Source organism: Rhizobium sp. BK418 (assembly GCF_004341105.1).
Classification (GTDB): Bacteria; Pseudomonadota; Alphaproteobacteria; order Rhizobiales; family Rhizobiaceae; genus Rhizobium.
Genome location: NZ_SLZK01000001.1, coordinates 844312 through 957609 on the forward strand (window position 1 = coordinate 844312; position 113298 = coordinate 957609).

The 113298-nt window shown below is 60.7% G+C and carries 110 protein-coding genes, 2 pseudogenes and 1 riboswitch (1 of these 113 only partly in view); of the genes and pseudogenes, 56 read left to right on the forward strand and 56 right to left on the reverse strand.

The genetic code is table 11. The features are described from left to right. The first annotated feature begins 103 nt into the window (after positions 1-103). Complete coding sequence (locus EV281_RS04180; protein WP_132651650.1) at positions 104-655, forward strand: hypothetical protein; 552 nt, start codon at positions 104-106, stop codon at positions 653-655. 122 nt (positions 656-777) lie between these two features. Here the strand turns inward: EV281_RS04180 and EV281_RS31030 are convergent, their stop codons facing one another. After that, positions 778-951, reverse strand: a complete 174-nt coding sequence (locus tag EV281_RS31030) for a hypothetical protein (protein WP_165911831.1) — start codon at positions 949-951, stop codon at positions 778-780. A gap of 161 nt (positions 952-1112) precedes the next feature. Between EV281_RS31030 and EV281_RS04185 the strand changes: the two genes are divergently transcribed. Genes EV281_RS04185 through EV281_RS04200 form a run of 4 tightly spaced genes read left to right on the forward strand, consistent with a single transcriptional unit; the run spans position 1113 to position 3960 of the window. Continuing rightward, positions 1113-2282 (forward strand): zinc-dependent alcohol dehydrogenase, encoded by a 1170-nt coding sequence (locus EV281_RS04185; RefSeq protein ID WP_132651651.1) that lies wholly within the window; start codon positions 1113-1115, stop codon positions 2280-2282. A gap of 10 nt (positions 2283-2292) precedes the next feature. Continuing rightward, entirely contained in the window at positions 2293-3093 is an 801-nt protein-coding gene (locus tag EV281_RS04190; RefSeq protein WP_132651652.1) for an SDR family NAD(P)-dependent oxidoreductase, read from the forward strand. Positions 3094-3124: 31 nt separating this feature from the next. Next, positions 3125-3364: a hypothetical protein gene (locus EV281_RS04195; protein ID WP_245508229.1), complete on the forward strand. Its 240-nt coding sequence runs from the start codon at positions 3125-3127 to the stop codon at positions 3362-3364. Positions 3365-3384: 20 nt separating this feature from the next. After that, complete coding sequence (locus tag EV281_RS04200; RefSeq protein ID WP_132651654.1) at positions 3385-3960, forward strand: isochorismatase family cysteine hydrolase; 576 nt, start codon at positions 3385-3387, stop codon at positions 3958-3960. 114 nt (positions 3961-4074) lie between these two features. Here EV281_RS04200 and EV281_RS04205 read toward each other — a convergent pair whose 3' ends face one another. The 4 genes from EV281_RS04205 to folP all read right to left on the reverse strand — a co-directional run bounded on the left by EV281_RS04205 (position 4075) and on the right by folP (position 6333). Next, complete coding sequence (locus EV281_RS04205; protein WP_132651655.1) at positions 4075-4419, reverse strand: hypothetical protein; 345 nt, start codon at positions 4417-4419, stop codon at positions 4075-4077. An 87-nt stretch (positions 4420-4506) separates the two neighbouring features. After that, positions 4507-5025 (reverse strand): 2-amino-4-hydroxy-6-hydroxymethyldihydropteridine diphosphokinase, encoded by a 519-nt coding sequence (gene folK / locus EV281_RS04210; RefSeq protein ID WP_132651656.1) that lies wholly within the window; start codon positions 5023-5025, stop codon positions 4507-4509. Further along, positions 5015-5383, reverse strand: coding sequence for a dihydroneopterin aldolase (gene folB, locus EV281_RS04215; RefSeq protein WP_132651657.1), 369 nt, complete (start codon positions 5381-5383; stop codon positions 5015-5017). The genes folK and folB overlap by 11 nt, the downstream gene beginning before the upstream one ends. Positions 5384-5514: 131 nt before the next feature. After that, a complete protein-coding gene (folP, locus tag EV281_RS04220) occupies positions 5515-6333 on the reverse strand; it encodes a dihydropteroate synthase (protein WP_245508230.1) in 819 nt (272 codons plus the stop codon). Between the two features lie 280 nt (positions 6334-6613). Here folP and EV281_RS04225 point away from each other — a divergent pair, with 280 nt between their 5' ends. Continuing rightward, positions 6614-7243, forward strand: coding sequence for a DUF922 domain-containing protein (locus tag EV281_RS04225; protein ID WP_132651659.1), 630 nt, complete (start codon positions 6614-6616; stop codon positions 7241-7243). A 330-nt stretch (positions 7244-7573) separates the two neighbouring features. Here the strand turns inward: EV281_RS04225 and EV281_RS04230 are convergent, their stop codons facing one another. Next, positions 7574-7894: a 2Fe-2S iron-sulfur cluster-binding protein gene (locus tag EV281_RS04230; RefSeq protein WP_132651660.1), complete on the reverse strand. Its 321-nt coding sequence runs from the start codon at positions 7892-7894 to the stop codon at positions 7574-7576. Positions 7895-8096: 202 nt separating this feature from the next. Continuing rightward, entirely contained in the window at positions 8097-8468 is a 372-nt protein-coding gene (locus EV281_RS04235; RefSeq protein WP_132651661.1) for an Hpt domain-containing protein, read from the reverse strand. A 465-nt stretch (positions 8469-8933) separates the two neighbouring features. Between EV281_RS04235 and EV281_RS04240 the strand changes: the two genes are divergently transcribed. Then, complete coding sequence (locus EV281_RS04240; RefSeq protein WP_132651662.1) at positions 8934-15677, forward strand: hypothetical protein; 6744 nt, start codon at positions 8934-8936, stop codon at positions 15675-15677. Positions 15678-15899: 222 nt separating this feature from the next. Then, positions 15900-16766, forward strand: a complete 867-nt coding sequence (locus EV281_RS04245; RefSeq protein WP_132651663.1) for a D-alanyl-D-alanine carboxypeptidase family protein — start codon at positions 15900-15902, stop codon at positions 16764-16766. Between the two features lie 78 nt (positions 16767-16844). Here the strand turns inward: EV281_RS04245 and EV281_RS04250 are convergent, their stop codons facing one another. The 4 genes from EV281_RS04250 to EV281_RS04265 form a co-directional block, all read right to left on the reverse strand. Next, the gene (locus tag EV281_RS04250) at positions 16845-17459 is read right to left on the reverse strand and encodes an ABC-type transport auxiliary lipoprotein family protein (protein ID WP_132651664.1); all 615 of its coding nucleotides are present in this window, start codon (positions 17457-17459) and stop codon (positions 16845-16847) included. Positions 17460-17536: 77 nt separating this feature from the next. Continuing rightward, entirely contained in the window at positions 17537-18907 is a 1371-nt protein-coding gene (locus tag EV281_RS04255; RefSeq protein ID WP_132651665.1) for an MlaD family protein, read from the reverse strand. A 9-nt stretch (positions 18908-18916) separates the two neighbouring features. Continuing rightward, positions 18917-19801: an ABC transporter ATP-binding protein gene (locus tag EV281_RS04260; protein WP_132651666.1), complete on the reverse strand. Its 885-nt coding sequence runs from the start codon at positions 19799-19801 to the stop codon at positions 18917-18919. Position 19802: 1 nt separating this feature from the next. Next, positions 19803-20972 (reverse strand): MlaE family lipid ABC transporter permease subunit, encoded by a 1170-nt coding sequence (locus EV281_RS04265; protein WP_184327368.1) that lies wholly within the window; start codon positions 20970-20972, stop codon positions 19803-19805. Positions 20973-21072: 100 nt separating this feature from the next. Between EV281_RS04265 and dgcA the strand changes: the two genes are divergently transcribed. Continuing rightward, positions 21073-22056 carry an N-acetyl-D-Glu racemase DgcA gene (gene dgcA / locus EV281_RS04270; RefSeq protein ID WP_132651668.1) on the forward strand — a complete coding sequence of 328 codons (984 nt, stop codon included), beginning with the start codon at positions 21073-21075 and terminating at the stop codon, positions 22054-22056. Here the strand turns inward: dgcA and EV281_RS04275 are convergent. Further along, the gene (locus EV281_RS04275; RefSeq protein ID WP_132651669.1) at positions 22008-23228 is read right to left on the reverse strand and encodes an MFS transporter; all 1221 of its coding nucleotides are present in this window, start codon (positions 23226-23228) and stop codon (positions 22008-22010) included. The genes dgcA and EV281_RS04275 overlap by 49 nt on opposite strands. Before the next feature lie 197 nt (positions 23229-23425). Further along, a complete protein-coding gene (locus EV281_RS04280; RefSeq protein WP_132652002.1) occupies positions 23426-24238 on the reverse strand; it encodes a UDP-2,3-diacylglucosamine diphosphatase in 813 nt (270 codons plus the stop codon). Between the two features lie 249 nt (positions 24239-24487). Here EV281_RS04280 and EV281_RS04285 point away from each other — a divergent pair, with 249 nt between their 5' ends. Beyond that, positions 24488-26812 (forward strand): NADP-dependent malic enzyme, encoded by a 2325-nt coding sequence (locus EV281_RS04285; protein WP_132651670.1) that lies wholly within the window; start codon positions 24488-24490, stop codon positions 26810-26812. 30 nt (positions 26813-26842) lie between these two features. Here the strand turns inward: EV281_RS04285 and EV281_RS04290 are convergent, their stop codons facing one another. After that, entirely contained in the window at positions 26843-27376 is a 534-nt protein-coding gene (locus EV281_RS04290) for a ribonuclease H (protein WP_132651671.1), read from the reverse strand. Between the two features lie 199 nt (positions 27377-27575). Between EV281_RS04290 and EV281_RS04295 the strand changes: the two genes are divergently transcribed. Beyond that, positions 27576-28658 (forward strand): DUF2865 domain-containing protein, encoded by a 1083-nt coding sequence (locus EV281_RS04295; protein ID WP_132651672.1) that lies wholly within the window; start codon positions 27576-27578, stop codon positions 28656-28658. Between the two features lie 23 nt (positions 28659-28681). On the opposite strand, the gene EV281_RS04300 is transcribed toward EV281_RS04295, so the two are convergent. After that, positions 28682-29548, reverse strand: a complete 867-nt coding sequence (locus EV281_RS04300; protein ID WP_132651673.1) for a LysR substrate-binding domain-containing protein — start codon at positions 29546-29548, stop codon at positions 28682-28684. 125 nt (positions 29549-29673) lie between these two features. Between EV281_RS04300 and EV281_RS04305 the strand changes: the two genes are divergently transcribed. Next, on the forward strand, positions 29674-31218 hold the full coding sequence (locus EV281_RS04305) for an MFS transporter (protein ID WP_132651674.1): 1545 nt from the start codon (positions 29674-29676) through the stop codon (positions 31216-31218). A gap of 17 nt (positions 31219-31235) precedes the next feature. Here the strand turns inward: EV281_RS04305 and bluB are convergent, their stop codons facing one another. Further along, positions 31236-31937, reverse strand: a complete 702-nt coding sequence (gene bluB, locus EV281_RS04310) for a 5,6-dimethylbenzimidazole synthase (RefSeq protein WP_132651675.1) — start codon at positions 31935-31937, stop codon at positions 31236-31238. 41 nt (positions 31938-31978) lie between these two features. Continuing rightward, a riboswitch (cobalamin riboswitch) is annotated at positions 31979-32170 on the reverse strand. A 155-nt stretch (positions 32171-32325) separates the two neighbouring features. Between bluB and EV281_RS04315 the strand changes: the two genes are divergently transcribed. Next, entirely contained in the window at positions 32326-33753 is a 1428-nt protein-coding gene (locus EV281_RS04315) for an MFS transporter (protein ID WP_132652003.1), read from the forward strand. A 240-nt stretch (positions 33754-33993) separates the two neighbouring features. Continuing rightward, complete coding sequence (locus tag EV281_RS04320; RefSeq protein ID WP_132651676.1) at positions 33994-35061, forward strand: 3-deoxy-7-phosphoheptulonate synthase; 1068 nt, start codon at positions 33994-33996, stop codon at positions 35059-35061. A 685-nt stretch (positions 35062-35746) separates the two neighbouring features. On the opposite strand, the gene EV281_RS04325 is transcribed toward EV281_RS04320, so the two are convergent. Genes EV281_RS04325 through EV281_RS31035 form a run of 3 tightly spaced genes read right to left on the reverse strand, consistent with a single transcriptional unit; the run spans position 35747 to position 38478 of the window. Further along, entirely contained in the window at positions 35747-36580 is an 834-nt protein-coding gene (locus EV281_RS04325; RefSeq protein WP_132651677.1) for a TolB family protein, read from the reverse strand. A gap of 27 nt (positions 36581-36607) precedes the next feature. Further along, the gene (locus EV281_RS04330) at positions 36608-38287 is read right to left on the reverse strand and encodes an NAD+ synthase (protein WP_132651678.1); all 1680 of its coding nucleotides are present in this window, start codon (positions 38285-38287) and stop codon (positions 36608-36610) included. A 44-nt stretch (positions 38288-38331) separates the two neighbouring features. Beyond that, entirely contained in the window at positions 38332-38478 is a 147-nt protein-coding gene (locus EV281_RS31035) for a hypothetical protein (protein ID WP_165911832.1), read from the reverse strand. On the opposite strand from EV281_RS31035, the gene EV281_RS04335 reads away from it, so the two are divergent. The 4 genes from EV281_RS04335 to EV281_RS04350 all read left to right on the forward strand — a co-directional run bounded on the left by EV281_RS04335 (position 38477) and on the right by EV281_RS04350 (position 42114). Next, positions 38477-39013: a DUF1003 domain-containing protein gene (locus tag EV281_RS04335; RefSeq protein WP_132651679.1), complete on the forward strand. Its 537-nt coding sequence runs from the start codon at positions 38477-38479 to the stop codon at positions 39011-39013. The two genes, EV281_RS31035 and EV281_RS04335, sit on opposite strands and share 2 nt — an antisense overlap. 109 nt (positions 39014-39122) lie before the next feature. Further along, positions 39123-39761 (forward strand): winged helix-turn-helix domain-containing protein, encoded by a 639-nt coding sequence (locus tag EV281_RS04340; RefSeq protein ID WP_132651680.1) that lies wholly within the window; start codon positions 39123-39125, stop codon positions 39759-39761. Beyond that, entirely contained in the window at positions 39758-40996 is a 1239-nt protein-coding gene (locus EV281_RS04345) for an MFS transporter (RefSeq protein WP_132651681.1), read from the forward strand. Before EV281_RS04340 ends, EV281_RS04345 begins: the two co-directional genes overlap by 4 nt. A 287-nt stretch (positions 40997-41283) precedes the next feature. Beyond that, positions 41284-42114 carry an alpha/beta hydrolase gene (locus EV281_RS04350; protein WP_132651682.1) on the forward strand — a complete coding sequence of 277 codons (831 nt, stop codon included), beginning with the start codon at positions 41284-41286 and terminating at the stop codon, positions 42112-42114. A gap of 185 nt (positions 42115-42299) precedes the next feature. On the opposite strand, the gene EV281_RS04355 is transcribed toward EV281_RS04350, so the two are convergent. Continuing rightward, on the reverse strand, positions 42300-43019 hold the full coding sequence (locus EV281_RS04355; protein WP_132651683.1) for a Crp/Fnr family transcriptional regulator: 720 nt from the start codon (positions 43017-43019) through the stop codon (positions 42300-42302). Positions 43020-43118: 99 nt separating this feature from the next. Here EV281_RS04355 and EV281_RS04360 point away from each other — a divergent pair, with 99 nt between their 5' ends. Continuing rightward, positions 43119-43361, forward strand: coding sequence for a hypothetical protein (locus EV281_RS04360; RefSeq protein ID WP_132651684.1), 243 nt, complete (start codon positions 43119-43121; stop codon positions 43359-43361). Positions 43362-43367: 6 nt separating this feature from the next. On the opposite strand, the gene EV281_RS04365 is transcribed toward EV281_RS04360, so the two are convergent. Further along, positions 43368-43763, reverse strand: a complete 396-nt coding sequence (locus EV281_RS04365; RefSeq protein ID WP_132651685.1) for a GFA family protein — start codon at positions 43761-43763, stop codon at positions 43368-43370. Positions 43764-44033: 270 nt separating this feature from the next. Between EV281_RS04365 and EV281_RS04370 the strand changes: the two genes are divergently transcribed. From EV281_RS04370 to EV281_RS04380, 3 genes are read left to right on the forward strand one after another with little or no spacing between them, the layout of a single operon-like run. Next, positions 44034-44456: a TadE/TadG family type IV pilus assembly protein gene (locus EV281_RS04370; protein ID WP_132651686.1), complete on the forward strand. Its 423-nt coding sequence runs from the start codon at positions 44034-44036 to the stop codon at positions 44454-44456. A 1-nt stretch (position 44457) separates the two neighbouring features. Then, a complete protein-coding gene (locus EV281_RS04375) occupies positions 44458-46197 on the forward strand; it encodes a pilus assembly protein TadG-related protein (protein ID WP_132651687.1) in 1740 nt (579 codons plus the stop codon). An 18-nt stretch (positions 46198-46215) separates the two neighbouring features. Beyond that, positions 46216-46407, forward strand: coding sequence for a hypothetical protein (locus EV281_RS04380; protein WP_207896867.1), 192 nt, complete (start codon positions 46216-46218; stop codon positions 46405-46407). A 53-nt stretch (positions 46408-46460) separates the two neighbouring features. Here EV281_RS04380 and tyrS read toward each other — a convergent pair whose 3' ends face one another. Further along, positions 46461-47747 carry a tyrosine--tRNA ligase gene (gene tyrS, locus EV281_RS04385; protein ID WP_132651688.1) on the reverse strand — a complete coding sequence of 429 codons (1287 nt, stop codon included), beginning with the start codon at positions 47745-47747 and terminating at the stop codon, positions 46461-46463. 274 nt (positions 47748-48021) lie between these two features. Here tyrS and EV281_RS04390 point away from each other — a divergent pair, with 274 nt between their 5' ends. Beyond that, positions 48022-48834 carry a hypothetical protein gene (locus EV281_RS04390; RefSeq protein WP_132652004.1) on the forward strand — a complete coding sequence of 271 codons (813 nt, stop codon included), beginning with the start codon at positions 48022-48024 and terminating at the stop codon, positions 48832-48834. 147 nt (positions 48835-48981) lie between these two features. On the opposite strand, the gene EV281_RS04395 is transcribed toward EV281_RS04390, so the two are convergent. Further along, the gene (locus tag EV281_RS04395) at positions 48982-50355 is read right to left on the reverse strand and encodes a 3-deoxy-7-phosphoheptulonate synthase class II (protein ID WP_132652005.1); all 1374 of its coding nucleotides are present in this window, start codon (positions 50353-50355) and stop codon (positions 48982-48984) included. A 347-nt stretch (positions 50356-50702) separates the two neighbouring features. Here EV281_RS04395 and EV281_RS04400 point away from each other — a divergent pair, with 347 nt between their 5' ends. After that, positions 50703-51986, forward strand: coding sequence for a pilus assembly protein TadG-related protein (locus tag EV281_RS04400; protein WP_132651689.1), 1284 nt, complete (start codon positions 50703-50705; stop codon positions 51984-51986). Between the two features lie 55 nt (positions 51987-52041). Here EV281_RS04400 and gor read toward each other — a convergent pair whose 3' ends face one another. From gor to rpiA, 3 genes are all read right to left on the reverse strand, one after another. Then, a complete protein-coding gene (gor, locus tag EV281_RS04405) occupies positions 52042-53427 on the reverse strand; it encodes a glutathione-disulfide reductase (RefSeq protein ID WP_132651690.1) in 1386 nt (461 codons plus the stop codon). Positions 53428-53655: 228 nt separating this feature from the next. Then, on the reverse strand, positions 53656-54237 hold the full coding sequence (locus EV281_RS04410; protein ID WP_132651691.1) for a DUF2059 domain-containing protein: 582 nt from the start codon (positions 54235-54237) through the stop codon (positions 53656-53658). Positions 54238-54254: 17 nt separating this feature from the next. Then, positions 54255-54953, reverse strand: a complete 699-nt coding sequence (gene rpiA, locus EV281_RS04415) for a ribose-5-phosphate isomerase RpiA (protein WP_132651692.1) — start codon at positions 54951-54953, stop codon at positions 54255-54257. A gap of 195 nt (positions 54954-55148) precedes the next feature. Between rpiA and EV281_RS04420 the strand changes: the two genes are divergently transcribed. Next, positions 55149-55883, forward strand: coding sequence for an HAD family hydrolase (locus EV281_RS04420; RefSeq protein WP_132651693.1), 735 nt, complete (start codon positions 55149-55151; stop codon positions 55881-55883). Between the two features lie 317 nt (positions 55884-56200). On the opposite strand, the gene EV281_RS04425 is transcribed toward EV281_RS04420, so the two are convergent. Next, complete coding sequence (locus EV281_RS04425) at positions 56201-58099, reverse strand: L,D-transpeptidase family protein (protein WP_132651694.1); 1899 nt, start codon at positions 58097-58099, stop codon at positions 56201-56203. A gap of 429 nt (positions 58100-58528) precedes the next feature. Here EV281_RS04425 and fumC point away from each other — a divergent pair, with 429 nt between their 5' ends. Further along, positions 58529-59920, forward strand: coding sequence for a class II fumarate hydratase (gene fumC, locus EV281_RS04430; protein ID WP_132651695.1), 1392 nt, complete (start codon positions 58529-58531; stop codon positions 59918-59920). Between the two features lie 219 nt (positions 59921-60139). Continuing rightward, positions 60140-61747, forward strand: a complete 1608-nt coding sequence (locus EV281_RS04435) for a fumarate hydratase (RefSeq protein ID WP_132651696.1) — start codon at positions 60140-60142, stop codon at positions 61745-61747. Between the two features lie 16 nt (positions 61748-61763). Here the strand turns inward: EV281_RS04435 and EV281_RS04440 are convergent, their stop codons facing one another. Next, positions 61764-61985 (reverse strand): hypothetical protein, encoded by a 222-nt coding sequence (locus EV281_RS04440; protein ID WP_132651697.1) that lies wholly within the window; start codon positions 61983-61985, stop codon positions 61764-61766. Positions 61986-62348: 363 nt separating this feature from the next. On the opposite strand from EV281_RS04440, the gene EV281_RS04445 reads away from it, so the two are divergent. Further along, positions 62349-63419 (forward strand): GGDEF domain-containing protein, encoded by a 1071-nt coding sequence (locus tag EV281_RS04445; RefSeq protein ID WP_132651698.1) that lies wholly within the window; start codon positions 62349-62351, stop codon positions 63417-63419. 54 nt (positions 63420-63473) lie between these two features. On the opposite strand, the gene EV281_RS04450 is transcribed toward EV281_RS04445, so the two are convergent. Both EV281_RS04450 and EV281_RS04455 read right to left on the reverse strand, forming a co-directional pair. Beyond that, positions 63474-64127, reverse strand: coding sequence for a LysE family translocator (locus tag EV281_RS04450; protein ID WP_132651699.1), 654 nt, complete (start codon positions 64125-64127; stop codon positions 63474-63476). A gap of 124 nt (positions 64128-64251) precedes the next feature. Continuing rightward, a complete protein-coding gene (locus EV281_RS04455) occupies positions 64252-66660 on the reverse strand; it encodes a glucan 1,4-alpha-glucosidase (RefSeq protein ID WP_245508211.1) in 2409 nt (802 codons plus the stop codon). A gap of 162 nt (positions 66661-66822) precedes the next feature. Between EV281_RS04455 and EV281_RS04460 the strand changes: the two genes are divergently transcribed. Together EV281_RS04460 and EV281_RS31550 are read left to right on the forward strand one after the other, a co-directional pair. Beyond that, a complete protein-coding gene (locus EV281_RS04460) occupies positions 66823-67551 on the forward strand; it encodes an ROK family protein (protein ID WP_132652006.1) in 729 nt (242 codons plus the stop codon). 147 nt (positions 67552-67698) lie between these two features. Continuing rightward, positions 67699-67833, forward strand: a pseudogene (locus tag EV281_RS31550) (acyl-CoA thioesterase); the annotation flags it as partial. Between the two features lie 20 nt (positions 67834-67853). Here EV281_RS31550 and chrA read toward each other — a convergent pair. Both chrA and EV281_RS04475 read right to left on the reverse strand, forming a co-directional pair. Continuing rightward, complete coding sequence (gene chrA / locus EV281_RS04470; protein WP_132651701.1) at positions 67854-69065, reverse strand: chromate efflux transporter; 1212 nt, start codon at positions 69063-69065, stop codon at positions 67854-67856. Positions 69066-69190: 125 nt separating this feature from the next. Then, a complete protein-coding gene (locus EV281_RS04475) occupies positions 69191-70096 on the reverse strand; it encodes an EamA family transporter (RefSeq protein ID WP_132651702.1) in 906 nt (301 codons plus the stop codon). Between the two features lie 173 nt (positions 70097-70269). Between EV281_RS04475 and EV281_RS04480 the strand changes: the two genes are divergently transcribed. The 4 genes from EV281_RS04480 (at position 70270) to EV281_RS04495 (ending at position 72861) form a co-directional block, all read left to right on the forward strand. Further along, positions 70270-70902, forward strand: a complete 633-nt coding sequence (locus EV281_RS04480; RefSeq protein ID WP_132651703.1) for a LysE family translocator — start codon at positions 70270-70272, stop codon at positions 70900-70902. A gap of 119 nt (positions 70903-71021) precedes the next feature. Continuing rightward, on the forward strand, positions 71022-71444 hold the full coding sequence (locus tag EV281_RS04485) for a hypothetical protein (RefSeq protein ID WP_132651704.1): 423 nt from the start codon (positions 71022-71024) through the stop codon (positions 71442-71444). A 10-nt stretch (positions 71445-71454) separates the two neighbouring features. Continuing rightward, positions 71455-72027 carry an OmpA family protein gene (locus tag EV281_RS04490; protein WP_165911848.1) on the forward strand — a complete coding sequence of 191 codons (573 nt, stop codon included), beginning with the start codon at positions 71455-71457 and terminating at the stop codon, positions 72025-72027. 24 nt (positions 72028-72051) lie between these two features. Further along, positions 72052-72861, forward strand: coding sequence for a hypothetical protein (locus EV281_RS04495; RefSeq protein WP_132651706.1), 810 nt, complete (start codon positions 72052-72054; stop codon positions 72859-72861). Positions 72862-72940: 79 nt separating this feature from the next. On the opposite strand, the gene EV281_RS04500 is transcribed toward EV281_RS04495, so the two are convergent. From EV281_RS04500 to EV281_RS04515, 4 genes are all read right to left on the reverse strand, one after another. After that, positions 72941-74383 (reverse strand): transporter substrate-binding domain-containing protein, encoded by a 1443-nt coding sequence (locus EV281_RS04500; RefSeq protein ID WP_245508212.1) that lies wholly within the window; start codon positions 74381-74383, stop codon positions 72941-72943. A 105-nt stretch (positions 74384-74488) separates the two neighbouring features. Continuing rightward, entirely contained in the window at positions 74489-76147 is a 1659-nt protein-coding gene (locus EV281_RS04505; protein ID WP_132651707.1) for an arylsulfatase, read from the reverse strand. A gap of 334 nt (positions 76148-76481) precedes the next feature. Then, entirely contained in the window at positions 76482-76937 is a 456-nt protein-coding gene (locus tag EV281_RS04510) for a helix-turn-helix domain-containing protein (RefSeq protein WP_132651708.1), read from the reverse strand. A 31-nt stretch (positions 76938-76968) separates the two neighbouring features. Next, positions 76969-77415: a winged helix DNA-binding protein gene (locus EV281_RS04515; RefSeq protein WP_132651709.1), complete on the reverse strand. Its 447-nt coding sequence runs from the start codon at positions 77413-77415 to the stop codon at positions 76969-76971. Positions 77416-77500: 85 nt separating this feature from the next. On the opposite strand from EV281_RS04515, the gene EV281_RS04520 reads away from it, so the two are divergent. After that, the gene (locus EV281_RS04520; RefSeq protein ID WP_132651710.1) at positions 77501-79333 is read left to right on the forward strand and encodes a chloride channel protein; all 1833 of its coding nucleotides are present in this window, start codon (positions 77501-77503) and stop codon (positions 79331-79333) included. A 172-nt stretch (positions 79334-79505) separates the two neighbouring features. Here EV281_RS04520 and EV281_RS04525 read toward each other — a convergent pair whose 3' ends face one another. Continuing rightward, the gene (locus EV281_RS04525) at positions 79506-79817 is read right to left on the reverse strand and encodes a hypothetical protein (RefSeq protein ID WP_132651711.1); all 312 of its coding nucleotides are present in this window, start codon (positions 79815-79817) and stop codon (positions 79506-79508) included. Between the two features lie 181 nt (positions 79818-79998). Here EV281_RS04525 and EV281_RS04530 point away from each other — a divergent pair, with 181 nt between their 5' ends. Further along, the gene (locus tag EV281_RS04530; protein ID WP_132651712.1) at positions 79999-80379 is read left to right on the forward strand and encodes a VOC family protein; all 381 of its coding nucleotides are present in this window, start codon (positions 79999-80001) and stop codon (positions 80377-80379) included. A 6-nt stretch (positions 80380-80385) separates the two neighbouring features. On the opposite strand, the gene EV281_RS04535 is transcribed toward EV281_RS04530, so the two are convergent. Next, the gene (locus EV281_RS04535; protein ID WP_132651713.1) at positions 80386-81132 is read right to left on the reverse strand and encodes a sulfite exporter TauE/SafE family protein; all 747 of its coding nucleotides are present in this window, start codon (positions 81130-81132) and stop codon (positions 80386-80388) included. 97 nt (positions 81133-81229) lie between these two features. On the opposite strand from EV281_RS04535, the gene EV281_RS04540 reads away from it, so the two are divergent. From EV281_RS04540 to EV281_RS04560, 5 genes and pseudogenes are all read left to right on the forward strand, one after another. Next, on the forward strand, positions 81230-82111 hold the full coding sequence (locus tag EV281_RS04540) for a LysR family transcriptional regulator (protein ID WP_132652008.1): 882 nt from the start codon (positions 81230-81232) through the stop codon (positions 82109-82111). A 124-nt stretch (positions 82112-82235) separates the two neighbouring features. Further along, positions 82236-83785 (forward strand): annotated as a pseudogene (locus EV281_RS04545) (acetolactate synthase large subunit). A gap of 77 nt (positions 83786-83862) precedes the next feature. Continuing rightward, positions 83863-84759 (forward strand): AraC family transcriptional regulator, encoded by an 897-nt coding sequence (locus EV281_RS04550; RefSeq protein WP_132651714.1) that lies wholly within the window; start codon positions 83863-83865, stop codon positions 84757-84759. A 62-nt stretch (positions 84760-84821) separates the two neighbouring features. Beyond that, entirely contained in the window at positions 84822-85700 is an 879-nt protein-coding gene (locus EV281_RS04555) for an NAD(P)H-binding protein (protein ID WP_132651715.1), read from the forward strand. An 87-nt stretch (positions 85701-85787) separates the two neighbouring features. After that, positions 85788-85937, forward strand: coding sequence for a hypothetical protein (locus EV281_RS04560; RefSeq protein WP_132651716.1), 150 nt, complete (start codon positions 85788-85790; stop codon positions 85935-85937). A 28-nt stretch (positions 85938-85965) separates the two neighbouring features. Here EV281_RS04560 and EV281_RS04565 read toward each other — a convergent pair whose 3' ends face one another. Further along, positions 85966-86262 carry a hypothetical protein gene (locus EV281_RS04565; RefSeq protein ID WP_132651717.1) on the reverse strand — a complete coding sequence of 99 codons (297 nt, stop codon included), beginning with the start codon at positions 86260-86262 and terminating at the stop codon, positions 85966-85968. Between the two features lie 174 nt (positions 86263-86436). On the opposite strand from EV281_RS04565, the gene EV281_RS04570 reads away from it, so the two are divergent. After that, a complete protein-coding gene (locus EV281_RS04570) occupies positions 86437-86826 on the forward strand; it encodes a YkvA family protein (protein ID WP_132651718.1) in 390 nt (129 codons plus the stop codon). A gap of 15 nt (positions 86827-86841) precedes the next feature. Here EV281_RS04570 and EV281_RS04575 read toward each other — a convergent pair whose 3' ends face one another. Continuing rightward, positions 86842-87741 carry a LysR substrate-binding domain-containing protein gene (locus EV281_RS04575; RefSeq protein WP_165911833.1) on the reverse strand — a complete coding sequence of 300 codons (900 nt, stop codon included), beginning with the start codon at positions 87739-87741 and terminating at the stop codon, positions 86842-86844. A 169-nt stretch (positions 87742-87910) separates the two neighbouring features. On the opposite strand from EV281_RS04575, the gene EV281_RS04580 reads away from it, so the two are divergent. Continuing rightward, positions 87911-88072 carry a DUF1127 domain-containing protein gene (locus EV281_RS04580; RefSeq protein ID WP_132651720.1) on the forward strand — a complete coding sequence of 54 codons (162 nt, stop codon included), beginning with the start codon at positions 87911-87913 and terminating at the stop codon, positions 88070-88072. A gap of 15 nt (positions 88073-88087) precedes the next feature. On the opposite strand, the gene EV281_RS04585 is transcribed toward EV281_RS04580, so the two are convergent. The 6 genes from EV281_RS04585 to cax form a co-directional block, all read right to left on the reverse strand. Next, positions 88088-88624, reverse strand: coding sequence for a 2'-5' RNA ligase family protein (locus tag EV281_RS04585; RefSeq protein WP_132651721.1), 537 nt, complete (start codon positions 88622-88624; stop codon positions 88088-88090). Positions 88625-88719: 95 nt separating this feature from the next. Next, positions 88720-89133: a GFA family protein gene (locus EV281_RS04590; protein ID WP_132651722.1), complete on the reverse strand. Its 414-nt coding sequence runs from the start codon at positions 89131-89133 to the stop codon at positions 88720-88722. Positions 89134-89150: 17 nt separating this feature from the next. Then, complete coding sequence (locus tag EV281_RS04595) at positions 89151-89648, reverse strand: SRPBCC domain-containing protein (protein ID WP_132651723.1); 498 nt, start codon at positions 89646-89648, stop codon at positions 89151-89153. Beyond that, positions 89645-89974, reverse strand: coding sequence for a metalloregulator ArsR/SmtB family transcription factor (locus EV281_RS04600; RefSeq protein ID WP_132651724.1), 330 nt, complete (start codon positions 89972-89974; stop codon positions 89645-89647). The genes EV281_RS04595 and EV281_RS04600 overlap by 4 nt, the downstream gene beginning before the upstream one ends. An 88-nt stretch (positions 89975-90062) precedes the next feature. After that, entirely contained in the window at positions 90063-90443 is a 381-nt protein-coding gene (locus tag EV281_RS04605; RefSeq protein ID WP_245508213.1) for a potassium channel family protein, read from the reverse strand. Between the two features lie 68 nt (positions 90444-90511). Further along, positions 90512-91660, reverse strand: a complete 1149-nt coding sequence (gene cax, locus EV281_RS04610) for a calcium/proton exchanger (protein ID WP_132651725.1) — start codon at positions 91658-91660, stop codon at positions 90512-90514. 213 nt (positions 91661-91873) lie between these two features. On the opposite strand from cax, the gene EV281_RS04615 reads away from it, so the two are divergent. Beyond that, complete coding sequence (locus EV281_RS04615; RefSeq protein ID WP_132651726.1) at positions 91874-92272, forward strand: cupin domain-containing protein; 399 nt, start codon at positions 91874-91876, stop codon at positions 92270-92272. Between the two features lie 109 nt (positions 92273-92381). On the opposite strand, the gene EV281_RS04620 is transcribed toward EV281_RS04615, so the two are convergent. Together EV281_RS04620 and EV281_RS04625 are read right to left on the reverse strand one after the other, a co-directional pair. Continuing rightward, positions 92382-92993: a pyridoxamine 5'-phosphate oxidase family protein gene (locus EV281_RS04620; protein WP_132651727.1), complete on the reverse strand. Its 612-nt coding sequence runs from the start codon at positions 92991-92993 to the stop codon at positions 92382-92384. A 48-nt stretch (positions 92994-93041) separates the two neighbouring features. Continuing rightward, a complete protein-coding gene (locus tag EV281_RS04625; RefSeq protein WP_132651728.1) occupies positions 93042-93992 on the reverse strand; it encodes an alpha/beta fold hydrolase in 951 nt (316 codons plus the stop codon). Between the two features lie 45 nt (positions 93993-94037). Here EV281_RS04625 and EV281_RS04630 point away from each other — a divergent pair, with 45 nt between their 5' ends. Further along, the gene (locus EV281_RS04630; protein WP_132651729.1) at positions 94038-94505 is read left to right on the forward strand and encodes a MarR family transcriptional regulator; all 468 of its coding nucleotides are present in this window, start codon (positions 94038-94040) and stop codon (positions 94503-94505) included. Positions 94506-94593: 88 nt separating this feature from the next. Here EV281_RS04630 and EV281_RS04635 read toward each other — a convergent pair whose 3' ends face one another. After that, positions 94594-95499 carry a LysR family transcriptional regulator gene (locus EV281_RS04635; protein ID WP_132651730.1) on the reverse strand — a complete coding sequence of 302 codons (906 nt, stop codon included), beginning with the start codon at positions 95497-95499 and terminating at the stop codon, positions 94594-94596. 135 nt (positions 95500-95634) lie between these two features. On the opposite strand from EV281_RS04635, the gene EV281_RS04640 reads away from it, so the two are divergent. After that, positions 95635-95889, forward strand: coding sequence for a hypothetical protein (locus EV281_RS04640; protein WP_132651731.1), 255 nt, complete (start codon positions 95635-95637; stop codon positions 95887-95889). 175 nt (positions 95890-96064) lie between these two features. Here the strand turns inward: EV281_RS04640 and EV281_RS04645 are convergent, their stop codons facing one another. Both EV281_RS04645 and EV281_RS04650 read right to left on the reverse strand, forming a co-directional pair. Beyond that, entirely contained in the window at positions 96065-97252 is a 1188-nt protein-coding gene (locus tag EV281_RS04645; protein WP_132651732.1) for a low temperature requirement protein A, read from the reverse strand. A gap of 32 nt (positions 97253-97284) precedes the next feature. After that, positions 97285-97659, reverse strand: a complete 375-nt coding sequence (locus EV281_RS04650; protein WP_132652010.1) for a DUF971 domain-containing protein — start codon at positions 97657-97659, stop codon at positions 97285-97287. Positions 97660-97794: 135 nt separating this feature from the next. On the opposite strand from EV281_RS04650, the gene moaA reads away from it, so the two are divergent. Further along, positions 97795-98841, forward strand: a complete 1047-nt coding sequence (gene moaA / locus EV281_RS04655; RefSeq protein WP_132651733.1) for a GTP 3',8-cyclase MoaA — start codon at positions 97795-97797, stop codon at positions 98839-98841. 107 nt (positions 98842-98948) lie between these two features. Here the strand turns inward: moaA and EV281_RS04660 are convergent, their stop codons facing one another. After that, positions 98949-99155, reverse strand: coding sequence for a CsbD family protein (locus EV281_RS04660; RefSeq protein ID WP_132652011.1), 207 nt, complete (start codon positions 99153-99155; stop codon positions 98949-98951). A 118-nt stretch (positions 99156-99273) separates the two neighbouring features. Beyond that, complete coding sequence (locus EV281_RS04665; RefSeq protein WP_132651734.1) at positions 99274-101829, reverse strand: HAMP domain-containing methyl-accepting chemotaxis protein; 2556 nt, start codon at positions 101827-101829, stop codon at positions 99274-99276. A gap of 299 nt (positions 101830-102128) precedes the next feature. On the opposite strand from EV281_RS04665, the gene EV281_RS04670 reads away from it, so the two are divergent. The 3 genes from EV281_RS04670 to mobB are packed head-to-tail and all read left to right on the forward strand — an operon-like array spanning position 102129 to position 104254. Next, positions 102129-103037, forward strand: a complete 909-nt coding sequence (locus EV281_RS04670) for a DMT family transporter (protein ID WP_132651735.1) — start codon at positions 102129-102131, stop codon at positions 103035-103037. A gap of 31 nt (positions 103038-103068) precedes the next feature. Beyond that, positions 103069-103698 (forward strand): molybdenum cofactor guanylyltransferase MobA, encoded by a 630-nt coding sequence (gene mobA, locus EV281_RS04675; protein ID WP_132651736.1) that lies wholly within the window; start codon positions 103069-103071, stop codon positions 103696-103698. A gap of 31 nt (positions 103699-103729) precedes the next feature. Next, complete coding sequence (mobB, locus tag EV281_RS04680) at positions 103730-104254, forward strand: molybdopterin-guanine dinucleotide biosynthesis protein B (RefSeq protein ID WP_132651737.1); 525 nt, start codon at positions 103730-103732, stop codon at positions 104252-104254. A gap of 133 nt (positions 104255-104387) precedes the next feature. On the opposite strand, the gene EV281_RS04685 is transcribed toward mobB, so the two are convergent. Beyond that, positions 104388-106646, reverse strand: a complete 2259-nt coding sequence (locus EV281_RS04685) for an OmpA family protein (protein ID WP_132651738.1) — start codon at positions 106644-106646, stop codon at positions 104388-104390. A gap of 337 nt (positions 106647-106983) precedes the next feature. Between EV281_RS04685 and EV281_RS04690 the strand changes: the two genes are divergently transcribed. The 6 genes from EV281_RS04690 to EV281_RS04715 all read left to right on the forward strand — a co-directional run bounded on the left by EV281_RS04690 (position 106984) and on the right by EV281_RS04715 (position 111543). Next, entirely contained in the window at positions 106984-107757 is a 774-nt protein-coding gene (locus tag EV281_RS04690; protein WP_132651739.1) for a transporter substrate-binding domain-containing protein, read from the forward strand. Between the two features lie 113 nt (positions 107758-107870). Next, complete coding sequence (locus EV281_RS04695; RefSeq protein WP_132651740.1) at positions 107871-108677, forward strand: ABC transporter permease; 807 nt, start codon at positions 107871-107873, stop codon at positions 108675-108677. Continuing rightward, complete coding sequence (locus EV281_RS04700; RefSeq protein ID WP_132651741.1) at positions 108674-109504, forward strand: ABC transporter permease; 831 nt, start codon at positions 108674-108676, stop codon at positions 109502-109504. The genes EV281_RS04695 and EV281_RS04700 overlap by 4 nt, the downstream gene beginning before the upstream one ends. A gap of 161 nt (positions 109505-109665) precedes the next feature. After that, positions 109666-109932: an usg protein gene (locus tag EV281_RS04705; protein ID WP_132651742.1), complete on the forward strand. Its 267-nt coding sequence runs from the start codon at positions 109666-109668 to the stop codon at positions 109930-109932. 43 nt (positions 109933-109975) lie between these two features. Beyond that, a complete protein-coding gene (locus EV281_RS04710) occupies positions 109976-110797 on the forward strand; it encodes a class I SAM-dependent methyltransferase (RefSeq protein WP_132651743.1) in 822 nt (273 codons plus the stop codon). A 68-nt stretch (positions 110798-110865) separates the two neighbouring features. Next, positions 110866-111543: a glutathione S-transferase family protein gene (locus tag EV281_RS04715; protein ID WP_132651744.1), complete on the forward strand. Its 678-nt coding sequence runs from the start codon at positions 110866-110868 to the stop codon at positions 111541-111543. Positions 111544-111620: 77 nt separating this feature from the next. Here EV281_RS04715 and EV281_RS04720 read toward each other — a convergent pair whose 3' ends face one another. Both EV281_RS04720 and ssuC read right to left on the reverse strand, forming a co-directional pair. Further along, positions 111621-112442 (reverse strand): ATP-binding cassette domain-containing protein, encoded by an 822-nt coding sequence (locus EV281_RS04720; RefSeq protein WP_132651745.1) that lies wholly within the window; start codon positions 112440-112442, stop codon positions 111621-111623. A 66-nt stretch (positions 112443-112508) separates the two neighbouring features. Next, positions 112509-113298 carry the 3' portion of an aliphatic sulfonate ABC transporter permease SsuC gene (ssuC, locus tag EV281_RS04725; protein WP_132651746.1) on the reverse strand. Its footprint extends 59 nt past the window's final position, so 790 of the gene's 849 nt are visible here — the last part of the coding sequence; its start codon lies off the right edge, out of view — the gene reads right to left on this strand; it ends in the stop codon at positions 112509-112511.

Sequence of the window (113298 nt, forward strand, 5' to 3'; positions counted from 1 at the left end):
GCCCTGGATCTCAACGCATTTCGGCGCGCCGGAAAGAAAGCGTTAACCATTCTCCGGCAAAACTTCCTGTCAGTTCCCGAGTGGTGTTTGCCAAGGAAAATTCATGTACTCGCGCAAGTTTCTTTTCGTATGCGGCCTGGCCGCCGCGGCATTGTCTCCGGTCGCAGACGTCACGTCCAACGCCACAGCGGCAACCCGCGACAAAGCCTTCTTCGAATCCGTCGCCGGCACCTGGAAAGGTCCGGGCGAAATCGTTGCCGGCAAGTACAAAGGCACGAAATTCACCTGCAATCTCGTCGGTTCGCCGGCCGAAGATTCCACTGCCGGCATCAAGCTTGACGGCACCTGCCGGGTCGGCGTCTTCAAGCAGCCGATGACCGCCGTGATTTCCCAGTCCGGCTCCACCTATAAGGGCAAGTTCCTGGATGGTGCCGAAGGCAAGGGCCTCGACATCGTCTCGGGCGCCGTCACCGATGACACAGTCGTCGTCGGCATCAATCGCTCCAAGCTGAATGGCGCCATGATCGCCCGCGTTCGCGACGACAAGACCATGAACGTCACCGTTTCGGTCAAGGTCGAAAGCCAGATGATCCCGGTCATCGGCCTGACGCTGACCCGCCAGGTCGACGAAATGGCGGTTGGCTCGATCGAATAAGGCCATTTGCCGCAACGGATTTTCCTGAAGCGGCGGTTTTCCGCCGCTTTTGCTTTTCTTGGAACGAAGACGTGAAAAAAGCCCGCTTCTGCGGGCTCCTTTCCATTTGGTCAGATCTTTTACTACGAGTTTTTATGGCTTTGCTGACCGGCTTTCACATGCTGTTCATGCGTGCCGCCGCGGGTACCCGAACTGGATTGATTGCCGGCAGACGAAGCCTGTTGTGAACTGGCATTCTTGTGGCTTTGCTGACCTGCCTTGACGTGCTGTTCGTGTGAACCGCCTTGGTTTGCCATGATCAATTCTCCTTTCTCATGATTGTGAGATCGGCTCATCGCCGCCTCGGTAAGGAGAACTATGCGAGCCCGCTCTCGTTCCCGATTTTAATATTTCGTGAAGTCCACAGGATCATTTCCGCATCTGCGCCGTTCTGCGACAGCAACAATGGAGAAATGCGATGAAGGCCCTCACCTGGCATGGCAAACACGATATTCGCTGCGAGAGCGTCCCCGATCCTAGCATTCAGGATGGCCGCGATGCGATCATCAAGGTCACTGCCTGCGCGATCTGCGGCTCCGATCTTCACCTTTTTGATGGTGTCATGCCTGAGATGCGCAGCGGCGATGTCATGGGGCATGAAACCATGGGCGAGGTCGTCGAAGTCGGCAAAGAGAACAACAAGCTCAAGGTCGGCGATCGTGTCGTCGTGCCCTTCACCATCTCCTGCGGCGAATGTTTCTTCTGCAAGCGTGGCTTCTTCTCGGGATGCGAGCGCAGCAATCCTGACGCATCGAAGGTGCGCAAATTATGGGGCAACTCGCCTGCCGGCCTCTTCGGTTATTCGCATCTGCTCGGCGGCTACAGCGGCGGACAGGCGGAATATCTGCGCGTGCCTTATGCCGATGTCGGCCCCATCAAGGTTCCGGATGGGCTGACCGACGAACAGGTTCTTTTCCTCTCCGACATTTTCCCGACAGGCTACATGGCAGCCGATTTCTGCAACATCCAACCTGGCGATACGATCGCTGTCTGGGGTTGCGGCCCGGTCGGTCAGATGGCAATCAAATCTGCCTTCATTCTCGGCGCCGAACGCGTCATCGCTGTCGATACCGTGCCGGAGCGGCTTGCGCTGGCCGAAGCTTCAGGCGCCATCGTCCTCGATTTCATGGACGAAGATATCTACGACAGGCTCATGGATCTGACGAACGGCCGCGGAGCCGACGCGTGTATCGATGCTGTCGGAACCGAGGCCGAGGCTGCCGCTAGCTGGGATTCAAGGCTCGACCGCATCAAGGTCGCCACCTTCATGGGCACGGATCGGCCGCATGTTCTTCGCCAGGCGATCCATTGCTGCCGGAACTTCGGCACCGTCTCCATCGTCGGTGTCTATGGTGGCTTTCTCGACAAGATTCCCATGGGGTCCGCCATCAACCGTGGCCTGACGTTCAAGATGGCCCAGACGCCGGTGCAGCGTTACCTCCCGCTTCTGATGGAGCGCATTGAAAAGGGCGAGATCGATCCATCCTTCGTCATCACGCATCGGGCGTCCCTTGAAGATGGACCTGATCTCTACAAGACATTCCGCGACAAACAGGACGGCTGCATCAAGGTCGTCCTCAAGCCATAAGGAGAACAAGATGGCTGATACTGCATCGACCAAGGGTCTCGCCGTCGTCACGGGCGCCTCGACAGGAATTGGCTACGAGCTTGCCAAATGTGCGGCACAGGATGGCTACGATCTCATCATTGCCGCCGATGAATCCCGCATTCTCCAGGCAGGCGCAAACCTCAAGGAATTCGGCGTGAGCGTCGAGGCGTTCGATACCGATCTATCGACCGTTCAGGGCGTCGACAAGCTGATGGAACGCGTCGAAGCCGATGGCCGATCAGTCGATCTGCTGATGGCGAACGCGGGCCGCGGCCTCGGCAAGGGATTTCTGGATCAGGATTTTACCGAGGCGCGCAAGGTCGTCGACACCAATATCACCGGCACAATCTATCTGGTCCAGCAGATCGGCAATCACATGCGGGCGCGCGGGCAAGGACGCATCCTTCTCACCGGCTCTATTGCCGGTTTCATGCCGGGTTCTTATCAAGCCGTCTATAACGGCACGAAGGCCTTCATCAACAGCTTCTCATTTGCTCTGCGCGAAGAGCTGAAGGACAGCGGCGTCACGGTGAGCTGCCTGATGCCTGGTCCGACCGAAACCGAGTTCTTCAGGCGGGCGGACCTGATGGATACGTCTATCGGCCAAGCGAAGAAAGATGACCCGGTCGACGTGGCCCGCATCGGCTATGATGCCATGCTAGACGGCGAAGGCGATGTCGTCAGCGGCTGGAAGAATAAACTGCAAGCCGCCGTCGCCAACGTCACCCCCGCCAGCATGCTGGCCCACCAGCACGCGAAAATGGCTGAGCCGGGTTCGGGTACAAAATAAAACCTGTTCATGGCCATGCAAAGCAACGGAGATCAATGCGATGAACGCGACCAATACGGATACGGAAACCAAGAGCCTGAAGCTCGCCAAGGAATATCTGCGCCTCGGCGGTCACCGCCGCTCTAAGATCGACGACAACATCACCACCGTGCGCCAGTGGGAGGAGGATCCGCCGGAGGCCGAGCGCTTCTGGCAGGAACAGGTACAGCCCCTATCCCCCGCCGACCGCAAGCAGGTCGAGGACTTCCTTCCTACCATCAACTCGCCTTGAAAGCTGGAAGTTAGGGCCCGATGTCCGACAGCTGGATCCATCTCTGCATCGATATGCAGAGAATGTTCGCGGAGCAGACGCCGTGGCATGTGCCATGGATGGCGACGGTGTCACCGCAGATCGTCGACCTTGCAGGCCGATATCCGGAGCGAACGGTTTTCACGCGCTTCATGCCCCCGCCGACCGCTGACGCCATGCCGGGCATGTGGAGGAACTACTACGAAAAATGGCCGATGATGACCGGCGAACGCTTGCTGCCGGAACTCATGGATATCGTCGCTGATCTGAAATCTTTCGTCCCGCCAGCCCGCATCTTCAGCAAGAGAACCTATTCTCCCTGGTTCGACGGGCGGCTGCATGAAATCTTCACCCGGGAAGAGGTAGAGACCATTGTCATTACTGGCGGCGAAACCGATGTCTGCGTGCTCGCTGCAGCACTGGGCGCGGTCGATCTCGGCTATCGGGTAATCCTGTTGAAAGACGCCGTCTGCAGCAGTGCTGACGAAACGCATGACGCGACGCTCGAATTGCTGGGCGGTCGTTTTTCGGTTCAGGTGGAGATCACCGAAACGGACGCATTCCTCTCCAGTCTCTGATCCGCTTCCCCTCACCCCTCGGAAAGATGCTCATGTTGCAGCTCACTTCGAGAATTGCAAAAAGCCCCGCGCGACGGGGCTTTTTTAGCATGCCTGAGTGGCTGCAGTGCGCTTTTATTGGCATTCCCCTTGCCTGTTGGGGCTGAGTTGCGCCGTGTTGTCGTTCTGCGTCGGCGAGGTGCCAGTCTTCGGCCGGCAATTGTCGTCATTGGCATTGCTGTTGCCGAGCGAGTTGTTGCCCGCATTGTTGCCGCCATTGACAGAACCGGTCGAATTGTTGTCAGTCCCGTTGCCGTTCTGCGAACCCGTGCCGCTCTGGCTATTCGTATTGCCGGACATGCCCGTACCGTTGCCGCCGGAATTGCTGCCGGCGCCGCCAGTACCGCTGCTCGACTGTGCGAAGGCCGACGTTGCCACGCCGAGAGTGAGCAACGATACTGCAATGATTTTCATGCGCATGATTTTCTCCTTGGGTTTCTTACCAAGGTTCAACCGGAGCGCTTCCAGAATGTTCCGTTCACAAAAAGTTCAAGAGCTTCGGCCATTTCAGGCCTTGTGCCACCAATTGCTGCTCTCGTCTGCGATCTCGATTCCCGCGATGTCGACACCAGCCAGCCAGTCGGCAACGGTCCTGCCCCGGACCAGGAGTTCCGGCGCGATGTCGGCGAGCGGCATCAGCACAAAGCCCCGCTCAGTCATGCGCGGATGCGGCAGTTCCAGCCTTGGCGCATCTTGCTCGACGCCCTCATAAGTCAGCACATCGATATCGAGCGTGCGTGGCCCCCAACGCTCGATGCGCTCTCGCTTCATTTCCCGCTCGATCGACAGGCAAAATTCAAGCAGCGCCTCAGGAGGAAGTCTTGTTTCCACCGCCGCACAGGAATTGAAGAAATAGGACTGGTCCGTTTTGCCCCATGGCGGCGTGCGGTAAAGCCGCGACACGGCAGCCACTCGGCAATCGGGATGGGAGGCCAGCGCCGCAAGCGCTGACGCGATGGACTTGACCGGATCGCCGATGTTGCCGCCCAGGCCCAGCGTTGCGAGACGGAACGAATTATCGGGCACGGTGCTCAACGGTCACCTGCACGAAGTCGAGCACTCCGGGGATCGGCGCATTCGGCTTGCGCACGGTGATCTTGGCCCTGATGATTTGCGGGAATTTTTTACAAAGCCCCTTGGCGATATCGAGCGCCAGCGCCTCGATCAGGTAGCGCCGCTGGCCGACGACGATCTCCTCGATGATGGTGAAGGCGGTGCCGTAATGCACGGTTTCGTCGATGGAGTCGCTTTCCAGCGCACTGCCCGCTTCCACTTCCAGTTCCGCATCGACGAAGAAGCGCTGGCCGAGAAATTCCTCCTCAGCGTGCACGCCGTGGCGGGCGAAGAAGGCGCAATTCTGCATCAGGATCGTATAGGTGCTCATCACGGCCTCCCCCTAGAGCGTGTCGCGCAAAACAGCGGTTTTGCGGTAACGACATGCGAAACAAAAGACTGAAAGCGTGTCGCGCAAGTGTACAACGATTTTGCGATAACGACATGCGTAAAAACAAAGACTTAAAGCGTGGCAGACAGATTCTGGAGATCGCTACCCGCTGTTTGAAGGTCATTCCGGGCGGCAAGCATAGCATCGGCTACGGCAAGTGCATCCCTATTGATTGCGACATTGTGTACCCGGAAAACAGCCGCACCCTTCAGCCGCAGGAGCACGCTTGTGGCTGCCGTCGCAACATCGCGCTCCGCCGGCTCCCGGCCGGTGACGGCGCCGAGGAACCGCTTGCGCGATGTGCCGGCAAGAAGCGGCAGCCCGAAGCGGTGCAGTTCTTCGAAACGTGCCATCAGTTCCAGGTTCTCGCCCGGCGTTTCCTTGGCAAAGCCGAAGCCGGGATCGAGCACGATCCGGTCGCGCAGGACGCCGGCGGCAGAAGCGATCTCCACCGAGCGTTCGAGGAAGAAGGCCTGGTCTTCGATGATATCGGCAAGCTTCTGCCGGTCGCGGCCCGTATGCATGATGCAGAGCCCTGCCCCGGTCTTGGCCGAGAGCGCGGCAATGGCCGGCTCCTTCTGCAGGCCGAAGACGTCGTTGACGATATGGGCGCCTGCACCGATGGCAAGCCGCGCCGTTTCCTCGCGATAGGTATCGATGGAAATCAACGCTTGCGTGCGTTTACTGAGGGCTTCGATGACGGGCAGCACACGCGCCTGTTCCTCCGCCGGGCCGACGAAGGCCGCATTAGGCCGCGTCGACTCACCGCCGATATCGAGGATCTCGGCGCCGTCTGCGACCGCCTGCAGCGCATGCTCGACGGCTTTGTCAACGTTCTGGTAACGCCCGCCGTCCGAAAAGGAATCCGGGGTTACGTTGACGATCGCCATGATCACCGAGCGCTTGCCGAGCTCGATCTCGCGGCCATGGGCCACACGCCATAAACTGCTGCCGAACTGCTTCACCAATCTGATCCGTCGCCAAAAGCCCGGTTGCAATCTCCAGGATCTGCTTGCCAAGCTTTAAGCCTTTGTTTCACGCATCTCGTTATCGTAAAACCGCTGCGCACTTTTGCGCGGCATGCTTTAGCGAAAAAACCGCTGTCCGATATTGCGCTTGCCGTGGCTATGCCCCAAGCTCCGCCAAACTTCAACACGGGTTCAGTTCAGAATGCCGCTTGCGTTGCGTTATATGCGCCTTTCCATCGCCTTTTCCATGGTTGCCTTTTTTCTCTGCAGCCCCGCGGCAGCCGAAGTCGTCGCAACGAAAAGCTATTCCTACTTCGATATCAAGGGAAAGACGGCGGACCAACTGGACGATGAGCTGAGCCGTCGTGGTCCAACGGCTAACGGCTCTTCCGCTCGCCATCCCGGCGCCACCAAGATCCGTTTCGGTGGCGAGGCGACCTACATCCAGGAGAACGGCCGCTGCCGCGTCGGCAACGTCAAGGTCACCGTCCACACGCAGATCATCATGCCGCGCTGGAGCGACCGCAAGGGCGCGAGTCGCGAGCTGTCGATGATCTGGGATGCTTTATCAAGCGATATCAGGCGCCACGAGGAGCGCCATGCAGAGATCGCGCGCACCCAGGCCCGCGTCATGGAGCGCGAACTCAAAGCGCTGCCATCGCAGCGCGATTGCGAGGCCATGCAGGAACTCGTCTCGAACGAATCGGCTCGCGGAATAGAGGAGCATGACAAGCTGCAGGCCCGATTCGATCGCGTCGAGGCGGTCAATTTCCAGAACCGTATGCTGAGACTGCTCAATAATCGACTCAAGGGCAACGGCGGCGAAAGATAAGCTTTTTTCGCGCGAAAGGCGAGCAGAGACCGTTAGCTGCACAATGAAACTTGTGCGAAACTTGTGCGCTTCCCAGCCTTTTACCGATCATTTTTCATTCTGGTGGACTCAACCGGAACGCGGTATTATGAATATATTAGAAAGTGCAGTAAGGTAGCTGGCTTTCGTGACTGTGTTCTCCTGGCGCGTTCCGAAGCCGCGGGTGTTCCTCCCTCATCCGTAGGTAATGCGCCCGCCTCGCCTCGCCCGCCTCCGGCGCGCGAGGCTCTCTTTTTGAAAAGCCTTCCGACGTCTTCCCAGCCCGGTTTCTCCGGCGACTTCTTCGAGAGTTTAAGCCTGCCGTTCCGGTACGTGCACGATCAGTCCGTCATAGGCAGCCTTCATCTTGATCTGGCAAGAGAGACGCGAGGTCGGCCGCACGTCGAAGGCGAAGTCCAACATATCCTCTTCCATCGCTTCTGGTGGACCGATGATTTCGGTCCACTGCTCGTCGACATAGACGTGGCAGGTCGCGCAGGCGCACGCGCCGCCGCATTCGGCTTCAATGCCGGGCACGGAATTGCGGACTGCGTTCTCCATCACGGTGGAGCCTTGATCGACATCGAGGTCGAAGCGCGTTCCGTCAAAGGCGACGATGGTAAGCTTGGGCATCAGGAGTATTTCCGGTTTCTTACAGATGGGCGGATTTTCTTCCGACAATTCGGCGCGTCAGTCAACATTGCCGGGTCACCCTCGAACCTCGCAGATCGGGCAAGACTCCGCCATTCTCAATGCGTCATCGAGCAGGTCGCAAAAAGACCCGCCGTTCCCTAATGGAACAGCGGGCCTGAGGTCGTCTTTAGTCTGTCCTGCCTTATCCGCGGCAGAGTTTCAGAATGAAATTCTCGGCATCGACAACGGCTGCACCGAGTGCTGCCATTGCCGCGACATCGCCATTATTCTTCTCGACGGCTTCCGCCGATTGCGAAATCCGGAAGGCGCCGACAGCACTGGCAGCCCCTTTCAAGCGGTGCGCGGCCGCGCCGACCTTCTTTGTCTCACCGCTTGCAATCTCCTGCAGGCAGGCGCGCGCCTGGCGCGCAAACATCTGGAGAACTTCGATTTCCACCGTCTTGTCGCCCATGGTCTGGCGCGCAAGATGGACAAGGTCGATCGGTTGAACCTTGGAGGGCGAAGGCCCCTTCGAATTGTCCGGTGCTTCGAACGCAATACTCACTGCCGCCATGTGCCAATTCTCCGGTCTTATATCGCCCGCGCTTTGATACTGTTGTGCGTTTGGAGAATGGCCATCCCGTTAAATTCCGGCACAACAGGGGCGGAAATCTAGCCGTATGGTTAACGTCCCTTAAATATCGCTAAAACATCGGCTTTTGAGCCGCTTCTGAAATTTAAAGGTGTTAACAACGAGTTAAGAGAGGTCGAAACGCAAGGGTTCATTAATTGTGTAAGCCCCTCAGATGTGTCACTACGATACTGTTGAGGCGGGCTCATGCCGCGCGCCTTTGCCGACAGAGTGGATAATGGTAGTGTTTTGATACCTTTCGTTTGAAAAATCGGCTATCTACTCTGAAATGACATGCTTATCCGTCCGTCTTGGGATGGAAGGCTGGAACGGCGAAGGTTCTTTCCGGGCAAAGGCGGTGGCCCGGATGCGCTGCCGGACTTGCCGAAAATTGCGAGGCATATCGGAATGGCGAATAACAAGTACAATGAATCGATCGAGGACAAGGCGTTCAAGGCATTGGACGAAGCGCTTCAGATCGATTTCGGCCAGGAGGACGCCCCGTCTCGCCGCGGTAGCGCGTCCCACGCCCCGGAGGCAAATGTGACTGACCCATCCAATGCCCGTAATCAGTCCCAGGAAGACGCTGAACGCCGTCGCGGCCGCGCTGCCCGTACAGGCGATCAGCAGGCTCCGAGGTCACCGGCCTTTGCCCCCGCCAACGATGCCAGCCGCAATTCGCCCGCCTCGCTTCTGAAGTCGCTGGAAAACGGCTCCAGCCGCCCTGCCCTGCGTACGGCCACTCTCGTCTCCATCCTGTGGGTGGTCATCGGCCTCGGGCTGATGTTCATGCTCTATGCGTCGCAGATTGCCCAGATCCGCTCGCTGACAGATCTTGCCGCCCTGCCGGGCGTGATCGCAGGCATTGTCGGCATCATCGTCCCGGTCATGATGTTCTATGCTTTCGCCATCATGATCTCGCGCGCGCAGGACATGCGCAATGCGGCCCGCTCCATGGCTGAAGTCGCCTTGCGCCTGGCTGAGCCGGAAACCATCGCCTCCGAACGTATCATGACGGTCGGCCAGGCCGTCCGCCGCGAAGTCTCGGCAATGAACGAAGGCATCGAGCGCACCATTGCACGCGCTTCCGAACTCGAAACGCTTGTGCATTCCGAAGTGAATGCGCTGGAGCGGTCCTATGCGGATAATGAGTTGCGCGTACGCGGCCTCGTCCACGAACTCGGCTCCGAGCGCGAGGCAATCGTCAACCATGCCGACCGCATCCGCTCCTCCATCGCCGGCGTCCACGACCAGCTCAAGGAAGAGCTGTCGCTTGCCACGGAAGAAATTGCCATCCGCCTTGCGACCTCGGGCGAAGCCTTTGCCTCGCTGATCGATACGCGCGCGGCTGCGATCATGGAAAAGTCCGACAGCGCCATACAGTCGCTCGGCACGCTGCTGGCTGCCAAGACCGATACGCTGCTCCATACGCTGACCGCTTCGGGGCTTGCGATCGGCAATGAATTCGACAATCGCCTGGACGCGCTGACCAACACGATCAACGAACATGGCGAGCGTCTGCTCACCCAATTCGAGACGCGCGCTTCGACCATGGACGCCAGCACCGAGCGCCTGAACGCTGCCCTGCAGGAGCGCACCCAGCAGCTCAATGAGATCCTGATTTCCCGCACCCGCGATATCAATCAAAGCCTGACTTCCGGCGAACGAACGATCGGCGGCACGCTCGATGACGTGCTCTCGAGGCTGAACGCGGCGCTCGACGAAAAGGGCGCCAGCTTCCGCCAGAGCCTGCAGTCGACGGCTGATGACGCGGTCATGGATCTTGACGTGCGCTCCGGCTTCTTCGAGGAACGCCTGCAGACGACCGTGGCCCAGCTTTCGACGGCCTTTGACGAACGCGTCGCCGAATTCACCGATGCCTTCGACAAGCGCGCCGGCTCCCTCGACACCAAGCTCATTGAAAGCCTCACGCGCATCAACGAGACACTGTCGGGCAATGCCGATTCCATCGATAACATTCTCAATACCAACATCGATCGTCTTGGCTCATCGATGACGGAGCAGTCGCTGGCACTGGCAGCCGCCTTCGCTACCGGCCAGGAAGTGCTGGAAAGCACGCTCGCCAACCGTGCCGACGAAATCACCTCGGCGCTGACGACCCGCACCGGCGAGCTGAGCTCGACCCTCGGCAACGCCACATCGGAAATCTCGCTGGCGCTCGCGTCCGGCACGTCCGATTTGAAGAACAATCTCGCCGCCCGGGCGACCGAATTCCGCGAAACGCTGCAGGCGACGACGACCGAACTCGCCGCTGCCGTCGATAGCGGCACCGAAAAGGTCACGGGCGCATTCGGCGGTCGCGCCGAAGAGCTGAGCAACGTTCTCGCCGCCCGCGCCGCTGAAATCACCGATGCGCTGAAGAGCGCCCATACCGGCCTCGACAGCGTGATGGCCGAACGCGGCGGCGCGCTGATCGGCGCACTCGCTGACCATCACAGCCGCTTCGACGAGGCGCTTGCGAGCCGCTCCGAAGCCATTATCAATACTGTCTCGGGCACCCACGACCGTCTTGCCGAAACCCTCGACGAGAAGGCAATGGCGCTGGCGATCTCGCTGAACGAGACGCAGTCGCGCATCGAAGACACGCTTGCGACTCATTCGGAATCGTTCATCAACACCGTCTCGGGCACGCACGACCGCCTCTCCGAAACCCTGGATGAAAAAGCGATGGCACTTGCCATCGCGCTGAACGAAGGGCAGGCCCGTCTCGACGATACGCTCGCGAGCCGCTCCGAAGCCATAATCAATACAGTCTCGGGCACCCACGACCGTCTCGCCGAAACCCTCGACGAGAAGGCAATGGCGCTGGCGATCTCGCTGAACGAAACGCAGGCACGCATCGAAGACACCCTGTCGACCCATTCGGAATCGCTCATCAATGCCGTTTCGGGCACGCATGACCGTCTTGCCGAAACGCTCGACGAAAAGGCGATGGCGCTCGGCATCTCGCTGAACGAAACGCAGGCTCGCATCGAGGATACGCTATCGACCCGTTCGGAAGCGCTGATCAGTGCCGTCTCCGGCACGCATGATCGCCTCGCCGAAACGCTCGACGAAAAGGCAATGGCACTTGCCATTTCGCTGAACGAAAGCCAGAGCCGCCTGGAAGACACGTTGACGGCGGGCACCAGCACGCTCATCAATGCGGCCACCGGCACGCATGAGCGGATCGCCGCAGCACTCGGCGAAAGCCAGCTTCGCATCGAGGAAGCGCTCACCAATCGCGCCGAGTCCATCGTCCATGCCGTCACGAACAGTGCCGACCGCCTCTCCGATACGCTCGACGAAAAGACCATGGCGCTCGCCATTTCGCTCGATGACGGTCAGAGCCGCTTTGAATCCGCTCTCGAAAACCGCAGCAATGCCATCATGGACACCGTTGCCAGCGCCGAAGAGCGGGTTGCCGGAGCCTTTGCCGACCGTACGGAAGCAATCCGCGCCGCCTATACGGATAATCAGGCCCGTCTCGAAACCGCCCTTGCCGAGCACAGTGCTACCCTTTCGGAAGCCCTGGATGCGGGCGGCATGCGCATGGAAGGCATCATCGGCAGCATGACGGGCCGCATCGAGGATAGCCTCACCGACGCTCAGCGGCGTCTGGGCAGCCTTGCGAGCGATGCGGCAAGCAACATCGAAGGTGGGCTTGAAGCCGCACATGACCGCATCCGCGCCACGCTCGACGATCGTACCAATGCCATCAAGCTGTCGCTGACCGAGGCCCATAACCTCATCAACGACACGCTCTCCGAACAGGCGACGTCGATCGGTACATCGGTGGCAACCAGCATCGGCATGCTCGAAATGTCATTGGAAGATCGCGAAAACGCGATCCGCGAGGCGATCGACAAGAGTGCGCAGACGCTCGAGGATCGCATGCGCGAGGGAGCCGGCCAGATCGCCGGCCGCTTCCAGGACGCCGCCAATACGATCTCGCGTTCCGCCGCCGATTTCTCCGGCCATCTCGATCATTCCATTGACAGTCTTACGGGACGCTTCACTGAAACCGGCAGCCGCGTCGAAGCTGGCCTTGCCGCAATCGAGGCGCGCATAGCCAATGGTGTTGGCGGTGTGGCGGATAAACTCGACGCTGCGGGCAACCATCTCTCCGGTGTACTGGACGATGGCATCTCCCGCCTCAGCGCGATCGGCGACGACACAGCCCAGCGCATCGCCGCAACACTCGGCAACAGCGCCGCAAACCTGACGCATGCGCTCGACAGCCGCAGCGCCAGCTTGACCGAGGCCCTCGATAGCCGCGCCGCCAGCCTGACGGAGGCTTTCGACGGCCGCAGCACCAGCCTAACGGAAGCACTGCAAGCCGGCACTGCTAATCTCACCCAGGCCCTCGATAACAGCAGTGCAAACCTCACCCGCGCTCTCGACAGTCACAGCGCCAACCTCACCCAGGCTCTGGACAGCCGCCGGGCCCATCTTGCCGAAACGCTCGACAGCAGCAGCGCGACCATTGCGCAGTCGATCGACGGCCGCACCGCGGCACTGAGCGACATGATGGATCGCGGCAACGCGCGCATCGAAGAGCGTCTCTCGACCATGGATCGCGCTCTGACTGTCGGTCTGGATGCCGTCAACCGCACGATCGAAGGCAAGGCTGCCGGTCTTGCAGCGACTCTGCGCAGTGCCGTCGCCGAGGCTGCCGAAGGCATGGATGGCGAAGCCACCAAGTCCTCGGAACTGCTGAGCCGCACCGGCCAGCAGTTCGCCGAAGCCATGGACGAGCGCTCCTCGCAGATCGTCAATCGCGTCGCCGAGGCCCAGAACCGCCTCGCCGGCCAGGCGGCCGCCGTTGCCCAGACCTTCTCCGAGGCTGGCAATGTCATCGTCAACAAGGTCGCGGAAGCGGAAAATATCGTCAGCAGCCAGGTCAGCGCCATCAATCACGCGCTTGCCGATGCCGGCCAGACGCTGGCAGTGCATGGCAACTCCATCCGCTCGACGCTGACGGATGCCGGCAGCCAGATCACATTGAGCATGGCCGAAGTCGACCGTGCGCTCGAAGCCCGCACCAGCATCATCCGCTCCAGTCTGGAGCAGCGTGCCCGCGAGATCGATGCGACACTCACCGATATCGACAAGGCGCTGGAAGCACGCGGCAACTCGATCCGCGCAACGCTCGACGAGCGCACCCGCGATCTCAACTCCATGCTGGCCGGCCGCTCTACTGAGCTGACGCGCATCCTGGACGAGACGGCGCGCCCGATCATCGATCGTTACACCGATGCCGGCCAAGAGGCCGCAGCCCGCATCACTGCGGCCGCAAGCCTCAGCGCCGATCGCCTGCGCGCCGAAAACGAAGCGCTGACCCAGGCCGTCGCCGCCCGCGCCGAAAACGTCGCCAACGCCGTCGCCGCCATCGAGAACAGCCTGACGAACAACGTCAACGGCCTCGTCCAGCGCCTGTCGGAAAGCAGCGCTGCCATGTCTGTCATGATGACGCGCGCCGCCGATCAGCTGAGCGACGTCGACAACCGACTCGGCGACACGACCACGCGGTTCACCGACTCCGCCGCCAAGGCTGCCGAAATGGTGTCTGCCTCCACCCGTCTGCTTGAAGGCAAGGTCGACCGCCTGTCGGATATTTCCGGCCAGACGCTCGCCCAGGTCGGCAGCATCATCGGCCGCTTCGACGACCATTCGAAGGTTCTCGGCCAGGCCTCGCAGCTTCTTGCAGCCGCCCAGTCCGGCCTCGTGTCCACACTGGAAGAGCGCGAAGATGCTCTGCAGACGCTGGCAGCCGGCCTCGTCCAGCGTTCGAGTGAAATCGAAAAGACCATGCGGGGCCTCGGCGGCATGATCGAGACCGTCTTCGAACGTGCCGAGCAGCGCTCCAACCAGGTGACCGGTACGCTGCGCCAGAGTGTGCAGGCCTCGTTTGCCGATATTGGCCGGGTGCTTTCGGATACCGAAAAGCGCGCCGAGGAAGCCGCTTCAAACATGCGCGAGGCGATCAATCGCGCCGGAGAGGAAGCCAATGCGACGATCGACAACAGCTTTGCCAATGTCGAGCGCCGCTCCGGCGACCTCACCAACCGCCTGCGTGGCGGCCTGACGGCTTCGCTGTCGGAAGTCGAGCGCATGCTCGGCGAAGCCGGCCGTGCCTCCGACAATGCAGCGCAGAACCTGCGGGAATCGCTACGTGACGCGATCGACGAGGCGGTCACCCGCTTTGCAGGTGCAACGGAGGATATCCGTCGCTCTGCTGCCGATATCCGTGCCGAACTCGACTCGACCCGCGCCGAACTGAAGCGTGGCGCCTTCGATCTGCCGGAGGAAGCCAAGGAGAGCGCATCTGCCATGCGCCGCGCTGTCGCCGAGCAGATCAAGGCCCTGCAGGATATCTCGCAGATCGTCGGCCGCTCCAGCCAGCGGCTGGAACTCTCCGAGCCGGTCGCTCGCACGCTCGCCCAGGCCGAGCCCGCACCGCGCGTCACTCAGCCGGTGATCCCGACGGCACCCGCCCCGCAACCGGCACCGACGGCGCGCCAGTCGATCGAATCCATGGGCCTGCGCGGCACTATCGCACCGACCCCGGCAGCTCCTGCGCCTGCTCCGCAGCGTCCGGTCGCTCCACAGCCTGCGCCGGCGCCGGTCAGGCAGGAGGCTCCGCGCACCGAAGCCAGCAGCGGCGGCTGGATCAGCGATCTCCTGCGCGGCGCCTCGCGTGAAGAAACCGAGGAAGCTCAGCGCGCTCCGGCGCGCCCTGCCGCGGAAGCAGCCGCTCCGGCCCCTACTCCCGCCCAGCGCGCTAATGACAGCCGCAACCCGCGCCATGTCGTTGAATCGCTGAACTCGCTCTCGGTCGATATCGCCCGCGCCATCGATCACGATGCTTCGGTCGATCTGTGGCGCCGCTACCAGCGCGGCGAGCGCGACGTCTTTACCCGTCGCCTCTACACGCTGAAGGGCCAGCAGACCTTCGACGAAATCAAGCGCAAGTATGATCGCGAGCCGGAATTCCGTACCGCCGTGGATCGCTATATCGGCGACTTCGAAAAGCTGCTCGCCGATGTCGCCCGCACCGATCCGAACCGCACGGTGACGCAATCCTACCTGACGTCGGATACCGGAAAGGTCTATACGATGCTTGCGCATGCGGCGGGCCGTCTGAGCTGAGTGGGCACGAAAAGATGGTGAGACAAAAAGGGTCATCTGTGGATGGCCCTTTTTTATTGCCCCTACTCCTTCATTCCGTCACAAACATTCCCGATCCGCATTCATCAAGCCGGATTGCCGGACGATACGTCAGACGGCGATCCGCCAGACCATTTTGCCCAGACCACTTGCCAAGCCGATAGGCAACGCCATCGCTTGCCACGACAGAGACCGCAGACATTGATGACCAAGACGACCTCCCGGCTTATGGCCGCCGCCTTCTCGTCCGTATTCTTTTTGAGCGCGTTCATTCGGGCTGAAGCCGGCCAGGCAAGCTTTCTCGTGGATGTGCAGTCCGGCCAGGTTTTGGAGGCTTCCAATCAGGATGATCTGAATTATCCGGCGTCGCTGACCAAGATGATGACGCTCTACCTCACCTTCCAGGCGCTGCATGACAAACGCCTGACCTGGGATCAGAAACTCACCATGTCGGAAAATGCCGAGAGCAAGGAACCCTTCAAGCTCGCCGTCGGCGCCGGCCGCAAGGTCACCGTCAAGAAAGCCGTCGAAAGCATCGTGGTTCTCTCGGCCAATGACCCCGCTGTGGCGCTCGGCGAGCAACTCGGCGGCTCCGAACAGGCTTTCGGCACGCTGATGACGACAAAGGCTCATGAGCTCGGCATGACGAACACCGTCTTCAAGAATCCGTCGGGCCTACCGGATCCCGAGCAGGTGACGACGGCGCGAGATATGGCGACCCTTGGCGTTGCGCTGATGCGCGACTTTCCGGAGGAGTTCAAGCTCTTCTCCATGCGCGGCTTCCAGTTCCGCGGCATGAAGCTGCGCGGCCACAACAACCTCATGTACCGCTACAATGGCGTTGACGGTATCAAGACCGGTTTCACCGATGCATCGGGCTACAATGTTGTGACTTCGGCCGCCAAGGACGGTCGCCGTGTGGTCGGCGTCGTCATGGGTGAAAAAACCGCCAACCTGCGCGACGACAAGATGGCGAGCCTGCTCGACAGTTACCTGCCGGCCGCTGCGACTGCCACGGCATCGGCAAGCGGCGGCAACCCGACGATGACGGACACCCAGCCAACGAAGTAAACCGTCGAGATAAGCCAAAAATAAAGAAAGCCCCAAACCGTCCCACGGTTTCGGGCTTCTTTGTGAAAGGAGAAGGCTCTAAATCGACTTCAGCGTCCAGCCGACGATCTGGTCGGTGACTTCGGTAAAGGCGCGACCGAGCCCCTTCACGAAGCCGGTATTGTCGCCGCCGGCAGCAGCCGTTGCGCGGAAGACCTGTTGAGTGAGCACCGTCCCGTTGCGGTCGTTGAGGATCTTGGCGGAAATCTCGACCACCGCCCTGTTGCCGGAGGACGCGTCGATCTCGAAGGATCGGATGTCGGTAACCAGCTGATAGTCGATCGCCAGTCCCTGCCCCGGCTTTCCGACGCCGCCGAGCTTGCCGGAATTTTCGAACGCCTGGACGAGTTTCGACTGCACCATGCGCGGCAGCGTATCGCTCCACTGGGCGCGTGAGAGATATTGAATTTCCGAGGGCGAAACGCGGATGACGATCTGGTCGCTGTTCAGCGCCTTCAAGGCCGATGGATCGGCAATCAGGAGCTGCTTGTTCTTTGCCGAAGGTCCGGTACCGTCAACGGATGCTGCCGAGAGATCGAAGGTGTCGTTTTTGGCAGTCGATCCGCAGCCTGTCAAAAGGGCTGCCGCCAGCGGCAAAATAATCGCCGTTCCACGGATCCAGGAACGGCGCGACATCGAATGCGATAGACCCATATACGCTACCCCTGACTCCTGTTTCTTTGTTTCCGCAATTCCGGATGCACCGCTATACACTTTTACTGAAATTGCTTTTAGCGCCGCGTGCGCCCGTCATATTGCTTGACCGTCGGTCCGCCGAAGATGATCCGCTGCGGATTCTGGTCGAAATTGGTGATGGCATTGTTGAGGTTATTGGCCGTACCGCGCAGTTCGTTGACCAGCGTCTCGACATCACGCAACCCGCCGCCCGAGAACCTCTGCAGATTGTCGGCAATCGGTCCGATGCGGCCATTGAGGTTGTCGGCGACCTGCTTGAAGGATGCCAATGTGGCGCGCGCCTCGGTGAAGAGCGAGTTGGTATTGTCCGAACCAAGCAGCGCATCGACCTTGACGAGGATGCCGTCGACGCGCGTCGAGGCCGAGTTCAGCTTGTTCGCCATCTGCTGGACGTCCTTGATCGTCTGGTCGATGTCCTTTCGACGGTCTGCGACGGTGTTCGAGACATCGCGGATCGAGGCAACGGCGGCGCGCGCGTCCTTCGTCGCCTGGGCGATGTCGTCGACCGAACCCTTGACCTTGTTGGGATCGATGGCGGCCATCAGCGTATCGACGCGGTCGAGCGTCAGCTGCGCCTTCTTGCCGAATTCGTTATAGGTCGTGACCGTCTGGTCGACTTTGGCAACCAAGCCCTTGAGATTGCCTGAGGCATCCGCCACGTCGCGGCTGACCTTTTCTGCATTGGTCAGAATCGTATTGATCTTCTGCGCATCGACGGCCTTCACGAGATCCTCGATGGCCGCAAGCGTCGAATCGACGCGACCGGAAACGTTGCGCACCGTATTGGAGAGATCACCGACGCTCTGCAGGAAGCTGTCGATATTGCCGGAATTCTTGGCGAGCGCATCCGAGAAGGTTTCGGCATTCTGCAATGTTTTGGTCAGCGGCCCGCGCGCATCGCGTACGAAACCCTGCACATCGCCGACGGCGTCGTTGGCGCGGTCGAGGATCTTGTCGGCGGTTGCAAGCAAGTTGGTGACGCTCGACTGATCCGCGACGATGACGGCGCGTTTTCCGCTTTCCAGTGCCTGCTGGAGAATGTTCTTCTCTTCCTTGCGGCCGCCCGAAAGTTCGATATAGGCCGCACCCGTCAGGCCCTGGATTTCAAGGGCAGCCTTGGTGGACGGATAAATCGGCGCATCCGAGCGCACTTCGGTGAAAGCCAGCGAATATTGCGGATCGTCGGCATCGATGGAGAGCGACTGCACCGAACCGACCTGAATGCCGTTGAAGCGCACGGGCGAGCCGACGCTCAGACCGTTGGCGGAGCCCGGAATGCGCACAATCAGTTCGGCCATCGGGCCGCTTCGGCCATATTCCGCCATCCAGTAGACGAAGCCAAATGCGGCTGCGATCACCAGAACGGTGAAAAAACCGACGATCGTGTAATTGGCTCTGGTTTCCATCGTCTCCGGTCACTTCCCGCTGTCATGCTGCGCCTGTGCCGGCGCGTGTTCCTGCGGCACGATCGAACGCGCCCGCTTGCCCTTGAAGTAAGCCTGAACCCACGGATCGTCATAGGCCAGCATGTCGTCGATCGTTCCTTCCACCATTACCCGCTTCTTTCCGAGCACGGCAATACGGTCGCAGACGGAAAACAGGCTGTCGAGGTCGTGGGTCACCATATAGACGGTTAACCCCAGGCTATCTCGCAGATTGGCAATCAGCTCGTCGAATTCCGCCGCACCAATGGGATCGAGGCCCGATGTCGGCTCGTCGAGGAAGACGAGTTCCGGGTCGAGAGCAAGTGCGCGGGCAAGGGCCGCACGCTTGATCATCCCGCCCGAAAGCTCTGACGGATATTTGTCGGCTGCATCCGCCGCCAGCCCCACCATACGGATCTTCAGATGCGCCAGCTCATCCATCAATGAGGCCGGCAGATCCAGATATTCGCGCATCGGCACCTGGATATTCTCTTTCACCGTCAGGGAGGAGAAGAGCGCACCCTGCTGGAAGAGAACGCCCAAACGCATGTCGAGCGCATTGCGTTCCGGCTCGTCCAGCTCGTCGAAATCCTGACCGAGAATCTTAATGGTGCCGGAGCGGCGCGGCAGCAGGCGCAACACGGTGCGCATCAGCACCGATTTGCCGGTCCCCGAGGCCCCGACGAAACCGAGGATTTCGCCCCGGTAGATATCGAGATTGAGCCTGTCGAGCACGACCTTGGGGCCGAAAGCGACCGTGACGTCCTTGGCGGAAAGCACGATGTCGCGCCCATGACCCTTGGTCCCGTTGTCGGCGCCCTTCTCGGCCCCGTTCCCGCCCGTTTCGATCGGTTGCTGATCCACGTTGCCCGCCATGTCAGAAATCGATCGCTGCATAGAACATCGCAAAAAGCCCGTCCATCAGGATGACGACGAAAATCGCTTTCACGACGGAGGCCGTCACATGCTGGCCGAGAGATTCGGCGCTGCCGCCGACCTTCAGCCCCTCGACGGCTGCGACAATGCCGATGACCAGCGCCATGAAGGGCGCCTTGATCATGCCGGCAAGCACGGTGGACAGCGTCACAGCTTCGTGTAGGCGCGACAGGAAGGTGGCGAACGTGATACCCGAATAGGCATAGGCGACGCCGGCAGCGCCGGCGAGCGAGGCGAAATTCGCAATCACGGTCAGAAGCGGCAGCGCGACGGTCAACGCCACCAGCCGCGGGAAGATCAGCACACCGATCGGATTCAGTCCCATCACCTTCAGTGCGTCGACTTCCTCGCGCATCTTCATGGAACCGATTTCGGCAGTGATCGCGCTGCCGGACCGGCCGGCGATCATGATGGCGGTCAGAAGCACGCCGATTTCGCGCAGTTGCAGGATGCCGACGAGGTCGACGACGAAGATTTCCGCGCCGAAATAACGCAGCTGGAAGGCGCCCTGCTGCGCAATAATCGCGCCGATCAGGAAGGACATGAGCAGGATGATCGGAACGGCGCGCACGCCCATATGGTCGATCTGATTGACGATCGAGGCCGGCGAAACACCGCTGCCGCGGCCGAACTTCATCTGCGCGCCGCGCACGGCCGAGCCCAGGATATACATGGAGGCCGCGACATTGTCCCAGACATCGAGGGTCATCCTCCCGATCGGCGCGAAGATGCGCTCCACAAGCGAGAGCTTTACCTTCTGTTCCGGCTCCTGCTTTTCCGGCTCCTTGGAAAAAGTGGCGATCAGCTCGTCGATATGCTGGTTCGTGCCTTCGAAACGAACCGTCCGTCCGGCGGCTTCCTGTTGTTTCTTTAGCCGGCAAAGTAGCCAGATGCCGGCCGTGTCGATATCGGTGACGCCGGAAAGGTCGAGTGTGAGGTCGCCGCTATTGTTGCGCGCCAGCTTCTCGAAGTCCTGCAGGACGAGATGGATGGTGGCGCTGCGCCAGTTGCCTTCAAGATGCACATGCTGGGCCGAGCCCTCGGCTCGGTCGTCCACATGCAGCGAGGCGGCGTTGCGTTTCTCGGACTTCAAAATACTTGTGTCTTTCAGTGCTTGCAGCGACAGTTCCGACTCGCGAACACATCGTTCGTCGCCGGCGCGTTAATATACAGAACGAACGCGCAATTTCCATGCTCGCAGGAGAGCAAATATGCCGCGCCATCTTGATATCCAGATGAATTCATTCCCGATTGCGGGCACCTTTACCATTTCGCGGGGAGCCAAGACATCAGCCGAAGTCGCTACTTGCATCCTGACCGAATCAGGTACTACCGGACGCGGCGAATGCGTGCCCTATCGCCGCTATGGCGAGACGATGGAAAGCGTGGTCGCCCAGATCGAATCCGCCCGCCCGCTGATCGAAGCCGGCATCGCGCGTGCCGAACTACAGCACGCCATGCCCCCTGGCGCTGCTCGAAACGCCGTCGATTGCGCCCTCTGGGATCTCGAAGCCAAGCTGACGGGCAAGAGTGTTGCCTCCCGCCTCGATTTACGCCATTTGAAGCCTTTGACGACGGCCTATACGATCTCGCTCGGTGAACCCGACGTGATGGCAGCCGAGGCTCGCAAGCATGCGCAGCGGCCGTTGCTGAAGGTCAAGGTCGGTACGGGCGACGATGAAAGCCGCATCCGGGCGGTGCGTGAAGCCGCCCCGAACGCTGCCATCATCCTCGATGCCAATGAGGGCTGGCCGGAGCAGCGGCTGGAACATCATCTGCGGATCGCAGCCGAAACTAATATCGCGCTGGTCGAACAGCCGCTGCCGGCCGGCCGCGACGACATGCTGGCGGAGATTGCCCGTCATGTCCTCGTCTGCGCCGACGAGAGCGTGCATCACACCGGCGATCTGGCAAGCCTCGCCGATCGTTACGACGCCATCAACATCAAGCTAGACAAGACAGGCGGCTTGACCGAGGCGCTGGAAATGAAGGCCGAAGCCCAGCGGCTCGGCTTTTCGATCATGATCGGCTGCATGGTCGGCACCTCGCTTGCCATGGCGCCGGCCGTGCTTCTGGCGCAGGACGCCGATTTCGTCGATCTCGACGGCCCGCTTCTGCTCGCCCGCGATCGCGAGCCCGGACTGACCTATGCCGGCTCCCTCGTCTTCCCGCCCGAAGCCAGCCTCTGGGGCTGAAGATAATAGGCGATGATGACGAGGCTGAGCCCCAAGGCGGCAACGAGCGCCATGATGTAATAGCTGTAAAGGCCAAGGGCGGAATAAATATAGCCCGAGGCGATCGTCATCAGTCCCGAGGCCATGCCGATATAGAAGAAATAAGCGCCCTGGGCCGAGGCCTCCTGCGTTTCCTGTACGGTCGCCACGATGCGCCGCTGCACGCCCGTGTGCACGAAAGCATAGGTGAAGCCGTGCAGGCATTGCAGCGCAAAGAAACCGATGAAGCTCGTCTCCGTCGGGAAGAAGACCCAGCGGCAGATGCTGACGGCGCAGCCGAAACGGATCAGCGTCCAGGCATTGAAGCGACGATTGAGACGCCGTGACAGGAAGAAGACCGTCACCTCTGAGGCTACACCCGCACTCCAGAGAATACCGACCTCAGTGCCGGAAAAGCCGAGTTGATGCCAGTAGATCGAGGAAAAAGCGTTCAGCAGCGCATGGCTTGCCTGCTGGATCGACACACCGAGCAGCAAGAGAAGCAGATGCGGTTCGCGCAAGCCACTTCCTGTGGTCGCCGGCAGATTGATCGGCTGACCGCGCCGCCGCGTCGGCCCGATGCGTGGGCAGAAGATCGCCATCGTGATGGTCAGCAAGAAGCCGAAGATCATGACGGGCACAACCATACCACCACCCCAGCGTCCGACCAGTTGGCCACCGATAAGCGTCGAGACAATGAAGGCGATCGAGCCCCAGACGCGCATGGAACCGTAATCGAGCCCCCAGCGCCGCACACCGGAAATCACGATCGATTCGACGACCGGCACATAGGGCGCGAAGGTCGCGCCCTGCAGCGCAAAGACGAACAGCACCGGCCAGAAGTTCGTCGTCCAGTAGAGCGCGATCGCCGTCACTAGCGACAGGATGCCCGACCACAGGAGCACATGCGCCCGCTCCTGCATCCGGTCGGCAAAAACCGCCACGATCGGCGCCACCAGAACGCGCACCACCATCGGCACGGCGAGGATGGTGCCAATCTGATGATCGTTGAACTGGTGAGTCGAAAGCCAGACGGGGAAGAAGGGCAGGACGATACCGTTGACCAGCAGCGGCGCGCTGTAGCAAAGCGCGCTGAGCAGCCGGAAGCGCGGCGGCGCTCCTTCACCCGTTAAGGGATTTTGTGCGGGAATCATGATGGACCTGAAGGAAACTCTGCGTTGCCTAACACATCCAATCAGACACGACTATGGCGAGAAATGGCCCGATCGAAACGATTCAAAAAATAAACCAAAACGATTTAAAAAATAAATAGGGCCTGTCGCCTGAGGGCAACGGGCTAAATTCCTGGTGTCCCGGCAGCAAGCCTGCCGGCACGGTACGCGCGCAATATTCAGGCAGCCTGCGGGGCGAGATCGCCCTCTTCAAGCAATTCCAGGGAGGTTGGTGCCGGCACGTTGCTGGTCAGCGCACGCCAGGTGATGAGTTCGAACGTGCCGTCTTCATGTTCGACGATGGCCGTGCAGCTTTCCACCCAGTCACCGGTGTTGATGTAGCGGATGCCTTCCATATCCTCGATCACGGCGTGATGGATATGGCCGCAGATGACACCGTCGGCACCGCTCTTGCGCGCTTCCTCGGCAACCACGCGCTGGAACTCGCCGATGAAGTTGACGGCATGTTTTACCTGCAGCTTGGCCCAGGCTGAGAAAGACCAGTAGGGCATGCCGAGACGGCGCCGCACGGCAGCGAGCACGATATTGATGCGGATCGCCATGTCATAGGCCCAGTCGCCGAGATAGGCGAGCAGACGCGCGTTACGCACGACGACGTCGAATTCGTCGCCATGCAGGATCAGGTACTTCTTGCCGTCTGCGCCATGGTGGACGATGCGGTCGACGACTTCGATGCCGCCGAAATGCGTGCCGGGAAAGGCGCGCAGGAATTCGTCGTGATTGCCGGGAATATAGACGACGCGGGTACCCTTGCGTGCCTTGCGCAGCAGCTTCTGGACCACATCGTTGCAGACCTGCGGCCAGTACCAGCTGCGCTTGAGGCGCCAGCCATCGACGATATCGCCGACGAGGTAGATCGTCTCCGCCTCGTGATATCTGAGAAAATCGAGCAAGAAATCCGCCTTGGCGGCCTTCGAGCCCAGATGCACATCGGAAATGAAGAGGGTGCGGAAGCGCCGGGGTTCCATCATGTCTGTCACAAGCCTTTCCGCTCGTGTCCCATCGTTCTTCGTCTGGCTTTCCAAAATCAGACTCGTGTATCAGGAAGATGACAAAGGGCAGGAAAGCCCTGCAAGACCGCTCGATCCAACAGCCAATGTCAGCTCGCCGTTACCATGTGATCAAAAAGTTCCACTGCGGCCATTTCCGTACTGTCCAGGCCGGTCGATTGATGTATGGAGGAGTCTTCAAAAGACTTCGAAGGACGATTGGAAGCGGCTATGGATCACCAGGATAAATCCCAGGAAAAGGCCAAGACGGAAAAGGATCTGGCCGGCGGAAGCCTCGACGATCAGGCTCTTTTCTTCCACCGCTATCCGCGCCCCGGCAAGCTGGAAATCCAGGCGACCAAGCCGCTCGGCAACCAGCGCGATCTGGCGCTTGCCTATTCCCCCGGCGTCGCCGCCCCCTGCCTCGCCATCCGCGACAATCCTGAAACTGCGGCCGATTATACATCTCGCGCCAACCTCGTCGCCGTGATCTCCAACGGCACGGCCGTGCTCGGTCTCGGCAATATCGGCCCGCTTGCCTCCAAACCCGTCATGGAAGGCAAGGCTGTTCTCTTTAAGAAATTCGCCAATATCGACGTCTTCGACATCGAAGTGGATGCCACCGACGTCGACCAGATGGTCGCCACCGTCGCTTCGTTGGAGCCGACCTTCGGCGGCATCAATCTCGAAGACATCAAGGCGCCGGAATGCTTCCGCATCGAGAAGCAGCTGCGCGAGAAGATGAAGATCCCGGTCTTCCATGACGACCAGCATGGCACCGCCATCATCGTCGCTGCTGCAATCCTCAACGGTCTCGAACTGGCCGGCAAGAAGATCGACGAGGTCAAGATCGTCGCCTCGGGCGCCGGCGCTGCGGCGCTCGCCTGCCTCAACCTTCTGGTGACGCTCGGCGCCAAGCGCGAAAACATCTGGGTTCACGATCTCGAGGGCCTCGTCTATGAAGGCCGCGTCGAACTGATGGACGAATGGAAGGCCATTTACGCCCAGAAGAGCGTCACGCGCACGCTCGCCGAAAATATCGGCGGAGCCGATGTTTTCCTCGGCCTTTCCGCCGCTGGCGTCTTGAAGCCGGAACTCCTGGCGCAGATGGCTGAAAAGCCGCTCATCATGGCGCTCGCCAACCCGACGCCCGAAATTATGCCGGATCTCGCCCGCGCCGCGCGCCCGGATGCGATGATCTGCACCGGCCGTTCCGATTTTCCGAACCAGGTCAACAACGTCCTCTGCTTCCCCTATATTTTCAGGGGCGCGCTGGACTGTGGTGCCGAGACGATCAACGAGGAAATGAAGATGGCGGCTGTGCGCGCCATCGCAGCGCTCGCCCGCGAGGAGCCGTCCGACGTTGCCGCCCGCGCCTATTCCGGCGAGACACCGGTTTTTGGTCCCGATTATCTCATCCCCTCGCCCTTCGATCCGCGCCTGATCCTGCGCATCGCACCTGCCGTCGCCAGGGCTGCGGCCGAAAGTGGCGTGGCGCGTCGCCCGATTGCCGATTTCGACGCTTATCTCGACCAGCTGAATCGCTTCGTTTTCCGCTCCGGCTTCGTGATGAAGCCAATCTTCACGGCGGCCAAGGTGGCCGAGCGTAAACGCGTGATCTTCTCCGAAGGTGAAGACGAGCGTGTGCTGCGCGCCGCCCAGGTGCTGCTCGAGGAAGGCATTGCCGAGCCGATCATCATCGGCCGTCCGCAGGTCATCGAGACCCGCCTGAAGCGCTACGGCTTGCGCATCCGCCCGCTTTCGGATTTCGATGTCATCAATCCCGAGGACGATCCGCGCTTCCGCGAATATGTCGATCTTTATTTTTCGCTGGTCGGCCGCCGCGGCGTCATCCCGGAAGCCGCCCGCACCATCGTGCGCACCAATACGACGGTCATCGGGGCCTTGGCGCTGAAGCGTGGCGAAGCTGACGCATTGATATGCGGCCTCGAAGGGCGCTATGAAAAGCATCTCCGCGATGTACGCCAGATCATCGGCAAGCGTCCCAATGTACGTGATTTCTCAGCACTCAGCCTGATGATCTCGCAGCGCGGTGCCACCTTCTTCACCGATACCTACGTGACTTTCAACCCGACGGCGGAAGAGATCGCCGAGGCGACAGTTCTGGCAGCGGAGGAAATCAAGCGCTTCGGCATCACCCCGCGTGCGGCCCTCGTCTCGCATTCGAATTTCGGCTCACGCGAATCCGAAAGCGCCACAAAGATGCGCCATGCGCTGCAGTTGGTGCGCGAGACGGCGCCTGATCTCGAAGTCGATGGCGAAATGCACGGCGAGAGCGCGATCTCCGAGGATCTGCGCCGCCGCGTCATGCCGCACACCACGCTGGATGGTGAAGCCAACCTGCTGGTCTTCCCGAACCTCGATGCCGCCAATATTACGCTCGGCGTGGTGAAGTCGATGACAGATGGGCTGCATGTTGGCCCGATCTTGCTCGGCGCGGCACTGCCGGCACATATTCTGGCGCCGTCCGTTACCTCGCGCGGTGTGGTCAATATGGCAGCTCTGGCTGTCGTAGAAGCTTCACAGCCGGCCTAAGCCGCCTGCAGAGCGTTCGCATCCATTGGATCAGGCACGCCGTAGCGATCGGCTTCCCTGATCCGACAGTTCATCGGCGCGTTCGTTGCCGGCGACGCCGGAATGGCCCTTGCACCAGGCAATGCTGATCTGCGGATTTTGTAATAGCTCGATATCGACGGCTTGCCAGAGTTCGGCATCGGCGACCACCCGGTTTCTGGCATTGCCGCCAGGGTTGCTCTTCTTCCAGCCATTGTTCTTCCAGATCGGGCGCCAGTGATTGCTGCCTTCGACAGCGTAGACTGAATCGGACCATATAACTGCTGCCTCGCCCGCTGCCGTGCAGTTGATCCAGATTGCTGCCTTCAGCACCGCGGTTAGTTCCATCGCGTTATTGGCAGAATTCTCAGCGCCGCCGAAACCCGAAGCGATTTCCACGCCATCGCGATACGCGACGAAGGCCCAGCCACCGTGCCAGGAACGCGGCTCGAAACAACCGTCCACGAAAACGTGAAGGCCGTCCCGGGTTTGCGGCATTTCCGATGTCGTTTCAGGAAGTGGGATGTTGTCAGAAAAACTTGTCATGTCAGGCGGTTATCTATTAAGGAGCTCCCGCGTAACTGCGCAAGAGATGGAAGTGGAAGCATCAGACTTGCTGGATAACATCGCGAAAATGCGATAGGAATGACTCCGGGGTTATTAAGGGAAATACGCTAGGATAGTGCTCGGCGAACTGAAGCCGCAATTCGCCAATGGATGCCTTTTCTCATTCCGGAACGACGTCGTGAAGCGCCGAAACCTGTATCTCGTCTTCTTTCTGGCATTCGCGGCTCCTGCAGCCGCTGAGACCAATGCGATCTGCGAGGATCTGCGCGGGCGCCTTGCCGACCTGCCGCAATCGATCGGCAATGGTAATGGGGCTGAGATGCGCCAATATGCAGGTGCGCTTGCCGAACAGAATCTCGAACTGCGCAAGGTACGCAGCGACCTGCGCCGATATGGCTGCACCTCCGGCAGCATGGTTGTGGTCGGTGGCGAGAATGCCGGCTTCTGCAGCGAGCTCGAACAATCCGAAGCCAAGATGGTGGACAATATCCGCTACCTGCAGGACCGCCGCAACGAGCTGCGCGACTCCGGTGCCGATCCGGCCCGCGAAGGCCTTTTGGCCGCCCTTGAGGATAATGGCTGCAACAGCGACAGCTTTAGCGAACCCGTACAGGGTGATGCCTATGCGCCTGCTCCCTCCATCGAGGAACAGGCCATGCGCGGCGATACCTTCATCCCGCTTGGCGGCGGCGAGCGGTACGGCTTGCCGCGCGCAGAAATGCTTTCTCCGGTCAGCACCATTTGCGTGCGCACCTGCGACGGCGGCTTCTTCCCGATCAGCAACAATGCGACCTCGGTCGATTTCGGCCGCGATGCCGCAACCTGCTCAAAGATGTGCCCCGGCGTGGAGACGGAGCTTTATTATCGTGACATTTCGAGCGGCGATGCCGCAAACATGATCTCGGCGGCAACCGGCGCACCCTATAGCGCGATGAAAAACGCCTTCGCCTACAAGACCCGCGCACCCGGCGAAAAATCTGCCTGCTCCTGCAATCTGACGGCCTATTACGACGAGATTCGCAAGAGCCAGTCAGTTTCTGCACCGGTGACCGAGCCGAAGGGCTCGATCACCACGATCCAGACGCAAGCGCCGAAGAGCGCAGGCGCCCCGCCCGCTCCACAGGCACAGGTGCCCGACCGCCCCTACGATCCTGCAACCAGGGTCCGGCAAGTCGGCCCGCAATTCCTTGCTGGCGATCAGGGTAAGATCGACCTCGCCAATCCAGCGGTATCCGGTCCGCAGCCCCAACAGCAGCCATAGTCGACACCAAAACGCGCTTTTCTTCAGGTCGACGAGCGATGATGTTCGCGGAAGGCTGCCGCCAGCGTGCGCAGCGCCGCGCGCGATTTCGCATCCGTCAGCGTCGAATGCAGCACGACTTCCGAAGATGGCAGCGGTGGGAGGCCGAAGCGCTCGCCGACATCCACCGTGCCGACAGGCGCCAGGCGATGGGAGAAGGTCGAGACGGCAAGCCCTGCAGACACGGCGGCGGTCACAGCCGAAGAGCCGCCGCCAAGGAAGACCTCGATCCAGGGGATGCCGGCGGCATCGAGCGCGCGGGTGCAGATATCCCGCACCTTGCAATCGGGCGAAAGCGCCGCAAGCCGCAGCGGTTCGCCTCGGCGGTATTCGAATTGCGGCGTGGCAAACCAGCTGAAATGCTCCGGCGCCAGAACCTCGCCGTCGCGCCGATCCTCTTCCCGGCGAATGATCGCCGCATCCAGATCTCCGCGATCGAAAGCGTCGAGCAGCGCGCATGAATTGTCGAGCCGCACCTCGATCGTCAGCCCCGGATCATGCGCATTGAGGCGTGCAAGCAGCGTCGGCACTTCCGGGCCGGCGACGTGGGCCGCTATGCCCAGCCTGAAACGACGGCGCGACGAGGAAAGGGCTGCGACGGCCCGGTCATGGGCAGCGAGGAATTCCCTTGCAGCGTCGAGAAACACTGCGCCCTGCGCCGAGAGCCGCACCAGCCGCGGCGTGCGCTCGATCAGGCGGTGGCCAAGCCGCTCCTCGAGCCGCTTCAGCTTGACGCTGATTGCGCCTTGCGTGCTGTCGAGCGCGGTGGCGGCTCGGGTGAAGCTCCTGTTATCGGCAATGGCCACAAAGGCCTGAACGGAATCGACATCGAGCATGGTGAAGCCAGTCATCCAGATTTGTTATGACTGAAATACTTAATCATCCAATTCTGTAATGATCAAGTCCCGCCTATGCTGACGCAAACGGGCGGAAGGGCATGTCACCCTTTTCCGCCTCAACGTCGAAAGGCCAAAGCATGCGTCCTGTTTCTCTTCTATCCTCTCGCACACGTGGCATCGTTGCCCTGATAGCCGCCTGTCTGTCCTCCCTCATGTTCGGTCTCGAAATATCGAGCGTACCGGCGATCCTGCCGACACTGGAAAAGGTGCTGCATGCCGATTTCAGCAGCCTACAATGGATCATGAATGCCTACACAATCGCCGTCACCACGGTGCTGATGGCGGCGGGCACCATCGCCGATCGTTACGGCCGCAAGCGCGTCTTCCTGATCGGTATTGCCGCCTTCGGCCTCACCTCGCTCGTTGCCGGTCTCGCACAGAATGCCTCTCTGCTGATTGCCGCCCGCTTTCTGCAAGGCATGAGCGGTGGCGTGATGCTGATCTGCCAGGTAGCCGTCCTGTCCCATCAATTCCAGGAGGGCCGCGCTCGCAGCATAGCCTTCGGCTGGTGGGGCATCATCTTCGGCCTCGGCCTCGGCTTCGGTCCGATCATCGGTGTTGCCATTGTGGCGGCCGCTGGGTGGCAATGGGTGTTCCTCATCCATGCGGTGCTGGCTGCCGTAACCATAGCGCTCGCTCTGCCAGGCATTGAGGAATCGCGCGATCCCGGCGCAGGCCGGCTCGATATTGTCGGCATTGCCACCCTTTCGCTGTCTGTCTTCTGTCTTGCCTTCTTCATCACCCAAGGACCGGCTCTGGGCTTCGCCAGTCCCGCCGCACTCGGCATCATCGCCCTCTCCGCAGCAAGTCTCATTGCCTTCATCATTGCCGAGCGGCTGAACCCGCGGCCGATGTTCGATGCCTCGGTCTTCCGCATCCGCGCCTTCTCGGGCGCGATCATCGGGTCGGCTGCCATGAACATCAGCTTCTGGCCCTTCATGATCTACCTGCCGATCTGGTATGAAGCCGGCCTCGGTTACGGCAGTATGGCCGCCGGCATCGCATTGTTGGCCTATACGCTGCCGACGCTGGTCGTGCCGCCGCTGGCCGAACGGCTGATGCTGCGCTACCGACCTGGCATCATCATTCCTGGCGGCCTCTTTACTATCGGGCTCGGCTTCCTGCTGATGAAGTCAGGCAGTGCTGCCGCCGCGCCAAGCTGGCTGACGATGCTGCCCGGTGCTCTCTTTGCCGGCATCGGGCTTGGCTTCACCAACACTCCGGTCACCAACACGACGACCGGTGCGGTTTCCAGCGACCGCGCAGGCATGGCCTCCGGCATCGACATGAGCGCCCGGATGATCTCGCTCGCCATCAACATCGCCGTCATGGGCTTCATCCTCTACAGCGGCGTGCTCTCCAATCTGAAGAATGCCTTGCCAAACTCGATGGGTGCCGGCGAGCTGCGCCTGCTTGCCGAACGGATATCCGCCGGCAACATCGCCGCCCTGCCCGATATTCCGGCCGAGACGGTCCATGATGCGCTGGTCGCGGGCTTTGGCGGCGTCATGCTCTATGGAGCGATCGGCGTCTGGCTTCTCGCTGTTGTGAGTTTCCTTACTTTTGGCCATCGGAAGGCACCCGCCTGCGCCAGGGATTGCAGTACCCAGCCCGCCGAATGACACATACCCGCGCCGGCTCAAACCGGCGCGGCCTCGCTTTGCACCTGCCCCCAGCCGTCGTGATAAACCAGCTCTTCCAGCGCCACCCGCTGCCGCCAGCCTTTGACCGCCAGTTCCGGCTGGTCATAGAGCCGGTCGACGAAGCCGGCGCAGAGCCAAGCCACGACTTCGATATGATCGGGAATGCCGAGGATCGCCTTCAGATCGCCCTCCCTGAATATGCTGACCCAGCCGATGCCGACGCCTTCGGCACGGGCCGCAAGCCACAGGTTCTGGATAGCGCAGACGGTGGAATAGCTGTCCATCCGCGGATTATGCGTGCGCCCTAGCACCACGCTGCCGCCGCGCGTGGGATCGCAGGTGACGCAGATGCCGAGCGGTGCCTCGACGATGCCTTCGAGCTTCAACGAGCGATATGCCTGCTGTCGCTTGCCGGTAAACATCAAGGCCGCCTCCTCATTGGCCTTCGCGAAGGCATCGCGCACCCGCGCCCGGACCTCGGCGTTTTTCACCAGGATGAAATTCCACGGCTGCATGAAGCCGACCGAGGGCGCGTGGTGGGCTGCCGTCAGCAATCGCGTGACGAGATCATCCGGCAAGGGATCGGGCAGGAACTGGCTGCGCACATCGCGCCGCGTCATGATAGCGTGATAGACAGCCTCGCGTTCGGCCGCAGAAAAACTGGATGCCGGACAAACGGCATCATCAATGGGTCGCATCGTCAAATCCCCAACAACGCAACCGCCCGCCGTCCGCGCGGGTTGGGTCTATCTTGTCAGGCCGGTCTTCTGACTTGGCGTCATTCGCTTCGCCGCAGCCTTCCCGGCCTTGCGGCCAGTGGCGTCGTTGGGCGGCGGGCGTCGGCCTTACAGCGTTGGGCACGTTCCGGTCTCGCACCGGATTCCCGATTCTCCCGCTTGTGAAAGCGGGCACCTGACGGGCGATCTATGGCGCGGAAACGCCACGGCAGCAAGCGGCATGCGACATTCATTTCGTGGACAGGTTGAAAATGCTGGCCTAGAACGAAAATCAAATCCAATCGACGCCGCTGGCGCGCCGAATCCTGTCTCCTTGCATCCCGGTTGCCCTTTGTCCCGTCTAACGCCGATGATCCTTGCGGTCGCCCTGTTCATGGAACAGATGGATTCGACCGTGATTGCCACCAGCCTGCCGGCGATTGCTGCCGATATCGGCACCTCGCCGATCGCGCTGAAGCTTGCGGTAACGAGCTACCTCGTGGCGCTTGCCATCTTCATTCCGGTCAGCGGCTGGATGTCGGATCGCTTCGGCGCGCGCAACATCTTCCGCCTGGCCATCTTCGTTTTCATGGTCGGCTCCGTCGCCTGCGCCTTTTCCAATTCGATCGCCGCCTTCGTCGTTTCCCGCCTCATACAGGGTGCCGGTGGCTCGATGATGACGCCGGTCGGGCGCCTGCTGCTGGTGCGCGGCACGCCACGTCACCAGCTGGTGAATGCCATGGCATGGCTGACGATTCCGGCGCTGATCGGCCCGATCATGGGCCCGCCGATCGGCGGCTTCCTGACGACCTATTTGAGCTGGCACTGGATCTTCTGGATCAATGTGCCGATCGGCATTATCGGCATCATCCTTGTCACCCGCTTCCTCCCGGCGATCGAGCCGCGCAGCCCGAAGCCGATGGATTTTCGAGGTTTCTTCCTCTCAGGGATAGGTTTTGCCGGCTTCGTCTTTGGCGTCTCGGTCATCAGCCTGCCGGCCGTTCCCGTGGTCTACGGCTATATTACCGTCGCCGTCGGCATCGTCTCCGGTATCCTCTATTTCATCCATGCCAGGCGCACGCGGCATCCGCTGCTCGACCCCAAGATGTTCCGTTATCCGATGTTCAGGGCCTCGATCCTCGGTGCCTCGAATTTCCGCATGGGCCTCGGTGCGTTGCCCTTCCTCATGCCGTTGATGCTGCAGCTCGGCTTCGGCCTGACGCCGCTGCAATCGGGCTCGATCACCTTCATCAGCGCGCTCGGCTCGATGGGCTCGAAATTCGCAGCCATGCGCACCTACAACGCCTTTGGCTTCCGCAACGTCATCGCGCTAACGACCTTCCTGGCCGCAATCTTCCTTGGCGTGAACGGCTTTTTCACCGCCGAAACGCCGCTCCCCGTCATCATGGGCTGTCTCCTCGTCGGCGGTCTCTTGCGCTCCATGGCCTTCTCAGGCGTCAACGCCATGGCCTTCGGCGATGTGGATGATGCCGACAGCAGCCAGGCAACCGCCATCAATGCGGTAGCGCAGCGCATCTCCATGGCCATGGGCGTTGCAGTCGCCGGCACGATCCTGGAAATCTCCTCGAGCTTCCACGGCGGCAAGCTCTTGGTTTCAGATTTCCACACCGCCTTCTTCATCGTGGCGGCGATCTCCGCGCTTGCCTGCATCACCTTCCTGCGCCTGCCCGCCAATGCCGGCGAGGAGCTGACGACGCGGCGTCGCAAACATAGGCATGCGGAGCCGGAAGAGGTTCGGGAAGAGGCACAAGAAGAGGCATTGGCGGAAAGCCGCTGAAAACTTCACGGACCTGTCATTTTTCCTCACAGATTCCGCGTGACAATCTGCATCGGCATGGCTACATAGGCCGCATGTCGATTTCGTCCGTTTACGCATCGCGATTTTATTCGTACCGCTGCTCCCAGCGGATGCGGGTCTGTGCGTAACCGAAACTAACGCGACGACAACCCGAACAGCCGCTAGTCTACCTGGCGGCTTTTTTGTTCCGCACGGTATGACCAAACAGGAGAGCATACCGTGACTGATACTATTGATGATCTGCGCATCGTCGAGATCACCCCGCTGACCAAGCCTGCCGACATCATCTCGGAAATCCCGCGTGACGCCGCCGTCACCGAGACGGTGACCAGCACGCGCGATACGATCCACAATATCCTGACGGGCAAGGACGACCGCCAGCTCGTCATCATCGGCCCCTGCTCGATCCACGATCCGGCAGCCGCCCGCGAATACGCATCCCGCCTTATGGAGCAGCGACGACGCCTGTCAGGCGATCTCGAAATCGTCATGCGCGTCTATTTCGAGAAGCCCCGCACCACCGTCGGCTGGAAGGGTCTGGTGAACGACCCGCATCTCGACGGCAGCTACCGCATCGAGGAAGGTCTGCGTATCGCTCGCCGGCTGCTGCTCGACATCAACGCCATGGGCCTGCCGGCCGGCTGTGAATTCCTCGACACAATCACGCCTCAATACATCGCCGATCTCGTCAGCTACGGCGCCATCGGCGCACGCACGACCGAAAGCCAGATCCACCGCCAGCTCGCCTCGGGTCTCTCCTGCCCGATCGGCTTCAAGAACGGCACGGATGGTGGTGCGCGTGTCGCGCTCGACGCGATCATCGCCGCTTCCCAGCCGCACCATTTCCCGGCCGTCACCAAGGACGGACAGGCAGCGATTGCCTCCACCCGCGGCAACGAGGACTGCCACATCATCCTGCGCGGCGGCAAGCGCCCGAACTACGAGGCAGCCGACGTCCAGGCCGTCATCGCTGAGGCCATCAAGCTCGGTATCAACCCGCGCATGCTGATCGACGCCAGCCACGCCAATAGCGGCAAGGACCCGATGAACCAGCCGAAGGTCGTCCACGACGTCGCCGGCCAGATCGTCGCCGGCAACGACCATATCAAGGGCATGATGATCGAGAGCAACCTCGTCGCCGGCCGCCAGGATCTCGTTCCCGGCAAGCCGCTGGTCTACGGCCAGTCGATCACCGATGGCTGCATCGGTTGGGACATGTCTGTCGATGTGCTCGAGGATTTGGCAAAGGCCGTCCGCGACCGCCGCAAGGCTGCTGTTGCTGCCTGAGTCGCTGCATCAGTCGCGGCGGGCAAAGCCCGCCGCCTATTCACAAAATGGCTTGTGGAGCCGGCGGCATCGATGCAATCGTAACACCTTACGACTGAATATTTTAAGGACAAGAAACTTGATTGCCGCCCGTGCTCGTTTGCTTTTTGCCTGCTGTATAGCATCAGCTTTGGAATTCAATGCCGAGCTTGCCAACGCTGACACAGCTGATAGCCCAAGTGTTTTTAAACTCGGTAGCTCACTAGATGAGGCCCGTCGCATCTCAAGCGAGCGGGGTTGGAAGGTGAGAGTGCTTTCACCTGATCTTCCCGGTCAATGGTATGTTAATGGCGCGGAGGTCAGTCTTTTCGTTTGCGATAACAACAACAAGATCGCCAGCGTGGCGAAAACTCGAGATGGAGGCGTTGATGAGTTCGCCTCGACCGTCTTCTATTCATTCACATCAAGGTATGGTCGACCTGAGACGACCGTCGTGGCGTTTCCCCTCGGACAGACCACAGTGTCGAGTATCGATTCAAAATTCGCCCCTTCCCGAGGCGAGTCTGTATCCGTGCAGCTGCAAAGTGTCGGAGGGCACTCAAGAATTACTGTGAACCGCGCTTCTGAAACACCGTGCCCGGCGGAAAACGGATCCCACTAATCAGTGAGCTCACACCGCCCGCTCATCAAATTGCGGTGCGCCTTCTCAAGCTGTCACCGGGAAATACCGCACATAAGCGAATTCATCGCCTTCGGGCGACCAGTTCGGCACGTTGATCGTGCCCTGCCCGCCGAAGAGCTCGAACAATTCCGTCAGGTTGCCGCCATCCATATCCATCATCCTGAGACGCACATTGAGATCGCGAGGATGATCGAAAACGTCTGGGTCGTAGGAGAGGATCAGCACCTTGTCGTTGTTGGGCGACGGATGGGCGAACCAGTTGCCGTAATTGTCCGATGTCACCTGCTCAAGACCCGTGCCGTCGGGATGAATGCGCCAGATCTGCATCAGCCCGGTGCGGCTGGAGTTGAAATAGATCCACTGCCCGTCCGCCGACCAGTCCGGCCCGTCATTGCGGCCCTCGCCATGCGTCAGCCGCTTCTCCTCGCCGCCATCGACCGAGATCGTGTAGATATCGAAGACATCGTTGCGGATGCCGCAATAGGCAAGCTCGCGCCCGTCGGGCGACCAGCCGTGCCAATAGGATGGCAGGTTCTTCGTGATCAGCCGCGGCTTGCCGCCCTCGATCGGCAGGATGTAGATCGCCGACTTGCCGAACTCGGTCTTGTCGGAAATGACGATCTCCTCGCCATCGGGCGAAATGCCATGATCATTATTGCAGTTGACCGCGAAACCGGTATCGACCCGCTCCACCAAGTCGCTGCCGTCGAGACGCAGGCGATAGAGCAGCCCGTCGCCATTGATGAGCAGATAGGCGCCGTCGCGGGAAAAGTTCGGCGCCTCCACCAGCGCCTCCGTCTGCCAGACGACGCGGCTTTCGCCTCGCCTGACATTGTAGATTTCAACAGAGCTGCGCATCTCCTCCCCTCCCGGACTTTGAACCTGTCAGCGATCCCGGAACCGATTAGTGATGGGATAGCGCCGGTCGCGGCCGAAATTCTTCTTGGTGATCTTCACGCCCGGCGCCGACTGGCGGCGCTTGTATTCGGCGAGATAGAGCAGATGCTCGATGCGGTGCACCGTCTCGACATCATGGCCGCGCGCCACGATTTCTTCGACTGCCATTTCCCGCTCCACCAGGCATTCGAGAATGTCGTCCAGAATCGGATAGGGCGGCAGCGAATCCTGGTCTTTCTGGTCGGGGCGAAGCTCTGCCGACGGCGCCTTGTCGATGATGTTCTGAGGGATGACCACGCCGGAAGGACCGAGCGCATCCGGCGGCACATTCTCGTTGCGCCAGCGGGCGAGCGCATAGACCTGCATCTTGTAGAGGTCCTTGATCGGGTTGAAGCCGCCATTCATGTCGCCGTAAAGCGTGGCGTAACCGACCGACATTTCCGACTTGTTGCCTGTTGTCACCACCATCGAGCCGAACTTGTTGGAGATTGCCATCAGGATCGTGCCGCGCGCACGGCTCTGCAGGTTTTCTTCGGTAATGCCGCTGTTGGTACCCTCGAAGAGGTTCGACAATGCCGAGGAAAAGCCCGTCACCGGTCCTTCGATCGGCACGATATCGTAGCGGCAGCCGAGTGCCTTGGCACAATCGGCCGCATCTTTCAGCGAATCCTCTGATGTATAGTGGTACGGCAGCATGACCGTGCGCACCCGCTCTTCGCCGAGCGCGTCGACGGCAATCGCTGCACAGATTGCCGAATCGATACCGCCCGAAAGGCCGAGCACGACATTCTTGAAGCCGTTCTTGTTCACATAGTCGCGGAAGCCGAGCAGGCAGGCGCGGTAATCGGCCTCTTCGCTTTCCGGAATGCGTGCCATGGGCCCTTCCGAGCAATGCCAGCCATTGTCGGTGCGCTTCCAGGTGGTGACCGCAAGCGCCGTTTCGAACTGGCTGAGCTGGAAGGCGAGCGACTTGTCGGCGTTGAAGGCAAAGCTTGCGCCGTCGAAGACGAGTTCGTCCTGGCCTCCGAGCTGGGCGGCATAGATCATCGGAAGGCCGGTTTCGATCACCTGCTTCAGCACCACCTGATGGCGGATATCGACCTTACCGCGATAATAGGGCGAGCCATTCGGAACGAGCAGGATTTCCGCCCCGCTTTCGGCGAGCGTCTCGCAGACGCCGAGGTCGCCCCAGATATCTTCGCAGATCGGAATGCCGATGCGTACGCCGCGGAAATTGACAGGTCCCGGCATGGCGCCCTGGTCGAAGACGCGCTTCTCATCGAACTCACCGTAGTTCGGCAGGTCGATCTTGTCACGGACCGCGATCACCTTGCCGCCGTCGAGTACGGCGATGGAATTATAGCGGCCCGTCTCGTCCTGGCGCGGGAAGCCGATGACGATGCCCGGCCCGCCATCTGCAGTATCGGCAGCGAGGCTTTCTACCGCCTTCCAGCAGGCGCGGATGAAGGCCGGCTTTAGAACCAGATCTTCCGGTGGGTAACCGGAGATGAAAAGCTCGGTCATCATTAAAAGATGCGCGCCCTGCCGCGCGGCATCGGCACGCGCCTCGCGCACTTTAGCAAGATTTCCGGCGACATCGCCAACGGTCGGGTTCAGCTGGGCGATGGCGATGTTGAACGTATGGGAGAGAGCGTTTTCTTGTGTCATGTCATTCATTTAATCCGCCCCTTCGTGCACCGCAATAAGCCGCTTCAAAAGCCGTAGCCGGCAGCGACGAATTTTTGATGAACGGCACTGCTACCTCTGTGTTTACCTTGCGCGATGGCAATATGCATTGCAATTTGCCGCTGCGGCGAAATACTGCGCGCCACAGCGATCCATTTATGGGACAGTGCCATGTCTAATTTTCCGAATTTCGTTCATCTGCATTTCGGCAAGCCGGCAGACGAGCTGGGTGATATAGAAAAGCGAGTGCTCGCCAAGGCACATGAGCGCAAGATCATCTCCACCGACGTCAATGCCGCCTTTTCCGCCGAAGCCTCCTTCGGCGAGCGGCTGGCCGACAGCATCGCCCGCGTCGGCGGCTCCTGGTCCTTCATCATCGCATTTCTCGCCTTTCTGATCTTCTGGACGATCGTCAACACCGTGCTCCTGATGACCCGCGCCTTCGACCCCTATCCCTTCGTTTTCCTGAACCTCATCCTCTCCATGCTCGCCGCCATCCAGGCGCCGATCATCATGATGTCGCAGAACCGGCAGGCCGAGCGCGATCGTTTCGAGGCCGCCAAGGATTATGAGGTGAACCTGAAGGCCGAGCTGGAAGTGCTGTCTCTGCACCAGAAGATCGATATGCGAGTGCTGACGGAACTGACCGCTCTGCGCGAGGATGTTTCCCGGCTGAATGCCGTCCTTGCGGAGCGCGGGCAGGCCTGAGGCCGTTGAAACGGAAAGAATTAAACATCTAAAATTGCCGAGGAAATTCATGTTTTTATTTTTGCAAGAAAACTTTGCAAAGATTTGTTTGCGGTATTAGACTGCCGCCATGAAAACACCTGTTCCTCCACCTGCGTCACCGATATCCCGTAGCGTTAGCCAGGTTGCTCCTGATGTCACCGCCCTGAAGGCGCTCGCCCATCCCGTCCGCTTGCGAATGCTTGGCATGCTCCGCATCGATGGGCCGGCGACAGCGACGCAACTTGCAACACGCCTCGGCCTCAATAGCGGCGCGACCAGCTATCACCTGCGCCAGCTCGCCCAATACGGCTTCATCGAGGATGCGCCCGGACCATCGCGCCGCGACCGCCGGTGGAGGGCATGCCACGAGCTGACTTCGATTCGCCCCGCGGAAACCGAAGGCGAGGCTTTTGATATGGACGTTGCCTTTGCGCAGGCAATCCTCTCGCAGCAGGTTAGCCAGATGCAGAAGGCCGCGGAAGAATATGCCGAGCTGCCGCTCGAATGGCGCAAGGCGAGCACCGCAAGCGACATCATCATTCCATTGACCTCTGAAAAGGCAGAGGCCCTCACGAAGCGGTTGAACGATATCCTGCTCGAAGCAATGAGCGAGGCACCGCCACTGGGCGAGCCCCTGCCGCCCGCGACGGTGCCCTTCACGATCATGCTGCACGCCTTCCCCTATCCGGGCCGCCTGCCGCACGACGAGGACGAGAACGAGCCATGAGCCGCCGCCCCTTCGTCGCGCTCGCGATTGCGGAAACGCTGTCCATTTCGGGCACGCGGCTGTCGGGTATCGCGGTCCCCTGGCTCGTGCTGAGCACGACCGGCAGCCCGATGCTGACCGGCCTCGTCGCCATGATGGAAATGCTGCCCTATGTCGTCGCCAAGGCGCTCGGCGGCCCCTTGATCGATCGCCTCGGTCCGAAGCGCATCGCTCTCATCTGCGACAGTGTCTCGGTTATGACAGTCGGCCTTGTGCCTGTGCTCCATCTCATCGGCATGCTGACCATGCCGATCCTGCTGCCGATCGTCTTTGTCATGGGCCTGCTGCGCGGTCCGTCCGATGCCGCCAAACAATCCATGGTGCCTGATATCGCCAAGCTTGCCTCCGTGCCGCTGGAACGCGTGACCGGCGTCGTCGGCGCCATCGAGCGCCTGGCATCGACGGCGGGTGCGGCCGGCGCCGGTGCTTTGATCGCCCTGATCGGACCCAGCCAGGCACTTGCCGTCAACGCCCTCACCTTCGCCGCTGCCGCCGTGATGGTTGCAGCCGGCATTCCGAGGTTGCGGCACGCTCCAAAAGCTGAAGCTGCTGGTATTACCGCCTATGGACGGGAACTCGCGGAGGGCTGGCTTTTCCTGCGCCGGGATGCGGTCCTGGTTGCAATGACCCTGATGGTGGCGACAACCAATCTGTTCGATCAGGCGCTTGCCACCGTACTCCTGCCCGTCTGGATACAGGGCTCCGGCCATGGCCCCGTCCTGCTCGGAACACTCTTTGCGATCTTCTCCGGCGCCTCGATTGCCGGCGCGGTCATTGCTGCCATGATCGGCGAACGGCTGCCGCGCCTTGCCGTCTACACGGTGGCCTTCCTTTTGACCGGCTTCCCGCGCTTCCTCGTCTTTGCGCTCGATTCGCCGCTCGCCCTCATCTTTGTCACGCTCGCCATCGGCGGCTTTGCCTCGGGATTCCTCAATCCCATTCTCTCGGCCGTGCTCTTCGAGCGTACGCCAAAGCCGCTGATCGGCCGCGTTACGTCGCTGAATGCCGCATTCTGCTGGGCATTGCTGCCTGTTGGCGGGCTGGTCGGCGGTCTGCTGATCAACGCCTGGGGGCTTTCCGCGGCATTGCTCGTGACGGGCCTTGCCTATTTCGCAGCCACGCTCGCGCCGCTCGCACACGGCAGCTTCCGTGGCTTCGAAAAGAAAAAGTTTGCGGATAACATACTGTCTTTGTGAGCCTATTACGTCTAATGGCGCATTGCCGTCATTTTTGCTTTGCATCAATTTACGAGGGTTAATTCGTATCGCTGCGGAAGTGAGTGAGCTTGTTCTCGTCGAAGAGGCGCGGAGATGCCACACCGAGGTGACGATGCCACACTTATGAATGAACACAGCATTGCATTGACGACTACACGGCGGAACTTCCTTCCGCAGACGGGCCTGAGCCCATTGCAGCTCTCGCCCTGCCGAAAGCCACATTTGCCGCAACCAATCCAGTAACTTCAAAAAATCGGAGCCAGACCATGCCTTTCATCAAGACCACGGACGGAACTGAAATCTTCTACAAGGATTGGGGTCCGAAGGACGCCCAGCCGATCGTCTTCCATCACGGCTGGCCGCTCAGCGCCGACGATTGGGACAACCAGATGATGTTCTTCCTCGACAAGGGTTTCCGCGTCATCGCTCATGATCGCCGCGGTCACGGCCGCTCCACCCAGACCTTCGAAGGCAACGAGATGGACACCTATGCTGCGGACGTTGCCGCACTGACGGATGCGCTCGACCTCAAGAATGCTATCCATGTCGGCCATTCGACCGGCGGCGGCGAAGTCGTCCACTATGTTGCCCGCGCCAAGGAAGGCCGCGTCGCCAAGGCTGTGATCATCGGCGCCGTACCGCCCGTCATGGTCAAATCCGACAAGAATCCGGGCGGCCTGCCACTCGAAGTCTTCGACGGTTTCCGTGCAGCGCTCGTTGCCAACCGCGCCCAGTTCTTCCTGGATGTCCCGACCGGGCCCTTCTACGGCTTCAACCGTCCGGGCGCCAAGGTCAGCCAGGGTGTGATCGAAAACTGGTGGCGTCAGGGCATGATGGGCGGCGCCAAGGCCCATTACGATTGCATCAAGGCCTTCTCCGAAACCGACTTTACCGACGATCTGACCAAGATCACCGTGCCGGTTCTCGTCATGCATGGCGACGACGACCAGATCGTTCCGTATACCGACTCTGCGCCGCTTTCTGCCAAGCTGCTCAAGAACGGCACGCTGAAGACCTATGCCGGACTGCCGCACGGCATGTGCACCACGCATCCGGAAATCATAAATCCGGATCTGCTGGCCTTCATCCAGGGCTGAATTTTTCCTTGAAACGCAATGCGAGGCGCGCCACTTGGCGCGTCATCGTTTGTTATAAACGGCCGACGCTGACGCAACGTCATCCAGTCGTGTCGAGGAGCCGTCACGGATAGAGTTTAAGACTCCGAGTATGACGGAAAAAAAGGCCGGCCGTGAAGAGACAACGCAATTGCGGCAGACGTTTCTTACCGCGGTTCCACTCTCAACGACAGATATGAGTCGTCGAATTCGGCAATTTCCTGCAGCCGATTCCAATCAATGATTCTCAGTGTCCTGTTTTCCCAGGTGAAGACGTTTTCGCGTCGCAACGTCTGGAGCGTCTTGTTGACGTGGACAAGCGAAATTCCCATTACATCGGCGAGTTCCGCTTGGGTCAATGGCAGTCGAAAAGACCAGTCGTCAACCTGCTCCACCGTCCGCAGGCGGAGGTACAATTCGCAAATGAGGTGAGCGATGTGAGCCCGTTTTGATCGCCTCCCCATTGACGAGATCCACTCGCGATTGATGGCGGCATCGATGATCGTCGTCAGCCACAACAACCGCGCCAGATGTGTCATCGTCTCGGAAATATTCCTCAAGTCGGCGTGATCTGCGAATGCGACCCGGCAAGGCGACAAGGCGACGATGCCATGGTCGAGTTTTTTCAGTAGAAAGGCGTGCAGATCAACGAAGTCGCCTGGGACCTGCAGCGCCGTAATCTGCCTTGAGCCATCGCTCAAGCTCTTATACCGGGCGGACAGCCCTTCGATCATCAACGTACTGTAGCTTGGACGCGAACCCTCGACGACGATGTCTTCACCTGGCACGAAGGTGCGGCCATTGACGATCATCTCGCGCAAGCGGGTACATTCCGCCGCAGAGAGAACATCGCGGCTTCGAAGATTCAGCAAAAGTGCCTCAATCATGGGAGTCCGTTGGATCTGTTCGTGCTCCAATGAAAACTTGGTCGAAAGGAACATTTTTCAATGCGAGGCTTTAGCTCCAGCAGAAATGAGGAGCTTTCAATGAGCCGGTATTACTTTGACCTGCGCAATGGCGACGGACCTCTGCGAGACGAACATGGTATCGAAATCGGCACACGCAGCGATATTGTACATGAGGTCACCAAGATATTGGTGGGGCTCGCAAGCGACGAACTGCCGACAACGGATCGGGCGACAATTTCGGTCAAGGTGCGAGACGAGGACGGAAAGGTGCTCTCAGTATCGACCCTTTTCTTCCGTCATGAGTGGATCGACGTACGATAACAGACGCTAAGGGCGCGTTACGTATTGCGGTACGCCTGGGGGAATCTCGTAGAAATCTGCCTTGTCGGCACAGAAGATATGATAGCCGAACGTAAGTCCGCTCGGCTGATCAAAGGCGCCGGCCAGGATAGAAATTTTCGGCGCGCCGATCCGCTGCCAGAAGAGCGCCGAGCCGCATTGTAAGCAAAAACCGCGCCTTGCCGCATCGCTCGACTGAAACCAGCGCAGGTTTTCCTCGCCGGTGACGGAGACAGCCGAAGCCGGCAGGTCGGCCGAGGCATAATAAAGCCCGGTCTGCCGCCGGCACTGCGAGCAATGACAGCCAACCACGACATCGGGCTTTTCCCGCGCTTCGAACCGCACCGAACTGCACAGGCACCCACCCGTATAACGTTCACTCATTGCCATCTCCGAAACCATTCGGGAGAGTGGCGTCGGCGCAATCGTGGGTCAAATCCAAAACGCTGATCTAAGGTTTCAGGAAAACTGATCCAGTGGAAAAGCAGAGATCCGAACTGCAGGCTCGATCATAGAGGCTTATGACGACGCCCGGATGGTATCACTCATCAAATACAGCCATTACGTTTATTAGATAAATCAAAATTAACAAATTCTGATTTAAAGTCGCTGCAGCTGATCGGGAACAGGGCTCGGCAGCAAGCGAGGTGAAATATGAAGCTGTATCGCAATTTTCACGCTAATAATGCGGGCGCCGCCGCCATCGAGTTTGCGATCATCGCACCCGTCTTCATCCTGATCCTGCTGACGATGATCGCCTATGGTATCTATCTCAGCGCAGCCCATTCCGTTCAGCAGTTGACTGCGGATGCCGCGCGCACGGCTGTCGCGGGTCTTACCAGCCAGGAGCGCACGCAGCTCGTCAACGACTTCATTTCCCGATCGACGATCGACCACCCGCTGCTCGACCGCTCGAAGCTGCAGGTCAGCGTTACCACCGATCCGGCCAATGCCAACCAGTTCACTGTCTCCGCGACTTATGACGCCTCGAACCTTCCGATTTGGAATCTCTACACATTTCCCCTGCCCGACCACATGATCCGCCGTTTCGCGACGATCCGGATGGGAGGCATCTGACATGTCGACATTTCGTGCCTGGCCAGCCCGCTTCGCAGCCGATACGGGCGGCAACATCGCGATTATCTCGGCCCTTTGCGCGCCGCTCATACTCTATACGCTCGGCCTCGGCATCGACTACGGCATGATGACGCTGCAGCAGCGCCGCCTGCAGGAATTGAGCGATGTCGGCGCTATCGTCGCTGCCTCCGACATCAACCATGCGGCTAAGAACCTGGTGACCAATTTCAGCCAGAACGGCTTGAACGTCGCGGTCAAAACCGCAAGTGGCTATGAAACGAAACAGGGAGAAAGGCAGCTTTCGGAGGCCGATCTCGAAACGTTTGATGCGATCGCAAACCTGGTGCCCGGTACCTATGTTGCCGATACGTCCATGGCGCTCGGCAGCCGTTTCTCGCCCGGCGCACAACCTTACGATGCAGCGAGAGTGAACCTTAGCCAGAAGGCCGAGCTGACATTTGCCGCTGTATTTGCCCCTGCGCCGACCCTGAGCGCCACGGGCACGGCCTCCGCCGCGAAGCTCGCCGCCTTTTCCATCGGCTCGCGGCTTGCGAGCCTCAATGACGGTGTGCTGAATGCGTTGCTCGGAAGCCTGCTCGGAACCACACTTTCCCTCAAGGTCGCCGATTACACCGCACTGGCGGCTGCCAATGTCGAGTTGCTCTCCTTCCTCGATACTCTGGCGACCGATCTCAATCTCACCGCCGGCAGTTATGACGATGTACTGGCGACGGAGATCTCCTACCCTCGCCTGCTCACAACGCTGAAGAAGACCACCGGCCTGACATCTACGACAACGAAGGCGCTCGATGCGATCGAGAAGGCACTCGGCACCACGCAGGTCAAGCTGAAGCTCGAAGATCTTTTGAACCTCGGGTCCGCGGGCGAAAGGATGATCGGCAGCGGCTCGCATCTTTCCGTCGATGCCAGCGTGATGGATATACTCTCGGCCGCCGCTATCGCCGCCAACCAGAAGAAGCAGGTCGCCGTCAATCTGAATACCGCCGTCCCCGGTCTTGCCGCCGCGAAACTCACGCTAGCGATCGGCGAGCCTCCGAAGGAAATGGCCTCCAACAGGGTCGGGACGACGGGTGCCGTCGTCCGTACCGCCCAGGTGCGGCTTGCAATCGAGGTGAATGCTCTCGGCATCGGCTCTGTTGCAGGCATCAAGCTGCGCGTGCCGCTCTATGTCGAGGTCGCCTATGCGGAAGCCAAGCTCGCGAGCATTTCCTGCCTTGGAGCCACTGCCCAAAATGCCGATGTCGGCATCGATGTCGTTCCCGGTGTAGCCGAAGTCGATCTCGGCGATGTCGACACCAGCGCCTTTGCCAATTTCGGCAGCAAGCCGCGCGTCACTAGAGCCAAGATCATCGATGCCACCCTTCTCAGCGTCTCCGCGCTCGCTGAGGTCAATGTCACCAATCAGAGCAAAACCCGGTTGACCTTTCATCCGCAGGATATTGCCGCCAAGACCATCAAGAATGTCTCGACCAAGGACACGCTGACCTCGACCGTCGCCACCCTGCTCGGCAACACCGATGCCCAGGTCACCATCTTCGGCCTCGGCATCGGCCTGCCGAAATCGGTCATCCAGGGCGCTGTCGCCGATACGCTGACCGGCCTCACCCAGCCGCTCGACGAATTGCTCTACAACACGCTGACCCTGCTCGGCATCAAGATCGGCGAAGCCGATGTGCGGGTCACGGATGTGCGCTGCCAGCAATCGGTACTGGTGCAGTAGCAGGAGCAGCGTCGCACCATGCTCAAGGCCCTCGGCGCGGTGCTCGGGCAAAACGCGCCCGACCGCAACGAAGCCGCCGAACTCTTCGCATCACCATTGAGTGACATTCTGAATGATGAAGGTTTTATATCCGGCTCTGCCAGGACATGGAGCTTTCTCAAGGCCCAGACGTTCCTGCAGCAGCATTTTCGCAAGCGTCAGGCCGTATAAGGTCATGGCGCAGCGCGCTTGCGCAGCGACATCGGCGCCCGCTTCCGATGACATCACGGTTCCAGCCGCAACAGTACGTGTTTCTTCCTGCCGACCGACAGGCGGATAATGCGGTTCTCCATGTCCGCATGACCGATCCGCATCGCCTCATCCGAGACGGCGCGGCTATTGACCCGCACGCCGCCGCCCAGGATCAGCCGGCGTGCTTCGCTTCTCGACTTTGCAAGCCCTGCCATCACAAGGGCATCCGGCAGAAGTAGTCCGTCGCGCAGAGCGTTGCTGCCGACTGCGACGGTCGGCAGGCCCGCCGCTGTCTCGCCCTCCTCGAACATGCGCCGCGATGTTTCCGAGGCTTCCTCCGCCGCGTCCGCACCATGGCAGAGCCGCGTCACCTCATCGGCTAGCACTTTCTTCGCCACGTTGATCTCGGAGCCTTGCAGCGCCCCCAGCCGGGCAATCTCATCGAGCGGCAACTCAGTGAAGAGCCGTAGAAATCGGCCGACATCGGCATCCTCGGTATTGCGCCAGAACTGCCAGAACCCGTAGGGCGACAGGCGCTCGGCATTCAGCCAGACCGCACCCGACACGCTCTTGCCCATCTTTGCTCCCGAGGCCGTTGTCAGCAACGGCGCCGTCAGGCCGAACAGCGTGCGCCCGCCGGCGCGCCGGCCGAATTCCACGCCGCTGAGAATATTACCCCACTGATCGGAACCGCCGAGTTGCAGCAGGCAGCCGTGGTTTTCGGCCAGCACATGGAAGTCATATCCCTGCATGACCATGTAGTTGAATTCGAGCAGTGAGAGAGACTGCTCCCGCTCCAGCCGCTGACGCACGCTGTCGGACGTCAGCATGCGGTTGACCGAGAAATGAGGACCGACATCGCGCAGGAAATCCAGATATCTGAGGCTGCCCAGCCAATCGGCATTGTTGACCATGAGCGCGTCCATCGGCCCGTCGCCGAAAGTCAGAAACCGTTCGAAGATGCGCCGGATACCGGCTAGATTGCCGGCAATCTGCTCTTCGTTGAGCAACGGACGCGACGTATCGCGAAAACTCGGATCGCCGAGCCTCGTCGTCGCCCCGCCCATCAACGCAATCGGCCTGTTGCCGGTCTTCTGGAACCAGCGCAGCATCATGATGGGAATGAGATGCCCGACATGCAGGCTGTCCGCCGTCAGGTCGAAACCGTTATAGCCCGTACCAATCCCGGCGCTGAGCCAGTTATCGAGTGCTTCAAGGTCGGTGCATTGCTGGATAAAGCCGCGCTCCGAGAGAATGCGCAGGAAGTCCGATCGAAGCCGGGGGAATGATTGAAAATTGATGCTCATAAGGGTCTCCATAAGGGCCGAACAGGCCGGAGACCTTCTGCTGAAACACGACGCCGCCGACCGTGCGGCGTTTCGGGCTTCAAAGATGACCGTCGCCGCTCTATGGGAGCAGCGCGTAATACAGGCCGGAAAGGGTCGGTACACAGGTCATGCGTCATGCATACATGGCGTACAGCATGCCGACAAGGAGTTTTGTCTTTCTGTATCGCCGGGAACGTCTCCTTGTATCGTGGCCCAAGAAAATGGCAAGGTGAGAAATCGCAACTCCGGTTCGCAAAGTCACTCCGTGCTCCGCTTCATCTTCCACGTCGCCATTGTGCTCTTCCTGACGCTCCTCACCCAGATCGGCGGGATCGCCTATCTGATCGCGCTGGCGATATCGCGTCTTTGGGCAGTGCGGCGATTCTGGCTGAGAGCAGCACTTTTCCTGTTTGTTTATGTCGGCCTGACGTTCGCGACCGGCCTGATCGCGCCGATATTCGGTCGCGTTTCCCTGCCCTGCCTGGCAAGTGACGCAAACAAGCTCGTCGTGCGCTCACCGATCTACTGCGCCTTCAATCGCAACTATGTCACCCCGCAGGTAGGTGAACTGGCATATGCCCTTGCCGAAGAGATGGACAAGGAATTTCCCGGCACGACCACCGTCGCGCTCGATGCGAATTTTCCGTTCCTGAGTGGATTTCCATTATTGCCGCACCTGACGCATGCCGACGGCAGGAAGATCGATTTTGCTTATTATTACAAGGATGCCGACGGCAGCTTCCTTGACGGTGTCACCCGATCTCCGATCGGCTATTTCGCCTTCGAACAACCCGCCGCCAGTGACGAGCAGCGGTGCAAGGGGCGGAATGACTGGCTGACTGGACGCTGGGATCTGAAAGCGATCCAGCCGCTATTTCCAGACTATCGGCTCGAAGAGCAGCGGATGGTCGCGGCCATCCATTGGCTGACGACCGAGGGTGTGACCCGATTCGCAGTGGAGAAGATCTTCCTGGAGCCGCATCTGACGAACAAGCTCGGTATCACCGATGATCATGTGCGCTTCCAGGGATGCCGCGCCGCACGTCACGACGACCATCTTCATGTTCAAGTTCAGTGATATCTAAAGTCCGGAAGAAGTCAGGGCTCTTCGGCCTGGCGCGCGGGATAAACCCGAGCATGGCGAACGCTCAACAGGTCGCTCCACAAACGAAAAACCCGGCGCTGGAGCGCCGGGCTTTCAACCCTGTTTGCTAGTCACCGCGTCTTACGCGCTAGCAGCCATCCGCTTCTCGTCCCGGCCGCCCTTCATGCGCTCGGCGAGCAGGAATGCAAGCTCCAGCGCCTGGTCGGCGTTGAGGCGCGGATCGCAATGGGTGTGGTAGCGGTCCTGCAGGTCCTCGGCGGTGACGGCGCGGGCGCCGCCAGTGCATTCGGTCACGTCCTTGCCGGTCATTTCGATATGGATGCCGCCCGGATGCGTGCCTTCGGCGCGGTGGATCTGGAAGAAGCTTTCTACTTCCGAGAGAATCCGCTCGAAGGGACGGGTCTTGTAGCTGTTGAGCGTGATCGTGTTGCCGTGCATCGGGTCGCAGGACCAGACGACCTTCTTGCCTTCGCGCTCGACAGCGCGGATGAGCTTCGGCAGGTTGTCTGCCACCTTGTCATGGCCGAAACGGCAGATCAGCGTCAGGCGGCCGGCTTCGTTGGCCGGATTCAGCACGTCGATGAGCTCGATCAGATTGTCGGGCTGCAGCGACGGGCCGCATTTGAGGCCGATCGGATTCTTGATGCCGCGGAAGTATTCCACATGTGCATGGTCGAGCTGGCGCGTGCGGTCGCCGATCCAGATCATGTGGCCTGACGTCGCGTACCAATCGCCAGACGTGGAATCGACGCGGGTGAGCGCCTCTTCGTAGCCGAGCAGCAATGCTTCATGGCTGGTGAAGAAATCGGTCTCGCGCAGGCTCGGATTGTTTTCGGAGGTGATGCCGATCGCCTTCATGAAATCCATGGTTTCGCTGATGCGGTCGGCAAGCTTGCTGTAGCGCTCGCCTTGCGGGCTATCCTTGACGAAGCCGAGCATCCACTTGTGCACGTTGTCGAGATTGGCATAGCCGCCCATCGCGAAGGCGCGCAGCAGGTTCAGCGTCGCAGCCGACTGGCGGTAGGCGTCGAGCTGGCGCTCCGGGTTCGGGATGCGGGCTTCCGGTGTGAATTCGATACCGTTGACGATATCGCCGCGATAGCTCGGCAAGGAAACGCCATTCTGCGTTTCCATCGGCGCCGAACGCGGCTTGGCGAACTGGCCGGCGATCCGGCCAACCTTCACGACTGGCAGCTGGGCGCCAAAGGTCAGGACGACGGCCATCTGCAGGAAGGCGCGGAAGAAGTCTCTGATATTGTCGGCGCCATGTTCCAGGAAGCTCTCGGCGCAGTCGCCACCCTGCAGCAGGAAGGCGTTGCCTTCGGCGACATTGGCGAGTGCGCTCGTCAGACGCCGGGCTTCACCGGCAAAAACGAGCGGCGGATAGGTGGCAAGCATGGCTTCCGTCGCCGCCAGCGCGGCCGCGTCAGGATATTCCGGAACCTGCTGGATTGGCTTGTTCCGCCAGCTGCTCGGGGTCCAATTCTGTGCCATGTCACTCATCTGCTTCCCCATCCGGTTTGCCCCGGATGCCTGCCCGTTAAATAGTCCGGCGGCTTATAAACCTTTCGGCTCCCCTTGCCTAGCGCATTCGGCGCCCTAAAGCGCCGGCCCGAAAATGGGAATCGATTTTCAAAAGGCCTAATGCTCAAATTCGAAAAGCCGAGACGTGCGAATGGTTTCACCGCGCTCCGGCAGCCATTTCTCCGCTGCTGCTAGCGCCCGGTGAACGGGTAAAATACCCTGCCGTTACAACCATTAAACCGACATATACTATCCGGTTTGCCAGATTTTTTAGATTTCTTATGTAAAGCGGACCCTAAATAATAAGGGGACACGGCATGGGCATCCTTCCGTCTACTTTTCTGGCGGACCGATCAGGCAATTTCGGGATCATGACGGCACTTTTGATGGTGCCGCTGGTCGGCACAGCCGGCCTCGCCCTCGATTATGCCCATGCGCTGAGCCTGCGCACCCAGCTTTATGCTGCCGCCGATGCCGCAGCTGTCGGCTCCGTTTCCGAAAAAGCCGATGCCGTCCAGGCCGCCATGACCATGCCGGGCAATGGCACCATCTCGGTCGCCCAGACGGACGCCCGCAACATCTTCTTCTCGCAAATGTCAGGTGAACTGACCTCGATCCCGGTAGAGCTGAAAATCGACGTCACCAAGACGGCCAACAAGCTCAATTCGCTCGTCTCCTTCACCGCCTCCGTGCCTACCACCTTCATGCATGTTCTCGGCCAGGATACGATCACCATATCGGGTACGGCGACGGCGGAATATCAGACTGCCTCCTTCATGGATTTCTACATCCTGCTCGACAATACTCCCTCCATGGGCGTCGGCGCGACCCCGGCCGACGTTTCCAAGCTGGAGGCCAAGACCGGCTGCGCCTTCGCCTGCCACCAGATGGACGCCAGCACGAACAATTATACAATTGCGAAGAGCCTCGGTGTCGCGATGCGCATCGACGTGGTGCGCCAGGCAACACAGGCGCTGACTGATACCGCCAAGAACGAGCGCGTCAGCGCCGACCAGTTCCGCATGGGTGTCTATACGTTCGGCACCAAGGCCGAGGATGCCAAGCTGACGACAATATCAGGCCTGACCTCGGATCTGACGAAAGTGAAGAACTACACCGACGCCGTCGATCTGATGACCATTCCGTATCAGAATTACAACAGCGACCAGCTCACCAGCTTCGACGGCGCCATGACTCAGATGAACACCATCATCGATCCGGCCGGTGACGGAACGTCGAATATCAGCCCGGAAAAGATTCTGTTCTTCGTGGCGGATGGCGTCGGCGACAGCTACAAGCCTTCGACCTGCACGAAGAAGACGACCGGCGGCCGCTGTCAGGAGCCGATAGATACCTCTTTCTGTAAGCCGTTGAAGGATCGCGGCGTCAAGATCGCCGTGCTCTACACCACCTACCTGCCGCTGCCGAGCAACCCCTGGTATAATGACTGGATCAAGCCATTCCAGAGCGAGATCCCCACGCGCATGGCGGCCTGCGCCTCGCCCGGACTCTATTTCGAGGTGTCACCGACGCAGGGCATCGCCGATGCGATGAAGGAACTGTTCCTGAAGGTCATCCGAGCACCGCGCATAACGAGCTAAGCATCCGCGCCTGTCGCTTATTCGGTAGGCCTTGTGATAGAATCACAGGCCCAAACTAAACACGTTGGCCGTCCTTGATCCTGTAGCTCGGCGCATACATCGTCACCAGCTCTTCGGCTGCCGTCGGATGCAGTGCCATGGTGCGGTCGAAATCGTCCTTGGTGCAGCCAGCCTTCAGCGTGATGCCGAGAATCTGCGCCATTTCGCCTGCATCGTGGCCGAGAATATGGGCGCCGACCACCTTGCGGCTTTCCGCATCGACAATCAGCTTCATCATCATCTTTTCCGCCCGGCCGGACAGTGTCGCCTTCAGCGGCCGGAATTGGGCGCGATAGACTTCCAGCTCCTTGTATCGCTTGCCCGCCTCTTCCTCGGAAAGGCCGACTGTGCCGATCTCCGGCTGCGAGAAGACCGCGGTCGGAATGAGATCGTAATCCGGCTTTGTGGGATTTTTCTTGTACTCGGTTTCGATGAAGCACATGGCCTCGTGGATCGCGACCGGTGTCAGCTGTACCCGATCGGTGACATCGCCGAGTGCATAGATATTCTCGACGTTGGTGCGCGAGTAATCGTCGACGATGATGGCGCCGCGCTCGTTCAGCGCGACCCCCGCTTTTTCGAGCCCCAGCCCCTGCGTATTCGGATCGCGGCCGAGCGCCAGCATGACGACGCCGGCGTTCAGCGTCTCGCCTTTCATCGTCTCGATGACGAGGCCGTTTTCGCCCTTGGTTACCTTCTCCATCACATCCTGGCAGATGATGCGAATGCCCTTGGCAACCATGGCTTCATGCAGCCCGCGGCGCAGGTCCTCGTCGAAGCGCGAGAGGATTTCGGTGCCACGATAGATCAGCGTCGTCTCGACGCCGAGCCCATGGAAAATATTGGCAAATTCGACGGCGATATAGCCGCCGCCGGCAATCAGGATGGATTTCGGCAGCTCTTCGAGATGGAAGGCCTCATTAGAGGAGATGCAGAGCTCGTGGCCGGGCAGTGCCTGATGCGGGTTCGGCCTGCCGCCGATGGCAATGACTATGGTCTTTGCGGTGACGGTTTCCCCTGTCTTCAGGAGCTTGATCGTATGAGCGTCGACGAGCTCGGCGCGTGTTTCCAGGATTTCTGCATTGGCGCCGGCAAGCCCCTTCTTGTAAAGCCCTTCGAGGCGCGCGATCTCGCCATCCTTGGCGGCGACGAGCTTCTTCCAGTCGAACGAGCTTTCGCCAACCGTCCAGCCGAAGCCGGCGGCATCCTCGAAATGTTCGTGGAATTGTGAAGCGTAAACGAAGAGCTTCTTCGGCACGCAGCCGCGGATCACGCAGGTGCCGCCGTAGCGGTATTCTTCGGCGATCGCCACCTTCTTGCCGAGCGAAGCGGCGACGCGCGCGCTGCGCACCCCCCCGGAACCGCCGCCGATGACGAAGAGGTCGTAGTCGTAGGAAGGCATGATGATCTCCGGAGGGAATCGCTGGATGGGTCGTTCACATATAGAGCAATTCCAGCAGAAGTGTGCAGCGGTTCTGCGTTCGGAATTGCGTTAGGCAAAGAGAGCAATTCCAGCAGAAGTGTGCAGCGGTTCTGCGTCCGGAATTGCGTCAGAACAAAGAGATAAGGGCAGCCCCATAAAAACAAAAGCCCGGACGAGGCCGGGCTTTTGCCGAAATCAAGGATGGTCTTACTTCTTGGCAGGTGCCGGGGCAGCCGGTGCTGCTGCCGGAGCAGGCGCTACCGGGCTGTCGGTGGCCGGCGGCGGAGCCTTGATGACCTTGGAGAGCTCGGCATTGCTCTGCTTTTCCAGATCACGGGAAATGCCCTGCGCCCAGATATCGGCAGCCTTGGCAGTTTCGCGCGAGGCGACCGGGCCGTCACGCAGCAGCTTCTTGCCAACATCGGAATTGTAGAAATCGGCGATCGCCTTCAGTTCATCGACTGTAAAGGCCTTGGCATAGGTAAGTGCCGCTTCCTTTTCCAGGTCGGCGCGGCGCGGCGCCAGGGCCAGTGCCTGCTTGTCGACGGTTGCGGTGATGATGTCCTGATAGTTCGGCGAATCCTGGATCAGGCCGGCCTTCAGACGTTCGGCCAGACCCGGCAGGATGTTGTCATACTGGGTGGTTGCGCCGATCGCGTCCATGGCTGCGCGTGCAGCCTTGAGCTGCTCTTCGGACACTTCCTGCGCTCTTGCGGCAGAGCCGAAGGCAAGCCCGGAAAGAACGATGGTCGCAGCGGCAAGACGGCCAAGACCTGCAATATTCATCATGAGTTTCTATGCTCCTGTTATCTGTTTGCCTGCAGCGTGCGGGCACCTGCAGGACCAGCAATGATCGCAAGCGCCGCCATGTTGATGAAAAGCCCGTGCTCCACGACACCGGGTATGGAATTCAGCTCCCTCGAGAGCGCCTCTGCATCAGGAATGCGGCCAAAAGATGCATCGATGATGTGGTGGCCGCCGTCAGTGGTAAACTCCCCGTCACCGGACTGACGAAGTGTCAATTCGCCGGAAAGACCAAGGCGCGAGGCAGTTCTTTCGATCGCGATGCGCGTCGAAACGAGGCCGAAAGGATTGACCTCGATCGGCAGGGCGAAAGCGCCGAGCGTCTGCACCAGTTTGCTCTCGTCGGCAATGACGATCATTCGCGTCGAAGCAGCAGCGACGATCTTTTCGCGCAGCAGCGCGCCGCCGCCGCCCTTGATGAGCCTCAGAGCCGGATCCACTTCGTCGGCGCCGTCGATGGTGAGATCGAGTTCCGGCAGCTCGTCAAGCGATTTCAGGGGAACGCCGAGTTCGACGCAGAGGCGCGCCGTACGCTCGGACGTCGGAACGCCCTCGACCTTGAAGCCGGCTGCGACCTTTTCGGCAAGCAGACGAACGAATTCTTCCGCCGTGCTTCCCGTACCGATCCCGAGGCGCATTCCATACTCAACATGAACAAGTGCGGCCTCGGCGGCCTTGATCTTCATTTCGCGGGCATCCATGCGCCGCCAGCTCCTGATGTTTTCGTTGGATGTGCTGTTTACACGGCTCGTATTGCAAACGAAAGCCAAAATCATCGTCCTGCAATTGAAAGCCACGCGTTTTGGCTGCGACTTTTCTATCCGATCTCGCTGCGTTGCTTTTCGTCAGTTCATCGCCTACTCCCTAAAAATCCTACTCCGCAAAGAGGCATCACCGTGACCCCTGCTCCCGAAAATGCCGGCCAAGCTCTTCCTGAGAATAAGGCCATCGTTGTCTTCGATCTCGACGGTACGCTGCTCGACACCCATGTCGATCTGGTCGAAAGCCTGAACCATACGATCGCAGCACTGAAGCTTGAGCCCGTTACCTATGATGACCTCACGCACCTGGTTGGCCAGGGCGCCCGCGTGATGATCGAGCGTGCCTGCAGGCTGCAGGGTCACCCTCTGACATCAAAGGAGGTTCCGGATCTCGTCGAGCGTTTCGTCGCCCATTATAATGCCAACATGCCGGGCCATACCCAGCCCTATCCCGGCCTCATCGCCGCCATGGACCGGCTGAAGGCCTCGGGCTACCGTCTTGCTGTCTGTACCAACAAGCTGGAAGGCCTTGCCGCCGGCCTCATCGAGAAACTTGGCTTGATGCATTATTTCGACGCGATCACCGGGGGCGACACGTTCGAATACCGCAAGCCCGATGCACGGCATTTGACCGGTACCATCGAACGCGCCGGGGGCGATGTTTCCCGTGCAGTGATGATCGGCGATAGCATCAATGACATTGCGGTCGCGAAGAATGCCAACGTGCCCTCCATCGCCGTGCCTTTCGGCTATTCGGATGTGCCGGTGTCGAGCCTCGATCCGGATGTGATCATCACGCATTTCGATGAGCTGACACCGGAACTGGTGGAGATGTTGTTGCGGGAATCTGCGGCGAAAATTGCTGTTTGAGGCGGACGCTCTCACACCGTTGCTGTTGTAGCGTGTGATACCCCCCTCTGGCCTGCCGGCCATCTCCCCACAGGTGGGGAGATCGACCAGAAGCTTGACCTTCGCACATCACCAACGTCGCGCAGTTTGAGACGTTGGTTGTTTGGGAAAGCCCGCGCTGCCAGCTAATCTCCCCACCTGTGGGGGAGATGGCCGGCAGGCCAGAGGGGGGGGGCCACACGGTATGCCTCTCCTCCTAATTCCCGCAGTTAGCCAACCCCAGAAACAAAACGGGCGGCCCGAAGACCGCCCGTCAAATTCCTATCAAACACCAACCGTCAGATCTGCGCCTCGCGCGACTTCGTCGTCACATCGAATGCCTTTTCCACATAAGCATCGCGGCCATAGACGTCGTCGAAATATTCGATCATGCCATCCTTGTTCGGCCAGGCGGTGAAATAGGATACATAGACAGGGATCTTCTGCGGCACCTTAACGGCATGGTTCTGGCCCGTGGCGATCTGCTTGGCGACCTCATCGACCGTCGTGCCGAGAACCGCCGCTGCCATGGCGCGCGGATCGGAAAGACGCACGCAACCGTGGCTCAGCGCCCGCATGTCACGCTTGAAGAAGCTCTTCGAGGGCGTGTCGTGCATGTAGATGGCGTGGCTGTTCGGGAACAGGATCTTCAATTCACCCAGCGCATTGTCGCTGCTCGGCGGCTGACGCACAGAGATGTTCTGTGTCGAGCCATACCAGTCGACGCTGGAAGACGGGACGGCATGGCCGCCGACTTCGACCTGATAACCCAGCTGATCGAGATAGTCCGGGTTGGAACGCAGCTTCGGCAGCATCTCGTTGATGATGATCGACTGCGGCACGCCCCAGAACGGGTTGAACTCGACCGTTTCGATCTCGTCGTCAAAGAAATAGGTCTGGTTATTCTTGCCGCCGACCACGGTGCGCATCGCAAGCTGCTGCTTGGAGTCGTTGAAATAGTAGGCCATGAAGGCCGGCTGGTTGATCATCACGTAGCGCGGGCCGAGGTCGGCGGGCAGCCAGCGCAGCTGCTCCATCGCGACAACAAGCTTGCCGATCTTGGAGGCATTGTTGTCGCCGCCGGTCATCATGCGCACGGTTGCCTGGCCGATCACGCCGTCGGGCTTCAGGCCGCGCTCCTTCTGGAAGTCCTCGACCAGTGACACGATCTCAGGCGAATAATCGCTGCTGCCGGCATAGGCCGAGAAGGTGGCGGCATGTGCGGTCTTCAGCTCTTCCGAACCATGAATCTGGATCGCCTTGACGATGTTGGCTACTTCCGGCGAGCTGTCGCCTGGACGCAGCAGGGAATCGAGCGAAATGGTGACCCTCTCTTCATTGCCTCCGTCGGCTGCGCGCAGCTTGGCAAGCTCGGCCTTCAGCGCCAGGAATTGCATGCTGTCGGGATTGCGGCTCGAGAGATAGGCCGCAACGTCAGGGCTCAGGCGGGAAAGCTTCAGCACGGGATCGAGCTTCACGACCTTGCGCTGGAAATCATGGTAGCCGGACAGCTTGTTGGGATCGACGCGGCCACGTGTCGTGTCCTGCACGTAAGCGAGAACTTTCGAGGACAGCGCCAGTTCGAACTGCGTCAGTGCGCGGTCGCGAGCATCCGGGTCCGGATTGGCCTGATCGATTGTCGGCTCGGCGACGGCATAGTCGGCCGGATCGAGGCCAACGCTTGCAGCATCGGCAAGTACGCTCATCGCCGCCTTGCCGCGCTCATTGACGCCCTCGCCGGAGACCCAGACGAGCGGATTCTTGCCGTCGCCATAGTAGGCTTGCAGGGCCTTGGCGACATCGGCGTTGGCGCGAACCTTGGCTTCCGTCAGGAAGTGACGCTGCGGAGCGCCGTCGGTGGTCGCCGTACCCGAGACATCGGCAACGGCGCCGGTCACGACGGGATCGGCAAACTTGGTCGTATCGACGAGCTGCAGCGCCTCGGCCTTATAGGTATAGTAGCGCGGGCTGGAAACCTTCGGCAGTGCTGCTTCGGGATCGAGATCGCCGCCAAGGCCGCCGTTGCGATTTCCCGGATTGCCGCGGATCGGAGCCGACGGGTCCATGATGATGGTGCTCTGGCCTCTTGCCCGGTCGCCGCGCAGCATGTCCATCAGCGTATAGGCATGCGCAGGAACCGCGCCAATCACGCAGGAAAGTGCCAATGCGGAAACCGCGCTTTTCAAAATGAACTTCATCTGTTTTCCAGTTCCAGTATCATGCTGTTGTCGAGCAAAAAGGCTCAGATCAATTCTTCCAGAATTCCCGGCAGCCGCGGCCCATTCATCAGAAATCGGCCGGCGATGCCAGTGCTTTCAGCGCTCAACTTCGTGTGACGGAATCGAACGCGACGCCACGCAGCAGTTCACACAAAATTATGAAATTATTAGTTAATTTTTTACCGAATTTTCCTCCGCGAGAAAGTGCGCTTTCTGACGCTCTTTGCATTAATTTTCCGGCGTGGCCGAAAGAACACGCCTGGCGAAGCGCTGGTAGGCGATGCAAAACATGAGCCCCGTTTTCAATATTTCGCGTGGGATCCGGTTTTCTTGGTAAGCGTTCCATCCTATAAGTCTCTCATCTTCAAGGACTGCTCTTAACAGCATGCGACAGGAAGGCACGAAGCCATGAGTTCCACCCGCACCGAAACCGACACATTTGGCCCGATTGAAGTTGCCAGCGACCGATATTGGGGCGCGCAGGCGCAGCGTTCTCTCGGCAATTTCAAGATCGGCTGGGAGAAGCAGCCGCTCTCGATCGTACGTGCGCTTGGCATCGTCAAACAGGCAGCGGCGCGCGCAAACATGGCGCTCGGCCAGCTTGATCCCAACATCGGCAAGTCTATCGTGGATGCCGCCCAGGAAGTGATCGACGGCAAACTGAACGACCATTTTCCGCTGGTCGTCTGGCAGACCGGCTCCGGCACGCAATCCAACATGAATGCCAACGAGGTGATCTCCAATCGCGCTATAGAAATGCTTGGCGGCGTCATGGGTTCCAAGAAGCCGGTGCACCCGAACGATCACGTTAACATGAGCCAGTCGTCGAACGACACCTATCCGACGGCCATGCACATTGCCTGCGCCGAGCAGATCGCCCATCACCTTCTGCCGTCGCTGAAGCATCTGCATGCTGCGCTCGACATGAAGGTCACGGAATTCAGCCACATCATCAAGATCGGCCGCACGCATACGCAGGATGCGACGCCGCTGACCCTTGGCCAGGAATTTTCGGGCTATGCCGCGCAGGTCGGCTCCGCCATCAAGCGCATCGAGATGACCCTGCCCGGCCTCTGCGAACTCGCCCAGGGCGGCACGGCCGTCGGCACCGGCCTCAATGCGCCCGTCGGATTCGCCGAGAAGGTCGCCGAAGAGATCGCCGCCATCACCGGCATGCCCTTCGTGACCGCGCCGAACAAATTCGAGGCGCTCGCCTCGCATGATTCGATGGTTTTCGCTCACGGCGCGATCAACGCGGCAGCGGCTGCCCTCTTCAAGATCGCCAACGACATTCGCTTTCTCGGCTCCGGCCCGCGCTCCGGCCTCGGCGAACTGGCGCTGCCGGAAAACGAGCCCGGATCATCGATCATGCCCGGTAAGGTGAACCCAACGCAGTGCGAGGCACTGACGCAGGTCTGCATTCACGTCTTCGGCAACAACGCCGCGCTGACCTTCGCCGATAGCCAGGGGCATTTCGAGCTCAACGTCTATAACCCGATGATGGCCTACAACTTCCTGCAGTCGGTCCAGCTGCTCGGCGACGCCGCCGTCTCCTTCGCCAACAATTGCGTCGTCGGCATCGAGGCCCGCGAAGACAATATCAAGGCCGGTCTCGAACGCTCGCTGATGCTGGTGACCGCACTTGCGCCAAAGATCGGATACGACGCGGCCGCCAAGATCGCCAAGACGGCGCACAAGAACGGCACGACGCTGAAGGAGGAGGCACTGGCAAGCGGGCTCGTGACATCTGAGGAATATGATGAGATCGTGCGGCCGGAGACGATGATCAGCCCGAAGTGATCGGGTTGCATGAGTTTCGGAGGCCGGCCCTATGCCGGCCTTTTTGATTTTCGAGGTAAGTTCGGCGCCTCAAGGGGCTGCGGTGCTTCTTGTCCGACTTGGGGAGGAGCAAAAAGGACCGCGGCGTTTTCGCCGCCAATCCCTCACCCTCCCCAATTGCTTTTACCCCCAGCCACATTTAGACCGTTTCCAAACTATCCCACCAGAAAGGTCACTTCGATGGCTGACGATCTCTTTCCTCTCGGCGCCGACACCACCCCTTACCGCAAGATCAGCAGCGACTATGTTTCTGTCGATACGTTCAAGGGCCAGGAGATCCTGACGGTCGATCCGGAGGGCATTCGCCTCCTCGCCGAAACCGCCTTTGCCGATATCAACCATCTGCTGCGCCCCGGCCATCTGAAGCAGCTCGCCGCGATCCTCGACGATCCCGAAGCGACCGATAACGACCGTTTCGTCGCCTATGACCTTCTGAAGAATGCCAATATCGCCGCCGGCGGCGTGCTGCCGATGTGCCAGGATACGGGCACTGCGATCATCATGGGCAAGAAGGGCCGTCGTGTGTGGACAGAAGGCGGCGATACGGCTGCCCTTTCGAAGGGCGTGCTCGACGCCTATGAAAAGAAGAACCTGCGCTATTCGCAGCTCGCGCCCATCAAGATGTTCGAGGAGAAGAACACCAAGAACAATCTGCCGGCGCAGATCGACATCTATGAGGAAGGCACCGACAGCTATGACTTCCTTTTCGTCGCCAAGGGCGGCGGCTCGGCCAACAAGACCTTCCTGTACCAGGGCACCCCGTCGCTTTTGACGCATGACCGCATGCTGGACTTCCTCAAGGAGAAGATCCTCACCTTGGGTACGGCCGCCTGTCCCCCCTACCATCTGGCTGTCGTCATCGGCGGCACTTCGGCCGAGATGAACCTGAAGACGGTCAAGCTCGCCTCCACCCGCTATCTCGACGAATTGCCAACGGAGGGTTCCGAAAGCGGCCACGCGTTCCGCGATATCGAGATGGAGAAGGAAATCCACAAGCTGACGCAGAGCCTCGGCGTCGGCGCCCAGTTCGGCGGCAAATATTTCTGCCATGACGTGCGCGTCATCCGCTTGCCCCGTCATGGCGCCTCGCTGCCGATCGGTCTCGGCGTCTCCTGTTCCGCCGACCGTCAGGCCAAGGGCAAGATCACCCGCGACGGCATCTTCATTGAGCAGCTGGAAACCGATCCGTCGAAATACATGCCCGAGATCGACGAGGCGAAGCTTTCTGAATCCGTCGTACGCGTCGATCTCAACCAGCCGATGGCCGATATTCTCGCCGAGCTTTCCAGGCATCCGGTCAAGACGCGCCTGTCGCTGACGGGCACGATCATCGTGGCCCGTGACCTTGCGCACGCCAAGATCCGCGAGCGGCTGGAAAAAGGCGAAGGCATGCCTGACTACATGAAGAACCACCCGGTCTATTACGCTGGCCCTGCCAAGACGCCCGCCGGTTACGCCTCCGGCTCCTTCGGCCCGACAACAGCTGGCCGCATGGATAGCTATGTCGACCAGTTCCAGTCCTTCGGCGGTTCCATGGTGATGCTCGCCAAGGGCAACCGCTCGCGCGCCGTGCGCGAAGCCTGCAAGACGCATCGGGGCTTCTATCTCGGCTCGATCGGTGGGCCGGCCGCGCGCCTGGCGCAGGACTGCATCCGAAAGGTCGAGGTGCTGGAATATCCCGAGCTCGGTATGGAAGCCGTCTGGAAGATCGAAGTGGAAGATTTTCCCGCCTTCATCGTCATCGACGACAAGGGCAATGACTTCTTTCAGGAACTGAACCTCGGCTGAGACTGAAGGCGCCTGGCTACCGCAGGGACGCCGTCTGCGCCGTATCGATGTCGGCCGCCACTGGTTTTTCCATCGCGGCGATATCGGATGCGCTCAAAACGTCCTCAGCCTTCACGCTGGCGAGAATGTCGGTCCTGAAGATGCCGTTGAAGAAGCCGCTCTGCTGCAGGAGAAAGACGCCGCCGGCAACGACGGCGAATGCAAGAATGGCTGGCGAAGTATGGCGAGACGATTCCATGACTCATGCCTTCGGCAGGGAGCCGCGATCCGGTTCCCGTAAACCAGGTTTGATGAAATAGAATCTGTCATTTCGCCCTGTCCGCCAGTAGATCAGAGAACAGACACCGACCGTCGACAAAACAAAAACGATCCCTGAAAAGAGAAAACGACTGAACTTTTTTGAGACGCCTCGCGCATAAGAGGTGTCTCACTCTCAGTCGTACTTACAAAATCCCGAGAGAAATCATAGGGCTGATCTTAGTAATGATGCCCGTCAAACTTATCGTATGTAATCTTTGGTATATGTCGCTTTAATCTTTTCCCAAGAAATCTAAGCTAACAAATAGAAGATTGCTTAAGAATTGGATGAGGAGTTGCCGGAATGAATACGGCCGTTGCGCCCAAGGTGCAGGTTCCCGATGTGGCAGGTCAGATTACCTATGCCATGCGCGCTATGGGCGTTGCGCCAATTCCCCGCAACTACGAACTCTTCTATGAAGCCTATATCGGCTCCAATCCCGCGCTCACCCGCGATCTTGCGGCTCTCGGCAGCCAGGCGACGCAGGCCGAGCTCGATGCGCTCGGCGCGCAGCACTGCGCACACACCTCACCCGCCAAAATCTTCGACGATGCCCACAGCCGCATTGCCGGCGAGCTCGAAGGCCTCTTGCGTGTGCTTCGCCAGGAGCAGACATCGCTCGAAAGCTATAACCGATTGCTCAGCGAGACCTGCAAGCGCATCAGCTCGAAAAGCACGACGAGCGCCGACCTGATCGAAAACGCGATCGACCTTCTGACCCGAGCCACCGGCGACACTATCACCCATGGCGAAAAGACCGTCGAGGACATGGTCCAGCGCTCGCAGGAGATGGACGAGGTTCGCAAGGAACTCGACGAATACAAACGCATCGCTAATACGGATTCGCTGACACGCCTTTCCAACCGCCGCGCCTTCGACGACCGGCTTGCCGCCATCTTCAACAATCCGGCGCTACGCCCGGTCACCGCGTTGGTGCTTGCCGACATCGATAATTTCAAGAAGATCAACGACACCTATGGGCACCCGGTCGGCGACAAGGTTCTGGCCACGGTCGCCTCCGTCATCCGCAGTAACGTCCGCCGTGATGTTTTCGTCGCCCGCACCGGCGGCGAGGAATTTGCCCTCATCATCGACGGCAATACGCTGGAGGAAGTGACGGCGATCGCCGAGCGCATCCGCCGGACGCTGGAGGCCACGCCCTTCAAGAATTCCCGGACGCGCGTCAATTACGGCCCGGTCACGGTCTCCATCGGCATCTGCATGGCGTCCAACGCCGAAGATTCCGGCGAGCTTTATTCCAAGAGCGACATCGCCCTCTACAGCGCCAAGAATGCCGGCCGCAACTGCACCGTCGTCTACGAGGATGGAATGCAGAAGGAGTTCACCAAGAGCTGGCTGATCTACAAGTCGTGATATCGGCGGAGTACGTTCAGGAAACGGTTCAGGCGCCCGCCGCCTGCGCCGGTACTATGCCGTGACCGGCCGCGCCTCCCCGGTCAGCGCCAGACGAATACCGAGGCCGAGCATCACAAGCCCGGTGAAGCGCTTTTGCCAGATGAGCAAATGCGGGCGACGGGAAAGCCAATCGCCGAGACCGCCAGCGCCAAGAGCCACAAGCGCAAGCACGACGAAGCCGGAAAGCTTCTGAATCCCTCCGAGGATCAGAAGCTGAGCGGCAACGGGCCAGCCATTGTGTGGATCTACGAATTGCGGGAGAAACGCCAGCATGAAAACCAATACCTTCGGGTTCGTCAGATTGCTGACCATGCCATCGCGCAGCGCCGTCACATTGGAGACAGGACTGCGTTCGACGGTCGGATCGAGTTTTCCACGTGATTTCAGCAGAAGCTTCAGGCCGAGCCAGATGAGATAGGCAGCCCCCGCCCAGCGAAGAACCGCAAAGGCGAGCGGCGAACTCTGGATGATCGACGCGACCCCAAGCGCCAGAAGCGGAAGCTGGATCAGCCCTGCCGCGAGCGTCCCGCCGACGGCTGTCAGAAAGGCTACACGCCGGCCCTGCCCTATGCCGCGCCCGATAACCAGCAGCATATCCGGACCCGGCGAGAGCTGCAGGGCAAGAAGCGCCAGGAAAAACGGGATCAGCGTGCTTGAAACGAACATTCACGAGCTCCTCGGTGTTGGCAACGCCCTCGGACATAGCCGATATCATGTCTGAGGCCACACAGAAACGGGTCGGCGGCCCCATCATTACCCATCGCGACAAGATTGGCTGTGATAGATCGGCTCAAACCACCTCGATCCGGTAATCTTCGCCCTCCCAGCGATTCACATCCGTCCAGAAGATCGTGAAATCGATCCTGCCAGGGTTGAGTGCCTGAGTCGGCAGGTCGAAGACATGCATGCCGAAGCCGGTGTCGCGGCATGGGCTGTCGGTGGCGCTTGCCCAGCCGTCGGCGGACCAGCGCACCAGTGCGGGCGCGGGCAGTTCGATGCGAAGCCGCCGGCTTGCCGGCATCTGGTCGCGCCGACCGGTCAATCGCCATGCGAAGGGCGCCGACGCGGGCTTCGCCGCAACATAGCGGGCAAAAGTCTGGGGTGGCATATCGAAAATGACGCCGTCGCGCAGCGATCGCAGCAGCTTGATATGCTCGGCATGCGCCCAGACCAACGGCATGGCGCTGCCAGAGGGGCGGCCGAGAAAAAGCTCTCGTTCCGGCACGTCCTCGCTATCCCATATCTGCTCCGGCAACAGCCCGCCCTCGCTTGCGGAGGCTTCGAGCGCGGCCAGCATCCGCCGCGCCTCGTCTGCGCGACCGGCGGCGAGCTCATAGTGGGCGCGCTCTCCGGTCAGGAGCGGCCAGAGCCTGCCGACACCGCTGCCGGCAAACGGCGCGCCGCCGATGCGCTCGCCATAGCCGTCGTCGTTGTAGCGATACCAATAGGGGCCGGCCGGCAGCTCCCGGCGCAACTGCGCGTCGATCGCCGCAATCGTGCCGAGGATGCGCGGATCGTCGGCGGCGCGAAGGCCGAAGCGTACCAGCGCCAGCGCATCCGGGCTGATCAGCAGGTCCGCTTCAAGCACCTCGCCGAGATCGTCGCGGTTGCGGATCGGAATAAAGTCACGCCTCAGTGACATGGCGCCATTGGTGGCCGAAGCGATGCGCACGTAATAGCCCTCGATGCCCAGGCTGCGCGACAGTTCCGTGTCGGTGGCGTAGGTCCACTCCTCGATCCGCTCGTTCCAGCCGTCGGCCACCTCGCGCAGATAGTGTGCCGCATCGAGCCGCCCGGCCGCTTCGACGGCATCGGCTGCTGCGAGCAGGCCGGCAATTTCGACGGCGAGCGTGAAGGGCGAATAGCCGGCATCCTCCTCCCAGCGATCTTCCTGCGTGGCGGGGCCGTTTTTGACAATGTAGCCAGCCGCCGCCTCGATCATCGGCAGGTAGCGGTGGGCCTCCGACGTGCCGATTTCGCCCGACCGCAGCAGCATGTCATAGAGCAGGATCGGAAAGGCCGTCTCGTCCATCTGTATGCCGTACCAGTAGGGCCGCCCGTCAAGCCAGGCATTTTGCACCCAATGGCCGTCCGCCTCCTGGATGACGGTGAGATAGTCGAGCACCGAACGTGCGTCCGCGGCCGCCCCGGCGGCAAGCAGACCGCCCGCCGTCTCCACCAGATCACGCGTCCATACCAGATGATAACCGCCAAGATCATCGTCGCTCTTGTTGAAGCCCCAGGGGATGGAAAGGCTGGCGATGATGGCGCCCGAGGCATCGTCGCGGTGGGTGGCAAGCACGCTGGTACTGACGCGGTAGCGGTTCAGCTGGGTCGGATCATGCGGTTCGTCGAGCGCAAGCAGACCGGCCTGCCATTCCCGCCATCCGTTGCGGTAGTGTTTCAGTGCCGGCTCGACATCCTGTTCGAGGCTGAGCAGCGACCGCAAGGCCGCCTCCTCCGGCTGAGTGCCGAATCCGATGACGATCAGCGCGCGCCCCATTCCCGCCTGAATATCGAGCGTGCCCGATAGCGCGACATTACCGTCAGCGGCGCAGCAATAATCCTGTCTCAGCCCTTCGCCGCGCGACAATGTCTGCCAGCCATCGGAAAAACCGACATAACCCACGGAACGGGCAAGCCACGGCACCGAACTGGCAACTGCGAGAGAGCGCCCCGACCCTTCGGCAAAGAGCATCGGCCTGCCCTTGAAATCGGTGTACCAGCCGGTGTTGTTCGCGCCGCCATTGACGAGATGCGGGGCGACCAGCGCATGCAGCCGGTAGTCGGAGAGATTGCCCTTCAACGCCTGAAAGCGAATGTCCTGCAGCACCACTTCGCGCTCCGGATCCGAGAAGATCGTCTTGGTGATACGATAGCGGCCGTCGCCGGCGGTATTGACGAGGCGGAAGGCCGGAACGCCGTCCTCGATCGCCTCCACCCGGTGCTCGGCATCGCGCTTCTCCTCAGAAAAATAGTCCTCTGCCGTGACGATGAAGCCGAAATCGCGCACGCAGGCCATATCGAGCCGTGGCGCATAGATCTCATTGAGGATGCCATGACTCACTGTAAACCAGACACAGCTCGCAGCACTCACGGCGGTCCCGACCGCGCTCTTGTCGCTGGAGGTCCAGCGGGGCTCGATGCCCGGCGCGCCCGGCGGCACGACGGAACCGGGTGGCAATATCGCAACGGCCAAGTGCAGTTCCTCCGCTCGGGCTAGGCTCCTCATTGAGCACACCATCCTGAGACGAAATTCAGCGATCCGCAATATACCGACCTTGACCGGTTACGATCTTGCGCCGGATAAGAATATGCGGGGAAGCGAGCATCGCACAGGAGGAGTGCCAGCATGGCTGACATGACGGAAATATCTGAAGCAAAACAGACGCGTGAACACAGCAAGGCGAAGGCGGCATCCGCCAAGCCCGTGGTTCTGGCTGTCGACATCGGCGGTTCGCATGTGAAAGCAGAGCTCAGCAGCGGCAGCGAACGGCGCAAGGTCGTATCCGGTTCAAAGATGACGGCGGCAGCGATGGTCGCTGGGCTCCGCGATCTCACGGCCGACTGGCACTATGACCTGATCGCGATGGGCTATCCCGGTCCCGTCGCTGGCCACCGTCCCGCAGCCGATCCGTTCAACCTCGGGTCGGGATGGAAAGGTTTCGATTTCGAGAAGGCGCTCGGCAAGCCCGTCCGCATGGTCAACGACGCGCTGATGCAGGCGATCGGCAGTTACGAGGGCGGTCGCATGCTCTTCCTTGGCCTCGGCACGGGACTGGGCTCGGCCATGATTGCCGAGAATGTCTGCATTCCGCTCGAACTGGCGCATATGCCTTACAGGAAAGCGACTTTCGAGGATTATGTCGGCGAACGCGGCCTCGAGGGTCGCGGCAAAGGCAGATGGCGAAAGTCGGTCTTCGACGTCGCCGATCGCCTGGCTGCCGCCCTGCAGCCCGATTATATCGTCATCGGCGGCGGCAATGTTGACCGCCTCAAGGAAATGCCGCCGAAGTGCCGGCGCGGCAGCAATGACAACGCCTTCCGCGGCGGTTTCCGGGTCTGGTTGGATGACAGCCTGCGGCTGTGAACGTCAGGCGATCGGGCAAGTCTGACGACTGCTTTGCCCACAAGCCGATTACGGCTGATCGACCCCCCAAAACCAGTTTTCTCTTGGCGGCGAAACTCAGTTTTCCCGAAGACGCATAGCGAGCGAGCATTTCGCGCAGTTTCTCGTCATCGCGTGCTGCTCCCTGGCGAAACCACGCCTCGCTCCAGCCTTCATGCTCATGGTGGCACCGACCTTGCGGATGTAAGGCTTGGCCGGGCAGCATGGACGGCGATGAAAGCGGCCTTGCCGGTGAAGGATTGACCGACCTGACGTGACGTGGTTCAGGCGGCGAGCTGCAGCAGGACGGCGCTCGCCGTTATCAGCAGCACGACAATCCACGGCGGCGCCTTCCAGACGACCAGCAGCAGGAAGCCCGACAGGGCAAGAGCAAAATCGACTGGGGTAAGGACCGCGCTTGTCCATACCGGATTGTAGAGGGCAGCTCCTAGCACGCCGACCACGGCCGCGTTTGCGCCACGCATGGCCGCCTGCGCCAGCGGATAGGCGCTGAGCCTGTCCCAGAAAGGCAGAGTGCCGAGCAGCAGAAGGAGGCCGGGCACAAAAATCGCGACCAGGGAGATGGCGGCCCCCGTGACCCCATTGGGCGACGGCCCCATGACCGCACCGAGATAGGCCGAAAATGTAAAGAGAGGGCCAGGCACCGCCTGCGCAACGCCGTAACCGGCGAGAAATGCGTTCTCAGAAACCCAGCCCGGTCTCACCACCTCCGTCTCGAGCAGCGGCAGGACGACATGTCCGCCACCGAATACGAGCGCGCCGGAGCGATAGAAAGCGTCGAAAAGGCGCAGTCCCTGCGAATCCAGGATGGAAACAACAAGCGGCAATCCGAACAGCAGGAGCAGGAACACCAGCAGACAGGTAAGGCCTGCAGATCTCGATATTCGGAACGAGAAACCGGCCTTGTGCTCGGCGGCGGCCCCGCGACAAAGGACGAGTCCCGAAACGGCACCCAGCACGATGGCTGCGAGCTGGCCGAGTGCCCCTATTGATGTCACCAGGAAAATCGCGGCCAGTGCGATGCCGGCGCGCGGCCTGTCGGGCGTCAGTGATCGTGCCATGCCCCAGACGGCTTGTGCCACGACCGCGACCGCAACGAGCTTCAACCCGTGCAGCAGGCCTTGCCCGGCCGGATTGTCGAGCGCGGTGGCGGCGGTTGCGAAGATGAACAGGATCAGCGCGGAGGGAAGCGTGAAGGCGCTCCACGCCGCAAGCGCGCCCAGAGGTCCGCCGCGCAACAAGCCCATGGCAAAGCCGACCTGGCTGGATGCAGGACCGGGAAGAAACTGACAGAGGGCGACGAGGTCGGCATAGCCCTTCTCGTCGATCCATTTGCGCCGTGTCACGAGCTCGTCGCGAAAATAGCCAAGATGCGCGATCGGTCCGCCGAACGAGGTGAGCCCAAGCTTCAGGAAGGCGCCGAAAACCTCCGCGGGCGTGCCAGCCGGCGCAATAGCGGTCTTCTCCTCGGTCATTTTTCCTGTATCCACGCCAACATCCCCATTGTGCCGACCCGTATCCTCACCATCAATGACGGCACGATGACAACAGGTGATTTTCGATGTCAGTCGAATAGGCACAGATCTCGTGAAGGTGCGGATCAGACAACATGACGGACACGCGCTCGTGCGGGCAACGTCATGGCGACAACGCCGGCCATGACGAAGACAAGACCAAGCCCCGCCGTGGAAGACAGCGTTTCGCCAAGGAAGATGACACCGATCGCAACACCGATCGGGACCCTCAGATAGGCCTGGGCCGTGGCCCCCACCGATCCGAGCGTCTGCATGAGACGGAAATAGATCACGAAGGCGAGTGCCGTCGAGAAGACAGAGAGGGTAAGGAGCGCGAGCAAGGAATGCAGACTCGGGCTCAAGGTCCAGGGGTGATCGACGACGATACTAACAGGTATGAGGATCACCGCGCCCGAGATCAGCGAGCCGCCAGCCGGCAGCATGGGATCGAGCCCCCTGAAATTCCGGCCGAAGACCGCCGCGCCCGCATAGCAGATCGTAGCGGCCACGATCGCAAGCTGTGCCGGGAGCGCCTGTCCGATATTGTCGAGCGCACCGAGGCCGATGATCAGGGCGGTCCCGATCAATCCCGAGGATACGCCGAACAGCTTGCGGCTTGTCATCGCTTCGTGCCGGGTGATCAGTGCCGTGATCAGAAAGGCAAAGATCGGCGTCGTGGAATTCAGGATCGCGGCAAGACCGGCATCGGTCGTGCGCTCGGCCCAGGCGATCAGCGTAAAGGGCAAGACACTGTTCAGGCAGGCCTGACACAGAAAGTAGATCCAGGTCTGTCGGTCGCGAGGCATCCTGAGGCCGCGCCACCGGATGACGGCGAGAAGCAGCAGGCCGGCAATCAGCGTCCTCGCGGCGACCAGTGTCACCGGTGCGATGGTCTCAACGCCGATCTTGATGAATGTGTAGGACGCTCCCCAGAGTGCGGAGAGCGCCAGCAGCAGCACCAGTTCCCGTGTCATGTCAGTCTTGTTGTCCATCGTATTCCGGTCCTAGTCAGACAGCCTGTGCTTCTCTCTAGCTGCAACGGGTGCTGAATGCTTCGATGCAGACCGAACTATCGACGATTGGGAATGCAACTGAGACCGGCGACGAAGGCTCTTCCGGAAATATCCCGTCGGTGTCATAGGTGGTGGCAACGGAGGAGAACGATATGACTGAAATGACGGTTCTTGCATTTGCGCTTGTGGCATTCGTCGGCATCGCCACGCCCGGCCCGACTGTGCTCCTCGCCCTGACGAACGGCTCCAAATTCGGGGTGCGCCGGGCGACATCTGGCATGATCGGTGCCGTCATGTCGGATTTCGTGCTGATCGGTGCCGTCGCATTGGGTCTTGGTGCCCTGCTCGCCGCCTCGGAATTCTGGTTCACCGTCATCAAATGGGTCGGCGTCTGCTACCTCGCCTTCCTGGGTGTCATGCTGCTGCGGTCGAAGGGAACGCTGGATGTCGCGCTGCGCTCCGAAGAGAACGCATCCGGCTCAGCGGTGGCGATCTTCCTGAAGAGCTTTCTCGTCGCCGTCACCAATCCAAAAGGCTATCTGTTCTTTTCGGCCTTCCTGCCGCAATTCATCGATCCACGCGGTCCGCAGGTCGAGCAATATGCCATGCTTGCCCTCGTCTTCGCCGCCATCGATTTCATGGTCATGTTCGGCTATGCGGCTCTCGGCTCGCAGGCCGTCCGGTTGTTGCGGAAATCGGGCGCGCTCTGGCTCGACCGGATCTGCGGCGGCGTCTTGCTGACGCTCGCCGGCTCGCTGGCGCTCTACCGGCGGGCAAGCACCTAAACGGCATTACCTGCCGATTTACAGTGAGTTTACAGTAACGTACTTAACCAAAGTCTCCTGATCTGCATTCCATAGCCCGGAGGGGCGCCATTCCGGCGGCCACAACAGGAGGGTAATGCATGCCTGGAGTATGGAGACCGGTTGGCGCGGCGGTGATCGCCGTCATCGCCTGGACGGGTGCAGCGAAGGCAGACACGATCAGCTATGCCGATGCGGTGAGCGTACTGGCAAAGGATTGCGGCACCGATATCAAGAAGCTCTGCAAGGGGCTGAACCTCGGCAACAACAGGATCGCCGATTGCCTCGCTCAGAATGCGGCCAAGGTCTCGCCAACTTGCACATCCTCGCTTGCGAGTGTCGTGGCATCGATCCAGAAGCGCGAGCAGGCGCAGACAGCCTACAGCAAGGTCTGCGCCACCGACATGGCCCGGCGCTGCAATGGCGTCGTCGGCGACGGCTACATTCTTGCATGCCTGGCCAAAAAGCAGAACACGATCAGTGCCCAGTGCAATCAGGCGATATCAGATGCAGGATGGAGGTAAGGTCATGACTATGCGAAAAACCGCCCTCGCCGGCTTTGCCGCCGCCTTCCTGCTGCCCACCTTCGCCTTTGCGCAACAGGTCTCCCAGGAGCGGATCGTCGCCGGTCTCGGAAAGCTCCAGGGGGCAGCGCCGATTGTCGATGTCGAACTGCTGAGACAAGAGGCCATGAACGGATCCGGAAAGGAGATGTCGGGTCTGCCGAACTGGAGCAAGGTCGCGCGCCTGCCGCAGATGGTGGTCGAGATCGCCTTTGCCAACGACTCCATTGCCATCGAACCGGAATCCTATCGCACGCTCGGCATGATCGCCGATGCCCTGCACCACCCGAACCTCTGGGCCTATAAGTTCCTCGTCGTCGGTCATACCAGCTCGACCGGCAGCGACCAGCATAATCTCGAACTCAGCCAGCAGCGGGCGGAAGCCATCAAGGAAATCCTCTCGACGACCTTTGCCGTCGATGCCGGGCGTCTCTACACGGTCGGGGTCGGCGAATATTTTCCGATCGACGGCTCCAATGCGAAAGCCGCCGACAACAGGCGCGTCCAGCTCTACAATCTCGGCGTCTTCACCAAGAAGCAATGACCAGCCGCAATCGGAGCTGTCGTTATGGACTTCCTTCGCGATCTTGCCGGGTGGAGCACCCTGGCCGTCGCTGCGATATTGCTGATCGTGCAGCTCCTTGCGCATGAGATCGGCTATCGTATCGGCTCAAGCCGCAAGACGAGCGTTCAGGGCCAGGCGGAAAACGTCGGCGTGGTCGTCGCCGGCATGCTCGGCCTGCTGGCTTTCGTTCTGGCGCTCACGCTTTCCTATTCGACTGCCCGCTTCAGCGAGCGGCGCCAGGGGACGCTGAACGAAGCCAATGCCATCGGTACCGCCTTTCTGCGGGCAAGCGCGATCGGCTCGCCGCAGGCGGTCGAGGTCGCACGGCTGCTTGAAGATTACCTGAAGGCGCGACGAGCCTTCGTCGATGCCGGGCTCGACAACGACGCGATTGCCAGCGCAAACCAGGATACGTCCAGGCTGCAGCAATCGATATGGCGCGGTGTCAGCGCCATCGTTCGCGATCGTCCGGACCCCGTCTCGGTTTCGCTGATGTCGGCGGTCAACGAGGCCTTCGATGCCGGCACAGCCGAGCGTTTCGCCATGGGCATCCGCCTGCCGTCGCAGATTTTCTGGCTCCTCACGGGCGTCATGCTGCTCAGTATGGCCTCTCTCGGCTATCAGTTCGGTTTGCGCGGCCGGCCAGTCCGTGTGCTTATCCTTCTTCTGACGGTGGTCTGGACCGCCGTAATCGTCAATATTCTGGATCTGGCATCGCCGAGGGTCGGCAATTTCCGCACCAATGCCGCCGTCTACGAATGGACGCGTCAGGGATTTTCGGGGATGGGCTTGCCGCCGGCAGAATCGCAGTGACGAGTGTCCGATTGCCTTCGATCATTGTCACCGACCAATGACGATGTTGCCGACAGGCAGCGTGACCCGAATACCCCTGTCACTGGACGGAATGACCGGCCTGCGCGTGTGCCCCCATCCGCGCGACGAGCAGTGAATACGCTACATAGTATTTATAGATATTGCTGACATATTGGACCGTCTCCCGCCCGACGATCTCGGAAGCGGCATTCTCGACATTGCCGAACCAGACATTGGGATCGAGGCCCATCGCCTTTGCCTTGTCGCGGAACTTGCGCAGGTTGCCTGGCCCGGCATTGTAGGCTGCGAAGGCGAAAAGCTGCCGGTCCTTGGGCGTAAGCCCCTCGTCGTCGATATAGGTGTCGATGAGATGGCGCAGATATTTGGCGCCCGCTTCGACATTGCGGTCGGGGTCCTTGTCGATGCCGCTGATGCCGATCACCTTGTCCTTTGCCGTCGAGGGCAGCATCTGCATGATTCCGACGGCACCGCGCGGTGAGCGCCTGGACTGATCGAGCTGCGATTCCTGATAGCCCTGCGCAAGCAACATCAGATAGTCGAAGGAATAGCTGCCGCCATGTTTGCGGAAGATCTCGACAAGCTTCTGGAAGCGCGCGACATCGTTGGGCGAATAGGCACGCTTGATGATCTTGTCTTGCTTGTAGAAGGTATTGCGCAGGATATTGCCGAAGGTCGTGCCCACCTTGTGGCTGGCGACGAAGGCGTTGAGTTCGGCCATTAGCTCGGGGCTGTTCTTGCGGATCGCCCAGGCAATCTTTCCTTGAGATGACAGCACGATATCGTGTCGCACCTTCATGTCGGCAAAGACATGCGTCCAGATATCCCCCTTATAGGCATCGACGACGGTGAAGGGCAGAAGCTCGGCATTGACCATCTCCATCAGATCCTCGTCCTCTAGGCTCTCATCCATGAGGTCGATGACGATCTCGGCCTTGCCGGCCGCGGCGAGTTCCTTGTTCCGCGCCAGAAGATGCTCATGATAGCTGCTGGAGGCGCGCACGGCGACGTGCTGGCCCGAGAGATCGTCGAGCGTGGATACCGTCGGGCTGTTTGGCGCAGCGACCAGAACCTCCTCGGCATTGTCATAGAGCGGATCGGTAAAATCCACCTGGCTCAGCCGCTCGTCGGTGATCGTCAGGTTCGCCATGACGATATCGCCATAGCCCTCGTTCAGCGCGTCGAACAGCCTGTCACGTGGCATCGGCACGAAGACGATATTGATATGGTCGATCTGCTTCTTGCGGTCCTTGTTGAGAACCTTTTCGAGCTCCAGCCCGAATTGCACCGCCGTGCCAAACTGGCGCCCTCTGTCGACGAAGTAGATCGTTTTGCTGTAGGGCACCAGCACTCGCACGATACGGCGCTCCTTCATCGCACCGAGATCAATGACATGCTTCTGAATGAGGCCGGGAGAACCCGCCTCCTCGGTTGCCGCCGGCCTTGTCCCCAGCGAGACGGCAGCGAGCAGCAGCACGAACAGCACCTTCAGAAACGAGCTCATCGAGGCCTCCCCAGCATCGGCCCTGAACGCATCAGGTGAATATTGCGGTTTTACATCTTGCCGCCGCGGGAGCTCCGGCCGCACTCCTGCGGCGGCTTTGGAAGGTTATTGTGGCGTCAGGCGCTCCAGCTCGTTGAGCCGCTTCAGCGCCGCCTCCTGCCGCAGAAGGCCGTAGTTGATGCCGCTCGCATTCAGCGAACTGCCCTCCTGATAGGGGTACTGGTTGAAGTCGGAGAAGAAATCCTTGATCTTGCCCTGCACCGGCACGATCAGCCACATATTGCGGGCAAGGAACTCGACGGCGCCGCCACCCTCCTTCAATCCGCGCTCATAGGGGTCCATGCGCAGGTTGGCGATGCTAGCCCAGGCCGGCACTTCGCGGGTGGCCGTAGCGATATTGCCCTCGCTGTTGACCGCAAAACTCAGCTTCCAGTCGTTCCACCTGATGGCGTTGAGATTGCCGCCCTGGTCAAAATAATAGACGGAATCGCGCGGCCCGCTCGTGCTGTCACCATTCAGCATCGGCAGCAGATTGTAACCGTCCAGATGCACCTTGAACTCCTTCGCGCCCGACTTGAAGCCTGCCTTCATCTGCTCCTTAAGGTCGTCGATGCCGGCGGCGGCCGCAAATGTCGGCATCCAGTCCATCAGGGTCACGATCTCGTTGATCTCCGTGCCCGGTTTTACCACGCCCGGCCAGCGAACCATCATCGGAATGCGGAAGCCGCCTTCCCATGTCGTGCCTTTTTCGCCGTGGAACATGGTCTGGGCACCGTCCGGCCAAAGTGCGAGTTCGGCGCCGTTATCGGTCGTGTAAAGAACGATCGTGTTGTCGGCGATGCCGAGCTGATCTAACTGGTCAAGGAGTTGGCCGACATGGCCGTCATGTTCCACCATGCCGTCCGCATGGATGCCCTTGCCGGTCTTGCCGAGCGAGTCGGGCTTCAGATGAGTGAAAATGTGCATGCGGGTCGAGTTGAACCAGCAGAAGAAAGGCTTGTCAGCCTTCGCCTGCCTATCGATGAAATTCTTGGCGGCAGCCAGGAATTCCTCGTCGATCGTCTCCATCCGTTTGGTGTTGAGCGCGCCCGTATCTTCGACTTTTCCGTCGGCCGTGGACTTAATGACGCCGCGCGGACCGAACTGCCGGCGGAAAGCCGGGTCCTTCGGATAGAAATAGCCTTCCGGCTCCTCTTCGGCATTCAGGTGATAGAGATTACCGAAGAATTCGTCGAAGCCATGCTTCGTCGGCAGGTGCTGATCCTGGTCGCCAAGATGGTTCTTGCCGAACTGGCCGGTCGCATAGCCCCTGGTTTTCATCACGTCGGCAATGGTCGGCATCCAGTCCTGGATGCCATGCGGGTCGCCCGGCATGCCGATCGTCAGAAGGCCGGTGCGGAACGGCTCCTGCCCGAGGATGAAGGAGGCGCGGCCCGCCGTGCAGCTCTGCTGACCGTAGGAATCCGTGAAGATCGCCCCTTCCTTGGCGATGCGGTCGATATTCGGCGTGCGATAGCCCATCAGCCCCATCGTGTAGGCGCTGATCTGCGGAATGCCGATATCGTCGCCGAAGATGACAAGGATATTGGGCAGTTTTCCCGAACCGCCGCTGGCCGCCGTCTGCTGCGTCTGTGCTGCGGCCTCATTGACCGCGGATGAGACGGCGAGAGCCGTGATCGCAAGCGACGTGCCGCCGAGCAGAAGATTGCGGCGACTGACGGATGCCAACCTATCATCCTGCTTTTGATTTTCGACGTCTTTCATCGAATTCCTCCTTGAGATCAAACCTGCGCGCGAATGCTCCGCTAAATTCCATGGTCACGGAAGTACGTTACGGTAAACGTCAGGCGTAAACGGCCCCGTTAACGGTCCGGGGTCTTTATCTCACGTGCTGTTGCCGTGCCCGAAGCTGTGCTGCAAACCGCGCGGAAAGCTCTTTTCCAACAACAGCTCTACTTTCTCGAAACAGCCGATCCGGTGTTTCAGTGCTCTGGCATCATCATACCATTCCGGCTGTAGAACTGGGCTACGACGCGCGCCCGTCGATCGGCCGCTTCCGTTTGAGGCACAGGATGATTCAATCCGGCTTGGAAGGGCTCTAGCGCGGCCAGGGGTCGGCTTCGAGCTCGTCGCCCGCCTGCAAACCCTGCAGGATAGCGATGAGCTGCGGCGCCATTTCTCTGATTTCGGTGAGGTGAATGGCCGTCAATCGCTTCAGCACATCATCGGCCTTTTCGGTCAGTTCCAGCGTCTGGCGGCGCTTGTCGGCAGGATCCGCGCGGCGGGAGACGTAGCCCGCTGCAACCAGCCGGCCGACGAGTTCGGTCGCCGAATGCGGCGCGATCAGCAGACGCTCGGCAAGCAAGCCGATCGTCATGGCATCTTCTCCGCGATGGCCGCGGATGGCGAGCAACGCCTGATGCTGCTGCGCCGGCAGGCCCTCCTCCTGCGCGGCGGAAGCGCTGAAATCCATGAAGCGGCGCAGCGTATAGCGTAGGTTGGAGAGCGCCTCGTAATCGGCATCCGTCAGATCGTCCTTCGGCTTTTTCCCCATACGTCCCCTACTCCCGGCGCCTTCAGTGCGCTCATTGCATCCACGCAGCCACTTCCATCCTCCGGTGATCCTGCAGCATGCGCAGTGCCTGCATCAGTTCCGGCGCCATCTCGCGGATCTCGTAGAGATGGGCTGATGTCAGTCGACGCAATAGCTCTTCTGCCTGCTCTGTCAACATGAGCGTCTGCCGGCGCTTGTGCTTCGTATCTATGGAGACAAGGCCGGCCTCCCGCAGCGAAGCGGCCAATTCGGCATTCTCAACTGCGGTAAGAATGAGCTTGTCGCCGAGGTTCGACAGGCTCATTCGCCCGCCGACGCCGAGCCCCTTGATCGCTAGCAGCGCCTGATGCTGCTGGCGCGTCAGGCCGAGTTTTTCCGCGGCCTTGCCGCTGAACTGGCGGAACTTGCGGATCCTGTATCTGAGATTGGCGAGCGCCTCATATTCGATTTCCGATAGCGCGCGATCATTATTCTGCATGGTTCCAGCTCCCGATTTTGGCTGTTGATTTATATCGTACTGCGATATATTTGCCGATTGAGTGAAGCCGTCAACAGGACCTGCAATGCCCCCTCAGAAAAATGCACATCGCCCCCATGATTTCATGGGCGGCCTCTCCCGGCGCGAAGCCGGGGATTTCACCACGGACAAACGTGTTCTTGCTCTCGTCGGCATGGCACTGATCGTCGGCACCGGCGGTGCCTTTGCCGCCTGGGTTCTGGTCAGCCTCATTTCGCTGGTGACGAATCTCGTCTGGTTCCACCGCTTCAGCATAACGGCCGTTTCGCTGGCCCTGGCGCCACGCTCCGTCTGGATGGTGCTCATTCCTGTCATCGGCGGCCTCGTCATCGGGCTGATGGCCCGTTTCGGCTCGGAAAAGATCCGCGGCCACGGCATCCCAGAAGCCATCGAGGCGATCCTGATCGGCGGCAGCCGCATGTCGCCCAAAGTGGCGGTGCTGAAGCCGCTCTCCTCGGCGATCTCGATCGGCACCGGCGGCCCCTTCGGTGCGGAAGGCCCGATCATCATGACGGGCGGAGCGATCGGCTCGCTCTTTGCCCAGTGCTTCCACCTGAGTTCGGCCGAGCGCAAGACGCTGCTGGTCGCAGGTGCTGCCGCCGGCATGACGGCGATCTTCGGCTCGCCGATTGCCGCCATCATGCTCGCCGTCGAACTCTTGCTATTCGAATGGAAGCCGCGCAGCTTTATCCCGGTCGCGGTCGCCGCCTGCGTATCGATCTGCTGGCGCCCCTTCCTGTTCCAGGCCGGCCCGCTCTTCCCCAAACAATTTCACATGGACCTGCCCTGGTGGGGCATCCTGCTCTGCGCGGCGATGGGCATCATCGCCGGCCTGCAATCCGGCCTTCTGACGACTCTGCTCTACAAGATCGAGGATCTCTTCGAGGCGCTGCCAATCCACTGGATGTGGTGCCCAGCCCTCGGCGGTCTCTTCATCGGCCTCGGCGGCCTGATCGAGCCCCGCGCGCTCGGCGTCGGCTACGATATCATCGACGCCCTGCTGAATAGTTCCATCCTGCCCGCCGCCGTGTTGACCATTCTCTTGGTGAAAGCTGCGATCTGGCTTATCGCCCTGTCGTCAGGTACGTCGGGCGGTGTTCTGGCGCCACTCCTGATCTTCGGCGGCGCGCTCGGCTGGCTGGTCGGCCTTTTCCTTCCGGGTGATCCCGGCTTCTGGGCCCTGCTCGGCATGGCCGCCATGATGGGCGGCACCATGCGAGCGCCGTTGACCGGCACCTTCTTCGCCGTGGAGTTGACGGGCGATGTCTCATCGCTGCTGCCGCTGCTGGCCGCGACCGTCTCCGCCTATGCGGTCACGGTGCTGCTGCTGCGCCGCTCGATCCTGACCGAGAAAATCGCCCGCCGCGGCCAGCACATCACCCGCGAATACGGTATCGATCCTTTCGAGTTTTCCCGGGCCCGCGACATCATGATCAAGGAGGTTGATACCTTCCCGGCGCACATGACGGTCGGAGAAGCGATCAATTTCTTCGTTACTACACCGAAGACCCATCGGGTCTATCCGGTTGTCAATCCCAAGGGGATCGTGAGGGGGCTGGTCTCGCGTGGCGATGCGCTGCGCTGGCAGCAGGATGGCACGCTCGCCGACCAGATGCTCGGCGATTTCGTCTCGGATACGTCACTGCCGGCAGCCCATCCCGACGATACGGTCGGTTATGTCGCCGATCTGATGCTGGCGACCGATGCCGGCCGCATTCCGATCGTCGACCCGGAAACCGGGCAGTTGCACGGCCTCGTCGCCCGCAAGGATCTGCTGCGGCTGCGCCATTCGCTGAGGGCAACCGAGACGGAGCGCCAGCCCTATTTAGGACCGCGAAGGCAGATGGGCGAAACGCAGGTGGACAAAGGACGCGCCTGAAGCTCGAGTACCAATGATATCAGCGAAAACCGCCGTCAGCCTATGACGGCGATGAACTGCTCGCTCAGCAGACGACGGCTAGCCCTCTTCGGCACCGCGATCGTTACCTAGTTAAGCCACCGGCGTCAGTGCCCGGCAGCGCCAACAAGGACGCTGGCCCGCCGGTACCCCATTACCGGCCGAGCCAGCGGTATTCCTGGATCGAAGCCTTGCCGGTCTTCTTGTCGTAGAGGCAGATCAGGTTGACGTTCTTCACCTTGCTCTTGCCCTTGCCCATCGAGCCGCGCAGGAGCACCGCAACCTTTCCTGTCGCATCGTCGAAGACGATGGGAGCGGTAGCCTCCGGCGTATCCATGCCTGATTGGCCGATGCAGGTGCCGTTCACCTTGGCGAAGAGCGCATTCCACGCGGCATCGTTGGAGGCGCCGGCATAGTGAGCCGAGAGCAGCATCACGGCTGCCGTGATCGTCATTTTGTTGATCATTTTTCAAACCTGTTACAACGGACGAATCGCCCTTCGCCTGGCAAACTGTTTGTGAGAAGCGAGCGAGGCTAAAAAAAGGCGGCGGATTGTCGCCTACTGCCGCAGCTTTACAAACCTTGCCCGTCGCGCACCGACCGCTATTTCCACGGCATGCGGCGGCTCAAGAGGCAAGCACAGATCCATGTTCCAGAAAGTCGACTGCGTCATCCTCAAGGTGCCGGACCTCGGCGAAGGCCTCGCCTTCTACCAGCATGCCCTCGGCCATAGACTGCTCTGGCGCACAGCCGATGCGGCCGGCCTTGCCATGGCCGATACGGACGCCGAACTGGTGCTGCACACCAAAGCAGGCCCCGAGGTGGATCTTCTGGTACCCGAACTTGCTCCCGCCCTCGAGCGTTTCGAGGCACTCGGCGGGAAACGGGTCTGCGAACCTTTCGAACTGCCGATCGGCATAGCGGCTGTCGTGCGTGATCCCTTCGGCAATGTTCTGACTATGCTGGATCAAAGCAAGGGTACGTTCACCACCGATGCCGACGGAAACGTGACGGGCGTGGAGCCCTAGCAGAGTTCAATGCGGCCCCAGAAACATTTCCGCGCCGAGCAGCAGCAGGCAGACGAGGAACCCGCGGCGGAAGGTTGACGGCGCAATCCGATCGCGCAACACCTTTCCCACCCACATGCCAGCCAGCGCCGGCAGGATCGCAAGCACAGAGAATGCAAGATTGCCGCCGTCGAATGCGCCGCGAAAGCCGAGAGACGCTGCGAGCGCGATGGTGGAGACGGTGAAGGACAAGCCGAGCGCCTGCACAAGATCATCCTTGGCGAGCCCCAGCGCCTGCAGATACGGTACGGCGGGGATGACGAAGACGCCGGTGCTGCCGGTCACCAGTCCCGTTACTGCACCAATGACTGGCGAAAGCCAGAGCTCCATCGCGCCTGGCACGCGGATTTGACGGGCAAACAGCGCATAGGCAGCATAGAGCACCAGCGCAGCACCGAGGCCCCGCGTCGTCAGGCCGCTATCGCCGCTCGCAAGCCATTCCGAACCAAGCATCGTCCCCGCAACGATGGCCGTCATCATCGGCCAGAACCGCCGCAGGAGAGCGCCGAAGCTCGGGCCTGCGAGCAATTGCCAGATATTGGTGACCGACGACGGCGCGATAAGCAGGCTTGCCGCCGTCAGCGGCGAGGTCAAAATACCCAATATGCCCATGGCGACCGTCGGAAGTCCCATGCCGGCGAGACCCTTGACGATACCGGCGGCAAAGAAGGTGGCGGTGACTGCTGACAGGAAGGTGAAGGAAAGATCGGACATGACGCATTGCTAGCAGCTTCAGAGATCGGCACAATGCGGAAGTCCCTCAGCCTTCCTTCGGCTGGTCCGAAGGCAGAAAATGGCCTACTCTCGCAAAATGCGTTTCGATCTCACCGACCTTCGCCTGTTTCTTGCCGTCGTCGATGCCGGCAGCATCACTCATGGGGCGGCAGATGCAGGGCTGTCTCTGGCTGCAGCAAGCGAGCGCCTGCGCGATATGGAGACGCTCGGTGAGGTCATTCTGCTGAAGCGCAGCCGCCGCGGCGTCTCGCAGACAGAGGCCGGAGAAGCCCTGGCCCACCACGCCCGCATCATCCTCAGCCAGATCAGGCAGATGCATGGCGAGCTTGGCGAATATGCGCGCGGGCTGCGCTCGACGATCAGCATTCTCGCCAACACGGCGGCCATATCGGAACATCTGCCCGAGAAGGTGGCGGACTGGATGGCAGCCAACCCGCAGGTGGATCTGCAGTTGAAGGAACGGCAGAGCGTCGAGATTGCCGGAAGTGTTGCGGCCGGCCGTGCCGAGATCGGCATCCTCTCTGCCGCGGCTGACATGGCCGGGCTGACGGCAAGGCCATTCGCCACCGATCGGCTCGTCGTCGCTGTCAGCAAGGGACACCCCCTGGCGCGGGAGCGCAACGTCCGTTTCGCCGATCTCGTCGACGAGCATTTCGTCTGCCTTGCCGCCGGCGCCCTGCAGGATCATATCGATGCGCAGGCAGGCCGCCTCGGCATCAGGCTGAAGACCCGCGTGCGGCTGCGCGATTTTCAGGCCGTTTGCCGGCTGGCGGGTGCAGGTGCCGGGATCGGCATCGTGCCCGAAATAGCCGCTCACCGTGCGAAACGGTGGTCGGGAATTGTCACTGTCGGCTTGTCGGATGGCTGGGCGACGCGGCAGCTGGTGGTCTGCACGGCAGAGCGGGCGGAATTGTCGCTCCATGCCCGCAGCCTTTTGAACCATCTTGCCCCCGCATAAAGACGCCTAACCAGCGCCTTTGAGGGCGGCTCCCGCTCAGCCACGAAAGCTCGCCGGACGCGTTATTCAAGGTTGTGCTCATACTCTTCCCGTGCAAGGCTGCCGCAAGCGGGAGGTAACTGTCATGAACGGTGCAGACAGCCTGTGCGATACGCTTCTGGCAAACAGTGTCAGCGTATGTTTTGCTAATCCGGTACGTCGGAAATGCATTTTGTCGCAGCGCTCGACCGCAAGCCCGCGATGCGCTGCGTTCTTGGCCTTTCCGAGGGCGTCGTGACGGGCGCGGCCGATGGTTATGCGCGCATGACCGACCGCCCGGCTGCAACATTGCTCCACACTGGGCCGGGTCTCGCCAATGGCCTTGCCAATCTCCACAATGCCCGGCGCGCCCGAGTCCGTTATCAACATCGTCGGTGATCATGCCTCCTACCATCTTCAGCTCGACGCGCCGCTGACATCGGATATCGAAAGCCTGGCGGGTGCTATGTCCAACTGGGTGCACCGCATCCGCAGCCCGGAAGAGATTGCCGGGGCGACGGAGGCCGCCTATCGTGCCTCATTGTCACCGCCCGGTGTGGCAACGCTCATCCTGCCGGCAGATGCGGCCTGGGGCGAGGTCGAAGCGGATCAGCCGATCAGGTTGCCTCTGCCGGTGCCGCCGGCGGTGAACATGGACGCCGTACGCGCGGTTGCCGCGGCCATCAGAGACACGCCCGGCGAAGCCGGAATTGTCGTCAGCGGTAGGGCTGCCCGCGCCGATTGTCTGGAGATCGCGGGAGCAATTGCGGCCGCCAGGGATGTGCGTCTCTTCAGCGAGATGCAACTGCCGAGGATCGAGCGCGGCCGCGGCCGTGTCGCCGTAACCCGCATCCCCTACCCGGTCGACGCCGCCCTGGACCTGCTGGCCGATATCGATGTGCTTGTATTGGTTGGCGCCCCCGAGCCGGTCGCCTTCTTTGCCTATCCCGGCAAACCTGGACGGCTTGTGCGCAAAGGCTGCAAGGTCCTGACGCTCGCAAGACATGGCGAGGATCTGAAAGGCGCGCTCGAAGCACTCAGCGACGAACTCGGCGTCAGGCCGTCGCAACCCCTGCCACGGGCAAGTGCAGCTTCCGACCATATCACGCCCTTCGGGCATCTGACCGAAGATGCGATCGCAGTGATGGTGGCGGAAAGACTTCCCGACAATGCCATCGTTTGCGACGAGGGCATCACCTCGGCCCGCCGCTTCTTCGAACTTTCGGCGGCTTCGGCGCCGCACGACTACCTGATGAACACCGGCGGCTCCATCGGTTGCGGCATACCGCTTGCAACGGGTGCGGCGATCGCCTGTCCCGATCGCAAGGTCATCGATCTGCAGGCCGATGGCAGCGGCATGTACACGGTGCAGGGCCTGTGGACGCAGGCGCGCGAAATCTCGACGTGGTGACGATCATCTTCGCCAACCGCGCCTACGCCGTGCTGCATGCCGAAATGCGCAATGTCGGCGTCCACGGAATCGGCGAGAACGCCCGGCGGATGATGGACCTCGATCACCCCGCCTGGGACTGGGTGCTGATCGCCAAGGGCATGGGCGTCGATGCCGCGGGCGCGCATAGCTGCGAGCAATTTGCCGATCTCTTCGAAAGTGCGCTCAGGCGCCGCGGACCGTTTCTCATCGAAGCGATCATCTGAGCGTTCAGGTAACCCGGTTGGCAATCCCGCCTTCGAAGCATAGCATTCCGGTCTCAAACCGAAAGCCGAGACCGATAATGACAGCGTCATCCGTGCAAACCTCGCCGCAAATCCTGCTGACCAGTTCCGGGCGGGCGTGGAGCGGGCTCGCGGCCGAATTCCTGCATATTCCGCGCGGCCTCTCCCGTGTACCGGGCGGTGACATGCATCGTCTGGGGATCCATTTCGGTCCTCCCGTCAATGCGGATTGTCGCTGCGGCGGCCGGCGCATGCGCCGCGTGCAGAAACCCGGCGATATCGATGTCATTCCCGCCGGTCTCGACGGGTCCTGGGAGGATGATGCCGACTGCCGGATCCTGCGTGTGGGGCTCGATCCCGGGCGGCTTGCTCAGGTCGCCGGAGAACTCGGGCGGGATGCCGGCCAGATCGAGCTGCAGCCGAGATTCCAGCTGCGAGACGCCGGCATCGAGGCGATCTGCCGGGCGATCAAGGCGGATCTGGAAGCCGATATCCCGTCCGATCCGCTCTATATCGATCTTCTCGCCAATGCTCTCGCCATCCGGCTGATCGAGACGGCGAGCGGTGCTTCAAGGATGCCCGAAACTCGCAACACTCAGAAGCTTTCCGCACGACAGCTGCGGGTGCTGACGGAATTCATAGAAACCAACCTGGACCGGAAGCTGCATCTGGCGGACCTTGCGATCGTTGCCGGTCTCAGCGTCACGCGGCTGAAGAGCCTGTTTCGGAACAGCACTGGCGTTCCGGTGCACCAATATGTCATGCGCCGCCGGGTCGAATATGCCCGCGCCCTGATGACAACGACCGATATGGCTGCAAGCGAGATCGCGCTCGCCGCAGGCTTTGCCCATCAGAGCCATATGGCAACAACGATGCGCCGGCTCACTGGCCAGACGCCCGGCGAAATCCTCCGCGAAGTCGGCGAATTCCGCCCGAAATTGCAAAGACTGGCCTGAATTTGTGCGACGCCTCCGGTGCGGCCTTCTAGTCCTTGCGCATCATCAGCAAGGAGAAGGACATGATTGCAATCCTCGGAGCTGCCGGAAAGGTCGGCTATTCGACCGCCGGGGTGCTGCGCGAGGCAGGTGTGCCCGTGCGCGCCATTCTGCGCGATCCGTCGAAGGCTGGCCGGCTGACCGCCACCGGCTGCGACGTCGCATTTGCCGATCTGCAGGACGCCAGGGCACTTGCCGCAGCGATATCGGGCGCGGAGCGTGTTCAGGTCATTCTGCCAGCCAACCCGCGGGCCGAAGATATAAAGGGCGACATGCGCCGCTCCATCGAAAGCATCGCCGAGGCATTGGAAGAGGCGCGCCCCGCCCTCGTACTGGCCATTTCCGATTACGGCGCCCATCTCGGCGAAGGCTTCGCGATGCCGAGCATGTTCCACATATTCGAGCAGCGCCTTCGCCAGCTGGATATGCACCGGATATTCCTGCGCTCGGCCGAGCATATGGAAGGCTGGGGCCGCGTTGCGCCGGCAGCGATCGCAACCGGCATTCTGCCGAGCTTTCATGACCCGGTCGAAAAGCGGATCCCCAATGTCTCTGCACAGGATGTCGGCCGTATTGCCGCCGATCTCCTGCTGCGGCCCGACATCGAAATGCGCGAGCAGATCATCCACGCGGAAGGTCCGCGCCGCTATAGCGCGAGCGATGTGGCGGCCGCACTGAGCGAGCTATCGGGGCGCACGATCACCGCTCGAGCGCTGCCCCGTTCGCAATGGCGCGAAATCCTGGGCCGGATGGTGAGCGCCAGCGCCGCGGATCTTTTGACCGAGCTTTACGACGTTCACAGCAAGGGTGGTCTCATCGATGTCGAACCGAATGCGCGTGATGTCCGCTATGGCACGACCGAGTTGATCAACGCGCTTCGGCCTATTGTCGCCGTACGGTGACGACCGATCGCAGCTTCGTCCCAGTTGATCGATAAGGGAACCGGGTGCGTGTGAAGGAGGTTTATCACGCAGGAACAGGAGGTCCCCATGATCCGTAAGCTGAAATCAGGCGAATATCGACTCTACTCCCGCAAGCCCGACCCAAAAACGCACAAGCGCAAGAACCTCGGCACCTTCAAGACACGCGAAGCCGCCGAGAAGCATGAGCGCGAGGTGCAGTATTTCAAACATCACTAGAGCGATGCCGCGGGAGGATCGCCGCGCCTCAACGGCCGACCATGCCCTTGGGATCATCCCGATAAGGGTCGCGGCGGTTGGGGTCGCTGTAATAGGTCCGGTATCCGCCGCTTGAAAAGGTCTCTCGATAGGTGCCATTGAGCTGCTGATGCGTCTGCGAGTATAGATCTCCATTGCGATACGTGTTGTAGCCGCCGCCGAGATTCTGCTCTCTGATATAGGTGTTCTCTGAACTGTCAGTGGAGCACGGAGCCGAAACCAGCTCGCAGGAAGCAGACGCATTCCCGGCAGTGAGCATGAAAATTCCAAAGAAAACCGCCTTCATGCAAACTCCTTTTCGCGAATTGGGCATCGTGTACGAGGACAATGTAACTTAACGGCGAAAAAGAACAAACAGAAAACATCTCGGCCGTTTCCGCTGCCCCTTTTAATAGATCAAATGTTAAACTGCGCCTGTGATGATCCGGTCCGAATACCCAAGCAGACAGGCGGCGCGATAATGAGTGAATGGTTGACGGCGGCGAAGCAATGGGCGCGAACCGTGAAACGCGATGTGGTCGCGCTGTGGATTGCAGCGCGGGACAGTCGCACACCCACCATGGCCAAGATCGTTGCAGGGGCGGTTGCCGCCTATGCGCTTTCGCCCGTCGATCTCATCCCGGATTTCGTGCCGGTGCTCGGCTATCTCGACGATCTCATCATCGTTCCGCTCGGCATCCTCATCGCCATCCGCCTCATTCCAGTGCCTTTGATGGCGGAATTCAGGGAAAGGGCCGCACACCGGGCGCAGCGCCCAGTCAGTCGTTCGGGCCTTGTCGCGATCGTGCTGATCTGGTTGCTCCTGGCCGCCCTCGGTATCTGGTTTGTGTGGAAGCTGTGGCATCGCTGACGCGGAACCACGCTTTCACCGGGCCTGCTCCCGCACGAAGGCGCTGCGTAGCCAGTCGAGGAAATGATTCGCAGCCGGTGAGAGCGTTCGGCCGGGCTTCATGATCGCCACAAAACCATCCTCGTAAGTCAGGAACTCCGACCGCTCCACCAGCTTCCCGCTTTTCAGCTCATTCAGAGCAAAACGCCGCTCCACCAGTGCGACGCCAAGCCCGGTCACGGCAGCGCTGACACAGAGATGCATATGCGGGAAATAGAGCTCCGACTGCGCCGAGATCCTGTGCCCTGTCGCCGCCTGCCAATTCGTCCATTGTTCGCTCATATGGTCGGGCGAAATGCGGGTCTGGAAGCTGAATCCATCGCCTTCCGCACGAACGGGATAATCCGGCGCCGACACCAGACCGAAAGAGACGGAGGCGAGCGGCACATGGTCGCCCTCCACCCGCGGCCGTGACAGACGATCCCAGCTCAGCGTGAAATCCACGCCATCCCTCGCCCGGTTCGTGCCACCGTCACGCGCGCTCGACGACATGGAAAGTTGCACACGGCAGTTCGGATGGAGGCTGTAGAATTCCGCCAGACGCGGCACGAGCCAGACCATGGCGAAGGTGGCGCTGCAGGCAATATGCACACTCGCCTCGTTTCGGCTCGCTTTCAGCTCCTGATAGCGCTCTTCCAGAAGATCGAAGGCGCGCGACACGGTGGCAAAGAAGGCCGCTCCGTCCTCGTTCAGCCGAAGCCCCGTCCCCGATTTCTCGAAGACGGCAATACCAAGCTGCTCCTGCAGAAGCTGCAGCTGCTTGGAAATGGCCCCATGGGTACGCCCCAATTCATCGGCGGCCCGTGTCACCGAGCCGAGACGTGCCGTGGCTTCGAAGGCCCGGAGATAGGACAAGGGCGGCAGATTGCGGGCCACGGCTTCCTCATATGTGAGCTTTTGTAACAATCAAGGTCAAGATAATGCGCTTTTCCAACGTCTGAAACCGACATAAAACCATTACAAATCAGCAAAACGAGTGGAATTACGATTTCAGGTCTCCGTTAACTATAGGTGAGTTTTGCCAACAGAGAAAGGAAATTTCATCATGCATATGACAGAGACACTCCGCCTGTGGCGCGAACGCTGGACTGAACGCCGCCTTTTCGCCCGCGAGCTGGATATGCTCCCCGACGAGACGCTTCGGGATTTCGGCATGACCCGTGAAGCCGCCTACGAGCAGAGCCATCGGCCTTTCTGGCGCGCGTAGTCGCTGAAGAGGAGGTCATGCCGGCAATTGCCGATGCCACAAGAGCTCGACCGGATGGAAGGCAACCAGCGAAATCCGGTGCAGGCTTGCGCTCATCGGCTGCCAGAGGCCCATCGCCCCGCTCACTGCTGCTCCCGCCTCCTCCGGGGTCAGTTGCTCCCCGAGCGTCACATGCGGCACCCAGTTTCCGGGCAGATAATAGGACCAGCAGGCCGCCCCAGCCGAGTCGACGGCCGCATGGAAATCCCGATGCAGGGCAAGCAGCTCGGCGGAGACGACGGGTGCTGCGAAGAGGACCGGTGCCGGCCCGGGAAAAAGACCGAGGCTCGCAAGCTTGACGACAGGCGTGCGCATGCCGTCGCTGAACCGGTCGAGCGCTCCGATAAGAGGCTCGGGGTCGAGCCCGTCATAGACGGCAAGCGATATATGCGGCTCGATGCTCAGCCGACGCGGGGTCCTGGCATTGGGCGAAACACGCTCGACATGCTCGACGATCGGCTGAAGCTCTGCGGCGCTGTACGGATCCAGCTCCATAAAAACGGCAAAGGGCAAGACGTCACCAGCATGTTGGCAGCATCGGTAACGTCATTATCAGGTCAATCGGAGCCGCGCGGCAAGCAGGTTGCCGCCGGCCTCTTCGCTTTCCCCTATGCCGGCGGCATCTTCTCGAATTTTGGCACTGCTGGATCGAGATGATCCCACGCGTATCCGGCTGCCGTCCAGGATACCAGTTGGGGCTGGTAGCGGCTCGGGTCGTCGAGGCTTGCCGGCGTGACGATGAAGACCTCGGGCATGGCAGGGAACGTCATGTAGACCGCTGAGCCGCATGTCGGGCAGAAGCCGCGGTCCTTGACGGTTCCGTCGTCGCCGACCGTCTGCCACGTGGATGCCTCTCCCTCGACCTTTACGTCCGCAGCGACAAACGTCAGGTGCGATTGGTGCCCGGTGCCGCTGGAGCGCTGACATTGCCGGCACTGGCAATCGACCATGACGGCCGGTTCGGCTGCGATTTCGTAGCGGATCGCGCCACAGGCGCAACCGCCCGTGTAGGACTTGCTCATATCTTTCTCCTGTTCTTTTAATGCTGGGTCTGGGAAGAGGCCTGTTCGGAGACCACGGCGTCGAGCCTCTTGACCACCGTTTTCCAGCCCTCGCCCATGTTGCGATAGGCGATGTCATTCTTCGGAAGCACGAAGCCGGAATGAACGAGGCGCAGGCGTGTGCCTGCATCGGCCCTGGCGAGGGTGAAGGTGACCACCGTCTCCAGCTTCGAGCCGTAGCCATCATCATTGCTCTCGTGGCCGCCCCTCCACGCATAGGACAGAAGTTCGTTCGGCACGACGTCGAGCACCTCGCACTGGATGGTGCCGTCCCATTCGCCGGCCGGCTTGGTCTGAAAGGTGAAGCGGTTGCCGACGACAGGTGCAAATCCGTCCGGCGCCATCAGCCAGCGGCCGATCAACTCGCCGCTGGTCAGCGCCTTCCAGATGATCTCGGGCGCATGCGGGAAGACTTCGTCGACCACGATGGCCTGTGTGTCGGCGGCGTGCCTTCCGGGATTAATGGCTTGGTTCATGGGTCGATTTCCTTCAACAGCTTTCTGAGATCGGTGAAGCGTTCGCGCCAGAAGATGCCGTAATGGCTCATCCAGTCGGCCAGCGGCTCGAGGCCACCGGGTTCGGCGCGGTAATAAACCTTGCGGCCCTCGGGGCGCTCGCTGACGAGGCCCGCCTGTTTCAATGATTTGAGATGCTGGGAGATGGCGCCCTGCGTAACATTGCTGCCGCGGGTCAACTCCACCACCGTGATTTCTTCGGAATTGACGATGCGCTCGAACACGGCCCGCCGGGTGGGATCGGCAAGGGCGCGCATGACAGCGGTTATGGTTTCGGCTTCGATCATGGAAAATCAAATAGCCAACACTAATCAATTAGTCAATACTATTGAATGTGTTGCGCATCGAAAAACGCGGAGCAACGCGCGTGATGCCTTACGATCTGGTGTCGGTGCGATCATCCGGCTCGGTTCGGGCGCGGCCTGCCGCATCGAGCGCCTGCACGCTGACGGCGGCGACAAGGCCTGTCAGTATAATGCCGCAAAGACCGATCGGCACGATCAGGATGCGCCCCATCGTGGCCTTGGGCGCAAGGTCGCCGTAGCCGATCGTCAGGCCGGTGACGAAGGTAAAATACAGGCTCTCGCCGACGCCCCAGCCCTCGATCCAGCCGATGATGGCGCCGGCCCCGAGCATGACGATCAGCACGCCGGAATAAATTGGCCAGAGGATGCGGATCTGGTGGAAAAGCGCCGCGAAGAACAGCCGTCTCATCCGTGTACTCGATTGAAATGTCGTGCCGATTTTTGTCGTCATGTCCCTGCTTTTCTCTTTCCGCAATCCACCGGAACCTGTCCCCAGCTGCCGATCGGCAGGGCGAATGATCAGGACGGATTTGCCGGCGGTAGAACGAACAGCGTGAAGGCGAAAATCCCGTAAAGCGCCAGAGCCATGACCCCCGCATACCAGGCGCCGCGTCCTCCATTGGACAGGAGCGTAGCGGCGAGCGTGGCAACGATCATCATCGTCACCGCGCCGCGCCAGAATTGCAGCGTCATGGGTTCCGGGCCGACGAAATAGCTGACGACCACCAGCACAGGCGCGACGAAGAGCGCGATCTGGGCAGCACTGCCGAGCGCGATCCCGACGCTGAGATCCAGCCGGTTGGTACGGGCCGCTGAAAAGGCTGTCGTCATTTCCGCAGCTGCGCCCACCAGCGCCACGACGATGAAGCCAACGAAGGCCGGCGTCATGCCGAGATGTTCGGCAGCGACCTGCACCGATCCGACGAAGATTTCGCTGACCAGCGCCACTAGCAAAGTGACGACGACGAGGAGCACGAGAGCCAGTGTCATCGGCCAGGGCTTCTCTTCCTCTTCGCCGCCGTGGCTGATGCTGGCGAAAAGCTCCTTGTGTGTGCGCAGTGAAAAGAACATGCCGAGTGCGTAGACGACGATGAGCAGGATCGATAGCCCGAGGCTCAGTGTCTGTGAAACCGCGGGGGCCGGCGGTTGATCCACTTCACTGATCAGCGACGGGACGAGAACCGCGATCGTTGCCAGGAACAGCATACAGGCCTGGAAACGCGCGTTGACCCTGTTGAATTCCTGAACGTGATGCTTGAGTCCGCCGAGCAGGAACGAACCGCCCAGCATGAACAGCGTATTGGTGACGATCGCGCCCGCCACGGACGCCTTGACGAGCAGATATTGCCCCGCCTGCAGTGCCGCCAGTGAAATGACGAGCTCGGTCAGGTTCCCGAGGGTGGCATTGAGCAGTCCGCCGACCGCGTCTCCCGTCTTCGCGGCAACCGCCTCGGTTGCCCGGCTCAGGAGAGCGGCAAGAGGTATGATCGCCACCACCGATAACAGGAATAACAGCGTGTGCGAGTCAGGCCTAAGCCGTTCCAGCACGATGACGACAGGTACGAAAACGATCAGCGCAAGAAGAGGCGATTGATGGACCTCGTCCATGATGACCCTTCCTGCTGAAGACGACGGGGTAACCGAAGGTCCTTCCGCAAGCTTGCCCATGCTGCATCTCCCCACAAGACGAGCAACCAACGCCCAGTTTTACCACCGTCCCCTTTTGTTGTCGCGGCATCCCGCACCGGTCCATTGGTTTTCGCGCAGATACATTGCGATACAAAAAGCCCTGATGGCGGAAACATTCCCCATTCATTCCCCTGTTCAAATGGCCCTCGTCGCCCCAAGGGGTTTCAACCAATCTGACGGAAGGATAGACCGATGAGGACCATCATGATCATGGCAGCGGGCGCACTGATTGTTGCCGGCGCAATGCAGCTGACCAAGGCCAGCGCCGAAGAGCCCATTCAGCGTACCGATCTGGTGCAGAACGATATTGACGTGCCCGGCCATGAGGCCGTCCAGGTCCGCGTCGATTTCGCCCCTGGCGCCCTCGCCCCCAGACATCACCATCCGGGCGAAGAGATCGCTCATGTCCTCGAAGGTTCGCTGGAATATCAGCTCGATGGCGAGACACCGGTGACGCTTCAGGCCGGGCAGTCGCTCTTCATCCCCTCGGGCGTTGCCCATTCGGCAAGGAATGTCGGCAATGGCAAGGCTTCGGAACTGGCGACCTATATCGTCACCAAGGGCTCGCCGCTCGTCGTGCCGGAAAAATAACCGGAGGCGGAAGATGCGGGACCACCTCGCCTCTCGCCGCCGCCACGGGCTCGGCGAACAGAACCGTGATCAGCACGATCCAGCGTCACCATACGGTGACGCCCTCACCTCACCACATCGTCTTGGCTGCGCGCGCCGGCCATTCGCGGTCGTAGGTCTCATGATCGAAATCGCCGACCGCGTCCTTCAGCATCTGGCCGGGCGTCGGCAATTTGGCCGGGTCGACGAAATGATCGGTATTCCACAACTCGGCACGTATGACGGCGCGAGCGCACTGGAAATAAACCTCAACGATATCGATGACGATGACCGTGCGCGGATGTTTGCCCTCCATCTCGAAGCTCTTGAGCAGCGCCTCGTCATTGGAGACGACGCCGCGGCCGTTGATGCGCATTACCGTATTGGAGCCGGGAATGAGGAACATCAGCGACAGGCGCGGATCGCGTACGATGTTGGAGAGCGAATCGACGCGGTTGTTGCCGCGCCAGTCGGGCAGATGCAGGGTCGCATCGTCGATGATGCGTACCACGCCGCCGATATCGCCGCGCGGCGAACAATCGAGCCCTTCCGGGCCGACGGTGGCCAGCGCCACGAAGGGCGAAGCCTCGATCATCCCGCGATAGAGCGGTGTCAGCTTCTTCGTTACCTTATCGACGGACGCCTGTGAAAGCCCCCCGCCATAGATTTCGTTGAGCTCTTCGATCGTGCTGATGATTTTCATCCATATCCCGCCATGCTGCCCGCCGCCTGACCTGCGACCGGGCGGACGCTACACCGATGCGCGGCGCGCCGGAAGCTCAAAAATCGGAATGATCTCAGCATCTTTCTTGATGTCTTCTTCGGCAAGAAAGGCAACGACTTCATTGAGCACCGGCCCTGCCGAGATGATGCGGCGATGGCCGAAGCCGTTCGCCCAGGAAAGCCGAACATGATTGCCCGAGGCCGCATAGCGCCGTGCATGGGCGGCACCGACTTCCTTGTCGTCCTCTGCATGGATGACGAGCACCGGTTTGCCGATGTTTGCCGCCTTCTTGCCGGCGTCGAAATCCTCAAGTCTCCGCCCGGTTATCCGCTGCACGACATCTTCAAGGGCTGCCTGCGCGGCCGGCTTCAGCCGCAGCATCCGGCCGAAATCCGTAAACAACCATTGCATTTCGCTCGGCGAACCGATCAGCACCAAACGCTCGGCCGAGACCGGCTTGACGTCAGGCAGGATGGCGGAGGCTGAAACCATGAGCGCCGCCCCGCCGAAGGAATGGCCGATGACCGCATCGAAGCGGCCGAACCGCCCCTCGGCTGCAGCGATTGCTTTCACCGCCAGCGCCATATGCAGGAAGCGACCGCCGGCGCGGCCATGGCCGGGAAAATCGAGCGCGATCACTTCCGCACCCGTGGCCGCCAGCATCGTCACGAGATCGGCCATATAGGCCATGCCGGAGCCCCAGCCATGGGTGACGAGATAGCGCTTGCGCCGGCCGAGTGCTCCGCCGTTCAGCCGGTAAGCATGGGCACGCCTGCCATCGACCGGCAACGTGAACTGTTCAGCACCGGCAAGCTTGGCGACGCCAGCAGCATGGGCGGCCTTCGCCTTCCCTCCTTTCGGCCTTGCAGAGGGTGTGCGGCAGAACAGCCGGAAGGCCGCCTCGCCGGCCAGACGCGGAGAAACGGATTGCATGAGCGAAAATCCGAGGCGCGTGACCTCAAGCGTAAAGTTTGCCATGATGGGAATCCGATAATGTTCAACACTGAACAATAAAGTACAACGATGAACAAAAATCAATCCCTGCCCTGGGATCATCCGCGTTTTAGAAGCTGGATCGCGGTGGCTCGCGCCTGCCAGCTCATGCAGCAGTCCCTGGCCCGCTCGCTTTCCGATCTCGACATCAAGCCGCCGCATCTCGATATTCTCGTCAATCTCTACCGCTTCGAAGGCATTTCGCAGCAGGAACTGGCAAGAAAGCTGCTGGTCGGCCGCTCCAACATGAGCATGCTGCTGCCACAGATGGAAAAGCGCGGGCTTATCATCCGCCGCGACGACGAGCGCGACAAGCGCGTACTGCGCCTGCACCTCACACCCGAAGGCCGCAAGCTGACCGAAGAGGCCATGGCCATCCAGACGGCCCTCATCGAGCGCACATTGTCTGCCGAGCCGATCGAGCAATGCATGGCAACCGCCGATTCGATGGAGCGCATCATCGGTGTGCTGCTGCAGGACTTGAGGGACGAGGAATAGCTAGAAACTGGAGCGGGATGCCGGATCATATGGGATTTCGGATGACACCCCGCTCCGCCACCGAGGTCGTCAATCGCCGCCCGCAGGATTACGATCGACCGAACGACCTGCCTATGAGTAATCGAAATGCACGGGAGGCCGGATCGTCGTTCGTTCTGTCGTGCCAGATCAGGTTTACGGCAGTTTTCAGTGTCGGCGCCGGCGCTTTAAGAACGCTGAGGCCGAATTGCTCTTGAAAGACATCGACCAAGTTTGCCGGAAGCGTGGCCACGAAATCCGTTTCAGCCGCGACAGCCGCGGCTGCGACAAAGCTCGGGACTGTCATGGCGACATGGCGCTCGATGCCGGCATCGGCATAAAGTCGTGCCAGTCCGCGGTAACCGCGACCCGGCGCCACCTGTACCTCGACATGCTCGAGCTTCGACAACCGAGCCTTGGTGATGCGTTCTCCTGCGCTCGGATGGCTGCGCCGCGCTACGAGCACGCTTGTCTCGCTGCGAAGGGGCGAGATGTGAACCCCTGGCGCCGTGTCTTCAATAGCGGCAATCGCAACGTCTACCTCGGTGCTTGGAGGGCCGCCAAGGGACAGGTAGGTGTCGATGCCGACGATACGAAGTCGGGCACGAGGCATTTCGGAGGACATCAGTCGACCAAAAGCAGGAAGCCAAGAAATCTGCCCGGCATCGGAAACTGCGATTGTGAACTGACGTGTGGTTGTCGCCGGATCGAAGGCCTGGCTCTGTACCGCGCGTTTAAGCTCCTCAAGCGCGCTCTTGAGTGCAGGCGCAAGCTCCAAACCACGCGGCGTCGCCACAACCCCACGCCCGCTGCGGACAACGAGCGGATCGCCAATGAATGTTCGCAATCTGGCGAGCGCGTTGCTGACTGCCGAGGGAGTCACATGCAGGCGCTCTGCGGCGCGCGCCACGCTGCCTTCGGTAAGCACCGCGTCAAGAGTGACGAGAAGGTTGAGATCGATATGGGTTAAGCTCACGGTTGGTGAGCATATCCCTCATGAAACATAACTGGCAAGAACGAATGTGATGCTGCACTGTATGTTCGCAAGAGCATGGAGGCGAATATGACAAGAGTTGCTACGATTGGGACATTCGGAATCAAATCGGGGCGGATGGACGAGTTCATTTCCCTGCAGAGAGAGTTCGCGATGTCGCGATGCTTGGCCGGCCTCGTGGGAGGCCGGATGTATCGCAACCGGGAAGGCACGAAGGCGGTCCTGGTCAGCCAATTTGAATCGGTCGAAGCCCAGGAAGCAATCATGGGAAGCGCCGAATTGCGGAGCCACATCGAGAAACTGCGGGAGATGGTCGATTCCTCCAGTCCCGACATCTACGAGGAAGCCTACACATATGGCGAATTCAAATAGGAATGCGTCGAGACTTAGCGCGCCATGCGTCCATTTGGATGCAGAAAGGATTCTAAGTCTTTGAATCCGAAATCGGTTCCGATTTTCGGGCCGATGCTGTAGCGATACCACGCTTCGCCGATGGGCTTGTCGCCTGCATCGTTCGGGTGGCAGGCCCGGTTCGGGACGCCGAACCCTAGTGCAGCACCGGTCCGGCCGGACCGCGTGTCAGCGATCGGTATTCCCAAGCGGCTACGATGATCAGCACCAGCGCCGCCAGAATGCCCATCACATAGACCTGCACGAACGGAGCCGCGAAGGCGCAGAGGATCAGGATGACGATGCCGGCGAGATGCGAGAGCGGCATCCGTCCGCTGGTCGCCCCCTTGAACCAGAGATTACCGATCAGAAAGAGTCCGGAGCCGCCGAGCACGGAGGCGGCGATCGCGAGATTGCCGGTCTCATGCGGATGTTCGAACATGAACTCCACCGCCACCGCATGGACGATGATGCCGGCCAGGATCGGGATATGCGCATAGGTGAAGGCCTGCCGCGCAAGGCTTCCCGGTGTATCGGCATGTTCGATGCGGTGGGCCGCCCGCTGATGGCCGAAGCGGAAATAGAGCCACCACATGGCGACCGTGCCGACGAAGCCGATCAGGAAGACGACGCCGGTCATGACCGAGAATTCCATTTCGGAGAAGGTGCGGCCGGACACCAGGATCGCTTCGCCGAGGCAGATGATGATGAAGAGCGCGCAGCGCTCCGCCATATGCGCACCGGAAACGTCCCATTCCTCGGTCTTCGACTTGCCGAGGCCCGGCACAGCAAAGCCTAAGGCTGGGCCGCAATATTCGATCAGAAGCGCGATCACCCAGCAGGTCAGCCGCGCCTCGTGCTCCAGAAGCCCGCCTGATATCCAGAACACGCCGGCTACGGCAAGGTAGGTGGTGATGCGCACGAAGTTGATCGTGGCCGAGCGGCCTGCGGCCCGCATCGCATAGGTGGTGAAGGCCGAGCGGCCGACCTGCATCAGCACATAGGCCGAGGCGAAAAGCAGGCCCTTATCGCCGAAGGCCTCCGGAATGGAGGCCGAGAGAACAAGGCCGAGCAGCATCAGCACGATCAACATGGATCGCACTGGCATGCGTTCCGGGTCGAGCCAGTTCGTCACCCATGCGGTGAAGATCCAGACCCACCAGACGGCAAACATCATCAGAGCCGCTTCGACGGCGCCGAGCAGCGTGTAATGCGCAAATAGCGCATGCGAGAGCTGGGAGACGGAAAAGACGAAAACGAGATCGAAGAAGAGTTCCAGGAATGTGACCCTGCTGCCGGTATGCCCATGGGCTCTCAGCCAGCTCTCGTTGTGCGTTTCCGTCATGTGCCCCATTTCCCCCGTCGTGCCAGTTGATATCAGCGCGGCTTTTCCGCCACGTCCCGACTCATCCCCTTTGCCTTCAGCTCTTCCTCATAAGCTGAAAAGAGCTCGAATGCGCGCTCGCCGAGTTCGCGCAGATAGGTCCACGTATAGATGCCGGTATCGTGCATGTCGTCGAAGCCGATGCGCACGGCATAATTGCCCGTGGGTACGACGGAGATGATGGTGATGTTGCGCTTGCCCGGCACCGTGACTTTCTGCCCTGGCCCGTGGCCCTGCACTTCGGCGGACGGCGACAAGACGCGCAGAAGCTCAGCCGAAAGATGAAAGCTTTGCCCGTCGTTGAAGCTTACCACCAGCCTCTGGCGGTCTTTCGAAACCCTGATTTCGGTCGGCCAGATATCGCTCATCATTATGTCCTCTTCTCATGCGAGGAGTAGGCGTTGATCTTTTTCAGCGCAAGCTCAATTTGGCTTGGCCCCGCGGCCTGTTTCCCTTGACGCCACAATAGCATATGCCACATTGAAATGAGTATGGAGACGGACGTGAATACGAGTGTTGGAACGATTGGTGATGCCTACCCGATGGTTTCGGATAAAACTCCGATGATCGATCCCTTCGGACGTGCGGTCACCTATCTGCGCGTCTCTGTCACCGACCGCTGCGATTTCCGCTGCACCTATTGCATGGCGGAAAATATGACCTTCCTGCCTAAGAAGGATCTCTTGACGCTGGAAGAGCTCGACCGGCTCTGTTCCGCCTTCATCGCCAAGGGTGTACGCAAGATCCGGCTGACCGGCGGCGAGCCCCTGGTGCGCAAGAACATCATGTATCTGGTACGTCAGCTCGGCCGCCAGATTGGTTCGGGCCTCGACGAGCTGACGCTCACCACCAACGGCTCGCAGCTCGCCCGTCATGCCGAAGAACTCTATGAGTGCGGCGTGCGCCGCATCAATGTCTCGCTCGACACGCTCGATCCGGACAAATTCCGCAAGATCACTCGCTGGGGCGATTTCGCCAAGGTGATGGAAGGCATCGATGCCGCCCAGAAGGCGGGCTTGAAGATCAAGCTCAATGCCGTGGCGCTGAAAGGTTTCAACGAGACGGAAATACCCGACATGCTGCGTTTCGCGCATGGCCGCGGCATGGATCTGACCGTCATCGAAACCATGCCGATGGGCGAGATCGAGGAAGACCGCACCGACCAGTATCTGCCGCTGTCGAAACTCAGAGCCGATCTGGAACAGCAGTTCACCCTCGCCGATATCGACTACCAGACCGGCGGCCCTGCCCGGTATGTGAGGGTCGCGGAAACCGGCGGCCGGCTCGGCTTCATCACCCCGCTTACCCATAATTTCTGCGAGAGCTGCAACCGGGTACGGCTGACCTGCACCGGAACGCTCTACATGTGCCTCGGCCAGAACGACGCCGCCGACCTGCGATCGGCGCTGCGCGCCACCGAAGACGATGGCCTGCTGCATGCGGCGATCGACGAGGCGATTACCCGCAAGCCCAAAGGCCACGATTTCATCATCGACCGCACCCACAAGCGGCCTGCTGTCGCCCGGCATATGAGTGTGACCGGGGGCTGATCGATGGCAGAGCGACCTCCCGCTTTGGCGCTCTGTCTTCCACGAAAAAGCCCCGCAAAAAGCGGGGCCAGATCATACAGATGGGGTTCTTCTGAAATCCAATTGTATCAGTGCCAGGTCTGGCGGCTGTACCAGCTGTCCACATCACTGCGGACGCGGTCCTTTTCGTAGCCATAGCGTTCCTGCAGCTTGCCTTCGAGCTGCTCGCGACGCCCGTTGATCTGGTCGAGGTCATCGTCAGTAAGCCTGCCCCACTGTTCCTTGACCTTGCCCTTCATCTGCTTCCAGTTGCCTTCAACACGGTTCCAATCCATCACGGTCTTCTCCTTCGTTGGACATGATCTGAAAACGACCGGACCGCCTAATTGTTCAAAAGAAAAACCCGCGATGCGAGCACCGCGGGTTCTCGGATATCATTCCTGACGCGACTGCTTACGCAGCCCGGCCCGACCAGCGGCCCTCGGCGCGGCTATTGCCATGCACCTCGCCGTCATCGCCGGTGCGGAAGCGGTCGACCTTTTCCGAGAGCATGTCGACACGCTGGCGCAGGCCCTGGATCTCGGCATTGTTCTCTTCCACCATCGCTGCATTCTGCTGGGTGATGAGTTCGACGTCATGAACCGCCTTGCTGACTTCATGCAGACCGGTCGACTGTTCGCCGGTGGCCGCCGAAATCTCGGCGACGAGCCGCTGCACGCCGCCGACATGGGCGATGATTTCGGCGAGCGCCTGGCCGGTTTCCTCGACGAGCTGCACGCCGCTCTGAACCTGGCCGGAGCTTGCCGAGATGAGTTCCTTGATCTCGCGGGCGGCCTTGGCGCAGCGTTGCGCCAGTTCCCGCACTTCCTGTGCTACGACCGCAAAGCCGCGGCCCGCCTCGCCGGCGCGCGCTGCTTCGACGCCGGCATTCAGCGCCAGAAGGTTCGTCTGGAAGGCGATCTCGTCGATCACACCGATAATGGTCGCGATCTTTTCCGAGGAGCGGTTGATCTCGCCCATGGCATCGACCGCCTTGGCGACAATCTCGCCGGAGCGGCTGGCGAAAGCCTGGGTCGCATCGACGGACTGCGCCGTCTGCTTGGCGCGGTCGGCGGTGGAGCGCACGACATCGCTCAGGTGACGCAGCGCCCGTGAGCTTTCTTCCAATGCTGCCGCCTGCTGTTCGGTCCGGCGGGCAAGATCGTCCGCCGAGGATGCCAGGTTGCCCGTGCCGCCCTTGATCTCGACGGTCGCGGAGCGAACATCCGACAGTGTCTGGCGCAGCGCCTCGACGGCGTGGTTATAGGTATCGGCCATCTCGACGAAATCAGCGGCAAGATCGTTGCGCATGCCGGTCTCCAGATTGCCTTGGGCAAGCTGCTGAAGCACGTCGGAGAGCGCGTTCAACGCGTGCTTCTGTTCGGCCTCGATGCGGGCGCGCTCGGCGGCGCGGCGGTTGGCCTCGTCGGCAGACAATGCACGCGCGCTTTCGGCTTCCTTCTCAAGCCTGACATTTTCGACCGCCGCATCGCGGAAAACGGCGACCGAGCGCACCATGTCGCCGATTTCATCACCGCGGTTGCGGCCTTCGATGGCGACTTCGAGATCGCCATCGGCAAGCCGCGTCATCACGTCGGAAACGCGCTTCAGCGGGCCGCGCAGCGTCTCGACCAGCATTAGGCCGCCGACGATCGCAAGCAGCGTCCCAAGGATCATTGCAAAGACGGAAACCTGGGCCGAACGCTCGCTGTCTTCCTTGCCGAGCTCCTGCGCCTGGCTGACGAACTGGCGCAGCGAGGCCATGGCGCCGGAGAGGATTTCGGAGGATTGCTGGCGGGCAGCCTTCCAGTCGGCTGCTGCTTTCAGCATGTCGGCCGAACCTGAGGCCAGCGAGGCGGCGGCCGGGGCGATCTTGTCAGCGAAGGCTTTCAGCACGTTGTCCTTGGCGCCGAGCGCGGAAATCTTCTTTGCGGTTTCGGTGAGCGTCTTGAGATCGGCGAGAACCACGTCACGCGAAGCACCGACACGCGCGCTCAGCATCTGACTGACATGCACCTGCAGACGATCGGCGATGTCGCGCACTTGATCGACCGCGTTCAGCAATTCGCGTTGTTCGGCAATGCTCTTGTCGAGGCTGACGAAGCGGGCGGACGCCGTATCGCTGTTCTTGGCCGACTGCAGCGTCATCTGCCCTTCGGTATTGACGAAGCCGGTAAGAAGCGGCGCCATGCTTGTCGCCTTCTCATCCGGCGTGCCATTGCCCTTCAGCAGTGCATCGAGCTTGTCCGCGGTACTGGCGAGCTGCTCGATCAGCGGCATGCCGTCCTTGGAGACCATGCCGCTTGCGACACCGAGCTGTTTCCGGATCTCGGCCATATGCTGCTGGGCTGCCTCCACCTGCTCGTCGGGCGTGAAGCCCATCTGGATATCGACGCGCATCGCGCCCATGATGTCGGTCAGCGACTTGAAGGCGACGGTATCGTAAAGCAGCGCCTTGGCGAAGACTTCCTTGTCGGTAAAATCCTTGCGCACGATATCGGCCTGTCCGCCGGCTTCGTCGGCCGCAGCCGAGATTGTCTGCAGCGTCCTAGTGATCGTCGCAACACTCGCATTCTCATTCTGGCGCAGACTCCACAGCGTTTCCTGCTGCCTGCGCATGGCAGATGCAAGGCTGCTGACTTCGGTGAGCTGGCTGCGCTGGTTGTCGGTCTTCAGGAGGCCGTTCAGACGCACCACGCCGTTTTCCTGCGCATCGATCGCCTTGCCGAAATCGGCCTTGCTCGCATCCGAGGGATCGGAGACGAATTCCTGCAGCGCGGCCTGGAGGTTCTCGAAATCGGAAATGTTTTCGATCGTTGCGCGGGTCACCGTCATATGACCGTTCAGGATATTGGCCGTGTGGTAACCAAGGATACCGACGCCGGCGATCAGCGCGACGAGCGGGATGACGAAGAGCAGGACCTTGGTGACGATACGACGGCTTTGCAGGAGACGGTCGATGAAGTGCATGGGGAGCGGCGCCTTGAAACGATGGTACCGTCCATTCCACAATCATTCCGGATGGCTCGGCGGCACACTCCATCATGGAGAGTGGTCGTATCTTTGGCTGAATCGGTTGATACAACCTTAATCCGCAACCGACAGATCTGGGAATCATCCTTATTTTTCTAATATTTGCCGCATCTGCTTTCCCTCACGTTCGGTTGCACCGCACTGCAGCAACGAATTATTTCAGGTGTGGCATTCCTCCGATTCCCTTGGCCGTCGTTCCCTTCTAAAAGAGCCTGTAAGGTAAGGGATTCTCCAGCATGCCGCGATCACGCAATACCGAAGGCGCCATCTTTATGAGCATGGCGATGGCGGGCTTCTCCTCGAGCGACGCACTTTCCAAATCCGTCATAGCCTATATGAATGCCGGCGAGATCATGTTCCTGCGCGGCCTCTTCACCAGCATCCTCGTCTATCTCATCGCCTGGAAGTTCGGCGCGTTGCGTCCCTGGCGCATCATGGTCAAACCGGTAATTGCGCTGCGTATCGCCTGCGAGATCATCGCTGCCGTCACCTACATTACCGCGCTCGGCATGATGCCGATCGCCAACGCCTCGGCGATCCTGCAATCTCTGCCGCTGGTCGTCACTTTCGGCGCTGCGCTTTTCTTCAAGGAGCCGGTGGGCTGGCGGCGCTGGATGGCGATCCTCGTCGGCCTCGTCGGCGTCATGATCATCATTCGCCCCGGACCGGAAGGCTTTACCGCCGCCGCGCTGCTCTGCGTCGGCAGTGTGGCTTCGACGGCTGGCCGCGATCTCGCTACCCGCAGCATTAGCAAGGACATCCCCTCGCTGATGATCACGACGGTGACGGCCATATCGGTCGGGATATTCGGCGCGCTGATGATACCCTTCCTCGGCGGCTGGGAGCCGGTCAGCGCCACCTCGCTGTCGCATCTGCTTCTTGCCTCCGTGCTCGTGCTCGTCGGCTACCAGTCGGTCATCGTTGCCATGCGCACCGGCGAAATCTCTTTTGTGGCGCCCTTCCGTTATACGAGTCTGATCTTCTCCGCTTTGCTCGGCTTTTTCTTCTTTGCGGAAGTGCCTGATTTCTGGACGCTTGTCGGTGCCGCCATCGTTATCGCCTCCGGCCTCTATACATTCTATCGTGAGGCCAAGCGCCACGTGCCGCCGGTCGCCCAGGAATCGGCGCCCCGCTCGCCTGTATGAGATGTCGCCCGTGTAGGATCGAGGTATCGCCATGACTGATTTTACGCTCGACAGATCGGCCATTCCGGGCGTCGTGCTGGCAGGCGGCCGCTCCTCCCGCATGGGCCGCGATAAGGCAGCCGTGATACTCGGCGGTCGCAGCCTGCTCGATCATGTCGTCTCCCGCCTTTCGCCACAGGCGGCCCACATCGCCATCAATGCCGATGACGACGCTGGCCACGGCCTGCCTGTCATCTCCGACCGCATTCCCGGCAAGGCTGGGCCGATGGCCGGCATTCATGCTGCGATGGTCTATGGGTCAGGCCTCCCCGCCACCCATGTCGTTACTGTCTCAGTCGATTGCCCCTTCTTCCCGGCCGATCTCGTCAGCCGGCTTGCCGCTGCCATCGATCATCCGGAGCAGATCGCCATTGCCGCTTCCGAGGGCCGCAGCCATCCGATCTTTGGCCTCTGGCCGACCGCGCTCGCCACCGATTTGGAAGAATGGGTGGAGAATGACGGCAAACGCCGCGTTCGCGACTTCCTCTTACGTCATCACGCCACGGAAGTACCCTTCCCGCTGCATCCGACCCGCGCCAGCCTTCTCGATCCCTTCTTCAACATCAACACGCCGGATGATTTAATGGAGGCGGAACGCTGGCTGGAGGCACTCGGAGGATAACGAAGATGGGCATATGAGGGAGGATGGGCGGATGGCACATAAGATCTTCGGCATCGCCGGCTGGAAGAATTCCGGCAAGACCGGCCTTGCGGTCCGCCTCGTCGAGGAGTTCACCCGCCGCGGCTATCGCATCTCCACCATCAAGCACGCCCACCACGATTTCGACATAGACAAGGTCGGCGCCGACAGTTACCGCCACCGCCAGGCCGGCGCCCATGAGGTGACGATCGTCTCCGGCACCCGCTATGCCATCATGCACGAGCTGCGCGGGGAGCCGGAACCGAGCTGCGAGGAGATATTAGCCCGGCTGGCGCCGTGTGATCTCGTGCTGATCGAAGGCTATAAGCGCGAGCCGATCCCGAAGATCGAGGCCCGACGGCTGGAGGCGGCAAGGCGGGATCCTCTGGCGCCTGAGGATCCGCATATCGTAGCGATTGCCGCAGATCATGCCGTGGAAGATGCTGGCGAGCTGGCCGTGTTCGATCTCGATGATACGGTTGGGATCGCGGATTTCGTGACGCGTATGGTCGGGCTTGGGGCTCCGGTTGGTGTTTGAGAGACAGGTGTGAGACGGCCTCCGGAATCGGCTGTGTCGTTTTCTGTTCACGCCATAGCCTCGCCTCTTTCCAGAGAATCCAAAAAAAAGGGCGGGGCCTCACGACCCCGCCCCTCACGACTTATCGGTATTCTTACCTGTTCTGCGCTACCGGCCGTACCAGCGGCGTCACACGCCGGATGGTCACGCGCCGGTTCTCCTGGTTCGGCCCCAGCGTGTTCACCTTCAGATACTGCTCGCCGTAACCCTGGGTCGCAAGGTTCTCAGCCGGAATGCCATAGACATCCGTCAGGACATTGGCGACTGATTCCGCGCGCTGGTCGGACAGGATCAGGTTGCTCTGGGCCGAACCCACGGCATCCGTGTGGCCTTCGATCAGGAAGGTCTCGCTGGCATTCTTGTCGAGGATCTCCTTAATCGCATCGGCCACCTTGCGCAGCGTGCGGGCCTGGCTCATCGGAACTTCCGCGCTGCCGGTTGCGAAGGTTATCGTGTCCAGATCGATACGGCGCACCTTGTCGCGGATACGAGCGGAATATTTCACCTCATTCAGCGAATAGATACGCTCGACGGGCTCCACCGGCGGCTCGCTCAGGAACTCGTAATAGTCGCGATCCGGCTCGGTGCTGGTGTCGATGATATAGTCGTCCAGCGGCACGCTGAGGCGCATCGGCGGCAGGTCTGCACCCGGATCTTCGAAGTAGTCACGATTCGGATCCTCGTAGAGCTCGGGCGAGTAGTAGAGCACGTCTTCCCGGCCGCGGGCATCGATGCGCGAGCGCTGAATGATGTCGCCGTAGCGGTTGCGAATCGTCACAATACGATAGCCCTCGGGCCGGATGATCGTCTCGCGGTAGCGGTCACCCGAAAGTTCCTCGTAGGTCGGCCGTTCACCGTCGCGCAGGAAGCGGCGGTCGTCATCGCTGCGAACCACGGTGCGGTCGCCGAACTGGATGATGACACGGTTATCGTTGGTTTGCTCGCCGTAATTTGCGCCTTCCGGCCGGGCGAACTGCGGGCGGCTGTCGATACGACGGCCCTCCTCACGCGTGACGGCTTCCATCTGCACCGGCGCACGCTGCGCTTCGCCACTGAACACTTGGGCCTGGGCATCCGATTTGGGCAGTGGCACTTCCTGGCTTTGGGCGCGCTGGCGGTCGCGGTTGCGGCGGCCTTGCTGGCCCTGGCTGCGATCGGCATCCTTGTCGCTGTCAAGAACAGCGGCACCGTTCTCAACCGGCAGAACGATCGTCTCGTTGCTCTTGGCCGGATCCTTGGCGATCTCCTTGCGGCGCTGCAGTTCCTGCGGCGTGATCTTTTCGGGCGCTGGAATTGCCTGTTCGGTCTGCTGAGGCGCGCCGGCGGCCGGCTGTTCTCCCGGCTGAGGCGCAATTGCTGTCGGCTGCTGGCCGGGTGCCGGCTGCACGGCCTGACCGGTGGCCGGCTGTTCGCCAGCGGCAGGCTTCTCGGCAGTCGCAGGTTTTTCAGCGGGGGCGGGTTTTTCGGCTGTCGCAGGCTTCTCCGCCGGGGCCGGCTGTTCAGCCGTTGCGGGTTTCTCGGCCGGCTTGGGCGCCTCACCTGATGGTGCCGACTGCTGCTCGGTGGCAGGCAGCTTCTTGCCGCCGGGCGCCGCCTGCTTGCCACCTTGCGGCGGCTCGGCAGACTGTTGCGGGGTCTGCTCTGCCGGCTGTTCGGCGGTTGTGGGCTTCTGGCGCTGGCGCGGCTTTTCAGCGGGCTGCTGAGCTTCGCCCGCTGTCGGGGCTTGTTCGGCCGGCGGTTGTGCTTCCGGCGCGGCCTGCTCGGTGTTCTGCTTACGGTCGCGCTGGCGCTTCGGCTGTTCTGCCTTCGGTTGCTCGGCTTGGGGTTGTTGTTCGGTTTGCGGCTGTACTGCCTGAGGCTCAGGCTGTGCCTGCTTTTGGCGGCGCGGACGTTGCGGCTCCTCAGCGGCAGGTGCCTGCTGCTCGGGTGCTGCTTGTTCAGGCTGTGCCTGGCGCTTGCGCGGACGGGCGGGTTCTTCAGCGGCAGGCGGCTGTGCCTCCGGTGCGGCCTGCGGTTCGGGCTCGCGTTGACGCTTGGGTTTCTGTTCCGGAGCGTTCTCGGCAGGTGCCTCACGCATCTGCGGCTTTTCCTGAGGCGCTTCGCTCTGCCTGGGCTTTTCCGCTGGCGCCTCCTTCTGCTGTTGCTGCTGCTCTTCCAGCTTCTTCTTCTTTTTCAGAAGCTCCTCTTCCGATGGCGCATCCTGCGCCACCTCGTAGCTTCCTTGGACAACGGGTTGGACTGCGCCTTGCACCCCTCCGCTGACTGCGGCGTAAGCGCCCATTGGCGGCATCGCAAGGGCAAGGGAAAGTAGCGGAAAGGCTGCACTGGCAAACAGTCTGGATTTCATGCCCATCAGGGATTTCCTCTTTCTTGTCTCAACGTCAACCGGGGCTGACTGCCCGGCAATCACGGCTTTTTGTGCACCAAGCAAAGCCCAACTTGGTAAAATGCGGGTTTGTTCCGAAGGCTAGGAAAAGCGCGATTAACCTCACCTGAACATCGCAGTCGGGTGACATTCATGTCGGTCTCAGCCCGGCCATCGGTTGCACCGCACAATTGCGGCGGGATTCCTGTTGCAATTTTGTGAAAAAAAGTTTGATTATCGCCGCAAGACGGTGGTGGCACCGTCGAGGTGTGCGGTCGCCGGCGAACAACAAAAAGACCCGGCGCCACCAACAGAGAGGATCCTCATGCGCATTTCCACCAAGCTCCTTGCTGCAGCCTCGCTCGCAGCAATGTCTCTCTTCGCCGGCGCGGCTCTCGCCGACGGTGAAAAATATGTGATCGGCACGGACTCGACCTACCCGCCGTTCGAATTCGTCGATGCCAGTGGCACCATTCAGGGCTTCGACATCGATATCGCCAAGGCACTCTGCGCCGAAATGAAGGCCGAATGCTCCTTCGTGTCCACCGACTGGGACGGCATCATCCCGGCGCTGAACGCCAAGAAGTTCGATATGATCGTCTCGTCGATGTCGATCACCCCGGAGCGCCTGAAACTCGTCGACTTCTCCAACAAGTACTACAACACCCCGCCGGCAATCGCCGTGCCGAAGGACTCCAAGATCACAGACGTCGCCGGCCTCAAGGGCAAGGTGATCGGTGCGCAGACCTCAACGACGCACGCCAACTATGCCGAGAAGCATCTCGCCGACACCGAGCTGAAACTCTACCCGACGGCTGACGAATACAAGCTCGACGTTTCCAGCGGCCGCGTCGACGCCGTCATCGACGATGTCGTCGTTCTCTCCGAATGGGTCAAGTCCGACGCCGGCTCCTGCTGCAAGATCCTGACGACCCTGCCGGTCGACAAGGAAATCAACGGCAACGGCGCGGGTATCGCCATCCGCAAGGGCGATCCGCTGAAGGAGAAGCTGAACACTGCGATCGCTGCAATCCGCGCCAGCGGCGAGTACAAGAAGATCCAGGACAAGTACTTCGATTTCGACGTTTACGGCGAATGATAAATTCGCTATCTGGCCGATGAAGGAAATGGCGGAAGGCTTGCTCTTCCGCCATTTTTGTTTGACAAAGGTGGCAAGATCAAAACGGCAAAAGCCGTGAGGGGACTTCTGGCATGGGCGGATTGTTTTCCGCGCTCGGCTCCTTCTGGAGCTTACTGGTGCACATTTTCGATCCACTGTGCGGACCCGTCGGCCTCTTCACCTGGTTTGGTCAGTCGACGATTCTTGCCTGTGGCGATAGCGGCTGGGGCGATGAGATCGCGCTCGGTCTGCAGGTCACCGTATCGGTGGCGATCGTCACCTTGCCGATCGGTCTCGTCATCGGTTTCCTCGTGGCGCTAGGCCAGCAATCGGAGGAAAAGTCCCTGAGGCTGGCAGCCGGCATCTACACGACGATCTTTCGCGGCCTGCCGGAGCTTCTGACGCTCTTCATCATCTATTACGGCATGCAGATCCTCATCCAGTATCTGCTGGATCTCGCCGGCTATGAAGGCCCGCCGGTCGAGATTAATGCCTTCCTCGCCGGCGTGATCGCGCTCTCGGTCGTCTTTTCCGCTTACTGTTCGGAAGTGCTGCTGTCTGCCTTCCGCGCCATCCCAAAGGGACAATATGAGGCGGGAGATTCGCTGGGTTTGCATCGCTCCCGCACTCTGCGCCTCATCGTTCTACCGCAGCTCATCCGGATTGCGCTGCCCGGCCTGACGAACCTCTGGATGGTGCTGCTGAAGGACACATCCTACGTCTCGATTATCAGCCTTGCCGATATCCTGCGCCAAACCAGTGTCGCCGTGCGCGTCACGAAGGAACCCTTCTTCTTCTATGGCATCGCCTGCGTTCTCTATCTGGTGCTCGCCATCCTCTCTTCCTTCGCGCTCGTCTATATCGACCGCTGGGCCAAGCGTTCGGAGGTCCGCCGATGAGTTATGCCGAAACTTTGATCCCGCCGCAGCCCGCACCCCGCGCAATCGCCAAGCCAATGACGGCCTCCCGCCTCGGCGGCTACATGCTCGTCGCCTTCTGGGCACTGCTTGCCGCGCTGCTGGTCTACACCGTCATTGCCGGCTGGGATCCGGACAAGTTCACGCGCTACGGGCCGCGTTATCTGCATGGCCTCTGGGTGACGCTCAGCATCGTTGCACTGTCTGTCTTCTTCGGCGCCATTCTGTCGCTGCCGCTCGCCATGGCACGCCTGTCGAACAACCGGTTGCTGAACTGGCTGGCCTATTGCTATATCTATTTCTTCCGCGGCACGCCGCTGCTCGCCCAGCTCTTCCTCGTCTATTACGGGCTCGGCGTGTTCCGCCCGCAGCTGGAAGCCATCGGCATATGGTGGTTTTTCCGGGACGCGTGGTATTGCGGCGTCTTCGCCATGACCATCAATACGGCTGCCTACCAGGCGGAAATCCTGCGCGGCGCAATCGAAAGCGTCCCGCATGGCCAGCGTGAGGCAGCCGCAGCTCTCGGCATCCACAAGGCTATTGCCTTTCGTAAGATCGTCTTGCCGCAGGCCTTCATCGTGGCGCTGCGTCCCTATGGCAATGAGATCATCCTGCTCATCAAGGGCTCGGCGGTCGTTGCCATCATCACCGTTCTCGACCTGATGGGCGAGACCCGCTATGCCTTCTCACGCACCTTCGATTACCAGACCTATCTCTGGGCTGCGATCTTCTACCTGACGATCGTGGAGGCGCTTCGCCATATATGGGCTGCCATCGAGCGACGCCTGACGCGCCATCTGAAGCGCTGAAAGATTTGGCAGCACTCTCCCATTGCTGCTGCCAAGTCCTTGAAATCAAAAATAAATGGCTCTTTTGCTTCGCATCTGTCAAGCTTCGGTTAACCACGGCATGATTTCATATCATGCTGCGCTAATAAGCGCGGAGTGGGAACAAGAAGAAGTGAGACAAAATGCACAAGGATATCGAAAAGCAGCTTCAGGGTTATGGACTGACAACCGCCCAGATCCTCTACCGCATGCCGGATCACCCGGCCCTTCTCCAGACTTATATCTGGCAGGACTACGACCTCGCCCCGGATTTTCCGGAGATGCGCGGCTTTTTAAAATTCTGGCAAGAGAAACTGGACGGGCCGCTGCATTCGGTCCGCTATACCCACCGCAGGCTCATTTCGGCAACCGAGTGGCGCTCCCTTAAGGGCGAATTCATATTGCACTGAGATTGCAGTTGCGATGGTAAGCTGCGGGCTCTAAAACGCCCGCATGAACAAAAAGAAGATCGACGAAGAGGCTCTCGCGGAAGCCTATAATCGCGCTCTTGCGCTTGAAAAGTCCGGTGATATCGATGCAGCCGTGGACGCCTATCAGGAAGTCCTGGCAATCGATCCCGACGATCACGGCGGCGCGGCCGTCCGGATCGCCTCCATGGGCCGCGGCGAAACGCCTGTTCGCGCACCGGACGCCTATGTCGAAACCCTCTTCGACCAGCATGCCGAAGTCTTCGAGGACGTGCTGGTGGAACAGCTCGGCTATCACGTGCCGATGCTCGTGCGCCAGCGCCTGCAGGATCTGAAACTGGGCCCCTTCAAGCGCATGCTCGATCTCGGCTGCGGCACGGGCCTTACCGGCAGCGCGCTCAACGATCTTTGCGACGAAATGGTCGGCATCGATATTTCCGAAAACATGGTCGTCATCGCCGACGAGAAGGAAGTCTATGAAACGCTTTTCGTCGCCGAGGTCGAGGATTTCCTCGATGACAATGACGAGGAGCCCTTCGACCTCATCACCGCCACCGACGTTCTGCCCTATCTCGGCGCACTGGAACCGCTCTTCTTCGGCGCCGCCGAGAATATGAACCCCGGCGGCATCTTCGTCTTCTCCTCGGAAACCCTGCCCGAAAAGCTGGCGGACGGCCGCCCCTACATGGTCGGCCCGCACCAACGCTTCATCCACACCGAGACCTATATCCGCGAGCGACTGGCCGCCACCGGCTTTGAACTCCTCGAGATGCTCGAAATCAACGTGCGCATGCAGGAAGGACAGCCGAGCCCGGGCCATCTGGTGACGGCGCGCTACACGGGCTGAAGGCCATCTGGCATTTTGCGGGCGTCTTACTAGTTTCCTGACCTGATCTCTTCAGGAAAGGTCAACGCATGGCGCTCGTTCTTTACCAGCATCCGCTTGCCTCCTTCTGCCACAAGGTGCTGATCGCGCTCTACGAAAACGGCACGCCCTTCGAAAACCGCTTCGTCGATCTCGCCGACGAACAATCGAGCGCGGATCTCCTGCGCTTCTGGCCGGTCGGCAAGATCCCGCTTCTGCGCGACGAGACGCGCGACAGCACCGTTCCTGAAACCAGCATCATGATCGAGTACCTCGACCGGCACTATCCCGGCCCCGTGCCGCTCGTGCCGGAGGAAACCAACGCCGCCCTGCAGGTGCGCCTCTGGGACCGTTTCTTCGATCTCTATGTGCAGGTGCCGATGCAGAAGATCGTCATCGACCGCCTGCGCCCGGAAGGCTCGGCCGACCCGCATGGCGTCAACGAGGCGCGCGACATGCTGTCGCTCGCCTACGATATGGTGGAGAAACAGATCGAAGGCAAAGCCTGGATCACTGGCGACGCCTTCACCATGGCCGATTGCGCCGCCGCTCCTGCCCTCTTCTATGCCCGCACGCTGGTACCCTTCACCGAGAAGCGCCCAGGCCTCGAAGCCTATTACCGCCGCCTGCTGGAGCGCCCTTCCTTCGCCCGCGTGCTAAGAGAGGCGCTGCCCTATTTCAAGTTCTATCCCTACAAGGAAGATCTGCCGGAAGAGTTTCGGCCATAGTATGTTTTCTCCGGCCCTATCAAGATCGATTGCATCCCGGAAATCCGCTGACCATAAGGGCGAGCGAACATAATGCGTCAATGTCCGCCATCGCTGCCAAGAATCGCCGACAGCAGCCTGCCCTCCAGCTCCGCCAGCGCTGGATTGCCATGGCGGCGCGGGTGCGGATAGGGAATGGCGAGATCGAGCGCGACACGGCCCTCCTCCAGCACGATTACCCGGTCGGCGAGATGCACCGCTTCGCTGACGTCGTGGGTGACGAGTACGGTGGTGCAGCCGAGTTCGCGCCAGACGCGGTTCAGCAATTGCTGCATGCTGATGCGCGTCAAAGCATCGAGCGCGCCGAGCGGTTCGTCAAGGGCCAGAACACCAGGTTTGCTGACAAGCGCGCGCGCCAGCGCCACGCGCTGGCGCTGGCCGCCGGAAAGGCGTGTCGGCCATTCATCGGCCTTTTCGGTGAGCTGCACCTCGTCGAGCACGGCTTTCGCTTCCGCAAGCGCCTGCTTCTTTTCGATACCTTCCCCAAGACCGACCACGACATTGTCGGCGACGCTGAGCCAGGGCAGAAGCCGCGGCTCCTGGAAGACGATGCGTGCGTTGGGCTCGATTTCTCTGCCGTCGGCACCTTCGAAACTGAGTTCGCCCGATGTCGGCCCGTCGAGACCAATCAGGATGCGCAGCAGTGTGCTCTTGCCGCAGCCGCTCTTGCCGATAACGGCGACAAACTGTCCGGCTGGAATATGGAGATTGATGCCACGCAGCACCCGGTTGGCGCCGAAGCTCTTTTCGAGGCCGGAAAGTGTAATGGCCGCAGCACCGGTACCTGCCGCAGCGGCTGGCCCCTCGCCGAATTCCACTTCTTCGGAGGCGTGGAAACGCTCATGTGTGATGACGGTCATGGCTTGTCTTTCTCTATTTTCGCGCAATTCCGAGGCAAAACCGCTGCACACTTTTGCCGGATTGTTCTAGTTCGCGTAGGCCGGGTTCCACTTCAGCGTCTGGCGCTCCAGCGCGCGGGCAACAACGTCGGCAAGCTTGCCGAGTACTGCATAGATGACGAGCGCCAGCACCACGACATCGGTCATCATGAATTCGCGGGCATTGTTGGCCATATGGCCGATACCCGAGGAGGCGGCGATCGACTCCGAGACGATCAGCGTCAGCCACATGATGCCGAGTGCATAACGCAGGCCGACGAAGATCGATGGCAGCGCGCCGGGGAAGATCACCTTGCGAAACAGCGTCCAGCCGCTCATGCCATAAACCTTGCCCATCTCGATCAGGTCGCGGTCGACGTTGCGCACGCCATGATAGGTGTTGAGGTAGACGGGAAAGAGCACGCCGAGCGAAGTGAGAAACAGTTTCGATTCTTCACCAATGCCGAACCAAAGGATGACAAGCGGGATCATCGCCAAGTGCGGAATGGTGCGCAGCATCTGCAACGTCGTATCCGTCAATTGCTCCGAGAGCTTCGATACGCCATTGGCGATTCCGATAAGGAAGCCGATCGACCCGCCGACGAGAAGGCCGGCAAAAGCGCGCGCGGCGCTGACCAGTACGTCCTCAGGCAATTGCCCTGATATCGTCGTTGTCCAGAAGGCCGAGGCGACATCGGCGGGCGACGGCATGATGCGCGAGGAAATCCAGCCGACCGAACAGCCGAGCTGCCAGAGCGTGATGATCGCAACCGGCACCAGGTAGGGCAAAAGCTTATCGCTGCCGGGCAGCGGCAGGCGGAAACCCGCCCTGCCCCCT

Excerpts from the sequence above, each read along its gene's own strand:
- EV281_RS04180 (WP_132651650.1), top strand. The coding sequence starts at position 104 with ATGTACTCGCGCAAGTTTCTTTTCGTATGCGGCCTGGCCGCCGCGGCA.
- EV281_RS31030 (WP_165911831.1), bottom strand. The coding sequence starts at position 951 with ATGGCAAACCAAGGCGGTTCACACGAACAGCACGTCAAGGCAGGTCAG.
- EV281_RS04185 (WP_132651651.1), top strand. The coding sequence starts at position 1,113 with ATGAAGGCCCTCACCTGGCATGGCAAACACGATATTCGCTGCGAGAGC.
- EV281_RS04190 (WP_132651652.1), top strand. The coding sequence starts at position 2,293 with ATGGCTGATACTGCATCGACCAAGGGTCTCGCCGTCGTCACGGGCGCC.
- EV281_RS04200 (WP_132651654.1), top strand. The coding sequence starts at position 3,385 with ATGTCCGACAGCTGGATCCATCTCTGCATCGATATGCAGAGAATGTTC.
- EV281_RS04205 (WP_132651655.1), bottom strand. The coding sequence starts at position 4,419 with ATGCGCATGAAAATCATTGCAGTATCGTTGCTCACTCTCGGCGTGGCA.
- folB (WP_132651657.1), bottom strand. The coding sequence starts at position 5,383 with ATGAGCACCTATACGATCCTGATGCAGAATTGCGCCTTCTTCGCCCGC.
- folP (WP_245508230.1), bottom strand. The coding sequence starts at position 6,333 with ATGGCGATCGTCAACGTAACCCCGGATTCCTTTTCGGACGGCGGGCGT.
- EV281_RS04225 (WP_132651659.1), top strand. The coding sequence starts at position 6,614 with ATGCCGCTTGCGTTGCGTTATATGCGCCTTTCCATCGCCTTTTCCATG.
- EV281_RS04230 (WP_132651660.1), bottom strand. The coding sequence starts at position 7,894 with ATGCCCAAGCTTACCATCGTCGCCTTTGACGGAACGCGCTTCGACCTC.
- EV281_RS04235 (WP_132651661.1), bottom strand. The coding sequence starts at position 8,468 with ATGGCGGCAGTGAGTATTGCGTTCGAAGCACCGGACAATTCGAAGGGG.
- EV281_RS04240 (WP_132651662.1), top strand. The coding sequence starts at position 8,934 with ATGGCGAATAACAAGTACAATGAATCGATCGAGGACAAGGCGTTCAAG.
- EV281_RS04245 (WP_132651663.1), top strand. The coding sequence starts at position 15,900 with ATGACCAAGACGACCTCCCGGCTTATGGCCGCCGCCTTCTCGTCCGTA.
- EV281_RS04250 (WP_132651664.1), bottom strand. The coding sequence starts at position 17,459 with ATGGGTCTATCGCATTCGATGTCGCGCCGTTCCTGGATCCGTGGAACG.
- EV281_RS04255 (WP_132651665.1), bottom strand. The coding sequence starts at position 18,907 with ATGGAAACCAGAGCCAATTACACGATCGTCGGTTTTTTCACCGTTCTG.
- EV281_RS04260 (WP_132651666.1), bottom strand. The coding sequence starts at position 19,801 with ATGGCGGGCAACGTGGATCAGCAACCGATCGAAACGGGCGGGAACGGG.
- dgcA (WP_132651668.1), top strand. The coding sequence starts at position 21,073 with ATGCCGCGCCATCTTGATATCCAGATGAATTCATTCCCGATTGCGGGC.
- EV281_RS04275 (WP_132651669.1), bottom strand. The coding sequence starts at position 23,228 with ATGATTCCCGCACAAAATCCCTTAACGGGTGAAGGAGCGCCGCCGCGC.
- EV281_RS04280 (WP_132652002.1), bottom strand. The coding sequence starts at position 24,238 with ATGATGGAACCCCGGCGCTTCCGCACCCTCTTCATTTCCGATGTGCAT.
- EV281_RS04285 (WP_132651670.1), top strand. The coding sequence starts at position 24,488 with ATGGATCACCAGGATAAATCCCAGGAAAAGGCCAAGACGGAAAAGGAT.
- EV281_RS04290 (WP_132651671.1), bottom strand. The coding sequence starts at position 27,376 with ATGACAAGTTTTTCTGACAACATCCCACTTCCTGAAACGACATCGGAA.
- EV281_RS04300 (WP_132651673.1), bottom strand. The coding sequence starts at position 29,548 with ATGACTGGCTTCACCATGCTCGATGTCGATTCCGTTCAGGCCTTTGTG.
- EV281_RS04305 (WP_132651674.1), top strand. The coding sequence starts at position 29,674 with ATGCGTCCTGTTTCTCTTCTATCCTCTCGCACACGTGGCATCGTTGCC.
- bluB (WP_132651675.1), bottom strand. The coding sequence starts at position 31,937 with ATGCGACCCATTGATGATGCCGTTTGTCCGGCATCCAGTTTTTCTGCG.
- EV281_RS04315 (WP_132652003.1), top strand. The coding sequence starts at position 32,326 with ATGATCCTTGCGGTCGCCCTGTTCATGGAACAGATGGATTCGACCGTG.
- EV281_RS04325 (WP_132651677.1), bottom strand. The coding sequence starts at position 36,580 with ATGCGCAGCTCTGTTGAAATCTACAATGTCAGGCGAGGCGAAAGCCGC.
- EV281_RS04330 (WP_132651678.1), bottom strand. The coding sequence starts at position 38,287 with ATGACACAAGAAAACGCTCTCTCCCATACGTTCAACATCGCCATCGCC.
- EV281_RS04335 (WP_132651679.1), top strand. The coding sequence starts at position 38,477 with ATGTCTAATTTTCCGAATTTCGTTCATCTGCATTTCGGCAAGCCGGCA.
- EV281_RS31035 (WP_165911832.1), bottom strand. The coding sequence starts at position 38,478 with ATGGCACTGTCCCATAAATGGATCGCTGTGGCGCGCAGTATTTCGCCG.
- EV281_RS04340 (WP_132651680.1), top strand. The coding sequence starts at position 39,123 with ATGAAAACACCTGTTCCTCCACCTGCGTCACCGATATCCCGTAGCGTT.
- EV281_RS04345 (WP_132651681.1), top strand. The coding sequence starts at position 39,758 with ATGAGCCGCCGCCCCTTCGTCGCGCTCGCGATTGCGGAAACGCTGTCC.
- EV281_RS04350 (WP_132651682.1), top strand. The coding sequence starts at position 41,284 with ATGCCTTTCATCAAGACCACGGACGGAACTGAAATCTTCTACAAGGAT.
- EV281_RS04355 (WP_132651683.1), bottom strand. The coding sequence starts at position 43,019 with ATGATTGAGGCACTTTTGCTGAATCTTCGAAGCCGCGATGTTCTCTCT.
- EV281_RS04360 (WP_132651684.1), top strand. The coding sequence starts at position 43,119 with ATGAGCCGGTATTACTTTGACCTGCGCAATGGCGACGGACCTCTGCGA.
- EV281_RS04365 (WP_132651685.1), bottom strand. The coding sequence starts at position 43,763 with ATGAGTGAACGTTATACGGGTGGGTGCCTGTGCAGTTCGGTGCGGTTC.
- EV281_RS04370 (WP_132651686.1), top strand. The coding sequence starts at position 44,034 with ATGAAGCTGTATCGCAATTTTCACGCTAATAATGCGGGCGCCGCCGCC.
- EV281_RS04375 (WP_132651687.1), top strand. The coding sequence starts at position 44,458 with ATGTCGACATTTCGTGCCTGGCCAGCCCGCTTCGCAGCCGATACGGGC.
- EV281_RS04380 (WP_207896867.1), top strand. The coding sequence starts at position 46,216 with ATGCTCAAGGCCCTCGGCGCGGTGCTCGGGCAAAACGCGCCCGACCGC.
- tyrS (WP_132651688.1), bottom strand. The coding sequence starts at position 47,747 with ATGGAGACCCTTATGAGCATCAATTTTCAATCATTCCCCCGGCTTCGA.
- EV281_RS04395 (WP_132652005.1), bottom strand. The coding sequence starts at position 50,355 with ATGGCACAGAATTGGACCCCGAGCAGCTGGCGGAACAAGCCAATCCAG.
- EV281_RS04400 (WP_132651689.1), top strand. The coding sequence starts at position 50,703 with ATGGGCATCCTTCCGTCTACTTTTCTGGCGGACCGATCAGGCAATTTC.
- gor (WP_132651690.1), bottom strand. The coding sequence starts at position 53,427 with ATGCCTTCCTACGACTACGACCTCTTCGTCATCGGCGGCGGTTCCGGG.
- EV281_RS04410 (WP_132651691.1), bottom strand. The coding sequence starts at position 54,237 with ATGATGAATATTGCAGGTCTTGGCCGTCTTGCCGCTGCGACCATCGTT.
- rpiA (WP_132651692.1), bottom strand. The coding sequence starts at position 54,953 with ATGGATGCCCGCGAAATGAAGATCAAGGCCGCCGAGGCCGCACTTGTT.
- EV281_RS04425 (WP_132651694.1), bottom strand. The coding sequence starts at position 58,099 with ATGAAGTTCATTTTGAAAAGCGCGGTTTCCGCATTGGCACTTTCCTGC.
- fumC (WP_132651695.1), top strand. The coding sequence starts at position 58,529 with ATGAGTTCCACCCGCACCGAAACCGACACATTTGGCCCGATTGAAGTT.
- EV281_RS04435 (WP_132651696.1), top strand. The coding sequence starts at position 60,140 with ATGGCTGACGATCTCTTTCCTCTCGGCGCCGACACCACCCCTTACCGC.
- EV281_RS04440 (WP_132651697.1), bottom strand. The coding sequence starts at position 61,985 with ATGGAATCGTCTCGCCATACTTCGCCAGCCATTCTTGCATTCGCCGTC.
- EV281_RS04445 (WP_132651698.1), top strand. The coding sequence starts at position 62,349 with ATGAATACGGCCGTTGCGCCCAAGGTGCAGGTTCCCGATGTGGCAGGT.
- EV281_RS04450 (WP_132651699.1), bottom strand. The coding sequence starts at position 64,127 with ATGTTCGTTTCAAGCACGCTGATCCCGTTTTTCCTGGCGCTTCTTGCC.
- EV281_RS04460 (WP_132652006.1), top strand. The coding sequence starts at position 66,823 with ATGACGGAAATATCTGAAGCAAAACAGACGCGTGAACACAGCAAGGCG.
- chrA (WP_132651701.1), bottom strand. The coding sequence starts at position 69,065 with ATGACCGAGGAGAAGACCGCTATTGCGCCGGCTGGCACGCCCGCGGAG.
- EV281_RS04475 (WP_132651702.1), bottom strand. The coding sequence starts at position 70,096 with ATGGACAACAAGACTGACATGACACGGGAACTGGTGCTGCTGCTGGCG.
- EV281_RS04480 (WP_132651703.1), top strand. The coding sequence starts at position 70,270 with ATGACTGAAATGACGGTTCTTGCATTTGCGCTTGTGGCATTCGTCGGC.
- EV281_RS04485 (WP_132651704.1), top strand. The coding sequence starts at position 71,022 with ATGCCTGGAGTATGGAGACCGGTTGGCGCGGCGGTGATCGCCGTCATC.
- EV281_RS04490 (WP_165911848.1), top strand. The coding sequence starts at position 71,455 with ATGCGAAAAACCGCCCTCGCCGGCTTTGCCGCCGCCTTCCTGCTGCCC.
- EV281_RS04495 (WP_132651706.1), top strand. The coding sequence starts at position 72,052 with ATGGACTTCCTTCGCGATCTTGCCGGGTGGAGCACCCTGGCCGTCGCT.
- EV281_RS04500 (WP_245508212.1), bottom strand. The coding sequence starts at position 74,383 with ATGAGCTCGTTTCTGAAGGTGCTGTTCGTGCTGCTGCTCGCTGCCGTC.
- EV281_RS04505 (WP_132651707.1), bottom strand. The coding sequence starts at position 76,147 with ATGAAAGACGTCGAAAATCAAAAGCAGGATGATAGGTTGGCATCCGTC.
- EV281_RS04510 (WP_132651708.1), bottom strand. The coding sequence starts at position 76,937 with ATGGGGAAAAAGCCGAAGGACGATCTGACGGATGCCGATTACGAGGCG.
- EV281_RS04515 (WP_132651709.1), bottom strand. The coding sequence starts at position 77,415 with ATGCAGAATAATGATCGCGCGCTATCGGAAATCGAATATGAGGCGCTC.
- EV281_RS04520 (WP_132651710.1), top strand. The coding sequence starts at position 77,501 with ATGCCCCCTCAGAAAAATGCACATCGCCCCCATGATTTCATGGGCGGC.
- EV281_RS04525 (WP_132651711.1), bottom strand. The coding sequence starts at position 79,817 with ATGATCAACAAAATGACGATCACGGCAGCCGTGATGCTGCTCTCGGCT.
- EV281_RS04530 (WP_132651712.1), top strand. The coding sequence starts at position 79,999 with ATGTTCCAGAAAGTCGACTGCGTCATCCTCAAGGTGCCGGACCTCGGC.
- EV281_RS04535 (WP_132651713.1), bottom strand. The coding sequence starts at position 81,132 with ATGTCCGATCTTTCCTTCACCTTCCTGTCAGCAGTCACCGCCACCTTC.
- EV281_RS04540 (WP_132652008.1), top strand. The coding sequence starts at position 81,230 with ATGCGTTTCGATCTCACCGACCTTCGCCTGTTTCTTGCCGTCGTCGAT.
- EV281_RS04550 (WP_132651714.1), top strand. The coding sequence starts at position 83,863 with ATGACAGCGTCATCCGTGCAAACCTCGCCGCAAATCCTGCTGACCAGT.
- EV281_RS04555 (WP_132651715.1), top strand. The coding sequence starts at position 84,822 with ATGATTGCAATCCTCGGAGCTGCCGGAAAGGTCGGCTATTCGACCGCC.
- EV281_RS04560 (WP_132651716.1), top strand. The coding sequence starts at position 85,788 with ATGATCCGTAAGCTGAAATCAGGCGAATATCGACTCTACTCCCGCAAG.
- EV281_RS04565 (WP_132651717.1), bottom strand. The coding sequence starts at position 86,262 with ATGAAGGCGGTTTTCTTTGGAATTTTCATGCTCACTGCCGGGAATGCG.
- EV281_RS04570 (WP_132651718.1), top strand. The coding sequence starts at position 86,437 with ATGAGTGAATGGTTGACGGCGGCGAAGCAATGGGCGCGAACCGTGAAA.
- EV281_RS04580 (WP_132651720.1), top strand. The coding sequence starts at position 87,911 with ATGCATATGACAGAGACACTCCGCCTGTGGCGCGAACGCTGGACTGAA.
- EV281_RS04590 (WP_132651722.1), bottom strand. The coding sequence starts at position 89,133 with ATGAGCAAGTCCTACACGGGCGGTTGCGCCTGTGGCGCGATCCGCTAC.
- EV281_RS04595 (WP_132651723.1), bottom strand. The coding sequence starts at position 89,648 with ATGAACCAAGCCATTAATCCCGGAAGGCACGCCGCCGACACACAGGCC.
- EV281_RS04600 (WP_132651724.1), bottom strand. The coding sequence starts at position 89,974 with ATGATCGAAGCCGAAACCATAACCGCTGTCATGCGCGCCCTTGCCGAT.
- EV281_RS04605 (WP_245508213.1), bottom strand. The coding sequence starts at position 90,443 with ATGACGACAAAAATCGGCACGACATTTCAATCGAGTACACGGATGAGA.
- cax (WP_132651725.1), bottom strand. The coding sequence starts at position 91,660 with ATGGGCAAGCTTGCGGAAGGACCTTCGGTTACCCCGTCGTCTTCAGCA.
- EV281_RS04615 (WP_132651726.1), top strand. The coding sequence starts at position 91,874 with ATGAGGACCATCATGATCATGGCAGCGGGCGCACTGATTGTTGCCGGC.
- EV281_RS04620 (WP_132651727.1), bottom strand. The coding sequence starts at position 92,993 with ATGAAAATCATCAGCACGATCGAAGAGCTCAACGAAATCTATGGCGGG.
- EV281_RS04625 (WP_132651728.1), bottom strand. The coding sequence starts at position 93,992 with ATGGCAAACTTTACGCTTGAGGTCACGCGCCTCGGATTTTCGCTCATG.
- EV281_RS04630 (WP_132651729.1), top strand. The coding sequence starts at position 94,038 with ATGAACAAAAATCAATCCCTGCCCTGGGATCATCCGCGTTTTAGAAGC.
- EV281_RS04640 (WP_132651731.1), top strand. The coding sequence starts at position 95,635 with ATGGACGAGTTCATTTCCCTGCAGAGAGAGTTCGCGATGTCGCGATGC.
- EV281_RS04645 (WP_132651732.1), bottom strand. The coding sequence starts at position 97,252 with ATGACGGAAACGCACAACGAGAGCTGGCTGAGAGCCCATGGGCATACC.
- EV281_RS04650 (WP_132652010.1), bottom strand. The coding sequence starts at position 97,659 with ATGAGCGATATCTGGCCGACCGAAATCAGGGTTTCGAAAGACCGCCAG.
- EV281_RS04660 (WP_132652011.1), bottom strand. The coding sequence starts at position 99,155 with ATGGATTGGAACCGTGTTGAAGGCAACTGGAAGCAGATGAAGGGCAAG.
- EV281_RS04665 (WP_132651734.1), bottom strand. The coding sequence starts at position 101,829 with ATGCACTTCATCGACCGTCTCCTGCAAAGCCGTCGTATCGTCACCAAG.
- EV281_RS04670 (WP_132651735.1), top strand. The coding sequence starts at position 102,129 with ATGCCGCGATCACGCAATACCGAAGGCGCCATCTTTATGAGCATGGCG.
- mobA (WP_132651736.1), top strand. The coding sequence starts at position 103,069 with ATGACTGATTTTACGCTCGACAGATCGGCCATTCCGGGCGTCGTGCTG.
- mobB (WP_132651737.1), top strand. The coding sequence starts at position 103,730 with ATGGCACATAAGATCTTCGGCATCGCCGGCTGGAAGAATTCCGGCAAG.
- EV281_RS04685 (WP_132651738.1), bottom strand. The coding sequence starts at position 106,646 with ATGGGCATGAAATCCAGACTGTTTGCCAGTGCAGCCTTTCCGCTACTT.
- EV281_RS04690 (WP_132651739.1), top strand. The coding sequence starts at position 106,984 with ATGCGCATTTCCACCAAGCTCCTTGCTGCAGCCTCGCTCGCAGCAATG.
- EV281_RS04695 (WP_132651740.1), top strand. The coding sequence starts at position 107,871 with ATGGGCGGATTGTTTTCCGCGCTCGGCTCCTTCTGGAGCTTACTGGTG.
- EV281_RS04700 (WP_132651741.1), top strand. The coding sequence starts at position 108,674 with ATGAGTTATGCCGAAACTTTGATCCCGCCGCAGCCCGCACCCCGCGCA.
- EV281_RS04705 (WP_132651742.1), top strand. The coding sequence starts at position 109,666 with ATGCACAAGGATATCGAAAAGCAGCTTCAGGGTTATGGACTGACAACC.
- EV281_RS04710 (WP_132651743.1), top strand. The coding sequence starts at position 109,976 with ATGAACAAAAAGAAGATCGACGAAGAGGCTCTCGCGGAAGCCTATAAT.
- EV281_RS04715 (WP_132651744.1), top strand. The coding sequence starts at position 110,866 with ATGGCGCTCGTTCTTTACCAGCATCCGCTTGCCTCCTTCTGCCACAAG.
- EV281_RS04720 (WP_132651745.1), bottom strand. The coding sequence starts at position 112,442 with ATGACCGTCATCACACATGAGCGTTTCCACGCCTCCGAAGAAGTGGAA.